Origin of the sequence: Staphylococcus sp. EZ-P03, assembly GCF_003344575.1 — a bacterium.
Taxonomy (GTDB): Bacteria; Bacillota; Bacilli; order Staphylococcales; family Staphylococcaceae; genus Staphylococcus; species Staphylococcus simulans_B.
The window spans coordinates 1-91,180 of sequence record NZ_QPMO01000011.1 but is presented as its reverse complement, the minus strand read 5'-3'; the positions used below and the strand labels follow the sequence as shown (position 1 = coordinate 91,180).

89 protein-coding genes, 2 tRNA genes, 1 pseudogene and 1 riboswitch are annotated in these 91,180 nt (G+C 37.5%); of the genes and pseudogenes, 46 read left to right on the top strand and 46 right to left on the bottom strand.

The genetic code is table 11. From position 1 onward, the window contains the following. The 4 genes from DVJ99_RS07150 to DVJ99_RS07135 all read right to left on the bottom strand — a co-directional run. The coding region (locus DVJ99_RS07150) for an IS3 family transposase (protein ID WP_346426306.1) at positions 1-294 on the bottom strand (294 nt) is incomplete at its 3' end. A 134-nt stretch (positions 295-428) separates the two neighbouring features. Then, a complete protein-coding gene (locus DVJ99_RS07145; RefSeq protein WP_114603711.1) occupies positions 429-953 on the bottom strand; it encodes a helix-turn-helix domain-containing protein in 525 nt (174 codons plus the stop codon). A 101-nt stretch (positions 954-1,054) separates the two neighbouring features. After that, positions 1,055-2,254: a lipoteichoic acid biosynthesis MFS flippase LtaA gene (gene ltaA / locus DVJ99_RS07140; RefSeq protein WP_114603710.1), complete on the bottom strand. Its 1,200-nt coding sequence runs from the start codon at positions 2,252-2,254 to the stop codon at positions 1,055-1,057. Continuing rightward, complete coding sequence (locus DVJ99_RS07135) at positions 2,232-3,407, bottom strand: diglucosyl diacylglycerol synthase (RefSeq protein ID WP_114603709.1); 1,176 nt, start codon at positions 3,405-3,407, stop codon at positions 2,232-2,234. The genes ltaA and DVJ99_RS07135 overlap by 23 nt, the downstream gene beginning before the upstream one ends. Before the next feature lie 385 nt (positions 3,408-3,792). On the opposite strand from DVJ99_RS07135, the gene DVJ99_RS07130 reads away from it, so the two are divergent. The 6 genes from DVJ99_RS07130 (at position 3,793) to DVJ99_RS07105 (ending at position 11,453) form a co-directional block, all read left to right on the top strand. Continuing rightward, positions 3,793-5,277, top strand: a complete 1,485-nt coding sequence (locus DVJ99_RS07130) for a UDP-N-acetylmuramoyl-L-alanyl-D-glutamate--L-lysine ligase (RefSeq protein WP_114603708.1) — start codon at positions 3,793-3,795, stop codon at positions 5,275-5,277. Beyond that, positions 5,258-5,515: a YueH family protein gene (locus DVJ99_RS07125; RefSeq protein WP_114603707.1), complete on the top strand. Its 258-nt coding sequence runs from the start codon at positions 5,258-5,260 to the stop codon at positions 5,513-5,515. Before DVJ99_RS07130 ends, DVJ99_RS07125 begins: the two co-directional genes overlap by 20 nt. After that, the gene (locus DVJ99_RS07120) at positions 5,512-7,074 is read left to right on the top strand and encodes a peptide chain release factor 3 (protein ID WP_105993720.1); all 1,563 of its coding nucleotides are present in this window, start codon (positions 5,512-5,514) and stop codon (positions 7,072-7,074) included. The genes DVJ99_RS07125 and DVJ99_RS07120 overlap by 4 nt, the downstream gene beginning before the upstream one ends. 353 nt (positions 7,075-7,427) lie before the next feature. Next, positions 7,428-8,231, top strand: coding sequence for a TerC family protein (locus DVJ99_RS07115; protein ID WP_114603706.1), 804 nt, complete (start codon positions 7,428-7,430; stop codon positions 8,229-8,231). 160 nt (positions 8,232-8,391) lie between these two features. Continuing rightward, on the top strand, positions 8,392-10,077 hold the full coding sequence (locus tag DVJ99_RS07110) for a S1C family serine protease (protein WP_481900533.1): 1,686 nt from the start codon (positions 8,392-8,394) through the stop codon (positions 10,075-10,077). Between the two features lie 17 nt (positions 10,078-10,094). Next, the gene (locus DVJ99_RS07105; RefSeq protein WP_114603704.1) at positions 10,095-11,453 is read left to right on the top strand and encodes a TrkH family potassium uptake protein; all 1,359 of its coding nucleotides are present in this window, start codon (positions 10,095-10,097) and stop codon (positions 11,451-11,453) included. 109 nt (positions 11,454-11,562) lie between these two features. On the opposite strand, the gene hisIE is transcribed toward DVJ99_RS07105, so the two are convergent. The 9 genes and pseudogenes from hisIE to DVJ99_RS07060 form a co-directional block, all read right to left on the bottom strand. Then, positions 11,563-12,192 carry a bifunctional phosphoribosyl-AMP cyclohydrolase/phosphoribosyl-ATP diphosphatase HisIE gene (gene hisIE / locus DVJ99_RS07100; protein ID WP_114603703.1) on the bottom strand — a complete coding sequence of 210 codons (630 nt, stop codon included), beginning with the start codon at positions 12,190-12,192 and terminating at the stop codon, positions 11,563-11,565. Further along, a complete protein-coding gene (gene hisF, locus DVJ99_RS07095) occupies positions 12,183-12,947 on the bottom strand; it encodes an imidazole glycerol phosphate synthase subunit HisF (protein ID WP_114603702.1) in 765 nt (254 codons plus the stop codon). Before hisF ends, hisIE begins: the two co-directional genes overlap by 10 nt. Further along, on the bottom strand, positions 12,944-13,648 hold the full coding sequence (gene hisA, locus DVJ99_RS07090) for a 1-(5-phosphoribosyl)-5-((5-phosphoribosylamino)methylideneamino)imidazole-4-carboxamide isomerase (protein ID WP_114603701.1): 705 nt from the start codon (positions 13,646-13,648) through the stop codon (positions 12,944-12,946). The genes hisF and hisA overlap by 4 nt, the downstream gene beginning before the upstream one ends. Continuing rightward, positions 13,641-14,222: an imidazole glycerol phosphate synthase subunit HisH gene (gene hisH / locus DVJ99_RS07085; protein ID WP_114603700.1), complete on the bottom strand. Its 582-nt coding sequence runs from the start codon at positions 14,220-14,222 to the stop codon at positions 13,641-13,643. The genes hisA and hisH overlap by 8 nt, the downstream gene beginning before the upstream one ends. After that, positions 14,219-14,800, bottom strand: coding sequence for an imidazoleglycerol-phosphate dehydratase HisB (gene hisB, locus DVJ99_RS07080; protein ID WP_114603699.1), 582 nt, complete (start codon positions 14,798-14,800; stop codon positions 14,219-14,221). The genes hisH and hisB overlap by 4 nt, the downstream gene beginning before the upstream one ends. Continuing rightward, a pseudogene (locus DVJ99_RS07075) lies at positions 14,772-15,783 on the bottom strand (pyridoxal phosphate-dependent aminotransferase). Before DVJ99_RS07075 ends, hisB begins: the two are co-directional and overlap by 29 nt. Continuing rightward, the gene (gene hisD / locus DVJ99_RS07070) at positions 15,783-17,036 is read right to left on the bottom strand and encodes a histidinol dehydrogenase (protein WP_114603697.1); all 1,254 of its coding nucleotides are present in this window, start codon (positions 17,034-17,036) and stop codon (positions 15,783-15,785) included. Before hisD ends, DVJ99_RS07075 begins: the two are co-directional and overlap by 1 nt. Then, on the bottom strand, positions 17,026-17,643 hold the full coding sequence (hisG, locus tag DVJ99_RS07065) for an ATP phosphoribosyltransferase (protein ID WP_114603696.1): 618 nt from the start codon (positions 17,641-17,643) through the stop codon (positions 17,026-17,028). Before hisG ends, hisD begins: the two co-directional genes overlap by 11 nt. 12 nt (positions 17,644-17,655) lie before the next feature. Next, the gene (locus DVJ99_RS07060) at positions 17,656-18,486 is read right to left on the bottom strand and encodes an ATP phosphoribosyltransferase regulatory subunit (RefSeq protein ID WP_114603695.1); all 831 of its coding nucleotides are present in this window, start codon (positions 18,484-18,486) and stop codon (positions 17,656-17,658) included. Between the two features lie 405 nt (positions 18,487-18,891). Between DVJ99_RS07060 and DVJ99_RS07055 the strand changes: the two genes are divergently transcribed. Both DVJ99_RS07055 and DVJ99_RS07050 read left to right on the top strand, forming a co-directional pair. Then, complete coding sequence (locus DVJ99_RS07055; protein WP_114603694.1) at positions 18,892-19,092, top strand: hypothetical protein; 201 nt, start codon at positions 18,892-18,894, stop codon at positions 19,090-19,092. A gap of 214 nt (positions 19,093-19,306) precedes the next feature. Further along, positions 19,307-20,383 carry an FRG domain-containing protein gene (locus tag DVJ99_RS07050; RefSeq protein ID WP_162912150.1) on the top strand — a complete coding sequence of 359 codons (1,077 nt, stop codon included), beginning with the start codon at positions 19,307-19,309 and terminating at the stop codon, positions 20,381-20,383. A 557-nt stretch (positions 20,384-20,940) separates the two neighbouring features. Here DVJ99_RS07050 and DVJ99_RS07045 read toward each other — a convergent pair. The 3 genes from DVJ99_RS07045 to DVJ99_RS07035 all read right to left on the bottom strand — a co-directional run bounded on the left by DVJ99_RS07045 (position 20,941) and on the right by DVJ99_RS07035 (position 21,836). Then, a tRNA-Ser gene (locus DVJ99_RS07045) sits at positions 20,941-21,029 on the bottom strand. A gap of 5 nt (positions 21,030-21,034) precedes the next feature. Then, positions 21,035-21,109: transfer RNA gene (locus DVJ99_RS07040), tRNA-Asn, on the bottom strand. Positions 21,110-21,263: 154 nt separating this feature from the next. Next, on the bottom strand, positions 21,264-21,836 hold the full coding sequence (locus DVJ99_RS07035; protein WP_114603692.1) for a competence protein ComK: 573 nt from the start codon (positions 21,834-21,836) through the stop codon (positions 21,264-21,266). A gap of 211 nt (positions 21,837-22,047) precedes the next feature. Here DVJ99_RS07035 and DVJ99_RS07030 point away from each other — a divergent pair, with 211 nt between their 5' ends. Further along, positions 22,048-22,266, top strand: a complete 219-nt coding sequence (locus DVJ99_RS07030; protein WP_105993904.1) for an IDEAL domain-containing protein — start codon at positions 22,048-22,050, stop codon at positions 22,264-22,266. Between the two features lie 88 nt (positions 22,267-22,354). Here DVJ99_RS07030 and lplA read toward each other — a convergent pair whose 3' ends face one another. Further along, entirely contained in the window at positions 22,355-23,341 is a 987-nt protein-coding gene (lplA, locus tag DVJ99_RS07025; RefSeq protein WP_114603691.1) for a lipoate--protein ligase, read from the bottom strand. Positions 23,342-23,540: 199 nt separating this feature from the next. On the opposite strand from lplA, the gene DVJ99_RS07020 reads away from it, so the two are divergent. Continuing rightward, positions 23,541-23,726 carry a YkvS family protein gene (locus DVJ99_RS07020; RefSeq protein ID WP_095106140.1) on the top strand — a complete coding sequence of 62 codons (186 nt, stop codon included), beginning with the start codon at positions 23,541-23,543 and terminating at the stop codon, positions 23,724-23,726. A gap of 6 nt (positions 23,727-23,732) precedes the next feature. Continuing rightward, positions 23,733-24,335: a CPBP family glutamic-type intramembrane protease gene (locus DVJ99_RS07015; RefSeq protein ID WP_114603690.1), complete on the top strand. Its 603-nt coding sequence runs from the start codon at positions 23,733-23,735 to the stop codon at positions 24,333-24,335. A gap of 95 nt (positions 24,336-24,430) precedes the next feature. Here DVJ99_RS07015 and DVJ99_RS07010 read toward each other — a convergent pair whose 3' ends face one another. Further along, positions 24,431-24,637 carry a hypothetical protein gene (locus tag DVJ99_RS07010; protein ID WP_105993737.1) on the bottom strand — a complete coding sequence of 69 codons (207 nt, stop codon included), beginning with the start codon at positions 24,635-24,637 and terminating at the stop codon, positions 24,431-24,433. 22 nt (positions 24,638-24,659) lie between these two features. Next, complete coding sequence (locus DVJ99_RS07005; RefSeq protein ID WP_114603689.1) at positions 24,660-24,866, bottom strand: TM2 domain-containing protein; 207 nt, start codon at positions 24,864-24,866, stop codon at positions 24,660-24,662. Positions 24,867-25,022: 156 nt separating this feature from the next. Here DVJ99_RS07005 and DVJ99_RS07000 point away from each other — a divergent pair, with 156 nt between their 5' ends. Further along, complete coding sequence (locus DVJ99_RS07000; RefSeq protein ID WP_114603688.1) at positions 25,023-25,595, top strand: GNAT family N-acetyltransferase; 573 nt, start codon at positions 25,023-25,025, stop codon at positions 25,593-25,595. A 42-nt stretch (positions 25,596-25,637) separates the two neighbouring features. On the opposite strand, the gene DVJ99_RS06995 is transcribed toward DVJ99_RS07000, so the two are convergent. Further along, positions 25,638-26,576, bottom strand: a complete 939-nt coding sequence (locus tag DVJ99_RS06995; protein ID WP_105993740.1) for a 1,4-dihydroxy-2-naphthoate polyprenyltransferase — start codon at positions 26,574-26,576, stop codon at positions 25,638-25,640. Positions 26,577-26,817: 241 nt separating this feature from the next. Here DVJ99_RS06995 and DVJ99_RS06990 point away from each other — a divergent pair, with 241 nt between their 5' ends. From DVJ99_RS06990 to DVJ99_RS06970, 5 genes are all read left to right on the top strand, one after another. After that, entirely contained in the window at positions 26,818-28,170 is a 1,353-nt protein-coding gene (locus tag DVJ99_RS06990; RefSeq protein ID WP_114603687.1) for an isochorismate synthase, read from the top strand. Continuing rightward, positions 28,163-29,839 carry a 2-succinyl-5-enolpyruvyl-6-hydroxy-3-cyclohexene-1-carboxylic-acid synthase gene (menD, locus tag DVJ99_RS06985; protein WP_114603686.1) on the top strand — a complete coding sequence of 559 codons (1,677 nt, stop codon included), beginning with the start codon at positions 28,163-28,165 and terminating at the stop codon, positions 29,837-29,839. Before DVJ99_RS06990 ends, menD begins: the two co-directional genes overlap by 8 nt. Next, positions 29,826-30,635 carry a 2-succinyl-6-hydroxy-2,4-cyclohexadiene-1-carboxylate synthase gene (menH, locus tag DVJ99_RS06980; protein WP_114603685.1) on the top strand — a complete coding sequence of 270 codons (810 nt, stop codon included), beginning with the start codon at positions 29,826-29,828 and terminating at the stop codon, positions 30,633-30,635. Before menD ends, menH begins: the two co-directional genes overlap by 14 nt. Next, the gene (gene menB, locus DVJ99_RS06975) at positions 30,628-31,446 is read left to right on the top strand and encodes a 1,4-dihydroxy-2-naphthoyl-CoA synthase (protein WP_105993744.1); all 819 of its coding nucleotides are present in this window, start codon (positions 30,628-30,630) and stop codon (positions 31,444-31,446) included. Before menH ends, menB begins: the two co-directional genes overlap by 8 nt. Positions 31,447-31,752: 306 nt before the next feature. Next, on the top strand, positions 31,753-32,202 hold the full coding sequence (locus tag DVJ99_RS06970) for a MarR family winged helix-turn-helix transcriptional regulator (RefSeq protein ID WP_105993745.1): 450 nt from the start codon (positions 31,753-31,755) through the stop codon (positions 32,200-32,202). Between the two features lie 148 nt (positions 32,203-32,350). Here DVJ99_RS06970 and DVJ99_RS06965 read toward each other — a convergent pair whose 3' ends face one another. After that, a complete protein-coding gene (locus DVJ99_RS06965; protein WP_114603684.1) occupies positions 32,351-33,514 on the bottom strand; it encodes an aminotransferase class I/II-fold pyridoxal phosphate-dependent enzyme in 1,164 nt (387 codons plus the stop codon). A gap of 145 nt (positions 33,515-33,659) precedes the next feature. Continuing rightward, positions 33,660-34,664: an acyltransferase family protein gene (locus tag DVJ99_RS06960; protein WP_114603683.1), complete on the bottom strand. Its 1,005-nt coding sequence runs from the start codon at positions 34,662-34,664 to the stop codon at positions 33,660-33,662. Between the two features lie 149 nt (positions 34,665-34,813). Here DVJ99_RS06960 and DVJ99_RS06955 point away from each other — a divergent pair, with 149 nt between their 5' ends. Beyond that, positions 34,814-35,233 (top strand): MarR family transcriptional regulator, encoded by a 420-nt coding sequence (locus DVJ99_RS06955; RefSeq protein WP_105993748.1) that lies wholly within the window; start codon positions 34,814-34,816, stop codon positions 35,231-35,233. Positions 35,234-35,340: 107 nt separating this feature from the next. Here DVJ99_RS06955 and DVJ99_RS06950 read toward each other — a convergent pair whose 3' ends face one another. The 4 genes from DVJ99_RS06950 to DVJ99_RS06935 form a co-directional block, all read right to left on the bottom strand. Further along, positions 35,341-39,018 carry a glucosaminidase domain-containing protein gene (locus DVJ99_RS06950; protein WP_114603682.1) on the bottom strand — a complete coding sequence of 1,226 codons (3,678 nt, stop codon included), beginning with the start codon at positions 39,016-39,018 and terminating at the stop codon, positions 35,341-35,343. Between the two features lie 444 nt (positions 39,019-39,462). Further along, entirely contained in the window at positions 39,463-39,885 is a 423-nt protein-coding gene (locus DVJ99_RS06945; RefSeq protein ID WP_114603681.1) for a GNAT family N-acetyltransferase, read from the bottom strand. Between the two features lie 95 nt (positions 39,886-39,980). Continuing rightward, entirely contained in the window at positions 39,981-40,451 is a 471-nt protein-coding gene (locus DVJ99_RS06940; RefSeq protein WP_105993751.1) for a DUF2538 family protein, read from the bottom strand. 19 nt (positions 40,452-40,470) lie between these two features. Further along, positions 40,471-41,724 carry an LCP family protein gene (locus tag DVJ99_RS06935; RefSeq protein WP_114603680.1) on the bottom strand — a complete coding sequence of 418 codons (1,254 nt, stop codon included), beginning with the start codon at positions 41,722-41,724 and terminating at the stop codon, positions 40,471-40,473. A gap of 476 nt (positions 41,725-42,200) precedes the next feature. On the opposite strand from DVJ99_RS06935, the gene DVJ99_RS06930 reads away from it, so the two are divergent. The 7 genes from DVJ99_RS06930 (at position 42,201) to lacG (ending at position 50,955) form a co-directional block, all read left to right on the top strand. Then, entirely contained in the window at positions 42,201-43,853 is a 1,653-nt protein-coding gene (locus DVJ99_RS06930) for a phospho-sugar mutase (RefSeq protein WP_114603679.1), read from the top strand. Between the two features lie 52 nt (positions 43,854-43,905). Then, positions 43,906-45,033, top strand: coding sequence for a serine hydrolase domain-containing protein (locus DVJ99_RS06925; protein ID WP_114603678.1), 1,128 nt, complete (start codon positions 43,906-43,908; stop codon positions 45,031-45,033). Positions 45,034-45,089: 56 nt separating this feature from the next. Continuing rightward, the gene (locus tag DVJ99_RS06920; RefSeq protein WP_114603677.1) at positions 45,090-46,247 is read left to right on the top strand and encodes a serine hydrolase domain-containing protein; all 1,158 of its coding nucleotides are present in this window, start codon (positions 45,090-45,092) and stop codon (positions 46,245-46,247) included. Positions 46,248-46,425: 178 nt separating this feature from the next. Then, positions 46,426-47,040, top strand: coding sequence for a PepSY domain-containing protein (locus DVJ99_RS06915; RefSeq protein ID WP_114603676.1), 615 nt, complete (start codon positions 46,426-46,428; stop codon positions 47,038-47,040). 314 nt (positions 47,041-47,354) lie between these two features. Then, the gene (locus DVJ99_RS06910) at positions 47,355-47,684 is read left to right on the top strand and encodes a PTS lactose/cellobiose transporter subunit IIA (protein WP_105993757.1); all 330 of its coding nucleotides are present in this window, start codon (positions 47,355-47,357) and stop codon (positions 47,682-47,684) included. Positions 47,685-47,699: 15 nt separating this feature from the next. After that, on the top strand, positions 47,700-49,403 hold the full coding sequence (locus DVJ99_RS06905) for a PTS lactose transporter subunit IIBC (RefSeq protein ID WP_114603675.1): 1,704 nt from the start codon (positions 47,700-47,702) through the stop codon (positions 49,401-49,403). A gap of 145 nt (positions 49,404-49,548) precedes the next feature. After that, entirely contained in the window at positions 49,549-50,955 is a 1,407-nt protein-coding gene (gene lacG / locus DVJ99_RS06900) for a 6-phospho-beta-galactosidase (protein WP_105993759.1), read from the top strand. Positions 50,956-51,012: 57 nt separating this feature from the next. Here the strand turns inward: lacG and arsC are convergent, their stop codons facing one another. The 14 genes from arsC to DVJ99_RS06830 all read right to left on the bottom strand — a co-directional run bounded on the left by arsC (position 51,013) and on the right by DVJ99_RS06830 (position 62,675). After that, on the bottom strand, positions 51,013-51,417 hold the full coding sequence (gene arsC, locus DVJ99_RS06895) for an arsenate reductase (thioredoxin) (protein ID WP_114603674.1): 405 nt from the start codon (positions 51,415-51,417) through the stop codon (positions 51,013-51,015). Between the two features lie 13 nt (positions 51,418-51,430). Then, positions 51,431-52,720 carry an arsenite efflux transporter membrane subunit ArsB gene (gene arsB, locus DVJ99_RS06890; protein ID WP_114603673.1) on the bottom strand — a complete coding sequence of 430 codons (1,290 nt, stop codon included), beginning with the start codon at positions 52,718-52,720 and terminating at the stop codon, positions 51,431-51,433. Between the two features lie 2 nt (positions 52,721-52,722). After that, positions 52,723-53,037 (bottom strand): ArsR/SmtB family transcription factor, encoded by a 315-nt coding sequence (locus tag DVJ99_RS06885; protein WP_114603672.1) that lies wholly within the window; start codon positions 53,035-53,037, stop codon positions 52,723-52,725. Positions 53,038-53,160: 123 nt separating this feature from the next. Next, on the bottom strand, positions 53,161-54,096 hold the full coding sequence (gene lacD / locus DVJ99_RS06880; RefSeq protein WP_105993762.1) for a tagatose-bisphosphate aldolase: 936 nt from the start codon (positions 54,094-54,096) through the stop codon (positions 53,161-53,163). Then, positions 54,093-55,040, bottom strand: a complete 948-nt coding sequence (locus DVJ99_RS06875) for a 1-phosphofructokinase family hexose kinase (RefSeq protein WP_105993763.1) — start codon at positions 55,038-55,040, stop codon at positions 54,093-54,095. Before DVJ99_RS06875 ends, lacD begins: the two co-directional genes overlap by 4 nt. Beyond that, positions 55,040-55,555, bottom strand: coding sequence for a galactose-6-phosphate isomerase subunit LacB (lacB, locus tag DVJ99_RS06870; protein ID WP_114603671.1), 516 nt, complete (start codon positions 55,553-55,555; stop codon positions 55,040-55,042). Before lacB ends, DVJ99_RS06875 begins: the two co-directional genes overlap by 1 nt. Before the next feature lie 17 nt (positions 55,556-55,572). Beyond that, positions 55,573-56,004, bottom strand: a complete 432-nt coding sequence (locus DVJ99_RS06865; RefSeq protein ID WP_105993765.1) for an RpiB/LacA/LacB family sugar-phosphate isomerase — start codon at positions 56,002-56,004, stop codon at positions 55,573-55,575. Between the two features lie 204 nt (positions 56,005-56,208). Beyond that, positions 56,209-56,958 carry a DeoR/GlpR family DNA-binding transcription regulator gene (locus tag DVJ99_RS06860; RefSeq protein WP_114603670.1) on the bottom strand — a complete coding sequence of 250 codons (750 nt, stop codon included), beginning with the start codon at positions 56,956-56,958 and terminating at the stop codon, positions 56,209-56,211. Positions 56,959-57,034: 76 nt separating this feature from the next. Continuing rightward, positions 57,035-57,943: a ribonucleoside hydrolase RihC gene (gene rihC, locus DVJ99_RS06855; protein WP_114603669.1), complete on the bottom strand. Its 909-nt coding sequence runs from the start codon at positions 57,941-57,943 to the stop codon at positions 57,035-57,037. A 137-nt stretch (positions 57,944-58,080) separates the two neighbouring features. Beyond that, entirely contained in the window at positions 58,081-58,371 is a 291-nt protein-coding gene (qoxD, locus tag DVJ99_RS06850; protein ID WP_114603668.1) for a cytochrome aa3 quinol oxidase subunit IV, read from the bottom strand. Beyond that, positions 58,368-58,970 carry a cytochrome aa3 quinol oxidase subunit III gene (gene qoxC, locus DVJ99_RS06845; RefSeq protein ID WP_105993769.1) on the bottom strand — a complete coding sequence of 201 codons (603 nt, stop codon included), beginning with the start codon at positions 58,968-58,970 and terminating at the stop codon, positions 58,368-58,370. Before qoxC ends, qoxD begins: the two co-directional genes overlap by 4 nt. Continuing rightward, on the bottom strand, positions 58,963-60,945 hold the full coding sequence (gene qoxB / locus DVJ99_RS06840; RefSeq protein ID WP_114603667.1) for a cytochrome aa3 quinol oxidase subunit I: 1,983 nt from the start codon (positions 60,943-60,945) through the stop codon (positions 58,963-58,965). Before qoxB ends, qoxC begins: the two co-directional genes overlap by 8 nt. Continuing rightward, positions 60,945-62,057: a cytochrome aa3 quinol oxidase subunit II gene (gene qoxA, locus DVJ99_RS06835; protein WP_114603666.1), complete on the bottom strand. Its 1,113-nt coding sequence runs from the start codon at positions 62,055-62,057 to the stop codon at positions 60,945-60,947. Before qoxA ends, qoxB begins: the two co-directional genes overlap by 1 nt. Before the next feature lie 300 nt (positions 62,058-62,357). Further along, positions 62,358-62,675: a DUF5011 domain-containing protein gene (locus DVJ99_RS06830; protein WP_105993772.1), complete on the bottom strand. Its 318-nt coding sequence runs from the start codon at positions 62,673-62,675 to the stop codon at positions 62,358-62,360. A gap of 468 nt (positions 62,676-63,143) precedes the next feature. Here DVJ99_RS06830 and DVJ99_RS06825 point away from each other — a divergent pair, with 468 nt between their 5' ends. Both DVJ99_RS06825 and DVJ99_RS06820 read left to right on the top strand, forming a co-directional pair. Then, positions 63,144-64,292: a globin domain-containing protein gene (locus DVJ99_RS06825; protein WP_114603665.1), complete on the top strand. Its 1,149-nt coding sequence runs from the start codon at positions 63,144-63,146 to the stop codon at positions 64,290-64,292. Between the two features lie 157 nt (positions 64,293-64,449). Next, positions 64,450-65,526 carry a M42 family metallopeptidase gene (locus DVJ99_RS06820; protein WP_114603664.1) on the top strand — a complete coding sequence of 359 codons (1,077 nt, stop codon included), beginning with the start codon at positions 64,450-64,452 and terminating at the stop codon, positions 65,524-65,526. Positions 65,527-65,683: 157 nt separating this feature from the next. Here the strand turns inward: DVJ99_RS06820 and folD are convergent, their stop codons facing one another. Then, positions 65,684-66,544 carry a bifunctional methylenetetrahydrofolate dehydrogenase/methenyltetrahydrofolate cyclohydrolase FolD gene (folD, locus tag DVJ99_RS06815; protein ID WP_114603663.1) on the bottom strand — a complete coding sequence of 287 codons (861 nt, stop codon included), beginning with the start codon at positions 66,542-66,544 and terminating at the stop codon, positions 65,684-65,686. Between the two features lie 207 nt (positions 66,545-66,751). Here folD and purE point away from each other — a divergent pair, with 207 nt between their 5' ends. From purE to purD, 11 genes are read left to right on the top strand one after another with little or no spacing between them, the layout of a single operon-like run. After that, on the top strand, positions 66,752-67,234 hold the full coding sequence (gene purE, locus DVJ99_RS06810) for a 5-(carboxyamino)imidazole ribonucleotide mutase (RefSeq protein WP_002480494.1): 483 nt from the start codon (positions 66,752-66,754) through the stop codon (positions 67,232-67,234). Further along, positions 67,221-68,348 (top strand): 5-(carboxyamino)imidazole ribonucleotide synthase, encoded by a 1,128-nt coding sequence (gene purK / locus DVJ99_RS06805; RefSeq protein WP_114603662.1) that lies wholly within the window; start codon positions 67,221-67,223, stop codon positions 68,346-68,348. Before purE ends, purK begins: the two co-directional genes overlap by 14 nt. Further along, positions 68,348-69,052 carry a phosphoribosylaminoimidazolesuccinocarboxamide synthase gene (purC, locus tag DVJ99_RS06800; RefSeq protein WP_105993778.1) on the top strand — a complete coding sequence of 235 codons (705 nt, stop codon included), beginning with the start codon at positions 68,348-68,350 and terminating at the stop codon, positions 69,050-69,052. Before purK ends, purC begins: the two co-directional genes overlap by 1 nt. Further along, on the top strand, positions 69,052-69,312 hold the full coding sequence (purS, locus tag DVJ99_RS06795; protein WP_105993779.1) for a phosphoribosylformylglycinamidine synthase subunit PurS: 261 nt from the start codon (positions 69,052-69,054) through the stop codon (positions 69,310-69,312). The genes purC and purS overlap by 1 nt, the downstream gene beginning before the upstream one ends. Next, positions 69,312-69,983 (top strand): phosphoribosylformylglycinamidine synthase subunit PurQ, encoded by a 672-nt coding sequence (gene purQ, locus DVJ99_RS06790; protein ID WP_105993780.1) that lies wholly within the window; start codon positions 69,312-69,314, stop codon positions 69,981-69,983. The genes purS and purQ overlap by 1 nt, the downstream gene beginning before the upstream one ends. Next, positions 69,976-72,165, top strand: a complete 2,190-nt coding sequence (gene purL, locus DVJ99_RS06785; protein WP_114603661.1) for a phosphoribosylformylglycinamidine synthase subunit PurL — start codon at positions 69,976-69,978, stop codon at positions 72,163-72,165. The genes purQ and purL overlap by 8 nt, the downstream gene beginning before the upstream one ends. Further along, the gene (purF, locus tag DVJ99_RS06780; protein ID WP_114603660.1) at positions 72,144-73,565 is read left to right on the top strand and encodes an amidophosphoribosyltransferase; all 1,422 of its coding nucleotides are present in this window, start codon (positions 72,144-72,146) and stop codon (positions 73,563-73,565) included. Before purL ends, purF begins: the two co-directional genes overlap by 22 nt. 4 nt (positions 73,566-73,569) lie before the next feature. Beyond that, the gene (gene purM / locus DVJ99_RS06775; protein WP_114603659.1) at positions 73,570-74,607 is read left to right on the top strand and encodes a phosphoribosylformylglycinamidine cyclo-ligase; all 1,038 of its coding nucleotides are present in this window, start codon (positions 73,570-73,572) and stop codon (positions 74,605-74,607) included. Continuing rightward, positions 74,604-75,170 (top strand): phosphoribosylglycinamide formyltransferase, encoded by a 567-nt coding sequence (gene purN, locus DVJ99_RS06770; protein WP_114603658.1) that lies wholly within the window; start codon positions 74,604-74,606, stop codon positions 75,168-75,170. Before purM ends, purN begins: the two co-directional genes overlap by 4 nt. A 17-nt stretch (positions 75,171-75,187) precedes the next feature. Next, positions 75,188-76,666: a bifunctional phosphoribosylaminoimidazolecarboxamide formyltransferase/IMP cyclohydrolase gene (gene purH, locus DVJ99_RS06765; protein WP_114603657.1), complete on the top strand. Its 1,479-nt coding sequence runs from the start codon at positions 75,188-75,190 to the stop codon at positions 76,664-76,666. A 24-nt stretch (positions 76,667-76,690) separates the two neighbouring features. Then, on the top strand, positions 76,691-77,938 hold the full coding sequence (purD, locus tag DVJ99_RS06760; RefSeq protein WP_114603656.1) for a phosphoribosylamine--glycine ligase: 1,248 nt from the start codon (positions 76,691-76,693) through the stop codon (positions 77,936-77,938). 172 nt (positions 77,939-78,110) lie between these two features. On the opposite strand, the gene DVJ99_RS06755 is transcribed toward purD, so the two are convergent. The 4 genes from DVJ99_RS06755 to DVJ99_RS06740 form a co-directional block, all read right to left on the bottom strand. Further along, on the bottom strand, positions 78,111-78,335 hold the full coding sequence (locus DVJ99_RS06755) for a hypothetical protein (RefSeq protein ID WP_105993787.1): 225 nt from the start codon (positions 78,333-78,335) through the stop codon (positions 78,111-78,113). A 237-nt stretch (positions 78,336-78,572) separates the two neighbouring features. After that, positions 78,573-79,367: an energy-coupling factor transporter transmembrane component T family protein gene (locus tag DVJ99_RS06750; RefSeq protein ID WP_114603655.1), complete on the bottom strand. Its 795-nt coding sequence runs from the start codon at positions 79,365-79,367 to the stop codon at positions 78,573-78,575. Continuing rightward, positions 79,360-80,769 (bottom strand): ABC transporter ATP-binding protein, encoded by a 1,410-nt coding sequence (locus DVJ99_RS06745; RefSeq protein ID WP_114603654.1) that lies wholly within the window; start codon positions 80,767-80,769, stop codon positions 79,360-79,362. Before DVJ99_RS06745 ends, DVJ99_RS06750 begins: the two co-directional genes overlap by 8 nt. Before the next feature lie 12 nt (positions 80,770-80,781). Next, the gene (locus tag DVJ99_RS06740) at positions 80,782-81,357 is read right to left on the bottom strand and encodes an ECF transporter S component (protein ID WP_105993790.1); all 576 of its coding nucleotides are present in this window, start codon (positions 81,355-81,357) and stop codon (positions 80,782-80,784) included. 104 nt (positions 81,358-81,461) lie between these two features. Continuing rightward, positions 81,462-81,563, bottom strand: a riboswitch (TPP riboswitch). A 237-nt stretch (positions 81,564-81,800) separates the two neighbouring features. On the opposite strand from DVJ99_RS06740, the gene auxA reads away from it, so the two are divergent. The 5 genes from auxA (at position 81,801) to ptsP (ending at position 87,132) form a co-directional block, all read left to right on the top strand. Further along, positions 81,801-83,096, top strand: a complete 1,296-nt coding sequence (gene auxA, locus DVJ99_RS06735; RefSeq protein WP_114603653.1) for a lipoteichoic acid stability factor AuxA — start codon at positions 81,801-81,803, stop codon at positions 83,094-83,096. Positions 83,097-83,227: 131 nt separating this feature from the next. After that, positions 83,228-84,430, top strand: a complete 1,203-nt coding sequence (locus DVJ99_RS06730) for a class I SAM-dependent rRNA methyltransferase (protein WP_114603652.1) — start codon at positions 83,228-83,230, stop codon at positions 84,428-84,430. 3 nt (positions 84,431-84,433) lie between these two features. Next, positions 84,434-84,985: a DUF697 domain-containing protein gene (locus DVJ99_RS06725; protein ID WP_114603651.1), complete on the top strand. Its 552-nt coding sequence runs from the start codon at positions 84,434-84,436 to the stop codon at positions 84,983-84,985. A gap of 157 nt (positions 84,986-85,142) precedes the next feature. Further along, positions 85,143-85,409 (top strand): phosphocarrier protein HPr, encoded by a 267-nt coding sequence (locus tag DVJ99_RS06720; protein WP_105993794.1) that lies wholly within the window; start codon positions 85,143-85,145, stop codon positions 85,407-85,409. A 1-nt stretch (position 85,410) separates the two neighbouring features. Further along, the gene (gene ptsP / locus DVJ99_RS06715; protein ID WP_114603650.1) at positions 85,411-87,132 is read left to right on the top strand and encodes a phosphoenolpyruvate--protein phosphotransferase; all 1,722 of its coding nucleotides are present in this window, start codon (positions 85,411-85,413) and stop codon (positions 87,130-87,132) included. A 306-nt stretch (positions 87,133-87,438) separates the two neighbouring features. Here the strand turns inward: ptsP and DVJ99_RS06710 are convergent, their stop codons facing one another. Continuing rightward, positions 87,439-87,675 (bottom strand): glutaredoxin family protein, encoded by a 237-nt coding sequence (locus tag DVJ99_RS06710; protein ID WP_114603649.1) that lies wholly within the window; start codon positions 87,673-87,675, stop codon positions 87,439-87,441. Positions 87,676-87,841: 166 nt separating this feature from the next. On the opposite strand from DVJ99_RS06710, the gene DVJ99_RS06705 reads away from it, so the two are divergent. The 3 genes from DVJ99_RS06705 to DVJ99_RS06695 all read left to right on the top strand — a co-directional run bounded on the left by DVJ99_RS06705 (position 87,842) and on the right by DVJ99_RS06695 (position 90,985). Continuing rightward, the gene (locus DVJ99_RS06705; protein ID WP_114603648.1) at positions 87,842-89,197 is read left to right on the top strand and encodes a cytochrome ubiquinol oxidase subunit I; all 1,356 of its coding nucleotides are present in this window, start codon (positions 87,842-87,844) and stop codon (positions 89,195-89,197) included. Continuing rightward, positions 89,194-90,231: a cytochrome d ubiquinol oxidase subunit II gene (locus DVJ99_RS06700; RefSeq protein ID WP_114603647.1), complete on the top strand. Its 1,038-nt coding sequence runs from the start codon at positions 89,194-89,196 to the stop codon at positions 90,229-90,231. Before DVJ99_RS06705 ends, DVJ99_RS06700 begins: the two co-directional genes overlap by 4 nt. A gap of 94 nt (positions 90,232-90,325) precedes the next feature. Next, the gene (locus DVJ99_RS06695) at positions 90,326-90,985 is read left to right on the top strand and encodes a potassium channel family protein (protein ID WP_105993799.1); all 660 of its coding nucleotides are present in this window, start codon (positions 90,326-90,328) and stop codon (positions 90,983-90,985) included. Positions 90,986-91,180: the final 195 nt, after the last annotated feature.

Genomic DNA, 91,180 nt, shown 5'->3' with positions numbered 1-91,180 from the left:
TGTATTCTTAATATTGAATTGAGTAATATCTGTTAATAATTTTTGATAAGGTCTATCTGATACAAATCTTCGATTTAGTATATTTTTAGCGACTTTTCCAGTGCTTCCTTTATAAGATTTATAGTTTCTGCTTCTATGGTTAAACTTTGTGCATAAAAGTTTATTTTCTCTTGTTATTCTTAAAACTTTCTTATGATTAACTATAATCCCCATTGCATGAAGCTCTAAGGTAATTCTACGATAACCAACACGTTCATGATTTTTTTCGATAATTTCTTTAATCAACTTCAGCAGAGGTGCATTCTTATACTCTTTTAAACCTAAATTGTTTTTCCAATAATGATAGATACTTTTAGCTATATTGGCTACTTTTAGAATATGATTCAGCTGATAATCTTTCTCTTTCCTTAACTCAATAATAGCTGAAACTATTTCTTTGTTTGATTTTTTCGAGCTAAGGATTGTAACTTTTTTTCGAGTTCAATTTGGATTTCCAACAATTTATTTTCATAACGTAGTCTTTCAAGTTCTTCTCTTTCAGTTTCGTTTAATTGTTGGTTAGACGATTCACTCTTCTTATTTTTCATGGCTTTGGACACACGACCTTTCGGTTTTGGTTTTAAGCCAAGAATACCATACTCATTAAATTTCTTCTGCCATTGAGCAATTAAGGAAGGGTTAGGAATATTAAATATTTTCGCAGTTTCTTTATACGATAAATGATGTTCCAATCGGTATTCTATGATTTCACATTTTTCTTCTTTTGAATATTTTCTTTTTGTCATACCAAAAGTAAGACCTTGAATACCGAAGGTATCGTACTGATAGATCCATCTTTCGATATAAGAATGATGAACATTGCACTTTTTAGCTAATGAACCATAACCAATTTGCCCGCTTTTGTATTCTTGTAATATTTTAAGTTTGAAATCTAAACTATAACTTTTATTCATAATTAAACACCCCAAAAGTTGAATTTTGTAGGTTCAACTTTTGGGGTGCAGTACAGTAAGTTGGAAAAGGTTGCCTTATTTATTTTACTTTCTATACAGGTTTAAGCTTGTGTTTGTTTTGAAATTCGCAAGAAGTAAATTCCGTAGAATACAGCTAGGAAAACAAAGACGCCGCCTGAGAAATAGAAAGTCATATTCAAATTGTTGGTAAATTGATATAACATACCGCCGATTAATGGTCCAATCATTGCACCGACACCTTGGATGCTGTTGAAAACACCCCATGTTTCTTCTTGTTCATCTTTCTTAATGAACTTGCTCATAAAGGTGTTCCAAGCAGGCAGCAAGAAACCATACATTAAACCGATGAACAGTGCTACACCCCATACGATATAAATTTGTGTAATGATAGATAAGCTGAATATCGCAAGTGTGTACAGGATAAAGCCGGTAAAGATTGCACTGTACATGAATTTTCTGCCATGATGGTCGATGATTTTAGATAAAAACAGCATTGAAATGGCACAACCGACACCGCCAATAATTAAAGCCGCGGTATATTCTACCATGCTGACTTTAACTACTTTTGTTGCATAAGTCGGCAAAATAGGGACCAATGCACTGATAGATGCACCTTGCAAGATAATACCCGGGAAGAGTACACCGTTGGAATGAGCTACACGTTTAATTTGTGCAAGCTGTTCTTTTAGACGGCGTGTTTTGTAGTTGGTTAAACGGATTTTCACGAAGTAGTAAAGTATCCATGCAAATAACACTACAAGTGCCATTAAGAATGTGAAATGCGTCGGATGGACTTTCACAATCAGCAGCATGCCGATCATCCCTGCAAGTAAACCAAAGAGCCATGAGAAATAGACATGGCCCATTTGTTTACCGCGTGATTCGTCTCTGACACTAGAGAGCATAATAACCCAAATCGGACTCGAAGCAACCCCTAATAAGATTGCACTTAAAATCAAGACGATAGGATTATATGGGAACCAAATGACTAAAAATAAACTGCCGAAAGCAAGCAAGAAGCCGAGTGTTAAGACCGGCTTCGCTCCAAAACGTTTCAATAAGAAACCGACAACAAAGTTCGTTGCCGCATCAGAAATATAATGAATTGAAACTGCCGCAGACGTCACACCGACTGCTACGGAGGATACCGTAGGCAAGAAAGGCAAGTAGCCGAGTACAAACATACCGCGTGCAAATTCCATAAAGAATAAGATAAACAACATAATTATGAAATTACGTTTATAGTTATTGTTGGTTTTACTTGAGGAAGAGCTTTGCATATAATGGTACCTTTCCATAAATTTCTTCAGCTTGTGAAGATTCATCTAATAGATGTAAAAGGTCTCGGCATAATTTATAGGTAGGGTACTTGACTTTCAATTCTTGCATACGTGCTGACATCGCCTTTAACGCTGTTTCATCTTGTGTCAGTGAAGTAATCAAAGCAATTGCTTCTTCTGTCGTATCAGCCACTTTACCCATACCTTTAGCTTCAAAGTAATAGGCATTTTCAAGTTCTTGGCCAGGTGCAGGGTCTAAGAAAATCATAGGAACTCTGCGTGCTAAAGCTTCTGAAATTGTGATACCGCCTGGTTTGGTTACCATTAAGTCAGCAGAAGCCATCCATTCGTTCATATGATGTGTGTAACCTAAGATTAAAACATTTTTGTTTGTCTTGAATTGATATTTCAAGCTGCGTCTTAATTCTTTGTTTTTGCCGCAAACCATGACAACTTGCGTTTCAGGCGAGCGTTCTAAAATATCTGAAATCATTGCTTCAAATCCTTTAGATACACCAAAAGCACCTGCAGACATTAATACAGTCGGACGGTTAGGATCTAAATGATTTTTACGCATCCAAGCTGCTTTATCAATATCTTCATCAAATTGTTCTGAAATAGGAATACCTGTAACTTTTATAATATCTTGTGGTACGCCGATAGCTTTAAATTCTTGCTTCAAATCTTCTGTAGCGACATAGTAACGTGAAGAGTGGGGTGTGACCCAGTTTTTATGTAAGCGATAATCTGTCATTACCGTCGCAATCGGAATGTTCATATTAAATTGTTCGGTTAATACTGACATGACCGGTGTCGGGAATGTCAGCAATATCAAATCTGGTTTTTCTTTTATCAACAAATTAATCAGTTTGTTCAGACCGTAATATTTGTAAAAGCATTTATCAATGTCTTGCGGGCGGCTATAATAAAAACGCTTGTATGAATTTCTGAAATACTTAAAACTATTGATATAATACTTCTTGCAAATGGAAGTCAAAATAGGATGTGCTTCTAAAAACAAATCATGCTCAATCACAGAAAGATGCTTGAGATTCATTTCATTTAATTGATTCACAACGCTATTGGTCACCTGCAAATGGCCGTTCCCGAAAGAACCTGTAATTATCAATATCTTCTTATTTTGAGTAACCATGAAAGCAGCCACCCTCCAGTTAGTAGATTTAATGTTACCTATTTGAACGCAATTGTTTTAGTACAACTGCTTTGCCTACAGTTTAACGTATGTTGCATTTATATTAAATAGTATTGACGCTAACATCACTGAATTATAACACTTATTAACACACTATAAAAATATTTTCATACTATCTTAACATTTATCGCAAATTTAAAGTTAGGCATTATCTATTTCTATAACCTAAACCCGATATGCTAAACTTGAAAAAACAAATTGCAATGGTGCTGTTGATATAATTATCAATGAGAAAACGATACAATAGAAAATGAGTTTTCGTATTTAGATTTCTGAAGGAAAAATGTATAATATTATAGTATTGGACTAAGAAGGGGCGATCGATGTGAAAGCGAACGAATTGTTCGAAAAGATAAAATCGAAACAAGTGCTTGGCAGTTTAGACAGAGAAATTAATGATGTAACAACAGATTCTCGTACTGCAAAAGAAGGCAGTATCTTTGTAGCATCTAAAGGTTATACAGTAGATAGTCATAAATTCTGCCAAGATGTCGTAAATCAAGGATGCAAAGTGATTGTGGTAGAACGCAAACAAGACTTGCAAGGAGATGTGACACAAGTGGTGGTGCCGCATACAAGACGTGTGGCAAGTTTAATCGTACATAAGCTGTACCATTATCCGAGCGAGCAATTAGTCACATATGGTGTGACAGGAACCAACGGCAAAACATCTATTGCGACGATGATTCATTTAATTCACCGCAAACTCGGCAAAGGCAGTGCTTATTTAGGTACAAACGGCTACCAAATCAATGAAACTGTCACAAAAGGCGAGAATACGACACCTGAAACAGTGACATTGACTAAAAAGGTGCATGAAGCGGTTGAAGCAGGTGCAGAAGCAATGACGTTAGAGGTTTCAAGCCACGGTTTAGCTTTAGGACGCTTAAGCGGTGTTGAATTCGACGTCGCAATCTTTTCAAATTTAACGCAAGACCACTTAGATTTCCACGGTACAATGGAAGCTTATGGTCATGCCAAATCTTTATTATTCAGTCAGCTTGGCGAAGATTTAAGCAAAGAAAAATATGCGATTGTCAATGAAGATGACGATTTCTCAGAATATCTTAAAAGTGTAACGCCTTATGAAGTCTTTACGTATGGTATTCACAGACCTGCGCAATTCAAAGCAGAGCACATCAAAGAGTCGTTAACAGGCGCAACGTTTGATTTTGTGACACCTGACGGCACTTTCCATGTTGAATCGCCGTATGTAGGACAATTCAATATTTCTAATATTATGGCAGCCATGACAGCGGTGTGGAGTAAAGGTACGCCTATGCAGGACATTGTTAATGTGGTCAGTCAATTAGACCCTGTAGAAGGACGTTTAGAAGTATTAGATCCATCATTGCCGATTGACTTGATTATCGATTATGCACACACAACTGACGGTATCGAAAAGCTGATCGACGCAGTGAAACCTTTTGTGAAACAAAAATTAATCTTTTTAATCGGTATGGCAGGTGAGCGTGATTTGACGAAAACACCTGAAATGGGCAAACAAGCATGCCGAGCAGACTATGTTATTTTCACGCCTGACAATCCAGCCAATGATGATCCTAAAATGCTGACGGCTGAACTTGCAAAAGGTGCAACACATGATAATTATGTAGAATTTACAGATCGTGCTGAAGGTATCCGCCATGCGATTGAAGTCGCAGAACCAGGCGACACAGTCGTATTAGCTTCTAAAGGCCGCGAACCTTATCAAATCATGCCGGGACATGTTAAAGTACCGCACCGTGATGATTTAATCGGTTTAGAAGCAGCCTATAAGAAATTCGGAGGTGGCCCTTCTGAAGATTAGAACACTTCAAGCAATAGAAGGCGCACAAGCTTTTTGTTATACAGATGATACGATGCAGACAGTTCTGATTGCCATTCCGGATCTGAACTGGTCTGCAGCGCTAGATAAGAAGGAGTCAGCAGAAGATGTAGAAGAAGAATTGATTATGTATTTATTTAACTTAATGGATGAGGCTGAGGCAGAGCACTTAGCACATGAACTGACTTTAATTATTTTTGATAAAGGAGACAACATATGAGTATAAAGGATGAAATCGAATCCAGAAAAACCTTTGCGATTATTTCTCACCCGGATGCCGGGAAAACAACATTAACTGAGAAATTACTGTTATTCGGCGGAGCAATTCGTGAAGCAGGTACAGTAAAAGGTAAAAAATCAGGCAAATTCGCAACGAGTGACTGGATGAAAGTAGAACAAGAACGTGGTATTTCTGTCACAAGTTCTGTGATGCAGTTTAACTACGATCATTATAATATTAATATTTTAGATACACCTGGGCACGAAGACTTCTCAGAAGATACGTATCGTACTTTAATGGCAGTGGACAGTGCAGTGATGGTTATCGACTGTGCGAAAGGGATCGAACCGCAAACACTTAAATTATTCAAAGTATGTAAAATGCGCGGTATTCCTATCTTCACTTTCATCAATAAATTGGACCGTGTGGGTAAAGAACCTTTCGAATTGTTAGATGAAATTGAAGAAACATTGAATATTAAAACTTATCCGATGAACTGGCCTGTAGGTATGGGTCAAAACTTCTTCGGTATTATCGATAGAGAACATCGTACAATCGAGCCTTTTCGAGATGAAGAACATTTATTGCATATTAATGAAGATTATGAGTTGGAAGAAGAACATGCGATTACAAATGATAGTACTTTCGAACAAGCAATCGAAGAGTTTATGTTAGTGGAAGAAGCGGGCGAAGACTTTGATAATGACATGCTTTTAGCTGGTGAATTAACACCTGTATTCTTCGGTTCAGCATTAGCCAACTTCGGTGTACAGAATTTCTTAAATGCTTATGTCGATCATGCGCCGATGCCGAATGGCCGTTTAACGAAAGACGAAGAAGAAGTAAGCCCGTTTGCGCCTGACTTCTCTGGCTTTATCTTTAAAATCCAAGCCAACATGGATCCTAAACACCGTGACAGAATCGCATTTATGCGTATAGTCAGCGGGGCATTCGAACGTGGTATGGACGTTAAATTGCAGCGTACGAATAAAAAGTCTAAAGTTACACGTTCGACATCATTTATGGCTGATGATAAAGAAACAATCAACCACGCAGTTGCAGGAGATATTATCGGATTGTACGATACAGGCAACTATCAAATCGGAGATACATTAGTCGGCGGCAACCAAAAATACAGCTTTGAAGATTTACCGCAGTTCACACCTGAACTGTTTATGAAAGTATCGCCGAAAAACGTTATGAAACAAAAACATTTCCATAAAGGTATTGAGCAGCTGGTACAAGAAGGTGCTATTCAATACTATAAAACATTGCATACGAACCAAATTATTTTAGGGGCAGTCGGACAGCTTCAATTTGAAGTGTTCGAGCACCGTATGAACAATGAATATAATGTGGACGTTATTATGGAACCGGTCGGCCGCAAAATTGCACGCTGGGTAGAAAATGAAGATGCGATTCAAGATAAAATGAGTACAGCACGTTCTATTCTGGTACAAGACCGCTATGAACAAAAAGTATTCTTATTTGAAAACGAATTTGCGACACGATGGTTTGAAGAAAAATTCCCTGAAATTAAACTTTATAGTTTATTGTAAGACTGTAATAGGGTATACTTATTTTAAATAATTGAATACCTATGACAGTCATGTCAGAGGGGAGTAACTTACGAAGTCGGAATTAAGTCCGCTTCAACATTTTGTCGTCATTACGAAGTGCCTGACACTTCCGGTAAAATGGAATGCATATAATAAAGATATGTTTTCAAGTGAGACCTTTGCTATTTATTTAGCATAGGTCTCTTTTATTTTGTATCAAATTGTACTAAAGATGTTTGAGCACGATTTAAAACGGCGATAAATAGAAAAGCAGCTTTTTTAAGCACAAACATGATAGAACAATGTCAAGCAACTTCAGCACACGATGATTTTTAATAAGGAGTGGTCTTTAGATGGATCCGAGTTTAATTTTATCCTACGGATGGGTATTGCTCGTACTCGTATTTTTGGAAGGCTTGCTGGCTGCAGATAACGCAGTTGTAATGGCCGTTATGGTAAGACACTTACCGCCTGAGCAAAGAAAGAAAGCACTATTTTACGGTTTACTAGGTGCATTTGTTTTTCGTTTTGCATCACTATTCTTAATCAGTTACTTAGTCAACTTCTGGTTTATCCAAGCAGCAGGTGCCGCTTATTTAATTTATATGTCAGCGCGCAACCTTTATAAATTCTTTAAAGCTAAAGGACATGGTCCAGAACAGCCTGAAGGCGATGACCATCACTTTGATGAACATGGCCAAGAGAAAAAAGCCAGCCCGAAAGAATTCTGGGGTACAGTGGCTAAAGTTGAATTTGCGGACATTGCCTTTGCGATCGATTCTATGTTAGCAGCTATGGCAATTGCCTTTACATTAAAACCTTTAGGCATTCATTTCGGCGGAATGGACTTAGGTCAATTCGCAGTAATGTTCCTAGGCGGTATGATTGGTGTTATCTTAATGCGTTTTGCGGCAACTTGGTTTGTCGAATTGCTTAACAAATACCCTGGCCTTGAAGGTGCAGCCTTCGCAATTGTCGGCTGGGTAGGGATTAAATTAGTCATCCTTGTATTAGCACATCCGAAAATCCAAATCATCCCAGAACATTTCCCACATTCAACACTATGGCAAATCATTTTCTGGGCAGTGATGTTAGGACTTGTATTTATCGGCTGGATTTCTTCAGTCCGTCACAATAAACAACAAAAATCTCACTAATCAGATAGAGGATAAAACACTTGATGCGTTCAATTTTGCATCAAGTGTTTTATTTTTGAAAAAAATCAAGGAAAATAGAGAATAAGCACGAATTTACAAGAAATTCATAAAAGATTGTGTCATAATAGACTAGAAAGATTGTAGTGAAGGGGGCGTAATGATGACAGAAGAGAAACATTCAAATGACAAGCATCAGCCGGATGAAAAACAAGTCATTCCTAAAAGTCATTATAAGCGAAAACGTCGGGAATTCTTCCATAACGAAGAAAGAGAGCAGCGTGTTCAACAAGAAAAAGAACAACAGCAGCAAGAAAAAGAAAAAGCAGCAATGCAAGCTAAGAATAATGAAGAACGTGTTAAAGACAATTTAAGAAAAGCACGTATCGAAAAGCTTACACAAGAAGAAATCAACCATCAACAGGCGATTGCACAAGGCAAAGAAGCACCTGAGGATGAAAAAGAAACACAAGCAGCAAGTACAAATGAAGTTGTGTCGCCGATTACAGGCATACATAAAGAAAAGACGTCAGATACAACAGAAGGTGCTAAACAAGAAACAGTGAAAAATCAAAAAGCTGCCTCAGCATCAGAAAAAGAAGAGGACGGAGCAAATGCAAAAGAAGCACCAAAACCTGCATTCTCTCCTGAACAAAAGAGAAGAGAAACGTCTGATGTACACAATGAAGAAAAAGAAGGACACAATAACCAAGCGGCAGCCTTCTTCCAAAAACATTGGGCTAAAATTGCGATTGCGATCGGTGTTATTATTTTAGTACTCTTACTGTTTGCGATTTTCCACAACTTGCAAAACCGTGATGATGGTACAGCAGGCGACGTGGCAACACTGAGCGGCAGCGGCGATAAGAAACAAACCGCTATGATGAAAGCAGCTAAAAGTTCTATCCACTCCGTGGTTACAGTTGAAAATAAGAGCAAGCAATCCAGCTCAGTAGATAAGGAAACAGCAAAATCTGATAATGAGATTGGTTCAGGTGTCGTCTACAAAAAAGTGGACGACTCCATTTTTATATTGACGAATAGTCATGTAGTAGGAGATAAAAAGACACAGCGTATTCTTTATGATGATTCTAAAGAAACAACAGGCAAAGTGATCGGCAAAGATAAATACTCTGATATTGCTGTGGTGAAAGCAGATGTTGAAAAAGACAGCGACGTCAAAGCAATTCAAATCGGCGATTCGAATCAATTACAGTTGGCAGAGCCTGTCATCACTGTCGGCAACCCATTAGGAGCAGACTTTAAAGGCAGTATTTCAAATGGTGTCGTTTCAGGACTTAACCGTAATGTGCCGGTAGATATTGATAAAGACCAAAAATATGATGTACTGACAAGAGCCTTTCAAATTGATGCGCCTGTCAACCCAGGGAACTCTGGCGGTGCAGTAGTGGATCAAAACGGCAAGTTAGTCGGCATTGTTTCTTTGAAAATCGATATGCCTGCAGTTGAAGGTATGGCCTTTGCGATTCCGGTTAATCAAGCAGTCAAACTTGCAAAACAGCTCGAAGAAAAAGGACATGTCACATATCCGAATACAGGCGTTGCACTTTCAAATGTAGCTGAATTAAGCGACAGCGAACGTTCGCAATTCAATGTACCGAAAGATGTAGAGCAAGGTGTGGTAGTCAGAGAAGTCACTGACGATTCACCAGGTGAAAAAGCAGGTTTAAAAACAGGCGATATTATTGTAGAATTAGATGGTAAAAAAATCGAAGATAACTTAAGATATAGACAGATTGTTTTCCAACATAAAGATGATCTGAAACCAATATCGGCAAAACTATATAGAAATGGTAAACTTAAGGATATTACGATTAAATTGAAGTAACGTTGAGGTGAAAAGAGTTGTCCATTTTTAATCAGTTATTCAAAAGATCCAGTCCTCAACAAGGTATTGTCTTATTCTATCTTATAGCAATTATCGCTGCATTTTTGATGTTGAACTTGCCTTACGTCCTTAAACCCGGCGTAAAGGTTGATCCGATCGACACTTTATTTGTGGCGGTATCAGGTATCAGTGTAACTGGATTAACGCCCGTAACTATTGCAGATACGTATTCAACATTCGGGCAGATAGTGATTATGATTATTTTAAATATCGGCGGTGTCGGAGTAATGGCACTCGGCACAGTGCTGTGGCTGATTTTAGGCAAACATATCGGCTTGCGCGAACGTCAAATGATTATGCTAGACAATAACCGCCATACAATGAGCGGTGCAGTACAACTGATTATCGAGATTGTCAGAGCTGTATTGCTGATTGAATTAGTAGGAGCGCTGTTATTAGCATTCTACTTTTATCGAGATACTTCAGATATTCAGTATGCCTTAATGCAAGGCTTCTTCGTATCAGTAGCATCCACAACCAACGCAGGACTTGATATTACAGGGAACTCATTGATTCCATATGCAAATGATTATTTTGTACAAACGATAGTGATGTTTTTAATCACTTTAGGTTCAATCGGTTTCCCAGTATTGCTTGAGATCAAAGCATACATCAGCAACAGAAATCCGAATTTCCGTTTCTCGCTCTTTGCGAGAATTACAACAATCACATATTTAGCATTATTCGTCTTCGGAACAATTATGATTTTAATCTTAGAGTCCGGCCACGCATTGAAAGATGCAAGTTGGCACAAAGCACTCTTTTACGCCATGTTCCAATCGACGACAACGAGAAGTGCAGGACTGCAAACTTTTGATATTACGCAATTTACAGATGCGACGAACTCGCTCATGGGTGTTCTAATGTTTATCGGTTCTTCTCCAAGTTCAGTAGGCGGAGGAATTCGAACAACGACATTTGCGATTTTAATCTTATTTATGCTGAATTTCAGAACGGATACTGAAAGAAATACGATTAAAGTCTTCAACCGTGAGATCATGCCTTCGGATATTCAAAAGACATTTATGGTGTTAAGTGTCGCAACGTTTTTATCACTAACATCTATTATTATCATCCAAGCAGCAGAAGGTGCTAAATTCTCAGTGCTTCAAGTATTCTTTGAAGTAATGTCTGCTTTTGGAACCTGCGGTTTATCGCTCGGACTCTCGAGTGATGGCGGCGATATGTCCAAAGTAGTACTGATGGTATTGATGTTTATCGGTCGTGTCGGCTTAATATCCTTCATACTTATGGTCGGCGGACGCAAAGAACCTGTGTTGTATCATTATCCGAAAGAGAAAGTTCAAATCGGTTAATGTTGTATTTAAACTCAAATGCTATATACTCATCATAAAAATAAGCATGTGTTTGATTCTTTTATTTAAAAGAATCAAGCACATGCTTTTCTTATTGTATGGAGATATTTTACCAATCTTGAATATCTTTTCGTTCACCTTTGAAATTGCCGCTTTTTTGATGTCTGGATTGTAAGACCTGTTTCACATCTTCAACAGTGACACCGCAAGCATGAAGCAATACAAAGAGGTGGTAAAGTACATCGGCTGTTTCGTTCGTCAATTCCTCTTGGTCGTCTTTCATTGCGGCAATGACGACTTCGAATGCTTCTTCGCCGAATTTTTTAGTGATTTTTTCAACACCTGATTTTAATAAATAGTGTGTATAAGAGCTTTCATCATCACTGTCGGCACGTGACTGCACAATGTCTTGCAGACTGTCGATGAAGAAAGGTGTTGTGGTATTAAAACAGCTGGTTGCGCCTGTATGGCATGTCGGACCGTCTGGATCAACCATTACTAAGACTGTATCTTGATCGCAATCTAATTTAATGTCGATGACGTGCTGGTAGTTATGAGAAGATTCTCCTTTTTTCCATAAACGGCCTTTGCTGCGCGAATAGAACCAGCATACTTTATCTTCTAATGTTTTGTTATATGCTTCTTCATTCATATAGCCCAGCATGAGCACTTGTTTGGTTTGATAATGCTGCAAGATTGCTGGAATTAATCCTTTTGAAAAGTCTGGTGTTACTGCCATCTGACATTCACTCCTTCGTCTTTTAGAAATGCTTTGACTGCACCTATAGTTGTTTCTTTATCGTGGAAAATACTTGCGGCTAAACCAGCAGAGACATCTGTAGCTTTGAATAAATCCGCAAAGTGCTGTGCGTTGCCTCCGCCGCCTGAAGCAATAATCGGAATCGAAACGCGGTCATTGATTTGTTTTAATAAACGATGATCAAAACCTTGTTTGACACCATCATAATCCATACTCGTTACTAATAATTCTCCGGCACCTAAGTCTTCGACTTCATTAACCCAGTCCAATACACGTTTATCTGTGCGTTGTTTGCCTCCGTGTGTGTAACAAAACCAATCTTGCTTGTCTTCTTCCCACTTCGCATCAATCGCAATACAAATACATTGCGAACCGAATTTTTGGCTGGCTGCTTGGATTAATTTAGGATTACGTAAAGCGCTGGAATTAAGCGATACTTTATCTGCACCATGTTTGAGCAAGGTTGAAATATCCTCGACAGAACTGATGCCGCCGCCGATGGTTAACGGAATGAAGAGTTTAGAAGCGGTCTCTTCGATAATATCAAGCATCATTTGATGGCCGCTTTCTGTTCGCGAAATATCTAAGAATACTAATTCATCCGCAAGCTCTTGATTATAATATTCAGCAAGCTCCACTGGGTGGCCGATATCGCGCAAACCTTTGAATTGAACGCCCTTAACCACACGGCCGTCTTTAACATCAAGGCAGGGAATAATACGCTTTTTAATCAATTTAAACCCTCCCAAAATGATTCTGTATTTGCGGCTTTGCCGACGATTGCCGCATGAACACCGTCTGCTTCTAAACGTTTTAAATCTTCTGCACTGCGGATACCGCCTGAAGCTACTACTGGCAATGAAGTAGATTGTGCTAATTGTTTTGTTAAGTCAAAGTTCGGGCCTTCTAATTTGCCGTCTTTTGAAATATCTGTATAAATCAGACCGCCAAGCGGCGCATCTTCAATTTCTTTTACAAAATCAAAAAGGTTCAAACCGGTATTTTCAAGCCAGCCGTTGACTTTAATTTCATCCACAAACGCATCGACTGATAGATAAATACGGCCTGGGAATTGCTGTGCAGCGGCTTTTAACCACTCTGTATTTTGAATGCCTTTTGTGCCGACAATCGTGTAAGCAACGCCTTTATTAAAGTAATCTTCAATCGTTTCAATAGAACGGATACCGCCGCCGACTTCAATCGGCAAGTCTGTTAAACCGACAAGCTGTTCGATATAATCCGCTTCTACCGGCTGCTTTGTCTTCGCAGCAATCAAATCAATCACATGAATACGTTTGACGCATGTATATTTGCTGTAAAAGGCAATGGCTTCTTCTGCAGTACGTGCCATTGCTTCTTTCGTATCATAGTCGCCTTCAGTCAGGCGGACACTGGTAGAATCTATTAAATCAATCGCGGGCCAAACTTCAATCATGGAGAAAACCACCTTTCAATGCTTGATTTAAAATTTCTAATCCGAAATCGCCGCTTTTTTCCGGATGAAATTGAATTCCGATTTTATTATCGGATTGTACGATAGCAGTAATCGGCAAGTCGTAATCTGCTGTCGCAATAATCGGTGCTTGTGTTTGGACATAATAAGAATGGATAAAGTACACATCTTGATGTAAAAGGGGATGTGTACTTTCTAAATTATTCCATCCTAAATGCGGTACAGGATAAGTTGTTTGGATAGGCACAACGCGGCCAGGTATCATCCCTAAGCCGTCAACGTCGCCTTCATCGCTATGTTCAAACATCACTTGCATTCCTAAACAAATACCGATAAAAGGTTTGCTGTCTTTGAGTTCTATTAACAATTGATCGAGGCCGGTATCTTTTAAAGCGGTCATCGCATCTTTGAAATGTCCGACACCCGGTAAAATGATATGCGAGCTTTCACGGATTTCATCAAAATCACGTGTTAATTTGGCATCATAGCCTAAATGTGCAACAGCACGTTCAACATTTTTAATGTTGCCGACACCGTAATCTACAATCGCGATCATTCAATCACTCCTTTAGATGACGGTACACCGTTTGAATCGCTTTCTGCTAAAGCGATTTTCAAGCTGCGCGCAAAGGCTTTGAATATAGCTTCGATTTCATGGTGGGTATTGCCGCCGCGAATCAAGTCGATATGTGTAGTCAAACGCGCATTAATAACCAGTGCTCTGAAGAATTCTTCGACTAATTCGGTATCGAAAGTTCCTACTTTTTCTTTTGAGAATTCCGCATTGAATGATAAGAATGGACGGCCGCTGATATCAGTGACAACACGTGCCAATGTTTCATCCATCGGAATATAGAATGTGCCGTAACGAGTGAAGGATGTTTTGTCTCGGACGGCTTCTAAGATTAATTGGCCTAAGACAATACCGATATCTTCTGTAGTGTGATGATCATCGACATACGTATCTCCTTTTACTTCCAACTGTACACTGATACCGCTGTGGAAACTGAATAAAGTCAGCATATGGTCTAAGAAACCGACACCTGTTTGAATCGTTGTTTCTGACTTGCCGGTAAAATCTAAAGTCGCGTCAATATGAGTTTCTTTAGTTGCTCGTTGTTTTTGATAGGTCAAAACTGCTCACTCCATTCTTTAATAATTTCAGCTAATTGATCTAATTCTTTGTCAGTTGCGATAGAATAACGCACTGCTTCTTTTAAATTATCTTCATCATAAATACGAGGCTGGAAGCCATGCTGCATTACATATTCGCCTAAGCTGCGTGCATTGTCGCCATAAGTGAAGACAAAGTTTGCTTTAGAGGGTACGACTTTTATTTTGTCGCTCGCATACTTATGGAAGATGTCATTGAGTTTTCGGCATAAATAACGTTGTTCAGCAATCAATGATTCTACACGTGCTGTATCTCTGAATAAGGTTTCAGCCAATCTGAGAGAGAGTGTACTCATCGGATAAGGATGTGCAAAACGATTGAGCAATTGAATTGTCTTAGGTGTAGAAATCACCACACCGATACGCAAGCCGGCTAATGCGAAGGCTTTGCTTAATGTTTTCATGACAATAATATGATCATCTAGCGGAACTTCAATCGGTTCGCCGAATTCAATATATGCTTGGTCGATGACAAAATAGCCGCCAAGTGCTTTCATTTTCTCGCTGATGGCTTGTAAGAACGCATAAGGGTACTGTTCTCCAGTAGGGTTATGCGGTACGCTCATGATGAAGAATGCAGGCTGTACGGCATCGATACGATCTAAAATCGCGTCGAGCGAGAAGCGGAAATCTGCATCGCATGTGACATACTCGATAGCGCGGTCTGTTTGATGCGCAAATTCTGTATACATAACGAAATCAGGACTGAGTGTCAACACAGGACCTTTCGGCAGTGCTAACATACATTTTTGAATCCATTCATCTGAACCGTTAGCTGCGAGGACTTGATTAGTGTTCAAATTATAATAAGCAGCGTATGCTTCTAAAAATGCATCGTATTGTGTTTCAGGGTAAAGACGGAAATCACTAGTATTGATGACCTCGTTTATTTCTTCTTTAGAAAGTGCTGGAATCGGACTTTCGTTTTTATCAATATATATCATTAAGATTCCTCCGTTTCTAATCTTACTTTGACAGAGGCTTCATGTTGGTATAAGCCTTCTTCATGTGCAAGCGCCATTGCACCTTGTGCGTAGTCTTTGAATGCTTCTTGATTAAAGCGGATAACCGAGTGGCTGGTAAGGAAGTCATTGACTGTTAATCCGTTTGTAAAGCGTGATGTTTGGTTTGTCGGCAAGACGTGGCTTGGTCCTGCATTATAATCGCCTAAAGCTTCAGGCGCATAAGAACCTAAGAACATTGCACCTGCATATTTGATTTTATTGATGTATTGTTCTGGATTTTCAGATTGAATCGATAGATGTTCAGGTGCTACGTAGTTCGCAATTTCAATATTCTCTTCAGTATTTTGAGTGAGAATAGGGTAGTGGAAGTCACGCACACTCGGTTCAATAATTGCTTTTCTAGGTGCCGCTTCAATTGCATCCGGCAATAATGCTTCTACTTGTTCTAATAGTGATTTGCTGGTTGAAAGCAAGAATGTACGGGCACGTTCATCATGTTCAGACTGTGCTAAGATATCTTGCACGATAAATTCTGGTTGTGAAGTTTCGTCTGCGATAATCATGATTTCACTTGGTCCTGCGATTTGATCGATACCGACATAGCCGTATAATAATTGTTTTGCTACGGCTACAAATTGGTTGCCCGGACCTACGATTTTGTCGACTTTCGGTACAGATTCTGTCCCAAATGCAAGTGCTGCGATACTTTGTGCGCCGCCGACTTGAAAGACACGGTCGACTCCGGCAATTTTACAAGCAGCCAAGATACTTGGTTTAATGCCTTCAGCTTGCGGCGGAGTTACTACTACAATATTTTCAACTCCTGCCACTTTAGCGAGTGTTGCGGTCATTAAGACGGTAGAAGGGTAAGCAGCTTTTCCGCCAGGTACATAAATACCGACACTTTCTAACGGGTTGTAGATTTCGCTGGTATATTCTCCAATCACATCTTCATGTTTGATGCGTTCTTGGAATGCTTTGATATTTTCAAAACTTTGCGTTAAAGCAGCTTTCAATTCAGGTGTGATTTGATCCAAACTTTGGTGGATTTCGCTTTGCGGAATTTCTAATTGCGAAAGTGAGACACCGTCGAATTGTTTATTATAGTAAAAGAGTGCTTGGTCTTTTTCAGCTTTAACTTTTTGAATAATCGTATTGACACTGTCTAAGACATCTTGTTTAATTTCTGAGACATCTTGAAATTGTTGATAAAATTCTTCTTTATTGAGCATGGATAGAAACCCCCAATTGTTGAATAAAACTTTCGATTGCTGCTGATTTGCTGAAGAAAGCGTGTTTGTTCGTAATCAATTTAGCGTTGATATCGCCGATATGTTCACGTTCTTCTAATCCATTGGATTTAAGTGTAGTACCTGTTTGGACAATGTCGACAATCGCATCAACCATATCCACGACTGCCGCAAGTTCCACAGAACCGGATAACGGAATAATACTGACATCTTGGCCAAGCTGGTTGAAATAATTGCGTGTTGTATTGACGTAAGTGGTCGCAACACGGCGGATATCAGTTACTTCTGGTTTCGCAGCGACTGAGAAATGGCATTGTCCGAATGGTAAATCGATATAGTTGTTGACGTTATGGTTCGGCTTTTCGCTTAAGATATCACTGCCGGTAATCCCTAAATCTGCGATACCTTCTTCAACGTAAGTCGGTACATCTGTACCTTTAACCAAGATAAACTTAATACCTTTTACGGTAATTTGAAGTTTACGTTCACGTTGGTTTAAAGCTTCTGCCCAGATAGGGTTGTTGTTGTGTTCTAAAAATTTAATGAAGTCCTTGAGTAATCTGCCTTTACTGAGGGCAATCGTTAACATAATGTCTTCCTCCTAATCAATTTTAATTCCGAATCCGAAACCATCAATTTCACCATTATAATGACCGCCGGACATAATCGGTTCTGATTGGTCATTTTGGAACAGCTGCATAAAACTGCCGATATAATATGATTTCGGCGGCATTGTTGTAATATCTAAATGAATAGTTGAAATACCTGCACGTTTCAATTCTTCTGACCATCTTAAAAGCGATAAGTAAGTCGGATGATCATTCGGAATAAGAGACTGAATATAATCCAGCTGTAAATGTGTCGGTTGTTTCAATAAAGTGATTAATTTATGACCTTTCGGCAATTGCTTGCTCAACTCTGAAAGGTTGCGCTCATTAATGAGCTGTAAGATGTTGGATGTACGTTCTTCATCTGTTAATAACAGCGATAACAATTGATAGTGGCCGATGACCGCAAAATCTACCTTTTGTTTCATCTCTTGTTGAATAAAACGCAACATCAATTGAAAGCTCGTCAACATTTCTTCGTAAGAAGGATGGAAGACTTCAATACCTAAGTTGGTACTGATATGCTCGTTGTTTGCGATAGGACCGGCATAAGCAACTTGTTTAAGATTCAACGAATAAGTACGCACATAATGTTGCAGCTGATCAGTCCAGTCATTGCGAAGCGCAAAGAAGTTTTGACCATTTTTCCATATACTGCGTGTACCCATACTTTCTAAATCATCTTGAGTTAACTGCTGCCAATTCAAACGTTCGATCAAATGCATATCAATCACTTCATATTGATGCGACTGGAAATAGTTTAAAAAACGCAATTCTAATTCTTTTCTTTTAAGCACCTTATCTTGGTATTCGATGTATTCCATTTATAGTTCCTCACTTTCACCTAATGCTTTTACTCTCTACCGAACTAAAGTAAAATTGAATTAATGACGTAATCATAGCATGAAATATAGTTCAAAGCAACAAAAGATTCTGAATATTAACAGAAATCAAACACTGTTAAAACGTACTACACTTTTCTTGTACAACATCTCTAAATATAATATTAGAACCTATATTTATTATATAGTATACAGTGTAATGATAGTAGTCAGATAAATAAGTCTGAATAAACTTAGTTCACTTAGATAGTAATCTATACCATAACTATTCTTTCAAAGTTCAGTAACTTGTAACTAAAGTGTTGAAAACAATTGTTTATAAAGTATGTGCATTGGTAAATAGAATAGAAAATGAAACACTTTTCGTTGAAAGGAGTGTGGGAATGTATGAATGAAGTGGAAGTGATTGTACAGGAGATTGAGAAATTATTTGAAAATCATCCGGTATCTAAAATCGCAAAAGGTTCTAATGTTCCGGATCAAACAGTGAGAGATTTGAAAAACGGCAAGAGTGATATCATGAAATCGAAGTTCCAGACTGTAGCAAAACTTTATCATTATCAAAATTCATTAGAGAAGAAAAACTAATCAGATTAAGTTGAGTGTTAAAAGGATTATTTTATGTCTGAAAGATGGTATAATCAAACTTATTTTTTGTAAGTTGAAGGGCTGATGAGATTTGGATACATGATTTAATGAAATTAGTTTCGAAATATACGGTAGTGTAAGATGTAAATACCAAAATAAGAAAGAGATTTGAACAGTATTCTAAGTATTATAAAACTAAATGAGGGGCATAAAAGTGGAGAATAATAATCAAAACAAAGAAAAAGTTATTTATACTGAAACAGAGATAAGTGAACTAACCGAATTTATTAGGATTCTTAAAGAGAAAACAAAAGATAGTCATTCACAAGGAGAACACTTATATTTTAGAGGAGAAAGTTCAAACTATAACCGCCGAATCCCTACATTGTATCGTCAACCTAAATTAGCAGAACATGGTAGTGAATATTACTATAGAACATTATTAAATGAATTAGGGAGAGATGATTATGGAGAAAATACATCATTAGTAAGGTTAATTTCGGAGTTGCAACATTATGGTGCTGTGACAAGAATGTTGGATGTTACTAGCAATCCAATAGTGGCACTTTATTTTTCACTAGAAGGATCTGATGAGGATGATGGATATGTCTATATGTATTCAGTAAAAAAAGAAGATGAAAAATTTGACACAGGTCATACTGTTGCTATAAAAAGTGGATTAAATTTAGTAAATCAACAATTAATAGATAATTTCCTACGTGCATGTAAATGGTTTGAAAAAAATTTCAAAAATTGTTTAGAAACAACAACTGATGAGCTTGACTCTCTTATTCAAAAGAATGAAGAATGTTATAACATAAGTGACCAAAAACGTAAAATACACAAAACAAATATTGTGAAGTTTATGGAAATTTTAAATCAAAGAGCAAGAGTAAGAGAAAGATTGAATTATCCGTTTAAAATATATAAAGACTTAAATATTGCACATTTAGTATTACCATCTAAAACAACAGATCGTATTAGACAACAACAAGGGGCGTTTATGTTTCCTAAGTATGTCAATATTAAAAAGGTCAAAAAAAATATTCGAAATAAAAATAATAAGACAAATAAAACGTTAAAAGATGAAGTACACAAACAAATAGACAAATCTATCCAACATTTTTCTTTGAAAGATAAGGATAAGAAGCAGTTAAGAATAAAAATAAAGGGCAAAGAAAAGAGGGAACTAAAAAAACAACTTAAAATGATTGGAATTACAGAAGGGTTTATATATCCTGATATTGAACACGTATCAAAAGCTTTACTAGAGACTTATGATGAAAAATAAAATGTATTGAAGCTGAAGCTAAATTTCATTTCTAAATTAATAGTTAAAACAAATGACTATTATATTTGCACTGACAATAAAGTTCTTTACTTCAATGGATGTAGATATAGAATGGATAAATATGGGTTTGTAAGAGAACTTAAAAAATATCTAACTATGATTGTAAAGACTATATAATAATGCAAAAATGTATCAATCCTAAGGAATAACTAAATATACAGAAGAGAATCAGGAAGAACATAAAGTGGAAGTGTTTCAAAAGTCACGCTAGAATGCCCCTTAGGGCAAGGGGAAAGTCTAAAACGAAATTGGAATTGCATTTTGGTATTTACAATCAAGAAACTGCCAGCTTTACGAGTTGGTAACTTCTATTTAAAATTAAAACAGGAAGATTTTTCATGATAAGAATGAAAAATCTTCCTGTTTTCGGTTCGGATATAAATTGTAAAAGGAAAGGTCAAATGGTATCGGACATTAAAATTATTAATGAATGTTAAGGCATAAAAAAAGAAACACTGTATATACAGCGTTTCTTTTAAGTATCTGTTAAATGTTAACGGAAACGGAGGGATTCGAACCCTCGCGCCGCTTTCGCGACCTACACCCTTAGCAGGGGCGCCTCTTCGGCCAACTTGAGTACGTTTCCAAAAATGGCTCCACAGGTAGGACTCGAACCTACGACCGATCGGTTAACAGCCGATAGCTCTACCACTGAGCTACTGTGGAATAATATAATTAGATTTCTTCGAGCACAAATACTATTATAACAACCTGTTAAAATAATTCAAGAGAAAATAACGAAAAAGTTGCGGAACATTTACACTCAATCAATATAAACATCCCGCATTTTAACAAAGTGTTTAAATCGTTTAAAAATACCCTAGACCTTTGGTGTGTTATTAATTACGAGATAGGTACATAGTGTTTCATAGACATCTAAGGCAGGTTTGGAGTAGTCAATGGGATTATCTGTGTTCCATTTAATCTTCTTAACATGTTTGCGGATAATGTGTTCGTAATAGGCCGCATTTTTATACTGATGCCAAATAGTACGTACAGTGGCTGTAGTGATAAGAGATTGACCATCTGAGAAGGTGATTTTGGTTGCGTTGTTTTTTAATGCTTTGACATCTTGGATGAATTCAATGTTAATCCAGATATTGTCTTCAGAGCGCTCTGAATGTGTAGAGAATAAAAAGATTGAAATAACAGGTGATAGTAAAATAGGGGGTTTACTATTAATTTTAGAAAGCCGAGCGGTGTCGGAACGAAGGTTTTGGAAAGTTGATCCGTAGAAGCGGCAGGAAGCTTCTAAAGTTTTTTGCGGTGTATGCGCTGCAATCCTCGGTTCTTTTTTGTAGGTGAGAATTTGTGTATGCAGGTCACCATACTGGTCTGTGCGAATCGGAACCATAGCCATATCGTCGCTTTTAAAGATACAGTGTTCGTCCATGAACGTTTCCTCCTATTTAATTGGTAGAGATTAGTTTAAGTTAAAAATCTAATCATGTAATTATTGTATACTAGCACCTTGAGAAGTCAATAGAAACTTTTGTATTAATATTACACATTTTATTTTTTAAAAAGTCAGAATATTCATTGATTTTAGATAAAATGACATGTATACTCATAGTTAAATTAAAAAGAGAAAGGCAGTGATTATAATGAATCACAATATCAATGTAAAAAATGGGACGCTTCAAGCATTCGTAGCCAATGTAAATGATTTAGGGGTAGAATTGGTAATCGACCAAGCATTGCGTAATGTACGTAAAGAAAAGTTGGCGGTGCTGATTGATCAAGCATTAGTTGAAAAGGATGAAGAAGCATTCAATCGCTACACTGAAGAATACAATCAATTGGAGGATGTTTTAATTGGCTAACTCGTCGTCAGGTTCCTGTTTAAAATAAAGGTCTATTCATTTTCTAACAAGTAATGAATAGACCTTTTTTGTATGCATTATTTTATTTTTATGACATGAGTCGAATGAGTTCTTCTCTAGGAATATCTCCGAAGTAATGGTAGATATCATATTCAGATAGTGCTGCTTCGATACTTTCGAAATTATGCAAGCTGCCGATTAAAGCGTGTTCTAAATCAGCTACATCGCCGACCCCAAAGAAGTCTCCGAAGATTTTCGCATGTTCGATACGACCGCGTTTGACATCTAACTTAACTTGAACGAAGCCTTTCTCGAATTTTTCTTCACGTTCAAAGTTGTATTTAGGGTTTTTACCATAGTTCCAATCCCATGTGCGATATTTTTCATTGCTTAGTGCTTCTATATTCTTCCAATCTTCATCTGTTAATGGGTATTCTTCTACCTCATGTTCTCCGAAGATGTGTTTTAAAATAATTTCTTTGAATTCCTCAATGCCCATAGGTTCATCTAGGAACTCTGAAATGTTTGCGACACGTTTGCGTACAGATTTGATTCCTTTAGATTTGATTTTAGCAGGGTTGACACGCAATGCGTTTGTGACCTCATCTAAGTCGCTGTCGAGCATCAATGTACCGTGGCTGAACATACGCTCTTTGACTTTCACCATCGCATTTCCTGAAATTTTTGCCGGTCCGATTTGAATATCGTTGCGTCCTGTCATTTCAGCGTTTACACCAATACTGCGCAATGCTTGCACTATCGGCTCTGTAAATTTCTTGAAGTTATGGAAACTATTGCCGTCATCATCTGTGATGAAACTGAAGTTTAAGTTGCCGAAGTCGTGATATACTGCACCGCCGCCAGAAATACGGCGAATGACATCGATATTATGTTCATCTACATAATGTTGATCGACTTCTTCAATCGTATTTTGGTTTTTACCGATAATGATAGAAGGGCGGTTAATATAAAATAAGAAGTAATCGTTATCTTGCGGAAGATGTTTTAATATATATTCTTCCATTGCTAAATTTAAACTGGGGTCTGTAATGCCTTTATTACTAACAAACTTCATGCTTATTCTCTCCTTTGTACATACTTTGCTTGTTACTTTATTTATGACGCATTTTAGGATAAAATGCCAACTATACACTTTGCCTTTCGCAACTTAGTCGGACTTCATATTCAATTATAACGTGTTTACAGGATATTTGTTTATTTGAGGGGCGAATTTTAGTACAATATAGAATAGTATAATTCAAGGAGGACCTGTAATGACTGTTGCAGAAGTAGGAGATATTGTAGAATTTTATGACGGTTTAAGAGGCCGTGTCGAAAAGATTAACGATAACTCAGTTATTGTTGACTTAACGATTATGAAAAACTTTGAAGAATTAGATTTACCTGAAAAAACGGTAATTAATCATAAACGCTATAAGATAGTTGATCAAGAAGGTTAAAAACGAATGAAAACTAATACAAAAGCATTATTGTGGTTTGTAATAAGCTTTATAGTATTCCATATAATCTTAATCATTATGTGGGGAGAACGCCAAGAATACTGGTATCTTTATACAGGTATTATGTTGTTTGCGGGTATCAGTTATGTCTTTTATCAACGTGATTTAGAATCCAAGCGGTTGTTGACGTCTATAGGTATAGGTATCTTAACAGCGCTTGCGTTGATTATTGTGCAATTAATTATGTCGCTGATGTCTGCAGATATTACTTATAAGTCCTTAATTAAAGATTTATCACGTTCTGGTGTTTATTTTAAATGGCAGATTCTAGTGACATTGTTATTTGTCATTCCATGTCATGAACTTTATATGAGAACAGTATTGCAAAAGCAATTACTAAACCTTAAATTGCCGGTTTGGGCAGCGATTGTGATTACTGCCTTGGCTTCGAGTTCGCTCTTTTTCTATTTTGATCAAATCTGGCTCTGTATCTTTATATTTATAGTACAGGCGATATTATCCATCAGCTATTTTTATACGCGTCGAATTATTACCACAACGATTGCACAAATCGTAGCGGTAGTATTATTACTGATTTTTCACCCGTAAAGGGTTATACAAAAAGAACCTGGATGGTTTGACTGTTTTAATAACAATCAAGCATCCAGGTTCTTTATTTTTCTTTAATTATACTTTCTTTATCCTTAATACGTAGAACGCTGCAATAATTCAAAATATGAAATTTTGGTGATATCTACAACGTACTCAGAAGGTTCTGTGACGTGCAAGACACCTGCATTTGAGTCTTCTTCGACAGCTTCTACTGAGATTTCATTATCATTATCCATATAAAGGATTAAATACTTGCTTGGATTTTCGTGCAAGTACGAAAGAATTGTTGCTTTATTCATATCACTTCAACTCCATGCTTCGTTAAAATTTGATGTTGCCGTGTTTATCTGCAGGTCTGAACAGCAATGTTTTAATGGCACTGATAATCGCAATAACGTGCGGGATACCAGTCCAAAAGAATGCTAAGTGTAAAATCGCTTGGCCGTTTTGTCCGGAATAAAACTTATGCACGCCAAAGTTGCCTAGGAACAATGCGAGCACGATATATAAAATCTTATTGACTCTCATGTCTTATTCTCCTTTAAACCAAATTTGATATATCTTCATTATGGATGATTTACCACGTATTTTCCAATTTAACCCTTTGTGAAGATAAATAATAAACAGGCAACCGAATTTATTGTTAAAATAGAGTATATAGAGAACTATTTAAAGGAGAATTTTATGATTAGAGCAGCGAAACCTGAAGATAAACATGCTATAGCAGAATTGAGTTACATTATTTGGCAAGATATGGAATTGCCGATTGTTCAACGTTTTGATAAAGCGCAAGTGATCAGCTGGTTAGAACAATGTATTGCAGAAATTCCGTATAGAACTTTTTACAAAAATGTACGCGTCTATGAAGAAGAGGGCACAGTCATGGGATGTATTGTAACTTATTACGGAAAAGATGAAATGACATTAGAACAAAATTGGTTGAAACTGGATTTGCCGAAAGAGGCAAAAGCCATTGGGACACCACTGCCGCTGCAAGAAGCAGAAGACGACGAACTCTATATTGAAACAGTCGCAGTTTTTGAAGAGTATAGAGGAAAAGGCATTGCGACGCAGTTAATGAAAGCAGTCATTGAGGATCCGAAGTATCGCAAAATCAGTCTAAGCTGTGATTTAGTAAATACAGGAGCACTGCGTTTATATGAACGCTTAGGATTCAAACGCGAGGGCAAGATAGATTTATACGGTCATGATTATTATCATATGGTCATTCAACATGCATCAGAAGCAAGCAAATAAAAAAGGAATGGAACACGATGTTCCATTCCGAAAAGTCAGCGATTAAATACCGCCTAACAGTGCACTGATATAAATACCGAGTGCATATAAAAGTCCGAAGACTGTATTTGTTTTGCCTGTTGCGACCATTGCCGGCATCATTTCAGCAGGTGTGTCGTTGCGTTTGAAACGACGGATTGCTTTAACTGGGAATGGGAATGACAACAGTACTAATAAGTAAAAGATTGAACCGCCTGGGACAAAGAATACTGTGTAGATGACCCAAACATAAGCAACGATATACATGAGTGCCATGAAGCGGATAGCGTTAGACTTGCCAAGTAAAATCGGCAGCGTTTTACGGCCGCTGGCTTTATCTTTAACACGGTCTCTAATATTGTTAGCCATATTGATTAATCCGATTGTAATGATAATCGGAACACTGATCCAAACTGCATAACCTTGTAAATTATCTGTTTGAATAAAGAATGCGATCAAGATAATAAACAGACCCATGAATACACCTGAGAATAATTCGCCGAACGGTGTCCATGAAATCGGGAAAGGTCCGCCAGTATATAAATAGCCGACAGCCATACACAAGATTCCGATTGGGATTAACCAATAAGAAGATTGAGAGGCGATAAACAAGCCGATGATTGCTGCGATGATGTAAAAGGCAATCGCAAGGTTCATGACGAGTTTAGGGCTCATACCATTGCGTACAATTGCACCGCCGATACCGACAGAGGTATGGTCGTCTAATCCCTTTTTATAATCGTAGTATTCATTGAACATATTAGTGGCTGCTTGGATTAATAAACATGCCAGCAGCATTGCGATGAATAAACTTAATTTAAGATGGTCTTCACTACCTAATAAAAATAATTTTGCAGTTGCAGTTCCTACGAGTACAGGAACTACAGCGGCTGTTAGAGTATGCGGACGCATCAAAAGCCAATACTTTCGGACAGTAGAATATTCCTGATATTGTTTTGACATTGTTTCTCCTTCTTAAACTGAATAAATATCAAATTTCAGACTGCGGATTTTAAAGACACAAAGATTCTATATTAAAATATCTGCATTCTGATTAATAAATTTATTTTAAGCAATGAAAAGAGAAAGGTCAAATTTTGTAGAAATAATAATTATTAAATGTGCAAATCAAAGTACAGTTGAAGTTAAAAAATGATACAATGAGATAATGTGAATAAGTAGAATGATGAAAGAAGTGAGATAGATGACTGTAAGTGTCAAGGATGATCAAATTCTCGACGCAATATATGAAAGCCAAACAAAATGGGTTTCAGTGGAGGTCAAAATTGACCAACCGACCAATCCGATTATGCTGTTTCAAATAACAGAAGATAAGGCCGATGACCGCTTCTATTTCAGAGAAAACTCTGGCGAAACAGCCTTTTTCGGGTTCGACGCACTTTTAAAACTGAAAAATGATTATGAAAATAAACAAACCATTTTCCGTGAATGGGAAAATTATAAAAATGATATTGCACTCATCCATCCAGATTCAGAAAACCATCACTTGAAAGTATGCGGAGGCTTCCAATTCTCCAGTCACAAATCAGATGATGAATGGCGGCAATTCGGGTTAAATCATTTTGTGCTGCCGAAAATACTGATTACATTGGATGAATCAGCCACATATATTACGTATACCGTATTAAGAGAAGAATTCGATATTGAAGTGCTGCATGACATTGTCGACAAAGTTGCACATACTAAAGTACAACCGACTCAACCAAACGGCAATATTTCACGCAGCGAAGATATTTATAAAGAAGAGTGGCTTGAGCTGGTACAAGAAGCGATTGATTCTATGAATGACGAAGAAAAGATTGTATTAGCACGCAGACGCTTGATTCGTTTTGATAAGAAAATCGATATTGCCTATATTTTAGAAAATGCGATGAAGAACGAATCCAACAGCTATATTTTCGTCATGCAATCAGAAGGATCAGTGTTCTTCTCTCAAACACCTGAACAACTGATGGAAGTTGAAAACCAAGTACTGTCAACAAAAGCAGTAGCGGGTACCATCCGCCGTACATCTGATGAAGAACAAGATAAAAAACATGTTGATGCGTTCTTGCAAGACAGTAAAAATTTACAAGAGCATCATTTTGTAGTGCAAAGTATCTTAGACGACATCGCACCTTATGTGAATAAAGTAGATTATAATACACATCCGAAAATCTTAAAAAATGACCATCTCTACCATTTATATACTGAGATTTCAGCCGACCTTGAAGATAAGACTTATATCGGGTTGCTGGATCGTTTGCATCCGACACCTGCTTTAGGCGGTTATCCTAAAGATAAAGCAATGGACTTTATCGAACAAAAAGAATTCGGAACAAGAGGTCTGTATGGTGCACCAGTAGGGTATATTGATATGGAAGATAATTGCGAATTTATCGTCGCAATCCGTTCAATGCTGATTAAGCAAGACCAAGCAACTTTATATGCAGGTTGCGGGATTATTAAGCAATCAGATCCGCAGAGTGAATTAGATGAAACGACACTTAAATTCACCCCGATGATGAATGCTTTAGGAGTCGAAAATCATGGATAATCATCAAACTAAATTAACCAAACAAGTCTTTACACTTGCCTCAGAAGTCTATGCATACGGCATCAGGGAAGTTGTGATCAGCCCAGGGTCACGCTCAACCCCTTTAGCATTAGCTTTTGAAGCACATCCGGGTATCAAGACATGGATTCATCCAGATGAACGCAGCGCATCTTTCTTTGCGCTGGGTTTGATTAAAGGCAGCAATCGTCCTGTCGGGATATTATGTACTTCTGGTACTGCAGCAACTAACTATACTTCAGCAGTAGCAGAAAGCGACATCAGCAACTTGCCTTTAGTGGTGTTCACAAGCGATAGACCGCATGAATTGCGCGGTATCGGTGCACCGCAGACATTGAATCAAGTGAATATGTTCCAAAACTATGTCAGACATCAATTCGATATGCCGCTGGCTGATGATTCAGATGGTGCATTAGATGTTATCGACTATCAAATGCAGATTGCCAGTCAATATTTTGCAGGACCTAAACGCGGCCCTGTACATTTCAATCTGCCTTTCAGAGAACCGTTGACACCGGATTTTGAAATGACAGAATGGCTGACCATGGATGAAAAAGTCATTCCGAGATATCAAAAGACGACAACAATTGAATCAATCAAGCCGTTATTGAAGAAAAAACGCGGTCTTGTTGTAGTAGGAGATATGCAGCATCAAGATGTCAGAGAACTCTTACCGTTTGCGACTGTGCATGATTTGCCTATACTTGCAGGTCCGTTAAGCGGCTTGCGCCAATCCGGCCATCCGAATATTATTTCAACTTATGATTTATTATTCAGAGCAGGTCTCGATCCTAAAGAAGTTGATTTTGTGATTCGTGTCGGTAAGCCGGTACTTTCTAAAAAGCTGAATCAATGGCTTAAAGCAACGGATGCTTATCAAATTGCTGTACAAAACAGTGCACAGCCTGATGCCTTTCCGACACCGGCAGATATTACCTTTGAAATGACACCTAATGATTTCTTCAGAACACTTGGAGATGTACCGACTGCTTACCGCAAACAATGGATGACACGCTGGCAGAATATGAACAGCCAAGCTATTGCAGAGGTGAAAAGTTATATTGACCATGCGACAGATGAAGCAGCGAATGTCGGTATTTTATTAGATAAGATGACAAAAGAAGATACTTTATTTGTCAGCAACTCTATGCCGATCAGAGATGTAGATAATCTGTTTGTCGATTGCCAAGCTGAAATTTATGCCAATCGCGGTGCGAATGGAATTGATGGTGTGGTCTCTACTGCTATCGGTATGGCCGTGCATAAAAAAGTCACATTATTAATCGGAGATTTAGCATTCTATCATGATATGAACGGACTATTGATGGCAAAACTCAATGATATTCATATCAATATTGTACTTTTGAATAATGACGGCGGCGGCATCTTCTCTTACTTGCCGCAAAAACAATCAGCCGCAAAGTATTTTGAACGCTTATTCGGTACACCGACGCATTTAGAATTTAAACACGCAGCGATGTTGTATGATTTCGGTTATGAATTGCTGGATACAGTGGAAGACTTTAAATATACGTCTTTATCACAATTAGAATCATATGTTTATGAAATCCGTACAGATCGCGAAGATAATCGTAAACAGCACCAAATCTTATATCAGAAATTGAGTGATATTGCGAATGTTGAATTATAACTTTTATGAAAGTAAAACAACGTCTCAGCGTTTATTAGTGATGCTGCATGGATTCATCAGCGATGCTTCAACGTTTGACCAGCACATCGAAGCATTAACTGATAACGTAGCGGTCTTAACGATTGAATTGCCGGGACACGGCCAAGACCAAAGCGATGCAGCTCAGACATGGAATTTTGACTTTATACGTGATGCGTTGGATGAAGTGCTGGCACAATTTGATGAGTATCAAATTTATCTGCATGGTTATTCTATGGGCGGACGTGCTGCTTTGTATTATGCATTGCACGGGCATCAAACGCTTGAAGGTTTGATACTGGAAAGTACGTCACCGGGAATTGCGGATGAAGAAGACAGAGCATCTCGCAAACAAGTGGATGAGGCGCGTGCCAAAGTGCTGGAAATTGCAGGACTTGAAGTATTCGTCAATGACTGGGAGAAACTTCCGTTGTTCGCGTCGCAAGCAGACAAGATGACAAAAGAAGAACGTAAGCGTCATCGCGAGATGCGTTTAGCGCAAGACCCAAAAGGCTTAGCGAAAGCTTTGCGTGATTATGGTACGGGTCAGATGCCGAATTTATGGCCCGAACTTTCTAATCTTATGCTGCCTGTTTGTTTTATTGTCGGTGAACGCGATGAGAAATTCGTAGAGATTGCACATAAGATGAAAGCAGCAATTGAAGGAAGCGAGTTGCATGTGGTGGAAGAAGCGGGCCATACGGTTCACGTGGAAGACACGCAGCAATTTGATATAATAGTATTAGGTTTTTTAAATAAGGAGGAGCAAAATGGCTAGACAGTGGGAAACACTTAAAGAATATGATGAGATTAAATATGAATTTTTTGAAGGTATAGCGAAAGTGACGATTAATCGTCCGGAAGTACGCAATGCGTTTACACCTAAGACTGTACAAGAAATGATTGACGCTTTTTCACGTGCACGTGACGATCAACGTATTTCAACTATCATTTTAACAGGCGAAGGCGACAAAGCATTCTGTTCAGGCGGCGACCAAAAAGTACGCGGTCACGGCGGCTATGTCGGAGATGACCAAATTCCTCGTTTGAACGTACTAGATTTACAACGCTTAATCCGTGTGATTCCTAAACCTGTTATTGCGATGGTACGCGGTTATGCGATCGGCGGCGGTAACGTTCTTCAAGTCGTATGCGACTTGACAATCGCAGCAGACAACGCAATCTTCGGTCAAACTGGACCTAAAGTAGGTTCATTCGACGCAGGTTATGGTTCAGGCTATTTAGCTAGAATTGTCGGACATAAAAAAGCACGTGAAATCTGGTACTTATGCCGTCAATACGATGCACAGCAAGCATTAGAAATGGGTATGGCAAACACAGTTGTACCATTAGACCAAGTTGAAGATGAAACTGTACAATGGTGTAAAGAAATGATGCAGCATTCTCCAACAGCTTTACGTTTCTTAAAAGCAGCAATGAACGCAGACACAGACGGGCTTGCCGGCTTGCAGCAAATGGCAGGAGACGCTACATTGCTTTACTACACAACTGATGAAGCGAAAGAAGGCCGTGACGCGTTTAAAGAAAAACGTAAACCAGACTTCGATCAATTCCCTAAATTCCCTTAATATCCTAGGGGTATATCAATCAAATAATCAACCCTGTTTAAAGGACAAACGTTGTTCTTTAAACAGGGTTTTTCTGTATAAAAATTGCCATAGATTATAAGAGAAACAATGAAGCACCTCTAATGTATCTCTGCGAAATTAATAACAGGATAATACTTTAAAAACATAATCAAAATTCTTAATTTAACTTGTCGTGTGGATTAAACAATTTATAAAAAGTAAGTCTAAAATTACTTATTAAATAAAACTATTCCGTTGACAATCATTGTTAAATTGAATATATTTTAACGTAGAGGTGAAAAAATTATGGCGAAAAGTACAAAAAAAGATTTAGATCATGATTTATGCTTTCTTTTTTATATCACGACCAAAGAAGTGATTAATCGCTTCAATAAGTATCTGAAGCAATACAACATCAGTTTTCCTAATTATATTGTCTTGTCTTATATTGAAGATGAAGAAGAAATATATGTGAAAACACTTTGTGATAAATTGTATTTAGATTCTGGAACGATTAGTCCCATCGTTAAGCGTTTAGAAAAGAAAGATTTAGTCAGAAGAAAAAGATTGCCTGAAGATGAACGCAAGGTCGTGTTGCATTTAACGCAAGAGGGGAAAGCGTTAAAATCAAAGTTCAAGAACATTTCAACACACGTCATCGACCAGCTTAATCTAGACAGCGATGAAAAACTAGAATACTACAACATGATGCGCACATTCGCAGACAGAAACTTAGAATCAACTAAAGACGACTGATATCATTCTGAATGTATTGAAAGAAGAGGGAATGTACATTGCCATGACAGCGAAAATATTTATTAGGGATAGTATTAAGAGATTTATTACGAAAAAATAAAAGTGAGGTAGCACTATTCAAATAGCACTATCTCACTTTTTAAAAGCTTTATTTTACATACTCATTTAAATAATTTTCTAATCGATTCATACCTTCTTTGATGGTATCTAAATCGTAAGCGTACGAAATACGGACATGTCCTTTACCGGCATCTGTGAATGAAGAGCCCGGTACCATAGCGATATGTCCTTTTTCTAATACGTCCACACAAAACTTGAAATCATCTTCGATATTAAATGGCGCAAGGCTAGGGAAGATGTAAAAAGCACCTTCAGGTTCAGCATCAATCGCAAAGCCCATATCTAATAAACGTTGTTTTAAATACGCCAAGCGTTCTTTATACGCTTTATTCATCGCCTTAGGCGCATCAATACCATCGGTTAATGCGGCGATACACGCAATTTGAGCGGGTACATTGGCACAAATCGTATTATAGGCATGCATGAATGTCAGTTTCTCTATTAAGTACTCAGGGCCGAGTAAGAAGCCTATACGGATGCCTGTCGCAGAATGCGATTTGCTTAAGCCGCTGATTAATAATAATTGATTGCGAATTTCAGGGAACTCCGCTAACGAAGTATGTTGGCCATTGAATGTATTTTCCGCATAAATTTCATCACTCAAGATGAATATAGCATGCTGCTTTAACTCTTCTGCTATGTTTGCGGCTTCTTGACGGCTTAAGATAACACCTGTAGGGTTTGTCGGATAGTTAAGCAATATCGCTTTTGTTTTAGGCGTCACGTGCGCTCTGATTGCTTCTGGTGTGATTTTAAAGTCTGTTGTTGTCGTATCGATGTACACAGGTTGTCCGCCTAATGTTTCAATTAACGGAATATAACCGGCATAAATAGGACCGGGAATAATAATTTCATCTCCAGGTTCTAAAATACTGCGTAAAGCAGTATCGATAGCTTCGCTTGCACCGTTTGTGACTACAATTTCTTCTTCAGTATAGTCGACATTGTATCGTTGGTTAAAGTAGCCGCGAATAGCAGTTCTTGTTTCCATCAATCCTTTATTGTGAGAATAGCTGGTTTGATCCTTTTCAATTGCTTTGATATAAGCGTCTTTTACAACCTCAGGCATCGGAAAATCCGGTTGACCGATAGTTAAATTGATACAATCCGGTATATTTTTAATTCTGCTGGAGAATTGTCTGATGCTCGGGGCACGCAAAAATTTTGAATTTGTATTTAAAGATAATTTCACTCTGTTAACACCTCAATTGATTACTTCAATCTGTAATAAATGCTATCTTATCACATTGTAACACCAAAAAGCGCCTATAAGTCTGAATATAATTAATTTTAAGACATTAAACACTAAAAAGTGAGACAAACAAATTGTCTCACAGTTAAAATTTGAATTTGGATGGCCGTTCTAAATTGATTGCCGGATTCGTCCATTTCGCGACAAAGTTAGTAGACAGCAGATAGACAATCAGACCGGATAACAGAATCAGATAAATATATGTCCAAATCGTAATCGGATCTTGGAATGGATATAATTTATAACCTCTGATGATGCCGATAGCTAAGCCATGCAGTAAATAGACATACATCGTACGTTGCCCGATATACGTAAAGAAACGCTCCTTAGACGGCATCAAGTTTAAAAACGAAAACATCGTTAAACAAATGACCGCATAGAGCATCAAACGTTTAAGCGGACTGTATACATCCGGGCCATCTAATGAACTATAAGGAGAACTGCCGAGCAGCCAATCTGAGTTAATCGGATGAATCGTATACACAACATAAAATGCGACCAATATCAGGATGGAAATCGGTACCCATTTTTTATTGCGCAGCAGCATAGATTGATGTCGATTCATCAAATAGCCTATATAGAAAATAGGGAAGAAGACAATGGTTCTTGAATAACTCATGTATTCGCCGATATCAGATGAAAAGCCGGCTAATAAAGAGACGAGTATTGCGATGGGCAATACGAAATAGGGCTTAAAGTTCTTCACGATGACTAAGATGACATGGAACATAAAGAGTGTCAGTAAGAACCAAAGCGCAAAGACCGGGTCAAACGGATCCAATTTCAAGTTGCTGCTTTTGCCTGTTAAGTAATAATAAATCGAAAAGAATGTAAAGAACACAAAATATGGAATTAAGAGTTTTTTGGCAACTTTCTCTAAATGATCAGGTTTCCCGATATTTTTTGCAAAGTAGCCGCTGATAAACAGGAATGACGGCATGTGGAAACTATATATCAGCAAGTAAAGCGATCCCATATATTTATGGTCTTCTACATAAGGATTTAAGAGATGTCCGAATACAACTAAATAAATTAGAAATGCACGGGCATTATCGAAATAATAATCTCTTTGGGATAGTGACTTATTCATATGTAAACTCCTTTTGAGATTTTGGATAATATTAACGTATTATACATGCATAGTTAAATGCAAGATAAACAACTTTTACAAGTTTTTGTTGTATATTTTGCTTGATAAACTTATAATATAACTATTAAAACAAGCGGGGTAAGACATCCATGTATAAACAACTTGAACAGCAAATAACACTTACACACAATGATTTAATCATTGTAAACAAACGTTTTGGCCAACGTGCAAATTTAACGACAGAACAAATTGAGCTTTTACGAATTTTGAATGAGCACCACAGTTTATCCCAATTTGACTTAACGATGAAAATCGGAAAAGAACAATCCATTGTTTCCAGATGGATTAAAAAACTTGTCAGTTTAGGTTATGTGACGAGTATACAATCGCGTCATGACTTGCGATGCAAAGAACTCAGTGTGACACCTAAATCTGAAGAATTGATCAATCAAATCAATGCGGCACGTCAAGAATTATTAGAAGCAAGATGCGACCAGTTGTCTTCAAAAGATGTGAAACAGCTTTATGATTTGCTTGTGAAACTGAATAAGAAAAGCTTTTATATTTAAAAGTATCGCGGAATGTTTTTCAAATATTTGAAAGCGTTCCGCGATTTTTTATGTAAGAAGGACCTGCGGAGCAATATTGCCCAACAGGTCCTTTAAGTTTATACAGATTAAGCCTTGTAAATATCTACATCGAAATATTTACCAGTTTCTCCGATTTTATCGTACATTTGTTTCATTCTTGTCGCGTTATGGCTTGCCCAGTTGATATCTGTTGCATATTGATGTGTTGCAGGTGCTGCTGGGTTCCAGCGCATACGATAAAGTGTGTTTTGACCTCTGTCTAAATAATCACTTGTGATGAATTTAGCACCGCCGATGATTGCTTTTCCAACAGTGTCCCAACCGTAATGTGCTGCAGTTTTAAAGCCGCCGCGTACTGCGTCAGTATCAATTGCGCCGATACCGAACATGTTGTAATACTTTTTAGTACCGTTTGTAACGACTTTGTTCGCGTTATCAACATATCCGCCGTTTGCTAAAGCAGAAGTACCGTTGCCAGTTTCAAGAAGGGCATGTGAGATTAAATAAATTTCATTAATATCATATGTTTGTGCTGCTTGTGCGAATGCTGCACCTTGTCCTTCTAAAATACCTTTGCCTTTAAGCAATTTGTTTACACTGTCTACTGACATTTGTTGTGCTTTATCAAGACGTAAGAATTGGTATCTTTGTGTTGCGTCTTGTGAAATAGTTCTAGGATCCATAGCAGTTTTCACTTCGTCTTTAGAAGCGTCTACCCATTTGCCTGCTACATGTTGTACTTTAGGAGACCATGGCAAGTTCATTTGTTTTGCAACTGCTTGGTCTAATGTATTGCTTGAAGTTGTAGTTCTTGTTAATGTGTCGCGCACATCAGCTGATTTTAACCATACAGATTGACCATTCGCAAGTGTACCATGATACCAAGTAATACCATTCACAAGTTGTTTTTCAAATACAGTGATGATGTTGCCGTATTGGTCTTTTAATGAACCTAATACTTTGCCGTTCGGCGTATTGTAATAGTAACCGCCTTTGCTTGTTACGATGTAGTCATGGTTGTATTTAACAGCAGGTTGCTGCTTAGTTGCTGTATTAGCACGGTTTGCTGTAGTTGTTGTTTTAGGTGTTAAAGTTTTTTCAGCAACCCAGCCTGTTTTACCGTTAACTGTACCGTAAACGTAAGGAGTGTTGTTGACTACTGTACGTTTTGAAGCGTTGAATGTACCATTTTGTTTATTTAACGGATCGATTAATTGTTTTGATGTACCCCAAGGTGTTGTATAAAGACCATTGTTTTTAGTGTTTACAGTATATTGTCTTGAAGTAGGGGCTGTTTTGCCTTGATCTGCTACTTTAACATCTTTTGCATTCACCCAGCCAAGTGGTGTTGTTAAACCGATATTTTGCAATAAATAGTATAAAGTACCATCTTGGTTGCGTTCACGTGTGATGTTGTAAGTGTAGCCTAAGAATTGTGCAGCTTTTGCACCTTTTTTATCATACACACTTGCACGTAAGCCATAGTTATCTGTTACATATTGACCTAATTTATTCACAACAACTGTTTTGTTTAATGGTGCTTTAGTTGCTGTTGCTGGTTTAGCAACAGTTTTTGTTACAGCTGCTTTAGCTGTCGGTTGAACAGCTTTTGCTGTAGTTTTAGCTGCTGTTTTAACTGTATTGACTGCTTTAGACACAGTTGACGGTTTTTTAACTGTTGTTGCTGCTTTTACAGCTGGTTTTGCAGTTTTAACTGTTGTAGTCGGTGCTTTCGCAGTTGTTTTAGCAGTCGTTGTTGTTTTAGCCGGTGCTTTAGTTGTTGTAGTTTTTGATGGTGTTGCTGTGAATGCACCTTTTACATCTGTTTTCTTAGTAGTTACTGTTGTTTTTGGTGCTGTATAGCTGCCTAATTTTGAGCTTGCAACCCAACCAGATTTGCCGTTCACTGTACCATAAATGTATTGAGAAGGGCTGACTTCTGTTTGTTTAGAAGCTTTGAATGCTTGTGTGCCTGTACCAGATACTGTCGCAGCTACTTGGCGATCTGTACCCCAAGGTGTGCTGTATAATTTAGTACCTGATTGGATACCGTAAGTTTTAGTGTTAGTTGTAACTGGGTGGCCGACTTTATATGTTAAGTCGCCAGTTTGAACCCAACCATAATTTGTACCTTTATTGTAGTCCGTAATTAAGTAGAATGATTTTTCACCTAATAACGCTTTTTTAGTTAAACGGTAAGTTTGGTTATTTAAAGCTGAGTTTTGAACGCCTGCTTTATCATAAACTGTTTTGTAAATACCGTGATTTGTTGAAGATAAACGACCTAATGAATCTACTGGAATCACTCGTAATTGAGATGATGTGTTTGTAGTAGGGCGTGTTGTTGTATTTGTGCTTGGTTTCGTTGTTGTAGATGTATTTGTATTAGGTGCAGTCGCAGTTGTTGAACCCCAAGGTGCAACTAAACCTTGTTTGATTTGATATTTTTCATTAATCAAGTCATATAATGCATCATAGTTGTAACCGCGTGATTGTAAATAACCGTGCGGGTCAACGTGGTCTGTTCCGCCTAAGAAGTTAGAAACAGCTTTATGTGTCCAAACTGTACCTTGACCATCATATTCAGCACTATCTGGTTTTAAACCGTAGTATTGCAAGTTTGTTGCTGCATAATCAGCAATGTTGTTCATTTGACGTGCAAATGAGTCGTAATCATGCGTATGCACTAATTCCATATGAATATAACGTTGGTTGGCAACAGGGCCTGCACCCCATGCAAGGTAATCTGTGTTTGCTGTTTCAACGATACGATTACCATCTACGAAACCATGAACAAAGGCATTTTGCCAGTTGTTTTTCATGTAAGCAACTTCGTTATTCAACGTTGAGTTTTCATTTGCAGTATCGTGAATTACAATTCCTTCAGGTTTGCCGTATCTGTAACTATATTTTGGAATATTATTTGAGTAATCTTGTTCATATGTCGGTACCGTATAGTTTTTGTTACGGATATAGTTATTAATTGAAGAGTTTACTCTTGGTTGATATTTAGGTAATGATGTAGCTGCTGCAGCATATGTTGTTGGTTGCACAGAACGTGTAGAAGTCGTTGTTGACGGCGCAACTGAACGTGCAGCATATGTTGTCGGCTGTACTGAACGCGCCGCATATGTTGTAGGTTGTACTGTTGTTTCAGCTTTTTGCTGCGTTTGTGTGTTAACTTGAGCAGTAGTATCCGCTTGTTGCGTTTGTTGAGCTTGAGCTTCAGTTTGAGCAGCAGTATTCGCTTGTTGCGTTTGTTGAGCTTGAGCTTCAGTTTGAGCAGCAGTATCCGCTTGTTGCGTTTGTTGAGTTTGTGCTTCAGTTTGAGCAGTGTCTTCTTGTTGCGTTTGTTGGTTTGATTCAGTTTGTGTAGTGTCTGCTGTTGTGTTGTCAGACGTATTGTTTTGAGAATCAGTTGTAGTTTGAGCAGTTGCTCCATTACTTGTATCTGCTTGAGTAGACAATTGATCAAGTTTTGAATCGTAGTTCAAGTTGTTTTCTGTAGTTTTTGGTTGAACTTGGGCAGGGTCTTTGTATTCTTGTGTGCCTGCAATTTGGTTAGTTGTATTCTGAGTTGTTGTTGTACTTTTTGCAGTTTGGTTGTCAGTCGGTTGTTGATTCTGGTTCACATTGCTTGTTGTGTTCGTGCTATCTGCCGAGTCTGTATTGCTTTGCGCAAATGCTTGGTGCGTAGTAATAGCAGTACCTGCAATCGTTAATGCAATGATAGCTGGGGTTTTGTAATGAAACTTTTTAGACATAAAATGATACTCCTTTTAACAATATATTATATTTGAATATATTACAGTCTGTAGATAAACGTCTGGATCGGTATATCGAAAAGTTCCGAGATGTTTGATTCTTAACGTCAAGTAGTTGTATCTGTCGATGACGTTAGAAAATAGATGACTTGATGATGTTATTAACATAATTGTGATAATCAAAACGTGTTAGTAACATGTATCCAGGCCATATCATTTCTACACACATAGCCACTAGCAGACTGAATGAATATGACACTATGTCAAACCTATATAATATATCATTTTCATATATTATAGTACGACTTAAGACGTATAGAGAGGTTTTTAATCATTTTGTAATGAAACCTTAATCTGAAATGTACTTTGTTTCAAAAGTAAACTTCCACTAAAAATAGCATTAATATACTTTTCGTGTTGTAAATATAGTAAAAAACAAAGAAATTATAATGATTTCTTCATGACCACATGTTCAATATTTTCTTCTAAGAAGATATCACCTTCAGCTTGATAACCAAGCGCTTCATAGAAAGGTTGTGCTTGTACTTGTCCGTTTAAAACAGCTTGTGTAAAACCATCTTTTCTTACAGCATCTTCAATAAATGTCATCAGACTTTTGCCGATACCTTGATTGCGCAATGTTTTTATTACAGCAACACGTTCGATTTTTGCGGCGCCATCGACATTTCTGTAACGTGCTGTTGCGATTGCTTGATCATTTTCATCATAGCCGATGATGTGTGTTGAACTATCTTCATATTCATCGATTTCATTTTCTAAAGGAACATTTTGCTCGTCTACAAAAACTTCAGTTCTTACATGAAAGACATCGTTCATTTCTTTTTTATTCTGTGCTAATTTAAACATAATCATCATCCTCATCTTTTTATTTTAAAGAGTTGTTCTTAGGGTACAAAAAAATCGCTGCAGATGCATGTATTTGCTCTGCAGCGATTGATTTTTTATTGTGCAAATTTACGTACGATTGCTGTATATTGCCAGAAGATACGCATTTGTGCAATGTTCCAGTTATTCATACCCATTGTGAAGCCTGAAGGTTTGAAGATGTTGACATCTGTGACTTCAAGTGCCGCAGCAATCAAGTATTGAATCGGTACACTGATTGATTTCATTGTTTCAGTAATTCCATTTTCATCGTAAACCCAAGAGAAGGGCAGTTCAGATTGGAATACGTCGACACGATCAAAAATTTCTGGTAATGCGACGATATAACAAGCTCCGTCTATAAATGGGTTTTCTAAGCTGTCTTTGTAATAAAGCAATAGCGCTTCGTAATTTTCTCTATGAGCATGATTGACATAGAAAAATTCATTTCTGAAATGCGCCATATCTTTACTGTGAATGATTTGCTGTTCTAATATCCCAAACATTCCATTAATATTGTTTAATTTTTCATAGGTCTTGCGTGGCATATTCTATCGCTCTCCCTTTCTAATAATATCCTTGATCTGAAGGAGCTTGCTGCTGAGACGGATCCATATTCATGTTAGGATCTTGCTGGTTTCCGGCATTAGGGTCTTGGTTAAACCATGCATTTGGATCTTGCTGATTATTCCATTGTTCATTACCCGAATTATTGTTTTGTTCTGTATTATCTGATTGTGTTTCGTCTTCAGATTGATCTTCATCTGTCGTATCTTTTTGGTTTTTACGCAACAGACTGTCATCAATAGGTGTTAACGGCATCAGTTCTCCATAGGCTTTGATGACACGTGAATTTAAGAATTCTTTGTTGCTTTTAATCTTAGATAATCCTAAATCCGAACGAAGCAGATTTGAATATTTTTTGATACTCTTCATATCCGGATTGTAATAGTAAATACCATTCAGTAATTCATTTTTACCTTCAAGCTGTTCAGTTTTAATTTCTAAATCAGCAGGGAGGTAAGTTGTAAGCATTTTTTGAATATCATCGTTTGATAAATCATGCTTTGAATTCTTGCCGACGATTTTGATCAAGCTGTCTAATTTATTCACTGAATCTAATCTTTGTGCTTTTGTGGCAAGTGCTTTGATAAGATCCATTTGACGCTGACCGCGTTTTAAATCTGAATCATGGTATCTTGTTCTGGCAACTGCAAGTGCTTGGTCACCATTTAATTTATGATAACCTTTCTTCACTTTAATACGTCCATCGTCATTAGTGTTCGGTTCGTTTAAATCATAAGGAACATCATAATAAATGCCGCCTAATTCATCAACAGCTTCAACGAAAGCATCCATATCGATACGTACGTAATAATCAACAGGTACATTTAATGTAGCTTCCACTGTATCCATAGCAGCAGTAGGACCGCCGAAGGCATGGGCATGTGTGATTTTGTCGTAATAGCCTACTTTTGGAATGTAACTTAATGTATCGCGCGGAATACTTAACATTCTGACTTGGCTTTTATCTGGGTTGAAAGTTGAAAGAATCATAGCATCAGTACGTGATTTCTCAGTTGCTTGCCCGCCTTCACGTCTTCCTTTATTATCATCTATCCCTAAGAAAAGTACAGAAATCGGCTCTTTAGAAGGATTGACCTTGCCTTGTCTTAAATTTGAAACTCTGTTTGAGTTGTCACTGAAAGATGAATCGATTGCACTTCGAGAAGTTTTATATAACATCACTGCAAATATAATAGGAATAACGACCAAAACGAGCGAAAGAAGAATTAAAAAATATTTAAAAATTTTGTTCATTACTCTTGCTCCCGGTTTCAATTTTATAAATCAGCAATCATCTAAGAGAAGTTTCTAAAGAGGAACGTTTGGATTGCTGCTGAATTTGCTCATTATAACCATATATTTTAATACTTTTATGGCTAAATTACAAACTTAGTATCCCACCTATTATTTCATACTTAAAGGCATTACTAAAGAAAATTCAGCATTGAATTTCAATGTTTACATTAGCTTTACAAAAACGAAATATGTTCAAAATAAAATAGGTTTTAAAATATGATGAGATTTGCATCTGTTTTCAGGGAGTATCAACTTTTACATATGTTGTGATTGAAGTGCTTTTGTATCAAACGACACAAAAGCGTAGCAACTTCATGATTTTCATGAATATGAAATGTATTTCTGAAAAACATCAGTTATAATAAGGTTGTTAAAAATAAATACTCTAATCCATAGTTTAAACATAAGAGAGAGGTACAGAGAGGAGATTAAGTATGAAATTGAATTGGGAGAACAAGATAGAAGAAAGTTTAGTTTCTGAGTTTTATAATACACAATCTGAAAGTTCGAAAGCAGAAGGTTTTGAAGATACTTTAGCTTTTGGGACTGCAGGAATCAGAGGATTGATTGGTCTAGGGCCTGGACGTTTAAATGCGTTTACTGTACGCAAAGTCGCAGTAGGGCTAGCCAAATACTTAAATGATCATAAACCTGAATCATTAGTAGTGATTCATTTTGATACACGCTTTTTATCGCAAGAATTTGCGCATGAAATTGCGGCTATGCTTGCACAATATGGTGTTAAAGCAGTTGTAGGCAAACGTTATAACTCTACCCCTGAGTTATCATTTGCGGTACGCCACTTAAATGCAGATGCAGGCGTTATGATTACAGCAAGCCATAATCCTAAAGAATACAACGGCATTAAAATTTACGGTGCAGACGGCGGCCAATTACTGCCGAAACCATCTGAAATGCTCAGCAGTTATATTAATCAAATTGAAGATCCGCTAGATTTAGCAGGCGGTGATTTTGAAGACGGCTTGAATCAAGGCTTGATTTCATATTTATCTGATGAAGTAACACAAGCTTATAAAGCTGAAGTTAAAGCATTGGTCGGTGCAATCGATCAGCAAACAGATAAAATTGCGTTAACAAGTCTGCATGGTACAAGCTTGCCGATTTTATCTGAGATTCTTGAAGATTTGAATTACAGCAATTATGTAATTGAAAAGGAACAATCTCAACCAGACGGCAGCTTCCCGACAGTCGCATATGCGAACCCTGAAGAAGAACAAGCATTTACTTATAGTTTGCGTTTAGCTGAAAAAGAAGATGCGCAATTAATTCTTGCGACTGACCCTGACGCTGATCGCTTCGGTATGATTGAACGCTACGGCAAGGATGATTACCGCTATTTCAACGGCAATGAAATCGGCTTGATTTTATTGAAATTACGCTATGAACAACTTAAAGCAGAGCATAACGAGCAGCCTTTATTTATGGTTAAGTCAATTGTCAGCAGTGCTGCAAGCGATCGTTTAGGCAAAGCACTCGGGTTGCAAGTGAATACGGTATTAACAGGATTTAAGTTCATTTCAGAAATCTTGCAGAATAAACAAGATACAAATGAACAATTAGTGTTAGGTTATGAAGAAAGCCATGGTTATTTAGCGGCACCATTCTCTAGAGATAAAGATGCGATTCAAATGATTCCGCTTGTAGTGAAGTATAAAAATGAACTTTCAAGCCAAGGCAAAACTTTCAAAGATGTATTGCAAGAAGTATATGAAATCACTGGAACATTTAAAGATGAAACGATTTCACCTAAATTTGAAGGGGCTGCAGGCAGACAAAAAATTAATGACTTGTTAGAAAGTTTCCGCAAGCAGCAACCGAAAACACTTGTCGGTTTAGAGGTTAAACAAATTGAAGACTATCAAACTAAAACAATTGTAGATTTAGCAACACAACAGCAAACAGAAACGACTTTACCTGAAAGCAATTTAATCCGCTTTATCTTTGATGAAGGATTTATTGCCTTAAGACCTTCAGGTACTGAACCTAAAATCAAAGTCTACTTCTCTCTGAATGTAGAAGATTTAGACAAAGTCGTAGCACAATTCGAACAAGAATATTTAGCTTAAATACCATTCAAATAAACTATCAAGAAAGAACCCACGATAAAAGAGGAAAACAATGAAAAACAAAGCAAAACATAGCATTGTGTTTATAGTTGCAGTGGCGATATTAGCGGCAGGATTTTCATACTTTTTGAACTGGCGGTACCAAAACAGGTACAGCATGAAACAGCCGACCGTTGCGGCGGAAAATAAGTCTTCACACGGCTATCAAAAAGTAATGGACTCTAACGCTGCGTATCAAAACGTAGATCGTTATTTAAAGCAGCAGCATTTCAACGGGAACATCACCATCTATCACAAAGGAAAGTTGGTGATGGACCAATCCTACGGTTATCAAGATTTTGAAGCAATGAAGCCGACGACGCCGAATTCAATGTATCTCATTGGTTCAGCACAAAAATTTACAACAGGCTTGATGCTGAAAAAATTAGAAGTTGAAGGGAAAGTTAATATCAATGATCCGATTGATAAGTACTTGCCTTGGTTTAAAACAAGCAAACCTTTGATTTTAAAAGATATTATGCTGCATCGAAGCGGATTGAAGAAATTCAACGGCAGTCCTACTGCACATAGTATTGAAGATGTTGCCAAAGAGTTGCAGCAGGCTGATATTCAACCAGGTATGTATAAAAAACATTTGTATAGCGATGGCAACTACATCGTATTGGCCGCTGTCATTCAAAGTATCACGAAAGAACCTTTCGCAAAGTATTTCAACGAAACATTAAGAAAACCTTATGACTTAAGAAGAACTGCTTTTTATAATGAGAAGAATTATGAGTCAGATATGGCGAAGGGTTACGATGAGCATAGGGCATTACGTCATCCTAAGTATATGGAGCAATACTACGGTGCTGGGAATTTATTTATGTCTACGAGAGATATGGCTAAATTGATATTGAATTTTCAAGAAAACAAAATTTTTCCTGAGTCGATAACAACACCTATGCTGTTTGAGTTTAAGACACCAGCTTATCCAAGTATATATAGATATGGCTTTACGACATATGGACAACAACATAGGGTGAATGGAAATTTCTTTGGCGAAAAGCTCACTTCTTATTTCAATAATGATTATATAGTCGTTATTGCATCAAATTATAAAAGCGATAAAAACGAAAATCATTTGAAATATGTTTATACTAAACTTTTAAATCAACCTGAGCCGAAACAACCAAAATAAGGATTGTATTATTTTTTCAACACCTTTAGAAAATACATCATCAGAAGAGGAAAGTAATGAATAGAAAAATTTTAAAAATCATGATATTTGTAATCGCAGTTGCGCTTATAGCTGTTGTGATTTCATATTATTTAAATTGGAAACATCATAGGCACTTTGGTGCACTGCAGCATGATCCGCCGGCTGCAGTTAAAAAAGCAAAAATTCCTGAAGATTATAAGCCGGTGACTAAAGATCCGACGCTGCAATACGAACAGCTTGATAAATATTTGAAAGAAGTTAAGTTTAATGGAGATATTGCAGTCTTTCATAGAGGAGAATTAGTGTTTGATAGGGGATACGGCTATCAAGATTTTATTAACGATAAAAAGTCTAATCCGAATTCAATGTATTTAATCGGGTCTGCACAAAAATTCATGACAGGTATGATGCTTAAGCAGCTTGAATTAGAAGGCAAAATCAATATGGATGATCCGGTAACCAAATATCTGCCTTGGTTTGAAACAGGGAAACCTTTAGTATTGCGTGATTTTATGCTGCATCAAAGCGGTATTCAAAAGTTTCATCCTAAGGCAAGTGTCCATAGTATTGATGGGGCTGTGCATATGCTGCAAGAACAAGGATTGCAGCCGAATATGTTCAGGGTACATCAATATAATGATGCGAATTATATCGTATTGGCGCGTGTCATCGAAGCTGTTGTGAACAAGCCGTATGCGGAGTATTTTAATGAGAAGTTTGTGACGCCGTATCATTTAGATCGAACAGCTTTTTATAATAATAATTCTTTCAAACCATATATGGCGAAGGGGTATGATGACTTTAAAATACTTGATCCGCCTTCTTATCTGGACCAATATTACGGTGCAGGTAATTTATACATGGCGCCGCGCGATATGGGTAAACTTGTAGCTGCGTTGCAAGAAAATAAAATCTTTCCTAAATCAGTGACTGATCATTTACTGTATGAAGTTTTAACGAAAGATTTTCCGCATGCTTATCGTTATGGGTTTTATAGTTATGGCGGAAGCGGCAGAACGAATGGTATATTCTACAGCCAGCAGTTTACCTGCTATTTTAATAAAGAGTATATTTTAGTAATGGGTACCAATTACCAAAAACCAGTGGGTCAAAATGAAGTTTATATGAGAGAGGTATTCATGCATTATTTGAATCAGCCTGACCCTACTGCTTTTAGAAAAACAATACAATAACAAAATATGAATTTTCGACTGTCTCACAAAATTGTGTTCAATGATGTGAGACAGTTTTTTGCATTTTTTCAAATAATAAGTGAAAATATCATTTGCAATTGTATATCGACACTTATTAATGGGTATCATCTAAATAATTCCTTTACAAAAGGGTAAAAGAAAATAAGGAGGAATCAATATGCAGAAAAAAATGGTTTCATTATTAGTAGCATCAGGTTTAGTACTTGCGGCTTGCGGCCAAGGCGGCTCAAGCGACGAAAATAAAAATGATCAAGAACAAAAAGCGAATACTGACCAAAAACAATCAGGTGATACTTCTAGTACATCTGAAACAGGTAAAAACAGCAATACAGTTAAGTTAGAAGATATTAAAATCAAGCCTGAAGAAGCAATCAAAACTGCTAAGAAAGAATATGACGGCGAGTTAAAAGAAATCTCATTTGAAAAAGAACAAGGCAAATGGGCTTATAAAATCGACTTGCAAAAACAAGGTGAAGAAGCTGAAGTTATAGTCGACAGCAAAAATAACAAAGTCATCAATAAATCAACTGAAAAAGAAGATGACTACGATAAAAACAAATCATTCGAATATAAAGACTACAAGTCTTATGAAGAAATCATCAAAAAAGCCCAAGATCAATTTAACGGCGACATTCATGAATGGTCACTATCTAAAGATGATGATGAAGGCAAATTCGTTTATGATGTAGACTTACAAAAAGGAAATGAAAAACAAGAATTCAGTTTTGATGCAAAAACAGCTAAAATTTTAAAACAAGAAAAAGATGACTAATCTTTTTTGTTTGGTGGCTGCCTAGATAACTAGGCAGTCTTTTTTTGCGTTGATGAAAGGGAATTCATTTAATTTATTAAAGCGCTGCCAATTTTATGATGATTATGTGACTTATTTGTCATAAATCACTTGAAACCACTATATTTTTTAAAATTAGAATTGACTAGAACGAGTAAAAAAGCTACATTATTATTGTGAACAAAAACGAACAATAACGAACATTCGTGCTGCGATGATTAAAAGAGTGTTTGATTGTTTCGTTGGCGTTGATATTTATTAACTTACTTTTTATTACATCTTAAGGGGGAAACACCATGAGCAATAAAGAAGAAAACATGATGATTGGCTTCACAATCGTTGCGATTGCAGGTGATGCACGTAGAGAAGTTATGGCGGCTTTAGCTGCTGCAAAAGAAAATAACTTCGATCAAGCACGTCAACATATTGTTGAAGCCAACAACTTTATTACTGAAGCACACAAAGAACAAACACAAATGTTAGCGAAAGAAGCAGCAGGAGAAGCATCTGATATTAGTTTTATCATGGTACACGGTCAAGACCATTTAATGACTACAATGGCACTTAGAGACGCAGCAAACTACATGATTGACTTATATGAACAACTCCGTGACTTACAACACTAATAAGCAGGTGACAGCATGAATAGAATTATCAAAATGATTGAAAAAATGAAACCTTTCTTCGAAAAGATTGCATCTAACCCGTACTTATCTGCAATCCGTGATGGTTTCGTAGCTTTAATGCCAGTCGTTTTATTCTCATCTCTATTTATCTTGGTAGCTTATGTACCAAACGTATGGGGATTCCACTGGCCAAAACACATTGAAGACATCATCATGAAAGTTTATAACTTCACGATGGGTATGTTAGCCGTCTTTATGGCGGGTACTGTAACTAAATCACTTACCGACAATAGAAACTTGAAATTACCTAAAACGAACCAAATCAACGTAATTTCAACATTCGTAGCAGCTGAAGCTTCATTATTAATTTTAGCTGTTAAACCAATCAAAGATGGTATCAGCATCGATTTATTAGGGACTAAAGGATTAATCGCAGCATTCTTAGTCGCATTTATCGTACCTAATATCTATAAATTCTGTATTGGTAGAAATATAACAATCAAAATGCCTCCGCAAGTTCCAGGTAACATTGCGCAAGCATTTAAAGACATGATTCCTTTTGCATTATCAGTAACATTCTTCTGGATCGTGGACATTGTAGTACGTGCCTTAACTAAAGGTAACACTGCAGAATTGGTAACTAACTTGTTATCTCCATTATTCAGAGCAGCCAATGGTTATATCGGATTTGCGATTATCTTTGGATTTATGGCGTTCTTCTGGTTTATCGGGGTACACGGTCCTTCAGTAGTAGGTCCTGCAGTTATCGCGATTATGTACAACAACCAAGTAGAAAACTTACGTTTATTCAGAGCAGGCGAACATGCGCATTATGCATTGACACAATCTACTCAAGATTTCGTAGCATTGATCGGGGGTACTGGTGCAACACTATTAGTGCCATACATCTTTATATTCCTATGTAAATCGCCAGAGTTGAAAGCGGTGGGTAAAGCTTCGGTTATCCCGACTACATTCGCCGTTAACGAACCATTATTATTCGGTGCACCAATCATCTTGAACCCAGTGTTCATGGTTCCATTCATTATTACACCTATTTTAAACTCTTGGATTTTAAAATTCTTCGTAGATAATCTTGGAATGAACGGATTTATGCACTTCTTACCTTGGCCTACACCAGGTCCAATCGGTATCTATATGGCATCTAACTTCTCAGTATTGTCATTATTATTAATCGCGATTGTATTAGTATTAGACTTTACAATCTGGTTCCCATTCATCAAAGCATACGACAAATTAAAACTTGACGAAGAACATGAAATTGAATTGCAAAAAGCTGCAGCAGCAACTGCAGGCGGCGGTACTGCAACAGCAGCTCCAGTTGAACCTGTAGTAAGCGCAGAAGATTTCAAAACACGTGATCATACAAATGTTTTAGTTGTATGTGCCGGCGGCGGAACAAGCGGTATCTTAGCAAACAGCTTGAACAAATATGCAAAAGATAACGACATTCCTTTAGAAGCTACAGCACGTGCTTATGGTCAAGATATGGACTTAATTAAAGATATGGATATTGTCATCTTAGCTCCTCAAATGGATGCGATGAAAGATGAAATGAGAAAATATACTGATCAATACGGTGCAGTATTAGTACCGACAACAGGTAAACAATACATTGGCTTAACTCGAGACGGAGAAGGCGCAATGAAATTGATTTTCGAAAAAATCAATGAAAACAATGAAGAAAGCAAAAACTAAGCAACTTAGTTAATCCACACATCTCAGCCCCTTGTTGCATCACACACGACATCTTTGAATTTTCATAAGCGGCAAGGGGCTCCATTTGTGTGTGATGTAATTAGTAATATTGAAGATATTAATTAACTAAAAAGGAGACAGTTTAATGAGTAAATTACCTAAAGACTTTGTATTAGGTGCCGCAACTGCAGCATATCAAGTTGAAGGTTCAAGTACTGTGGACGGTAAAGGCCGTGTATTATGGGATGGATTTTTAGAAAAACAAGGTCGTTTTTCACCAGACCCAGCCAGCGACTTTTACAATCGTTATGAAGAAGATATCAAATTAGCATCAGAATACGGTATTAAAGCCATTCGTATTTCAATTGCATGGTCACGTATCATCCCTGATGGCACAGGTGAAGTAAATCAAAAAGGTTTAGACTATTATCGCAAAGTGTTTGAAACTTGCCGTAAATATGACATCGAACCATTTGTAACACTTCATCACTTTGATACTCCAGAAACACTATTTGAAAAAGGTGACTGGTTAAACAAAGATCAAATTAATGCATTCGAACGCTATGCAGAGCTTGTATTCGATGAATACAACGACGTCGTAAAATATTGGATTACTATCAATGAACCAATCGCGTATGTTCAAGGCCAATATATTACAGGTGCTTTCCCTCCTGGTGAACAATACAACACTTTAAAATGTTTACAAGCACAACACAACCAAATCGCTGCACATAGCCGTATCGTGAACTTATTCAAATCAAAAGGCTATGAAGGTGAAATCGGTTTAGTACATGCATTAACTCAATTTTACAGCATCGATGATCAACCATTAAATCAAATCGCTGCTTACAAACATGATATCTTTATGAATGGTTTCATGTTAGATGGTACTTTCTTAGGATACTACACACCAGCTAAATTAACTGTAGTGAAAGAAATCTTAGGAGAAGAATTTGATAAATTAGACATTCGCAAAGAAGAATTAGAAGATATCAAAAAAGCAGCACCGCAACTTGATTTCTTAGGTATTAACTACTATCAAAGCAACTGGATCAAATACCATAACGAAGAAAGCTATATTCATCATAATGGTACAGGTGATAAAGGTACTTCAGTCTTCCGTGTTAAAGGTATCGGCGAAGTAGTTAAAAACGAAGCGATTCCTACAAATGACTGGGATTGGTACATTTATCCTGAAGGCTTGTACGACATGATGGAACGTGTTAAAAACGACTATCCGAACTACAAAAAAATCTACGTTACAGAAAACGGCTTAGGCTATAAAGATGTACTTGAAGACAATGGCGAAGTACATGATGACGAACGTATTGATTATGTAAGACAACATATCGAAGCAATCGAACGTGCTTATGCGGACGGCATTAACGTAAAAGGTTACTTCATCTGGTCATTACAAGATATGTTCAGCTGGTCAAACGGATACAATAAACGTTATGGTTTATTCTATATCGATTTCGAAACGCAAAAACGTTATGTTAAAGACAGTGCGAAATGGTATAAACAATTATCTGAAGATATTTATGGTAAGTAATGGAAAGTAAGAAACACCTCGGGATTTTCTCCGAGGTGTTTTATTTATTATCGCACATTATTGGCCGGTATCTTTAAACTGTAAAATTCTTTCGCCGATTTGGTCTCTCACATCCTGAAAGACAGACCAGTCTTTACCTGCTGGGTCTTCAAAGCCCCAATGGACTTTAGTAACGTTTTGGGGTACAACAGGGCAATTCGCATCCGCATGATCGCATAAAGTTACGACCAACTTTGCTTTAGCATATAAATCAGTATCGATTTTATCAGAGGTTTGCTTGCTGATATCAATGCCGATTTCATCCATAGCTTTAACCGCAAGCGGATTGACACCATGTGCTTCAATACCGCCTGAAACAACTTCCCAAGCGTCACCTAAAAATTTCTTTCCAAAACCTTCTGCCATTTGGCTTCGACAAGCATTGCCTGTACATACAAAATAAATAATTGGTTTTTCCATCATTTTGTCCTCTTTTCTAAATAAGTAATAAAGATAAATATAATCCGACTAACGTGATAAATAACACTGGAATGGTTATTACAATACCCGTTTTAAAGTAGGTACCCCATGATATTTTCATTCCTTTTTGAGATAACACATGTAACCACAATAATGTAGCCAGCGAGCCGATAGGGGTGATCTTAGGACCTAAGTCAGAACCTATCACATTCGCATAAATCAATCCTTCTTTAATGATGCCTGCCGCATGTGCTTGATTAATCGCAATCGCATCAATCATCACAGTAGGCATATTGTTCATAATTGCTGAAAGGATAGCAGATAAGAAGCCCATACCTAAAATACTTGAGAATAGGCCGTGTTGTGAAAATTGGTTAATCATATCCGCTAATAAAGATGTAATCCCTGCATTCTTCAATCCGAATACTACAAGGTACATACCGATAGAAAAGATTACAATGTTCCATGGTGCGCCTTTAATCACGCTGCGTGTGTGTACAGCACTAGATTGTTTGGCCAGCAATAAGAAGATAATTGCGATTAAGCCTGCGATAAATGAAACAGGAATATGGAGTAATTCTCCAATGACATAGCCTGCAAGCAAGACACCCAAGACAATCCAGCTGATACGGAATAAGCGATGATCTTTAATCGCAGAATCAGGTGTTTTCAGCTGTGCAGCATCAAAATGCTTGGGTATCGCTTTTTTAAAATAAATGTATAACACGATGATACTTGCGAATAATGAGAAAAGGTTAGGGATTATCATATGCGCAAAGTATTCTAAGAAACTAATATTGAAATAATCAGCTGAGACGATGTTGACTAAGTTGCTGACGATTAAAGGCAGAGAAGTTGTATCTGCAATAAAACCACTTGCAATGATGAATGGAAAGATCACGCGTTCATTAAATTTCAAGTGTCTGACCATCGCAAGGACAATCGGTGTTAAAATCAACGCAGCACCATCATTTGCGAACAGCGCAGCAACCACAGCACCTAATAACATGATGTAAACAAACATCTTTACACCATTGCCGTTAGATGCACGTACCATATGTAATGCGGCCCATTCGAAAAAGCCGATTTCATCTAGAATTAATGAAATGATAATCAGCGCAACAAAGGTCAATGTCGCATTCCATACAATGGATGTCACTTCACCAACATCACTGAAAGAAACGACGCCTGTAATCAATGCGAGCAGGGCACCGATAACAGCAGTAATGCCTATATCCAAGCCTTTCGGCTGCCAAATTATAAAAATTAAAGTCAAAATAAATATAACAATTGCTGTAATAACCAAAGTTAACAATCTCCTTTATTTAACGTATGACAAGCACATGATGTTTGTGATGTACCTATGAGATTTAATTGTGCTAATAAATCTTGATACGCAGCTGTATTTAAACGGTAATAATGCCGGTTGCCTTCTTTACGGTTATGTATTAGATTATTTGCGCTGAGCGCTTTCATATGATGACTGAGGGTAGGCTGTGTGATATGAAAGTGTGCCAATAAATCACACGCACAAAGCTCACCGCAAGAAAGCAAATTGAGTATTTCTAAGCGAATAGGGCTGGCTATTGCTTTTAATAGTGTGGAGATATTTTCGTAATTCATTCTTAATCACCTCATTCCATAAAATAGATTATCATCTATATAGATAACTGTCTATATAGAATGTAATAAAAAAAGCCTAACAACCAAATGATTGCTAGGCTAGTAAAATGATATTTTACTTAATTATTTAATAGGGTTAGCAGTTTCATCTAAAACTTTGTTTAAGCTTTCGATGTTGTTTTTACCTTCAGTACGGAACCATTCTTGAACAGCTGCATCACCTTCAGCAAAGTGATCTGTAGCACCTCTCCAAGTAGCACGGCCGCATAATACACCGTTAAATGTAGAACCAGATTCTTTAGCGAAGTATAAAGTTTTTTGGAATAACTCAGCTGATACACCAGCACTTAAGTAGATGTAAGGTAAGTTAGTTGAAGCAGCTTGTTCTTTGAATGCTTGAGCAGCTTCTTCTTTAGTGAATAATGCTTTTTCACCGAATCCTTCAACATAGTTCATGTTTACAGGTACTTCTACTTTTAATACGTCTACATTGAAACGAGGTTCAGAGTATTTTTTCATTGCTTCGTTTACTTTGTGTGCTTTAACTTTAGCAAATTCTTCTGAACCGCTGTCAGCGTTGTTAGCATCGTAAGAAACGATTTCTAAGAATAATGGTAAACCTTCAGCAACACATTCGCTGCCTACACGTTCAACGAAAGCTTCTTTTTGATCATTGATTGCTTTGTCTTCGTCGATGTCAACGTATACTAATAATTTAACTGCATCTGCACCAGCTTCTTTTAAGCGTTTAACAGACCATACGTTTAATAAATCAGGAATACGACCTGGTTCTGAAGCATCGTAACCAGTTTTTTCATAAGCTAATAATAAACCAGCGTTTTTAGCACGAACTTTAGTTGCTGGAAGACCGTATTCAGGGTCTAATAAGATACTTGAAGCATATGGAGTTAATTCTTCAGAAACGTGAACTTTAAATTGTTCTAAGTCTTCAGTTTTAGCACCTTCGCCTAATAAGCGTTTTAAAGCACCGCGTTGGTCGATTGCTAATGCAGCAATATAGTTTTTGTCATTTAATAAAGGTTTAATTGATTTTGTCATGATGTAAGATCCACCTTTTCAATTGTTATTTGATTACTGAATTTTTCGAAATTATTTAAATCAATGTGTCCAGTTCTTGCTTCTAATGCATTAGAGATACCTGCTGCCATAGAATAAGCAGAAGATTCTTTGATTGAAGCATCTTTAGAAATACCGTAGCAGAAGCCTGCTAAACTGCTGTCGCCTGAACCTACTGGGTTCACTGCAACAACTTTAGGAATATCAATATTAAAGACTTGTTGTTCGTAGCGTAACAACGCACCATTTTTACCTAAGGATAATAAGATATATGGAATATGTGTTAAGCTGTCGTCTAATAATTGATTCGCTAAGTCGATACTGTCTGAATTCGTAATGGCTTTAATCTCTTCGTCGTTCGGTTTGATCAAAAGAGGAGGGCAATGTTTTGAATGATTAACAGTATAGTTTAATACTTTGCCAGAAGTATCTAAGCAAACTGGAATGTTTTGTTCTTTAGCGACTTCTAATAATTTAACGTAGTAGTCTTCAGGGAATCCTTTTGGCAGACTGCCTGAAATCGTTACTAAATCAAAGTCAGAGATAATCGTATTGAAATGTTCTAAAAAGCGTACTTGAATTTCTTCAGGCTGCAATGCGCCGCTTTCTAAGATTTCAGTTTGAGTATTTTCGCTTGTTACGGCAATACATAGACGAGTTGAAGCAGGAGAAACAGTGAAATCATGTTTGATATGTGTTTCATCCAAATTGTTTGTTAACCACTCGCCGAATTTACCGCCGATAATTCCTGTACATGTAACATCAATACCTAGTTCACTTGCCACACGTGCGACGTTGATACCTTTACCGCCAGCTGATTTAAAATCTTCTGAAGCACGTTGAACTGAATTGATTTCAAAGTTGTCTAAAGGATAGTTGATATCAATTGCAGGATTTAATGTAACGGTTAATAATTTGAAAGCCATTAGTCGTGGTATTCTCCGTTATTCCATTTTGTAAGGAAATCATCAAACATATCTGGTGAATAATGAACATCTTCAGGTTTTAATGTTTCATCCATAGCTTTGATGATGGCATCTTTTTCTGGAGTTGGTTCATATTCTGTTTCAGCGAATGTATCAACGATATTTTTAATTAAGTCTACACCAGTAACCATACCGCCGGCAGCGATAACATTACAGTTGTATTCAGATCTTGCTAAACGCGCGCTTGTTGCATCACGAACTAAAGCAACACGTGTACCAGGAACTTTAGTAGCACTTGCACTGATACCTACACCAGTACCGCATAATGCAACACCAAAGTCTACTTCGCCTGTAGCTACTAAATGACCGATACGTGTACCAAAGATAGGGTAGTGTGTACGTACATAGTCATATGTTCCTACATCGATAACTTCATGTCCGTTATTTTTTAAATAAGTAGCAACTTCTGCTTTAATATTTGTAACAATATGGTCACAACCAATAGCGATTTTCATAATTTAATATCCTCCTATTAACATAAAGAATTTAACATATCTACTCTGATTTGATGACGTCCAGCGTCATATCCTGCTTTTAAGAATGCTTTAACACAGTTTAATGCATTCAATTTACCAACTACTTCGCTTCCTAATACGATAACGTTTGTATTGTTGTGTCTGTGAGTCATTTTAGCTGATTGCTCATCAGATACAGTTGCTGCGATGATATTTTTTTGTTTGTTCGCAAAGTTGAAAGGTGCAATACCGTAATTATCAATGATAATTGCTTTAGTACCTTCGTGTTCTTGAACATATTTAGTAACCTCAAATGTAATTTCAGCAATGTTAGTTGCTTTGCTGTTTACAGATAAGTCCTCGATTTCGTACTCAGCATCTGCTAAAGATTTTAGAATGAAATCTTTTAATTCTTTTGACTGTGAATCACTATGAATAACAATAGACATAATAAATCCTCCTGTTCGAAAATGTTTGATTTTGTGCTTATTTAAAATATACACTTTAGAGGATAATCTGTCAATTTGATAGATTGTTAAAAATGAGTAAAGATGTTGATAATAGGGGATATTCAAGTCATTGATATGCAAATTTTCATGAATTAGACAAAATAAAAAACGCACATTTTCATGTGCGTTTGTGTTCGTTTAGGGTTATAGAATTTCTGTAATTGTGCTGTATTTTTGTGTCAGCGGTTGTGTCATTGCGTCATCTGTAATAATCGCATCAATCGCATCTAGTTTATAGAAGACACTGAAAGCACGTGTGTTGAATTTCGAACTATCCGAAACCAGATATTTCTTAGTGGAACGATTCAATACAATTTCATTTGCTTTGCCTTCTTCTTCATTTGCTGTGGTCGCATCATTATCGCTGATGCCGTTCACACCGATAAATGCTTTATCTATATGCAGCTGTTCTAACATCGTGTTAGCAAGCTGACCGATAAAGGAACCGGTCTTCTTACGGTAACGGCCGCCGATTAATACGATATCCATATGTTCAAGTGCTTCGTATTGCTCAAAGATGTATAGTGAATTTGTAATAATACGAAGGTGCATATGCTTAATAAAAGGGAAGATTGCTTCGTTAGTCGTTCCAGATCCGATAAAAATAGTATCTTCGTTTTGAATTAAGCGACTGGCTTTTTCAGCAATCATACGCTTTTTATCACTATGAAGTGCTTTCTTCTCATCATTGGCCAATTCATTATAGAAGGTGTGCATAAGGACTGCACCGCCATGTACACGCACGAGGAGTGCTTTGTTTTCTAATTCTTTTAAATCACGTCTGATCGTCATAGGTGCAACATTCATAGCGTCAGATAATTCGCTCACACTGACACTGCCGTTTTCTTTCAGGCTTTTTAATATTTTTTGATGTCGTGCTTCTTTTAAATTCAATATAAATCACAACCTGGCTATTAATTTCAATTTTGTAATTATTATAGCATACAAGCAATGTTTAAATATGCAGAGACTATTTTGCGTGTGCTAATGCATCATAGAATAAGTGTTTGAATTTGCTTTTGTCTACTGCCAATACGACAGTCACAGGCTTTTCATCCGCATTATAATCTACCACCGTAGCACCTCTGGTGTGTTTACCATTCAGCTCGATATCTACATGCGCGTCTGCTGTCTTAAAGTCATCTGAATGCAAGAGGTATAACATCGTGTAGGCATCGTAAACAGCTAAGCCGCTGTCGAACTCATCTCCATGATAATGATTGAACATATGATACAGCATATCAGTTGTTTCATTGATGGACTTCAATTCCTCGATTGCTGAACTTGAAAGGCTTGCACCTCTTGCAACATCTAAGCCTACCATCGTGATAGGGAGGCCAGCTTTAAAGACGATGTCTGCTGCTTCAGGATCACAGTATATGTTGAATTCAGCAGCAGGTGTGACGTTGCCTCGACCAGCACTGCCGCCCATCAATACAATCTCTTTCACGTTTGTTTTAACTTCTGGATACGTTTTAAATAATAAAGCAATATTTGTCAGCGGACCGATTGGTACGATAGTAATCGGTGTATCAGCATTCAAAAGTGTCTCTTTCATTGCTTGAATGGCTGAATTAGATGACAGTAAGGATGGATCTGGTTCAGGCAGTTCATAACCGCCCATACCTGTTTCGCCATGGACATGAGAGGCATCAATAGGGTTGTTAATCAAAGGTGCTGCTGCGCCTCTGTGTACAGGGACTTCACTATTGAAGAATCCTTTAAGCTGCAATGCATTGCGTGTTGTTTTATCTATATTGACATTGCCATGTACTGTAGAAATCATTTTAACATCTATTTCAGGGTGATTGAGTGCGATACTGATAGCGGCCGCATCATCAATGCCTGGATCTGTATCTAAAATAATTGGAATAGTCATTTCTATATCCTCCTTCGATTTATTTAATAGGCTACTCTCATATTCTATAATCCTTCAGCTTATTAGTCTAAATTTATGTATAAAAAAACTGGCAGGGGAGAACCCTGCCAGTTTTGTGCATCATATATGCAATGTTATTACATATGAGCACTGTGTCCGCCGACCATAACCCAATAAGAACCGATAATAGTTACTAGGGTAATGATAATGGCGAAGATAACTTTGAATACTTGTGTGCGTCCATCGCGACCTTCAGTTAAGTGCATGAACATTAACAATTGAAGTGCTGCTTGGATAAACGCGAATCCAAAGATAATTGTAATCTTAGCATTAAGTGTCAATGATGTGTAAAGAGTCACGAAAACTGCTAATAGTGTCAAGACAATTGAGGCAATAAAGCCGACTGTGTGTTTTGCTATTGTACTCATCCGCTATACACCATCCCTATCATGTATACTGCAGTGAAGATGAAGACCCAAACAACATCTAAGAAGTGCCAGTATAAACTTACTATAAATAATTTAGGAGCATTGTCTGTATTAAGTCCGCGTCTTGCAACTTGGATTAATAAACAGATTACCCAACCGATACCTAATGAAACGTGGGCACCGTGTGTTCCTAACAGGATGAAGAAACTAGACCAGTAAGAACCGATTTGAGGTGTAACACCTTCATGAGCATAATGTGCGAACTCGTATATTTCTAAAGCTACGAATAACACACCAAGCAATACTGTGATAATCATCCAGATCATCATTAATTTTTGCTTTTCTTGTCTCATATAATAAATTGAAATACCACAAGTATATGAACTGATTAATAACGCGAATGTCATTAATAAGATAAGCGGTAATTCGAATAAATCAGTTGTAAGCATATTTGCGTAATCGCCACCATGCTGCATGATAAGCAATGTAGCAAATAGAGTACCGAATAAAGAGAATTCAGCTGTTAGGAAGATCCAAAAGCCAAACTTATTTACTTCACCTTCATGCGATTGTGCATCAATTGTTTTTGTATCATGCATGACTCTCAGCCTCCCGTTCTTTTTCACGAGCTTCACGAAGTTTTGCTTCAGTAGCAGCTACTTCAGAAGCTGGGATATAGTAACCATGGTCGACTTGGAAACTTCTGTAAACCATAGTGCCTAAAGTACCGATTAAGCAAATAATTGCAGGTACGATAGTTTCAAATGTTAAGAAGAATGAACCTACAGTTAAGAAGATAGCCATAAAGAATCCGACAGGTGTGTTGTTAGGCATGTGGATGTCTTTATAATTATGGTTATCTAAATAGTGACGGCCTTGTTTCTTCATGTCTACGAATGTATCTAAATCATCCCAGTCTGGAGTGATAGCGAAGTTGTACACTGGTGGAATTGATGAAGCTGTACTCCACTCAAGTGAACGTCCGATACCCCATGAGTCGCCAGAAGCGATACGTGGTTCTTTAAGGTGACTGTATACGATGTTGACTACTAAGAATAAGAAGCCGATTGACATCAATAAAGCACCGATTGTAGAAATTACGTTTAACATGAACCAACCGTCTGATGGCATGTAAGTGTATAAACGACGTGGCATACCATCTAAACCAAGAATGAATTGCGGCATGAAACAAACGTTGAATCCGATTACGAATAACCAGAAGAATGGTTTGTTCAAGCGTTCATTCAATTTGTAACCCATCATCTTAGGATACCAGAAGATAAGTGCTGCTAAACAAGCAAACACAACACCACAAACTAATGTGTAGTGGAAGTGGGCTACTAAGAAGTACGTATTATGGTACTGATAGTCTGTTGAAGCCATTGCTAACATTACCCCTGTTACCCCACCAATTGTGAATGTTGGGATGAACGCTAATGAGAATAGCATTGGCGATTCGAATGAAATTCGACCTTGGTATAGCGTAGCTAACCAGTTGAATATTTTAACACCGGTAGGCACAGCGATTAACATTGTTGAGATTGAGAAGAATGAGTTGATTAAAGGACCATTACCCATAGTGAAGAAATGGTGAACCCAAACTAAGAAACTCAAGAATGAGATAGCAGCTGTTGCCCAGATCATACTTTTATGACCGAATAAGTGTTTACGTGAGAACGTAGAGATAACGTCTGAGAAAATACCGAATGCTGGAAGGACAACGATGTATACTTCAGGGTGCCCCCAAACCCAGAAGAAGTTCGCCCAAAGCATTGGCATACCACCATTAGCAACTGTAAAGAATTGAGAACCGAAGATACGGTCAATTGTCATAAGTGCTAATGTAACTGTGAAAATAGGGAATACCAAGATAACGATTAATGCAGTAACGAAAGTTGTTACTGTGAACATTGGCATATCCATGAATTTCATAGTTGGTGTTTTCATTCGTAAGATTGTTACGAAGAAGTTAATACCTGTCATAAGTGTACCGATACCTGAAAGCTGAATCGCTAGCAAGTAGTAGTTGACACCAGGGCCAGGACTGAATTCACCGGCAAGCGGTGCGTAGTTAGTCCAACCTGCAGCAGGTGAACCACCGATAATGAATGACATGTTGAATAACAACATACCACCGAAGAATAACCAGAAACTGATGTTATTCATAACTGGGAATGCAACGTCGCGTGCACCGATTTGTAATGGTACAACAACGTTCCATAAACCGAAAATGAATGGCATTGCCATGAAGATAATCATGATAACACCGTGTGTAGTAAAGATTTCGTTATAGTGGTTTGATTCCAAGAATGGGTTGTTTGGAATCGTTAATTGCGTACGAATCAAGATCGCATCAATACCACCGCGGACGAACATTAATACAGCACAAATCAGATACATTAATCCGATTTTCTTATGGTCAATTGTTGTGAACCATTCTCTGTAAAGATATTTCCATAACTTAAAGTAAGTGATTACTGCGATTACACCGATAACTAAGAATGGAGCACCGATTTGGGCCATTGTAATCATCCAGTTACCATGTACGAGTAATTCATGCCATGGGAAATTCATTAATGTTCACCTCCATTGTTTTTCTTTTGAAGCTCTTCAGCTTTTTCGTCTTTTGAACCTTTGTGAGCTTTTTCCATTTCGTCCATATTATGAGATTCGCCTTTCTTGAACTCATTATCATATGGTTGGTCGTTCTTAAGAATCATAGCTTCCATACCATGACGTTTGTACATAGCATTAGTAACTTGAGACTTACGAGCTGGATATTTAGCATCCGGTTTGTCAAGTACGCCTTCAGTTACATCGTAGAAGTTCGGATCCTTAGGTGTGTAGTGGAAACGTTTATATGCATAGAAGATGTATTCAGGGTCTGCAGCTGGGTCCACAAACGCCATGTGCGTACCGCTGAATGTCAACTCTTCGTTTTTAGTTGTAGGCAGTAATTGTTTATCAAAAGCATCTTGTGAAATCTTAGGTGCTTTTTTAGCTTTTTCTACCCATTTGTTGAACTCTGAGTTGCTAACTGCTTTTACTGGGAATGTTTGACGAGCGAAACCTTCACCGTTGAAGTTTGAGTTACGTCCACGGAACGTACCTTCTTGGTCAGCTTCTAATGTCCATTCCATTGTCATAGCAGTCATTGCATATTTTTGACCGCCGAGTTGCGGAATCCAGAAACTTGTCATTGTGTCCATAGCTTGTAATTTGAACACGATTGGACGGTTCTTAGGAATCGTTAAATGATTCACTGTTTCGATTTTTTGCTCTGGATAAGCAAAGAACCATTTGAATCCTGCACTTGTTGCATAAACAACGACAGGGTCTTTGTCTTTTGCAGGCGGAGCATCATACTCATACAGTGTTTTTACTGTTGGAATTGCCAAAGCAAGTAAAATGATGAATGGTACGATGAACCAAATAGTTTCTAATAAAGTACTGTGATGTACTTTACCTGATTGTGTTGTATTTGAATAACGGTATTTATAAGCAAATACTGCGAATAGAACAAATACAACCACGACAATAACAAGCATAAAGATGATTGAATAAATGATCAGCCATTTTAAACTGCTTGCCATTGGCCCTTTTGGGTTAAGTACTTCCATATGTTCACAACCACTGAGTAAAATCAGTGAGCCGAACAATAGAAGCAAAGACTTGATTTTTGACACTTTATTGACCTCCTAATACTACAATTGTAGGGCTTAACAATAATTTTAGTTTATTACGCAATATTTACAAGTGGGTATAAGGATTTTTTTTAATAAAAAATAAAGAAAGCCTTACAGACACTAGGACTGACGGGCTTTCACAGATTTGTTAAATTTATGTGTCCATTTTGTGAATACTGACATAAATCGTGGAAAACACAAAAAAGGACGCTACAATTGAGAACCCTTATCAATTAAGGGCCTGAAGGAGATAGCGTCAAAATATAAAAATATAATTCAAGAATTTAATCAGAACAGTTATTATTTGACTTCTATGTAACGCTCTGAAATATCTTTTGCGCCATCAGAATCGATGACTTGATACTGAACTTTATATTTTCCTACAGTATTTGTATCAACGTGACCGCTGACTTTGATTTGATCAGTAAGGTCACCATCTTCTTTATCATATGCAGAAACGCCGTTAAGCAAATTATAATTTTCGCCTTTTTGAATAATTGCATCTTCAACGCCTTTAAGCTTTGGAACAGTATTATCCGTAGCTTCAGCATTTAAGTTTGGTGTAACTAATGTAGCTGAAACACCAAGAGCAGATAGTGACTGTAATAGTTTGTTCATTGTTTAAACCTCCGTATTCAATGGCTAATCATTAAATGGATAATAGTCGTACATCCCTTATCGTGAGGTGATGTGCATTTAAGTTATTTTTAATATATCGATTTTCATTCGTATTTTCATCCTACTATGGACCGAATCTTGCTAACAAGTCTTATTTTAGAGGTTTATTATGAAAATCAGATTAAAAAACTGTTAAATTTTGCGATTTGTCAAATATTTACTGTGTAAGAGAAGAAAAAATAAATAAGGGGATATAGAAAATCCGAATCTGCTTCTTAACAGAGCCTGTATCAGAACGAACATTCGTTCAGTTTGTTTCATAATTGTCACAATGTCTATAAAATATATGGAAAGATTTTGAACGATACCTCAATAATATTGTCTGTTATGTGAACTTGATTATTAAAAGTTTTAATTTCGACATAAACATATTATGATAGAAATGAGTCGAAGAGGGAGTGAAGTTTTATGTTATCTGAAAAAGATAAAGATATTATCAAACAAACAGTACCAGTTCTTCAAGAAAGAGGTGTGGAAATCACATCATTCTTCTATAACAGAATGTTTAATGAACATCCAGAACTTCGTAATATGTTCAACCAAACCAACCAGAAAAAAGGTTTGCAATCCACAGCCTTAGCTCAAACAGTATTAGCTGCAGCAGCGAATATTGAAAAATTAGGCGCAATCATGCCTGTAGTTAAAGAAATTGCTTACAAACACTGTGCGCTTCAAGTACCGGAATCAGGTTACAAAATTGTAGGTGAAAACTTAATCGCCGCAATTATGCACGTGTTGGATTTAAAAGAAGAAGATCCGATTATCCAAGCTTGGATCAATGCATATTGGGAAATTGCTGATGTTTTCATTCAAGTTGAAAAAGAAATGTATGCTGAAATGTTATGGGACGGCTTCCAACCTTTCTCAATTACAAATATTGAAAATGTAGCTTCTGATATTAAAGCATTCACAGTTTCATCTGATAAATATGATTTAAGCAATTTTGAAGCTGGACAATATATTACTGTAGATGTATCAAGCGAAAAACTTCCATATAGAGCAAAACGCCACTATTCAATTGTAGGCGGAGATGAAGATACATTAACATTTGCGGTTAAACGCGATGTATCAGAAGACAATGAAGGTGAAGTTTCAACTATCCTTCATGATGAATTCAAAGTCGGAGATGACATTAATTTATCAGCGCCAGTCGGAGCATTCAGATTGCACAACACTGATAAAGATCAATTATTACTCGCTTCAGGTATTGGTGTTACACCATTAGTTTCAATGTTTGAAAAAGCCATTGAAGTTGATGCGCCTAGCATTCAATTCATTCACAATGTCAAAGATATTAACGATGTGCCGTTTGCACAACGCTTATCTAATGACGCTGAAGAAAATGATCATGCTTCTTATGAAGTTCATGATCGCGAAGCAGACGGTTATATTACAAAAGAACATTTAAAACAATATATCTCAAAAGATACAGAAGTTTATGTATGCGGCGGTATTCCATTCTTAAAATCAATTGTGAACGAACTTTATGAATTAGGTGTAGATAAATCTCAAATTCATTTCGAAACATTCATTCCGCGTTTAAGTGTAGAAGTATAATCGCAACTTAAAACAAATTACTGAAATTATGGGAGCTGCTTATTCCGAATGTTGTCGGAGTAAGCAGCTCCTTTTTTCGTACTTCAAATCATGTCAAAAAGTGTTCATCGTGAATAAAGATTGATATGATATGTAGAAAAGAAGGGGGATTTTACATATGGATAAAACAAACAAATTATTAAAAACTTTAACAGATGTGAATGGTACAGCAGGTCATGAGTACAAGGTTAAAAAAGTAATGAAAGATTATTTAGAACCTGTATCAGATGAACTAGTTGAGGATAATTTAGGCGGTATCTTCGGTAAGAAGAAAGCAGCAAAAGGATCTAAAACAGTTATGGTTGCGGGACATTTAGATGAAGTAGGATTTATGGTGACTCAAATCGATGACAACGGCTTCTTGAAATTCATTCCGGTTGGCGGTTGGTGGAACCAAGTCATGTTATCTCAAAAAGTTACAGTAACAACTGACGATGATAAAGAAATCAGAGGGATTATCGGATCTAAACCGCCGCATGTGCTGACACCTGAACAAAGAAAAGCACCGATTGATATGAAAGAAATGTTTATCGATATTGGCGTGAAATCAAAAGAGGAAGCGCAAAAATTAGGGGTAGATATCGGTGACATGGTAACACCATATTCTGAGTTTGAAGTATTAGGCAACGATGATTATTTAACTGCTAAAGCATTTGACAACCGTTTTGGTTGCGCACTGGCTGTTGAAACATTAAATCATTTAAAGGATACGTCAATCAATATTGATTTAGTGTCAGGTGCCACAGTACAAGAAGAAGTAGGGTTGCGCGGTGCGAAAGTCGCAGCGAACAAAATCAAGCCGGATTTAGCGATTGCAGTAGATGTCGGCATTGCTTATGATACGCCGGGAATGGGCGGAGGCATGCATGAAGCAGAATTAGGCAAAGGACCTTTAGTTGTGATGATGGATGCTTCTGTTATTGGACATTCTGGTTTCAGAAAACACGTTAAAAAAGTTGCAGAAGAAAAAGGAATTGAAGTGCAATGGGATACAACGCCAGGCGGCGGTACAGATGCCGGCAGTATCCATTTAGCGAATGAAGGAATTCCATCTATTGTTATCGGTGTTCCGTTACGCTACATGCACTCTAATGTTTCTGTAATGCATAAACAAGATTATCTTAATGCTGTAAAACTAGTAACAGAAGTTGTGAAATCATTAGATGATGAAACAGTAGACAATATTATTTGGTAAGTACAAAAGACGAACATTCTTGATTGAGAATAAAAGAAAACACGTATTTTCTATCAAGAGATAGCATATAAAAAAACGGGCGGCTTGCTTAATTAAAAGCAAACCGTCCGTTTTATTTTAGATACCCCTCAATGTATCTGTTATATAACGCAGTGTCTTATTTGTTTAAGCCTCTGCGCATTTTTTCTGCTAATAAAGTGTTGTTTAATACCATAGTGATTGTCATTGGGCCTACACCGCCAGGAACTGGAGTGATTGCGCCTGCAACTTCTTTCACTTCGTCGTATTCAACGTCACCTTTTAATTTGCCGTTTTCATCTGGAGTATTACCTACGTCGATGACTACAGCGCCTTCTTTAACGTCATCTTTCGTAACTAAACCAGGACGTCCAACAGCACTTACAATTACATCCGCATTTTTAAGATGTCTGCTCATGTCTTTAGAACGTGAGTGCAAGATAGTAACTGTTGCGTTTTCTTGAAGCAACAATTTAGAAACAGGTTGGCCCACGATGTGTGAACGTCCGATAACAACTGCTTCTTTACCTTCTAAATCAATATCCGCATTTTTCAATAATTCCATAACACCAAGCGGTGTACAAGGTACAAATGTTTGTTCATCAATATATAATTTACCGATGTTTGCCGGGTGGAAGCCGTCAACGTCTTTTTCAGGGTTGATTGCTTCTAATACTTTTTGTTCGCTTACTTGTTTTGGAAGCGGAACTTGTACAAGAATACCGCTGACTGAATCATCATTGTTCAAGCGTTCTAATTCGCTTAATACATCTTCTTCTGAAGTTGATTCATCTAAATGAACAATTTCAGAAATCATGCCGATTTTTTCAGCAGCTTTCTTTTTTGATCTTACATAGCTCATGCTTGCGCCGTCGTTACCTACAAGAATAACGGAAAGTTTTGGCGTATAGCCCTCTTTTTTTAACGCTTCAACTTGATCTTGCAATCCTTGACGATAATCTTTAGCAATTTGCTTGCCATCTAAAATTTTTGCAACCATGTGTAAATTCCTCCTAATATTTTTCGAACTTTCCTTGACATTAAGAAGTGTAAATCAACCATTTTCCGATAAAAACCGGAATTTTGATTGAATATTCATCAGAAAGTTCGATTTTTGATTGAAAAAGCATGACCTGATTTGTTATGCTATATCTGTAATATACAACTTACTAGATTAAAATTTCAAATAATTGAAAGGGTGTTCAATTTGAAAGTGGCAGTTATTATGGGCAGCTCCTCTGACTGGGACATGATGTCAGAAAGTTGCCAGATGTTAGATCAATTCGGAATTCCGTATGATAAGAAGGTTGTTTCTGCACATCGTACACCGAAACTTATGTTTGATTTTGCGACTGAAGCAAGATTAAACGGTTATGATGTCATCATTGCAGGAGCAGGCGGCGCAGCACATTTACCAGGTATGGTTGCTTCTATGACAACATTGCCTGTTATCGGAGTACCAATTGAATCTAAGAGTCTAAAAGGTTTAGATTCATTACTTTCAATCGTCCAAATGCCTGGCGGCATTCCAGTTGCGACAACAGCAATCGGAAAAGCAGGTGCGAAAAACGCTGGAATTCTTGCAGCTAGAATCTTAAGTATTCAAAGCGATGAAGTAAAAGAGAAATTAGAAGCTTACCAACAATCACTAGTCGATAAAGTAGGAGAGATGCAAAGTGAACTTCAGTAAATTAAAGTTTGGATCAACTGTCGGAATCATCGGCGGCGGGCAACTTGGAAAAATGATGGCACAATCAGCTCAAAAGATGGGCTTCAGAGTCATTGTTCTCGATCCTGACAAAGAAGCACCGTGCCAATATGTAGCACACGAATTTATTAATGCAGCTTATGATGACTTAGATGCATTAAGACAACTAGGTGAAGCTTCTGATGTTGTAACATATGAGTTTGAAAATATTGCTGCAGATCAATTAGAAACACTCACGAAAGAATTTAATGTGCCTCAAGGTTATCAAGCAATTCATTTATTGCAAGACCGTTTGACTGAAAAGCAGACATTAGAATCAGCCGGAACAAAAATCGTTCCTTATGCACAATTAACAAATGCAGAAGATCTTGACGCAACAGTAGAAAAATTAGGCTATCCGTTCATGGTTAAAACACGCTTCGGCGGATACGACGGCAAAGGCCAAATCTTAGTCCGCTCAGCAGAAGACTTGGACGAAGCTAAAGCGTTAATCGAAGTACAAGAATGTGTAGCTGAAAAATTCTTAGACTTATATAAAGAAGTTTCATTAACCGTAACAATCGGAAATGGCGGCCAAATCGTTTATTTCCCATTACAAGAAAACGAACACCGCAATCAAGTTTTATTCAAGACTATCGTACCGGCACGTTCTGACAAAGAAGCAGAAGCACGTGCTGAAGTAGATAAAATCAAAGAAAAAGTGCATTTTGTGGGTACATTTACAGTAGAGTTCTTTATTGATAAGGACAACAACTTATATGTAAACGAAATTGCACCAAGACCGCACAACTCTGGCCATTACTCAATCGAGGCATGTGACTTCTCTCAATTTGATACACATATCTTAGCGGTAACTGGACAGAAACTGCCAGAACGCATTGAAATTTTAAAACCAGCTGTAATGATGAATTTGCTTGGTAAAGATTTAGATTTATTAGAAGACGACTTCGGAGATCATCCGGAATGGCATGTTCATATTTATGGCAAAGCATCAAGAAAACCATCAAGAAAAATGGGCCACATGACAGTTTTAACTGATGACATTGATAAAACTGAACAAGACATGTTGGCAACCTTTAAGGGAGGAGCACAATAATGTCATTATTATATGAAGGAAAAGCCAAACGTATTTATTCAACAGAAGAAGATGGAGTTTTACGCGTAGAATACAAAGACGAAGTTACAGCAGGAAACGGTGCTAAAAAAGACCACATCGATGGTAAAGGCCGTTTAAACAACAAAATTACTTCAATTATTTTTGAACACCTTAAAGAACACGGCATTAAAAGCCACTTTATCAAACAAACTTCTGAAACTGAACAATTAGTACAAGCAGTCAAAATTATTCCTTTAGAGGTTGTTGTACGCAACATTGCAGCAGGTTCTATTACAAGAAGATTAGGTTTTGATAAAGGACATGAATTTAAAACACCGCTTGTTGAATTTTTCTATAAAAACGATGCTTTAAATGATCCTTTAATCACTGATGACCATATTAAATTGCTCAACATTGCAAACGAAGAAGAAATTGCAACATTGAAACAAATGGCTTTAGGTGTCAACCAAGCCTTGCTTGATTTATTAAGCAGCATTAACTTAAGATTAGTAGACTTTAAAATTGAATTCGGCCGTACAAAAGACGGTCACATTTTATTAGCTGACGAAATTTCACCTGATACATGCCGTATCTGGGAAAAAGACAGCGATACTAACTTTGACAAAGACGTTTACCGTGAAGACCGCGGTTCAATTATCGAAACTTACCAAACTTTCTTAAATAAACTGGAGGATCTTAAATAATGAAAACTATCGAATTGCACATCACATTACAACCACAGGTACTAGATACACAAGGACAAGCACTTAACCGTGCAGTACATGACTTAGGCTACAACCAAGTGAATGATATCCGTGTAGGTAAATTACTTTATATGACAGTGGATGAAGCAACAGATGAAGCGGTTCATAATATCGTTACAACATTAAGTGAAAAATTATTCGCAAACACTGTAATTGAAGAGTACAGCTATAAAGTACTCGATGAAAAGGAGAATGCATAATGAAATTCGCAGTACTTGTATTCCCTGGTTCAAACTGTGACAGAGACATGTTAAATGCAGCTTTGAAAACAGGTGCAGAAGCAGAATATGTAGATTACCGCGCAACTTCTTTAGAAGGTTTTGACGGTGTATTAATCCCTGGCGGATTCTCTTTCGGAGATTACTTGCGCTCAGGCGCGATGGCGAGTGTTGCACCCGTTATCAAAGAAGTGAAACGCTTTGCAGAAGAAGGCAAACCTGTACTTGGTGTTTGCAACGGCTTCCAAATTTTAACGGAAATTGGTTTATTACCAGGCGCATTATTACACAACGATTCTCATTTATTCGTAAGCCGTAATGAAGAATTGAAAGTAGTGAACAACACTACACCTTTCACTAAAGATTATGCTGAAAACGAAACAGTGATTTATCCAGTTGCACATGGTGAAGGCAACTATTACTGTACAGAAGAAATGTACAAAGCATTAGAAGCAAACAATCAAATTATCTTGAAATATGCACACAATCCAAACGGATCATATGATGATATTGCCGGAATTGTTAACGAAAAAGGTAATGTTTGCGGAATGATGCCTCACCCAGAACGTGCTTTAGAAGCAATTTTAGGAACAGACGATGGCGTAAAATTATTTGAGTCAATGGTAAATAGTTGGAGGGAACAAAATGCCTAAGTTTATTGAACCAAGTATCGAAGAAATCAAATCAGAACATTTATACCGTGATATGGGATTAACAGATGCTGAATATGATAAAGTTGTTGAAATCCTAGGACGTCAGCCAAACTTTACAGAAATCGGTATCTTCTCAGTAATGTGGAGTGAACACTGCTCATACAAACACTCTAAACCTTTCTTGACTCAGTTCCCTACATCAGGCGAGCATGTCTTAATGGGACCTGGTGAAGGTGCTGGTGTTGTAGATATCGGTGACAACCAAGCAGTAGTATTCAAAGTTGAATCACATAACCACCCATCTGCAATCGAACCTTACCAAGGTGCAGCAACAGGTGTGGGCGGTATTATCCGTGACATCGTTTCAATCGGTGCGCGTCCGATCAACTTATTAAACAGCTTGCGTTTCGGTGAATTAGACGAAGTTCAAAACCGTACATTATTACGCGGTGTTGTAGCTGGTATCGGCGGATACGGCAACTGTATCGGTATCCCGACAACTGCAGGGGAAATCGAATTCGATGAACGTTATGACGGCAACCCGTTAGTTAACGCTATGTGCGTAGGTATCATCGACCACGATAAAATCCAAAAAGGTACTGCAAAAGGTAAAGGCAACTCTGTTATTTATGTAGGTTTGAAAACTGGCCGTGACGGTATCCATGGTGCTACATTCGCTTCTGAAGAATTAAGCGAAGAAAGCGAAAGCAAACGTCCTTCAGTACAAATCGGCGACCCATTCGTTGGTAAAAAATTAATGGAAGCAACGCTTGAAGCGATTACTTTCCCAGAATTAGTAGGTATTCAAGATATGGGTGCTGCTGGTTTAACATCATCTTCTTCAGAAATGGCAGCTAAAGGCGGCAGCGGTATGCATATGCGTTTAGACCAAGTGCCTGTACGTGAAGAAGGTATCTCACCTTATGAAATGATGCTTTCAGAAACACAAGAGCGTATGTTGTTAGTAGTTGAAAAAGGTACTGAACAAAAATTCTTAGACTTATTTGAAAAGCATGAACTAGACAGTGCAATTATCGGTGAAGTTACAGATACTGATCGTTTCGTTCTTACTTATGAAGACGAAGTTTATGCAGATATTCCTGTACAACCATTATCTGATGAAGCTCCTGTATACATTTTAGAAGGGGAAGAAAAAGAATATAACACTTCTAAAAATGATTACAGCAAAGTAGATGTGAACGATGTATTCCACAAATTATTAGCACATCCAACAATTGCTTCTAAACGTTATTTATATGAACAATACGATCAACAAGTGGGTGCAAACACTGTTATCAAACCAGGCTTGCAAGCATCTGTTGTACGTGTTGAAGGTACAAATAAAGCTGTTGCTTCAACTATCGATGGTGAAGCACGTTACGTATTCAACCAACCATACGAAGGCGGTAAAATGGTCGTTGCTGAAGCATACCGCAACTTAATTGCTGTAGGTGCAACACCACTTGCAATGACAGACTGCTTAAACTATGGTTCTCCAGAGAAAAAAGAAATCTATCAACAACTTGCTGATTCTACAAAAGGTATGGCTGAAGCATGTGAAGTACTTAAAACACCTGTTGTTTCAGGTAACGTTTCACTTTATAACGAAACACGCGGTACATCGATCTTCCCAACACCTGTAGTAGGTATGGTGGGCTTAATCGAAGACATTGATTACTTAAAAGATTTCCAACCGCATGCTGGCGATAAATTATATGTTGTAGGCGAAACACGCGACGATTTCGGCGGCAGCCAAATCGAAAAATTATTATACAGCAAAGTCAACCATGAATCAGAAGCTATCGACTTATCAAATGAAGTTGAAAAAGGCGAACAAATCAAAGAAGCTGTCAGAAACGGCAAAGCTTCTCATGTCCAAACTGTAGGTAAAGGCGGCTTACTGATTTCATTAGCTAGAATCAGTGCTCACTACGGTTTAGGTGTAGACGCAAAATTAGACGTGTCAGACGCTCAATTATTCAGTGAAACACAAGGCCGATACATTGTTGCTGTTAAAGAAGGACAATCGCTAGATATTCCAAACGCACAAGAAATTGGAACTATCACTGAGGATGGCAAGTTCAAAGTAACAAACGGTCAAACTACTGTAGAAGAAAACGTGTCGACGTTAAACGAAATTTGGGAAGGAGCAATTCCTCAATGTATGACATCCGCGGATTAAATGAAGAATGTGGAGTCTTTGGCATATGGAATCATCCCCATGCAGCAACTTTAACTTACATGGCGTTGCATAGCTTGCAGCACCGTGGCCAAGAAGGTGCTGGTATCGTGTGCTCAAACGGAGAAAATCTGTTTGGCGCACGCGGCATGGGTTTGTTGACTGAGGCGATTTCAGACGCACAGCTAGAATCATTGCAAGGTTATCAGCATGCGATCGGTCACGTTCGCTATGCGACAACAGGTGCAAGCGAAATTGCAAATGTACAACCATTTTTATTCAAACATTCAAAAGGCGATTTAGGTCTTGCGCATAACGGCAACTTAACGAATGCAGTGAAAATACGTCATGCTTTAGAATCTGAAGGCAGTGTTTTCCAAACAACAAGCGATTCAGAAGTGTTAGCGCATTTATTGATTAAAGGCAACTCGCCTAATATCAAAACGAACCAAAAAGCAGCCTTGAACCAAGTTAAAGGTGCATTCAGCTGTGTCATGCTGAATACGAATCAATTAGCAGCGGTCAGAGATAACAATGGTGTACGTCCATTAATGCTTGGCGAAGTTGACGGTGCGTATTGCGTAGCCAGTGAAACATGTGCATTCCAAGCAATTGGCGCAACTTATATCAGAGATATCGAACCGGGTGAATTAATCACATTCAGCGGTGAACATGATATAGATTATGATTATTATTCAACTGATATCAATCATAATATGTGTTCTATGGAATATGTGTACTTTGCACGTCCTGATTCAGAATTCCATAAACATTCAATTTACAATGTGCGTAAAGCATTAGGTAAGAAATTAGCAAGTGAAATGGGCATTGATGCGGATATCGTAATTGGTGTTCCTGATTCGTCATTACAAGCAGCGAAAGGTTTCGCGGAATATTCAGGTATTCCTAACGAACAAGGCTTGCTTAAAAACCGTTACATCGGCCGTACTTTCATTACGCCTGATCAAAGTGTACGCGAGAAACAAGTACGCATGAAACACTCTCCAATCAGAGATGTCATTGAAGGCAAACGTGTCGTTGTGATTGATGACTCGATTGTACGCGGTACAACAAGCAAATATATCGTGAAGGCTTTAAAATCTGCAGGAGCGAAAGAAGTACATATGGGTATTTCATCACCTCCGCTTGTGGATCCTTGCTATTACGGTATTGATGTCTCTACACATGCAGAATTAATGGCAGCACAGCATTCTGTTGAAGAGATTAAAGAAATGATCGGTGCAGATTCCTTAACTTACTTATCTGTTGAAGGTATGCACGAAGTCTTTAAAGAATTCGATTCAAAAGGCGAGTGTGATGCTTGCTTTACAGGCAACTATCCTATCGAAATTGTTGACCATCAATTACCAGAAGTTAAAGAACTGAAAAGAAGAGGAGTGTAAAGCTGTGGCAGAGTCTTATAAAAATGCTGGTGTAGATATTCATGCCGGCTATGAAGCAGTAGAACGTATGAAAAGCCATGTGCAACGTACAATGCGTAAAGAGGTGCTTGGCGGATTAGGAGGTTTCGGTGCAGCGTTTGATTTATCACAATTAAACATGCAAAAACCTGTCTTAGTCTCAGGTACTGACGGTGTTGGAACTAAATTGAAATTAGCAATCGACAATGACAAACATGACACAATCGGTATCGATGCAGTCGCTATGTGTGTCAACGACATTTTAACAACTGGCGCTGAGCCGCTTTACTTCCTTGACTACATTGCGACAAACAAAGTAGTACCAGAAGTCATCGAACAAATTGTTAAAGGTGTCAGCGACGGCTGTGAAGAAACAAACACTGCTTTAATCGGCGGAGAAACTGCTGAAATGGGCGAAATGTATCATGAAGGCGAATACGACTTAGCTGGATTTGCGGTAGGTGCTGTTGAAAAAGATGACTATATCGATGGTTCATCTGTAAAACCTGGACAAGTGATCCTTGGTTTAGCATCAAGCGGTATCCACTCAAACGGCTACAGCTTAGTGCGTCACTTAATCAAAGAATCTGGTGTTGATTTAAATGCAGAGTTCGATAACGGACGTACGTATTTAGAGACTTTCTTAGAACCTACACGTCTTTATGTGAAACCTGTCTTAGCTGTTAAAGAGCAAGTGAAATTGCATGCGATGACACATATCACTGGCGGCGGTTTCTATGAAAATATTCCGCGTGCTTTGCCTGAAGGTGTTACAGCTGAAATTGATGTGCAATCTTTCACTACACCGAAAATCTTTGACTGGCTGCAAGAAGCAGGCAGCATCGACACTGAAGAAATGTACAATATCTTCAATATGGGTATTGGTTTCACTTTAGTGGTTGATGAATCAGATGCTGACAAAGCGTTAGACATCTTGAAAGCACAAAATGTCACTGCTTATCAAATCGGTAAAATTGTTGAAGGTAAAGAAGAACCAATCGAATTAACGGGGGTTAAAGCGTGACTAAAGTAGCAATCTTTGCGTCAGGTTCTGGCAGCAACTTTGAAAACATCGTACAACGTGTCAAAGAGGGACAACTGCAAAATATTGAAGTCACAGCATTATACACAGACCATGATGATGCTTATGCGATTGAACGTGCACAGCAACTAGGTGTGCCTGTGCATGTGACAATCCCTAAAACGTTTGATTCTAAAAAAGAATACGAACAACAATTAATAAAGCTGCTGAAAGCAGAACAAGTAGAATGGATCGTCTTAGCCGGTTATATGCGTTTAATCGGCCCAGACTTATTAGTGGCATATGAAGGACGAATTTTAAATATTCATCCTTCATTATTGCCTAAATTTAAAGGTATTGACGCTATCGGCCAAGCTTATGAAAGCGGAGATAAAGAAACAGGGTCAACCGTGCATTATGTAGACAGCGGTATGGACACTGGTGAGATTATCGAGCAAAGTCGTTGTGAGATTCATCCGGATGATACCAAAGCACAACTAGAAGAACGTATTAAAAATTTAGAATATGAACTTTATCCTAGAGTCATCGCAAAAATTATTCGATAAGAGGGGCAATTTCTATCATGAAAAAAGTAATTTTAAGTGTATCAGATAAAAGCGGCATTGTAGATTTCGCCAAATCATTAGTTGAGTTAGATTATGAACTTTATTCAACAGGCGGTACAAAACGTGCATTAGATGAAGCGGGTGTACCAGTTAAATCTGTTTCAGACTTAACACAATTTGATGAAATCATGGATGGTCGTGTTAAAACTTTACATCCTGCAGTACATGGCGGTATCTTAGCAGATCGCGATAAACCAGAACATTTGCAACAATTAAAAGAACAAGGTATCGACTTGATTGATATGGTTGTTGTGAACTTATATCCATTCAAAGAAACAGTCGCAAATCCAGATGTTACTGAAATGGATGCGATTGAAAATATTGATATCGGCGGACCGACAATGTTGCGTGCAGCAGCGAAAAACTTTAAACATGTGACAACAGTTGTAGATCCAGCTGACTACGACACAGTTATTGAACATTTGAAAAACAATACTTTAGATGAAAACTTCCGCAAATCATTAATGATTAAAGTATTCGAACATACAAATGATTATGATAATGCGATTGTGAACTTCTTTAAAGAAAACAAAGAACAGTTGCGTTATGGTGAAAACCCTCAACAAACTGCTTACTTTGTACGTACTTCAGATGCAGATAATACTATTGCAGGCGCTAAACAATTACACGGGAAACAATTAAGCTTTAACAATATCAAAGATGCGGACGCAACACTCGCATTAGTTAAGAAATTCGAAGGACCGGCTGCTGTTGCAGTGAAACACATGAACCCTTGCGGTGTTGGTGTAGGCGAATCAATCGAAGAAGCTTACCAAAATGCTTATGAGGCAGACAGCCAATCTATCTTCGGCGGTATCGTTGCGGTCAACCGTCCAGTTTCAAAAGCATTAGCTGAAAAATTACATTCCATCTTCTTAGAAGTTGTGATTGCACCTTCATTCACAGATGAAGCACTTGAAGTCTTAACTCAAAAGAAAAATATCCGCTTATTAGAAGTAGATATGACATTAGACCATGATGAACAAGAATTCGTTTCTGTTTCAGGCGGCTACTTAGTTCAAGATAAAGATACTAAAACAATTACACGAGACGATATGAAAGTTGTCACAAAAGCTGAACCGACTGAAGCACAATGGAAAGCAATGGAATTAGGTTGGAAAGTTGTTGCGGCGGTTAAAAGTAATGCCGTTATCTTAAGCAACGATCATCAAACAGTAGGTATCGGTGCGGGACAAATGAACCGTGTCGGATCTGCAGAAATTGCAATTGAACGTGCAATTGAAATCAACGACAATGTTGCTTTGGTTTCTGATGGTTTCTTCCCTATGGATGACACAGTAGAATTAGCTGCTAAAGCGGGTATTAAAGCAATTATCCAACCAGGCGGTTCTATTAAAGACCAAGACTCAATTGATATGGCTGACAAACACGGCATTGCGATGGTAATGACAGGTGTACGTCACTTCAAACATTAATCATTCAGGAGGAAAATGCTCAAGATGAAAGTATTAGTTATCGGGGGCGGAGGACGTGAACATGTTCTTGCCCATAAATTAAATCAATCTGAACTTGTTGACCAAGTGTATGCAATTCCTGGAAATGCAGCGATGGAAACTGTAGCTGAAGTGCATGGTGAAATCGCTGAAACAGCACATGATGAAATTGTTAAATTCGCTGCAGAAAATGGTGTTGAATGGGCAGTTGTAGGTCCTGAACAACCGTTAACTGAAGGCTTAGGCGATAAATTGCGCGAAGCGGGCGTTAAAGTCTTCGGACCAGGCGCAGCTGCTGCTCAAATCGAAGGTTCTAAAGCTTTTGCAAAACATATCATGGAAAAATACGGTATTCCGACAGCAGAGTATGTTGAAGTGGATTCTAAAACAGAAGCATTAAAGTATGTAGAAGACTGTAAAATTCCAGTTGTCTTGAAGAAAGATGGGTTAGCTGCTGGTAAAGGTGTTATTATTGCGATGACACGAGAAGAAGCGAAAGAAGGCGTTGAAACACTTTATCCAGAAGAAGAAGGCAAAGTAGTCTTCGAAGAATTCTTGGAAGGTGAAGAATACTCTGTAATGACTTTCGTCAATGGAGACTATGCAGTACCGTTTGATACGATTGCACAAGACCATAAACGCGCATATGATGGTGATAAAGGACCGAATACAGGCGGTATGGGTGCTTATTGTCCAGTACCTCATATTTCACAAGACGTATTAAAACGTACGAATGAAGAAATTGCACAACCTATCGCAAAAGCGATGCAACTAGAAGGTTATCCATTCTTTGGTGTCCTTTATATCGGTGCCATCCTTACAGAAGAAGGACCGAAAGTCATTGAATTTAACGCACGCTTTGGAGATCCGGAAGCACAAGTACTCTTAACACGTATGGAAAGCGACTTGATGCAGCACATCTTAGATTTAGAAGCACGTCAACCGATTGAATTCAAATGGAAAGACGAAGCAGTCGCAGGTGTGATGCTTGCTTCTAAAGGCTATCCAGGTGCTTACGAAAAAGGCGTTAAAGTTTCAGGCTTCAATTTAGACGGCAGCACATTTGTCAGCGGCTTGAAAAAAGAAGGCGACGACTATGTCACTTCTGGCGGCCGTGTCATCTTAGTCATTGGTGAAGGAAAAACTGTCAAAGAAGCAAAAGCAGAAGCTTACAAAAAAGCAGATGCAATTGAAAGTGACGGCTTATTCTATCGCAGAGACATTTGTGATAAAGCAATTAAACACGAACAATAATTGAAGATACATTAAACCAACCAAACTTTTTCTTTGAATTGTTTGGTTGGTTTTTTTATTAAGTTAGTCATGTGTCTGCACCAGTTTAAATATGTATGAACTACTCACATAATACGATTGCATATCTATTACTATTGTTTTGTTATAAAAAAATGAGCAAGGGGTATATCCCTTACTCATCAGGTGTTGATTTAGCCATATCGATATAGGCTTGTTTATAGCCAGCCACAAAGCGAGAGCTGTGTTTATTGAAAAGTTGGCGGAAGCGCCAAGCACGTTTGCGTTTTTTGATAAAACGGTTAAGTCGGCGTTTTTTATTTTTTAGTTTTGTCATGGTTTCAATTTCTCTTACGGCTTGTTGGTAGCCTTTTTCGTATGCATCGTTACGTTTCTTCATGAAAATTGCCTCCCATCGTATGTGTAAATCTGATTACCTTAATTATAGCATTTATAATAGGGGTGTATTAACTAAAAAAAGAAATGATGGTTATTATAAAAATAAGCAGCAAACGGTCGAATCGGTAACCGTCTACTGCTGGGAAAAATATGGATGAATGAAAATGTAAATATTGGTTGGGCTGCAGCTCGACGACTAACAGCCCGATAGCTATTTTAAAAACTACATCGAAATGTGTCAACCACGTACATCTGTGATGCCTGTAATCGGCACATAATGTGCTAATAATATAGCAATGATTAATATTGCGGCGAAGAGTAAGATAAAGATCAAGTCGCGATAACTAAATGGTGCGTAGTAATAATAAGTTCTCGGACCATCTTTAAATCCTTTTTTCTCCATCGCAACAGAGAGTTGATGTGCTTTTCGGATGTTTTGGCTTAACAGAGGAATCATCAAATGCTTGATGCGTTTAAAGCCTCTGTAATTAGATTTATCCACCATGCGATAGCGCATCTTCAATGATTTTCTTAATTGTACAAATGAACTGATGATTAAAGGTACCATACGTATCGCTGCCATAAAGGCATAAGCGACTTTAGGTTTTACTTTTAAGTGCTGCATTAAACTGTAGAAGATCATCACAATTTGAGAAGTGAATGCCATCACAATCCCAAAGAAAGTTACAGTATCTGTACGCATTGATAAATGCAGACCTCTGACTAAACTTTCTGTCGTAATATGAATAAATCCTAATTTAAATAGCGTATGTGTGCCATCACCATAGAAAATCATGAACAGTGCTGAGATGATACTGAATAGTATTGTATAAACTACAAATAGTGCTGTTATCTTAACCTTCATACCGCCAAAGATGAGTAAGAATAAAAACATCAGAGCGGTTAAATAAATCATCACATCAAAGTTGTGTATAAAGATGACAAAGAAGAATAAGAAAATACCTAAACCTAATTTGGTAATGATATTGACTTCATCTACGAAGGTGAAATATTTTTTCCATGCTTCAAACATTGTCTTCACCTTCCATTTCAAAGAGCTCATCTTCACATAACATATGATCACGCAACTCAATACGTCTTGTAGGGTAGCGTTCGATAATATGCGGGTCGTGTGTAACCATTATAATGGTTTGTCCTTGTGCAACACGTTTTTGGAAAAGCGATAATAAATTAAATGTGTTGCGGCTGTCTAAACCAAACGTCGGCTCATCTAATAAGATAATATCAGCATGAGAGCTTAACGCTGTTGCGACGCTTAATCGACGTTTTTGACCCATAGATAATTCGAACGGGTGATGTTCTTGAACAGCTTCTAAATTCAACATTTCTATCAGTTGTTTTGTTTCTGCATCTGCATCAGGACCGCTGAAGTTGATGAAAATCTCTTCATAAACTGAATTTGTGATAAATTGCAGTTCTGGATTTTGATAGACCAAGTACATATGCTGGGCAGCTTCTTTAATTTTGTGAAGCGGTTGGCCATCATAGGACATGGCACCGCGATATTTAATCAGCTGCATCATCGATTCTAATAAAGTGGTTTTACCCGCACCGTTTTTACCGGTAATCGTAATCCACTCGCCATCACCGATTTCAAAGTCAGGGACTTGAATCAATGTCTTTTTGCCTCTGATAATTTCACCCTCTATATACTTAAAGCGTGCTTTTGAAGGTGCAGCAGCGTTTAAATTTGGTTGTGGTGCATGGTCCCAAGCTTTAGGGTGCCATACGCCGTATTCTGTTAATAAATCTTCATGCTGGTTCAATATTACCTCAGGTGTGTCATCAGCAATGATGTGGCCGCCATGGCCCATTAATATGACACGATCGACATGTTCCCAAATGTGTTCTACTTTATGCTCAACGATGAGTACAGTTTGATCTTGCCACATCTCTTTGATTTTATTCCATAAATCCTCAGTCGCATCTACATCCAGCATAGCGGTCGGTTCATCCAAGAAGAGGGTATCTGCTTCTTGGAGTACCGTTTCAGCAATAGCTAATTTTTGTTTCATACCGCCGCTTAATTGAGACACGGTTTGTTTTGGACCTACTTCTAAATCTACAGATTCTAAAGCACGTTGAATTAACGCATCCATATCTTTACGCGGTACTTGTTTGTTTTCTAATACGAATGCTAATTCCTCATATACTTTAGGCATACAAAACTGTGTATCCGGATCTTGGAAAATCACACCGCTGTTTAAATCTGCTTTTAAGTCATCATACTTCATAGGCAATTCAATCAAGTTCGGTACAATACCGCTTAATACATTAAGCAAAGTACTTTTGCCGCAGCCTGACGGACCTAAAAGCAAGACTTTTTGTTTGTCAGGTATTTCTATATTTAAACCATCAAAGATTTTATTTTGTGCATTTGGATATTTGAGTCGTAAATTTTGAGCAAGTAACAAGATAATATCTCCTTACAAATTGTCGTAATCTTTTTTAGAAGCAGGGCGGAAGAGTTTGGTAACTCCGGTCTGATCCAGTGCTTTGACAAGGTAGTATGGGAAAATCCCTGCTAATACAATACCGCTGATACAACGGAAGAACACATATAAGAATAAGTTCCATCCTGCAACTTCACCAAGATAACCATAGTAGAAGTCGATTGGGAAAGTAACAAGTGCAGCTGCTAAACCAGCAATGACTGCCACCATTAATTTGCGTGATTTATAACGGAAAATCGCAAAAATAATTTCACATGCTAAACCTTGAAGCAAGCCGTAAATAATTGTTGCAATATCAAAGCGTCCCATGACGATAGTTTCACCAGCACCCGCAGCAAATTCAGCGAGTAAAGCGACGCCTGCTTTAGGAATGATCAGGTAAGCAACAACAGCTGCAGCAAACCACATACCATAAGATAATTCTTCTAAGTGCAATCCAGTCACTTGCATCGCTTTGTATACAAGGTTCCAAATGTTGTAAATGATAGCAAAGATGACTGCGATTAACACAGTAACTAAGATATCTGAAAGTTTAAGCCCTTTAGACATAATGAATCAATTCCTCCTATAAAAATAAAAAACACGCAAACTTGTCTAGCAAGCAGCGTGAAACAGGCATCGGAACAAACCGGTACCACCCTCAATCGACAACCGGTTCATCTTCCGCACTTTCCTACGCTAGTCCAAGCTAGATCAGGTTCGAAGGGTTTGAAGCATGTGCTTCATCTCAGTTCGAAACACCCCTAGTGCATTTATTCATTTGATTTATAATAAATGTATGCTTTTTAGTACTAGATGTCAAGGTCATTTTGCGATTCATCCTTATAAGAACGGGTATTGAATTAAGATGACAAAAGATTAAATTTGTGTAAAAACAAAAGTAAAGGATTGAGTGTGCTGACCAATTCTAATATACTACCATAGAATGATTTACTACAATTTTTAAAGACACAACACGTCTGTTCATATATAATAACTATGAGGTGAAAAACATGTCGTATATAAAGAAGCACGCTGAGATCATTTTTAGTTTGATTATTGGCATTGTTTCACTCTTAATTGGCATCATTGTACTGCTCAATTTATCATTCATCCATAAACTTGCTAAGGGGAGCAAGGTTGACTTACATATTAATAATGTGTGGGATTTCATCAATGCATTCTTTATTGAAATTATCCGGATTATGAGTCAATTTATCGGCCATTTCCCAATCATCAGCGCCATCTTAATCATCTTATTCGGCGTTGCATTGCTTTGGATCGGCTATTTGTTATTTATCACGACAAAATATGATTATGATATTTCAATTTTCTTCCTTATAATAGGAATCTTTTTCTTCCTCATCACAATTGTCTTTATGACACAAGTCTACGGTTTCTTTGCAGTTATATTTATTATCCCGTTCATTGTGCATATCGGCTATATTGTTTATAAGGACGAACTTAACAGCGACCATCAGAAGGAACATTATTTATGGATCATCTGTACGTATGGTATCAGTTATTTAATATCTCAGATTTCGTTATACGGAAGAATAGAGAGTCATGAAATTGCATTGATTGATATTTTAAGTGTCAATGCGTTCTTCTTAGTGATGTGGTGTTTAGGCCAAATGTCGATTTGGAACTTTTTATTCCTAAGACGTTCATTGCCTTTAACTAAAGCAGAACTTGGAGAAGAAATGGAATACTCTAGAACTGATAAAAATGGTGCAATCAGCCAAACGAAAGAACAATTGCGTGAAATTCAAGAACGTACTCAAGAATTCACACACCGTACACGCAGAAGCATTGACTTAGAGAAAATCAGAACAAAAAGAGATAAAATTAAAAAGACAATTAAAGATAAAATTGATTTGCAGGAAGACGATATTCCGAATTGGATGCGTCGTCCGAAATGGATCAAACCAGGTATTGTAGAGTTGATTTGCGGAACGATTCTGTTCTTATTTACATTATTAGAATTGAACAACCGTAATGGATTATTTATGTCAGGCGATTGGGAATTGTCACAGACATCTTATGTTATTGAATGGGTGACTTTATTCCTATTGCTGCTTGTCATCATCGCTTATATTATTACAACATTGACGCATTTCTTACGCGGCAAACTGTACTATGCACAACTCTTCATGGTAAGTATCTTGTTCTTCAAATTACTTACTGAATTCGTGAACATCATGATTCATGGCTTATTATTATCAATTTTTATCACACCGATCTTATTTATAATGCTTGTTGCGGTAACCATTGCATTTATTATTCAATTAAGAACACCGGATCATTAACAACAAGCTGAAGTCGAGAAATCAAATAAAGATTTCTCGGCTTTTTTATTTTTTTAGTTGTTCTGTTTAGAAAGGGACTGTATTATACGTTAAGATGAAAGTAACTACACATAGAAGGCGGAATAATAATTATGAAGACAGCAATTTTAAATAAAGGTAAAGAACAAAAATATTTAAACCAGTATCCTTTAGTAGATGAAGAAGATATTTTTGAACATAGTCATTTAAAAGACGGGGATATTTTCCATATCATTACTGATGATGGCCGTTATATTGCGACGGCTTACGTAGGTCGCCAGCATAAAGGTCTTGGCTGGGTATTAAGTTATGATGCACAAGAAGCAATCGATACTTCATTCTTTGAAGGTTTGTTTGAAGCGGCTTTAGATTACAGACAATATTATTTTGATATCGATGGTACAAATGCGTTTCGTCTATTCAACGCTGAAGGAGACGGTGTAGGCGGTTTGACTATCGACTATTATGATCGCCATTTATTGATTCAATGGTATTCAAAAGGTATTTATAAGTTCAGATATAATGTACTAGAAGCAATCAAATCTGTGTTCCCGTATACATCTATTTTCGAAAAGACACGCTTTAAAGACAGTGATGTAAAAAGCGGCTTTGTGACAGGTGAAGCACCTGAATTCCCGATGGTCATCGAAGAGAACTTTACATTTTATAATGTTGATTTAGATGATGGACCTATGACAGGTATTTTCTTAGACCAAAAAGAAGTCAGAAAAAAATTGAGAGATGTTTATGCACCTGAGCGCAGTGTATTAAACTTATTCAGTTATACAGGCGCATTCTCAGTCATTGCGGCTCAAACAGCGTTAGAAACAACGAGCGTTGATTTAGCTAACCGCTCAAGAAGTTTGACGGAAGAGAATTTTGGGGTAAATGGTATAGACCCGAAAACACAATATATTTATGTGATGGATACGTTTGACTTTTATCATTATGCGGCAAGACATGGCAAGCTTTATGACACAATTGTGATTGATCCGCCAAGTTTTGCACGCAATAAAAAGAAAGTATTCACTGTGCAAAAAGACTATCACAAATTAATCGAAGAGGCATTGCCGATACTCAGCGATGGCGGTACTTTGATTTTAAGTACCAACTCAAGTGCACTGACTTCAAAAGCGTTTAAAAACATGATTAAAAAGACGCTGAACGAACAAAATGTTGATTTTGAGATTGAAGAAGCTATGGGACTTCCAAAAGATTTCAAAACACATCCGCATTTCAAGCCATCCAAATATTTAAAAGTCGTCTTCGTTCGGGTATCACATAAAGAGGAAGAAGTAATAATAGAGGAGGATTAAAATATGGGGATAAAAGATAAATTTATTAAAGGCACGACTGATAAAATCGGTCATAAAGTCTTAAAAATCGACCCTGTTTCAAAGAAGGGGAGACTACCGATTAATGCAAAAGACTTGCAGGAAAGACGCGAACGCGCTGAAGAGCTTGTAAGAAAGAAATCATTATTATCATCTACAGCAAGTGTCGTTCCGATTCCAGGTTTAGGTTTCGGTGTTGACTTGAAGCTGATGAAAGATATTATCGAAGATATCAATAAAATTTACGGTGTAGACCATAAACAAGTGAATCGTATGAGTGATGACTTGAAAGAACGTGTGTTAGCTGCGGCATCTATCCAAGGCAGTCAATTTATCGGCAGAACGATTTCTAAAGGTATCTTGAAAATAATTGTCAGAGATGTTGCGAAAAGAACAGCAGCTAAACAGACGAAATGGTTCCCGTTTGTCGGGCAAGCGATTTCAGCTTCAATCAGTTATTACTTTATGAAGAAAATGGGCGAAGATCACATTCAAAAATGTGAAAACGTTGCCAAAAAGTTATTAGAGAATCAGTAAGCAAAATAATTGTGCATATTTTCACAAAAACACTAAAATCATGTCTCTGCAAGGGTTAAACAAATTGAATTTAGAGGCATATTTTGGTAATGTTAAGGTGTAATAATGTTCAGGTGAGCTTATCACCAATTAATGGATGCGAAGGAGAAAGATTATTATGGAACAACAATCATACACTATCATTGACGAAACAGGTATTCATGCTCGTCCAGCTACAATGCTTGTACAAACAGCTTCAAAATTTGATTCAGATATTCAATTAGAATATAACGGCAAAAAAGTCAACTTAAAATCAATTATGGGTGTTATGAGCTTAGGCGTAGGTAAAGATGCTGACATCACTATCTATGCTGACGGAAGCGACGAAGCTGATGCAATTCAAGCTATCACTGACGTTTTATCAAAAGAAGGCTTAACTAAATAATATGGCTAAAACAATTAAAGGGATTGCAGCATCTGACGGTGTTGCAATCGCAAAAGCCTATTTATTAGTTGAACCTGACTTAACGTTTGATAATGAAACGATCACTGATACAGAGGCTGAAGTTGCTAAATTTAACGGCGCACTTAACACATCAAAAGTTGAATTGACTAAAATCAGAAACAATGCTGAACAACAATTAGGCGCAGATAAAGCTGCGATCTTCGATGCACATTTATTAGTACTTGAAGATCCTGAGCTTATCCAACCTATTGAAGACAAAATCAAAAATGAAAATGTTAATGCGGCACAAGCATTAACAGATGTTTCAAATCAATTTATCACAATATTTGAATCAATGGACAATGAATACATGGCAGAACGTGCAGCAGATATCCGCGACGTATCTAAACGTGTATTAGCACATATTTTAGGTGTGGATTTACCAAATCCAAGTATCATTGATGAAAGTGTTGTCATTATCGGGAATGACTTAACACCTTCAGATACTGCACAACTTAACAAACAATATGTGCAAGGATTCGTAACTAACATTGGAGGCAGAACATCTCACTCTGCCATCATGAGTCGTTCATTAGAAATTCCAGCAGTAGTAGGTACTAAATCTATTACAGAAGAAGTGGAAGCAGGCGACATCATTATCGTAGATGGTATGACAGGTGATGTTATTATCAATCCAAGCGAAGATGTTGTGGCAGAGTATCAAGAAAAACGCGACAACTTCTTCAAAGACAAAAAAGAATTACAAAAATTACGTGATGCTGAATCTGTAACAGAAGACGGCCATCATGTAGAATTAGCTGCAAACATCGGAACACCTAACGATTTACCAGGTGTAATCGAGAACGGTGCAGAAGGTATTGGGTTATATCGTACTGAGTTCCTTTATATGGGACGCGATCAAATGCCGACTGAAGACGAACAATTCGAAGCATACAAAGCTGTGCTTGAAGCAATGGAAGGCAAACGTGTTGTTGTTCGTACTTTAGATATTGGTGGAGATAAAGAACTTCCTTATCTTGACTTGCCTGAAGAAATGAACCCATTCTTAGGTTACCGTGCTATTCGTTTGTGCTTAGCACAACCTGAAATTTTCCGTCCGCAATTACGTGCGTTATTACGTGCATCAGTTTACGGAAAATTAAACATTATGTTCCCAATGGTTGCGACGATTCAAGAATTCCGCGATGCTAAAGCATTGCTTGAAGAAGAACGTCAAAACCTTAAAAATGAAGGCGTTGAAGTGTCAGATGATATCGAATTAGGTATCATGGTAGAAATTCCATCTACAGCTGCACTTGCAGATGTCTTCGCTAAAGAAGTAGACTTCTTCAGTATCGGAACAAATGACTTGATTCAATATACAATGGCTGCTGACCGTATGTCAGAACGCGTTTCATACTTATACCAACCATACAACCCAGCAATTTTACGTTTAGTTCAACGTGTAATTGAAGCATCACATGCTGAAGGTAAATGGACAGGTATGTGCGGTGAAATGGCCGGAGACCAAACTGCAATTCCTTTATTATTAGGTCTTGGTTTAGATGAGTTCTCAATGAGTGCGACATCTATTCTTAAAGCACGTCGTTTGATCAGAGGATTAAGCGAAGAACAAATGAAAGAATTAGCAGCAAAAGCAGTCAACTGTGCAACATCTGACGAAGTTGTAGCACTTGTTAATGAATATACACAAAATGCTTAATTAATAAAATAAAACCGTGAATGATGCTTGCATCATTTTCACGGTTTTTTTGTATGTTCGATTAGTTGAGTATCCCAATCAATATACATAGTTTTTAATATTTGCTAGAAATAAACTGAGGTATTACGAAATTGTGACGAAAGTTTAAATAATTATTTGATATTATTGAATTCTTGATTAGAATGATTGTAAACTAGCACAATAAAGCGTAACATTATGGGTACTGTGCCTATGTACGCTTGCTTTTGTTTTGTTTAAAAGTCTTAATTTAATGGTAGAAATTAATAGCGTGCATTCAAATTCACTTTAATTTCCTTCAATTTTCAGCAATTCATTAATTTTATCCAAGTCGACTTGATACATAGGTGTATCGTCAATCAAGATAAAAGGTGTTGAAAAAGCATCATAATCTATCATTTCATTGCGGTATTCTGTATTAGAGATATTTTTCTCTGTATACGCAACTTGATGCTGATCGAAATATTGCTTAATGAATTGGCAAGGCGGACACTCGTTTTGAGTATAAACTACGACATTCGTCATTAATCATCTTTCCTTTCAATAAATTGATGACTTAACTTTATTAAAGTGAAATATAAAAATCAAGCTTACTGCATGAATTTGAATGTACAAGAAAGTGTAAAGTGCTGTCTTTAAAGTATTGCGGGCATTGTACAGTAACCAAATATAAAGAGAACAGGGTGATATCATGGAAGCAGTAGAATTAAGCAGATTTCTAACCGGTATGACCTTAGCTGTGCATATTATTTTTGCGACGATAGGGGTAGGCATGCCGCTTATGTTCGCAATTGCGGAGTTTCTTGGAATTAAGAGAAATGATGCAAAATATATTACATTAGCTAAAAGGTGGGCCAAAGGTTATGCGGTTACCGTAGCTGTCGGTGTTGTGACAGGTACCATTATTGAAATTCAATTATCATTGCTTTGGCCGGAATTTATGAGAGTTGCAGGACACGTGATAGCCTTGCCGCTATTTATGGAAGTCTTTGCATTCTTCTTTGAAGCGATTTTCTTAAGTATTTACTTCTATACATGGGAACGTTTCAAAAACAAATGGACACATTTGATTATGAGTATTCCAGTTGTGCTGGGCGGTACATTATCTGCCTTCTTCATCACTTCTGTTAACTCATTTATGAATACGCCGGATGGATTTAAAATGTCTGATGGCAAAATGCTTTATGTAGATCCCGTCGCAGCAATGTTCAACGCTTCTTTCGGGGTTCGAGCATTCCACGTGATTACAACTGCAATTATGACAATGGCCTTTATATTAGCTGCGATTGCGGCATTTAAGTTATTAAAAGGCAAATTCGAAAAAGATAAAGCTTATCATAAAAAGGCTTTAAAACTGACGATGACAGTCGGCTTAATCTTTACTTTAGGTTCAATGTTGGCAGGGGACTTGTCAGCGAAGTTCTTGCATAACGAACAACCTGAAAAATTAGCCGCATATGAATGGCATTTTGAAGATGAGAAAAACGCGGATCTGGTACTCTTTGGTGTACTGGATGAAAAGACACAAGAGGTCAAAGGCGCAATTAAACTACCCGGCTTACTAAGCTTCTTATCAGACAATAATGTCAAAACAGAAGTTAAAGGGTTGAACAGTTTCCCTAAAGATGAACAGCCGCCTTTAATCGTTCACTATTTCTTTGATTTAATGGTGGTCGGCGGTATCTTCTGTCTTGTTGTTTCAGGTATTTATGTTCTGACACGTATTGTTAAAAAATGGCGCAATTTCTCAACCCATAAAAGTTTATTATACGCTATCTTGCTTACAGGACCTGCCGCAATGTTATCTATCGAATTCGGTTGGTTCTTAACAGAGATGGGTCGTCAGCCGTGGATTATAAGAGGCTATATGAGAGTATCTGAAGCCGCAACACGTGCAGGCGGCTTGACGGGGGTAACGATTGCCTTTGGTGTAGTTTACTTTATTATTCTATTCACTGCGACATATGTCTTAATACGTATGTTCAAGAATAACCCGCCGTATAAAGACGTTGAAAAATTAGAAGAGAGCCGAGGTGAAGTATCATGAGTATCACAGCGTTTGGTATGATTGTTCTTTATCTATTCTTATTCTTGTATATTATCGTAGGTTCGATTGACTTTGGGGCAGGTATCTTCATTTTACAATCGAAATTAAGAGGCACTGAAAGTACATTAGTTCCGCTGATCGGGCGCTATTTAAACCCAGTTTGGGAAGTCACGAACGTGTTCTTAGTGTTCTTTACAGTAGGGATTGTCGGATTCTTCCCGGACTTCGCATATTACTATGGTTCAGTCTTATTGGTGCCTGGTTCTATTGCGTTGATCTTGCTGACGATTCGCGGCAGTTTCTACGCTTTCCAAAACTACGGACCTGATTCAAAATTCTCTTGGCTCGTCTTGCATAGTGTTTCTGGTTTATTTATTCCAGCCGCACTAAGTATGGGACTTGTTATTTCTGAAGGCGGTTATATCCATAAGACCAACAAAGGTACAGGCGTGGATTTAAACTGGGTAGATTTATTCTTCAGTCCGTTTGCTTGGGCTGTTGTCTTCTTATCCCTAGTGTCCGTCATGTATATTTCAGCAGGTTTCCTTGCTTACTATGCACGTAAAGCAGAAAATATGAAGGGTTATAATATTATACGCATGTGGTTTATTTTCTGGGGGCCTCCGATGGCTTTAGTATCTTTATTTACTTTCATCACATTGCGTTCTCAAAACAAACAGCACTTTGACATTATGGTCGGTCAATATTGGTGGCTGTTTGCATTAAGTATTTTATGCTTGTTGGCCGCATGGATTTTATCTATAATGAAAAAATCACCTGGAACAGTATTTATGCTTGTGATTGCACAAATGGGTACAGCAGTAGCTGGTTATGGTATCAGTAAATGGCCATACATTTTATACCCATATATCAATGGTGAGCTGCACAGTGCAGATGATACAATGGCGCTTGCTTTAACCATTGCGGCAATTCTTGGTTTACTTTTGCTTGTTCCATCGTTAATATTATTAATGAGATTATTCATTTTCAACAAAGATTATGTTGAAGGTAAAAATGATGAAGGTCATTATTGATATTGAGTCTTAGGTGAGGTGAGGCAGCGTATGCATCTGTAAATGATGTAAAGCGTTCATTGCCTTATCTCACTTTTATTTTGTGGAGGTTGCTATGGAAAAAGAATTCGTTGTTATAGGATTGGGGCGTTTCGGCGGCAGTATTGTCCGTGAACTGAATGCATTAGGCATGGACGTGATGGCGATTGATTTAAGCGAAGCCCGTGTAAATGAATACAGTGAAATTGCGACACATGCAGTGGTTGCTGATACAACAGATGAAGCGGTTATGAAAAGTTTAGGGATCCGCAACTTTGATCAAGTCATTGTTGCGATTGGTGAAAATATCCAAACGAGTACATTAACGACTTTGATTCTAAAAGAGTTAGGCGTTAAAAAAGTTATTGCGAAAGCGCAAAATGACTACCATGCTAAGATTTTGAATAAAATCGGTGCCGATTTAGTCGTACACCCAGAACGTGATATGGGCCGTCGTATTGCTCATAATATTGCGAGTGCAAGTGTCTTGGATTACCTTGAACTTGCGGATGAATATTCAATTGTTGAAGCGAAGGCCAACGAACGCATTGCAGGTCAAACGATTGTAGACTTGGATATCCGTGCGAATTTCGGTATCAACATTATTGCGATTAAGCGCGGCAAAGATGTTATTATTTCGCCAGATCCTAATATGAATATCGAATTAGGAGATATCCTGATTATGATTGGTCATGATAATGACTTGAACCGTTTCGAGAAAAAACTCGTCCACTAACTCAATTTAAGAAAGTTTATAAACATAGAAAATATAAGCATACAAAAAAGCACATTCCGCGGAATGTGCTTTTCCTATCTTCTAAAGTGTTTACCTTACACTGTAGGTTCTTCATCTTTTATGGTGGGAAGGTAAAACTTCCCGCCTTTTTTGATACACAAAAAGCGCAATTGCCTCTATAATTTAAAGTGCCTA

What these genes read in the sequence shown, in the direction of transcription:
- DVJ99_RS07145 (WP_114603711.1), bottom strand. Translation starts at nt 953, where the DNA reads ATGAATAAAAGTTATAGTTTAGATTTCAAACTTAAAATATTACAAGAA.
- ltaA (WP_114603710.1), bottom strand. Translation starts at nt 2,254, where the DNA reads ATGCAAAGCTCTTCCTCAAGTAAAACCAACAATAACTATAAACGTAAT.
- DVJ99_RS07135 (WP_114603709.1), bottom strand. Translation starts at nt 3,407, where the DNA reads ATGGTTACTCAAAATAAGAAGATATTGATAATTACAGGTTCTTTCGGG.
- DVJ99_RS07120 (WP_105993720.1), top strand. Translation starts at nt 5,512, where the DNA reads ATGAGTATAAAGGATGAAATCGAATCCAGAAAAACCTTTGCGATTATT.
- DVJ99_RS07115 (WP_114603706.1), top strand. Translation starts at nt 7,428, where the DNA reads ATGGATCCGAGTTTAATTTTATCCTACGGATGGGTATTGCTCGTACTC.
- DVJ99_RS07110 (WP_481900533.1), top strand. Translation starts at nt 8,392, where the DNA reads ATGACAGAAGAGAAACATTCAAATGACAAGCATCAGCCGGATGAAAAA.
- hisIE (WP_114603703.1), bottom strand. Translation starts at nt 12,192, where the DNA reads ATGGCAGTAACACCAGACTTTTCAAAAGGATTAATTCCAGCAATCTTG.
- hisA (WP_114603701.1), bottom strand. Translation starts at nt 13,648, where the DNA reads ATGATTGAAGTTTGGCCCGCGATTGATTTAATAGATTCTACCAGTGTC.
- hisH (WP_114603700.1), bottom strand. Translation starts at nt 14,222, where the DNA reads ATGATCGCGATTGTAGATTACGGTGTCGGCAACATTAAAAATGTTGAA.
- hisD (WP_114603697.1), bottom strand. Translation starts at nt 17,036, where the DNA reads ATGCTCAATAAAGAAGAATTTTATCAACAATTTCAAGATGTCTCAGAA.
- hisG (WP_114603696.1), bottom strand. Translation starts at nt 17,643, where the DNA reads ATGTTAACGATTGCCCTCAGTAAAGGCAGATTACTCAAGGACTTCATT.
- DVJ99_RS07060 (WP_114603695.1), bottom strand. Translation starts at nt 18,486, where the DNA reads ATGGAATACATCGAATACCAAGATAAGGTGCTTAAAAGAAAAGAATTA.
- DVJ99_RS07055 (WP_114603694.1), top strand. Translation starts at nt 18,892, where the DNA reads ATGAATGAAGTGGAAGTGATTGTACAGGAGATTGAGAAATTATTTGAA.
- DVJ99_RS07035 (WP_114603692.1), bottom strand. Translation starts at nt 21,836, where the DNA reads ATGGACGAACACTGTATCTTTAAAAGCGACGATATGGCTATGGTTCCG.
- DVJ99_RS07030 (WP_105993904.1), top strand. Translation starts at nt 22,048, where the DNA reads ATGAATCACAATATCAATGTAAAAAATGGGACGCTTCAAGCATTCGTA.
- lplA (WP_114603691.1), bottom strand. Translation starts at nt 23,341, where the DNA reads ATGAAGTTTGTTAGTAATAAAGGCATTACAGACCCCAGTTTAAATTTA.
- DVJ99_RS07020 (WP_095106140.1), top strand. Translation starts at nt 23,541, where the DNA reads ATGACTGTTGCAGAAGTAGGAGATATTGTAGAATTTTATGACGGTTTA.
- DVJ99_RS07015 (WP_114603690.1), top strand. Translation starts at nt 23,733, where the DNA reads ATGAAAACTAATACAAAAGCATTATTGTGGTTTGTAATAAGCTTTATA.
- DVJ99_RS07010 (WP_105993737.1), bottom strand. Translation starts at nt 24,637, where the DNA reads ATGAATAAAGCAACAATTCTTTCGTACTTGCACGAAAATCCAAGCAAG.
- DVJ99_RS07005 (WP_114603689.1), bottom strand. Translation starts at nt 24,866, where the DNA reads ATGAGAGTCAATAAGATTTTATATATCGTGCTCGCATTGTTCCTAGGC.
- DVJ99_RS07000 (WP_114603688.1), top strand. Translation starts at nt 25,023, where the DNA reads ATGATTAGAGCAGCGAAACCTGAAGATAAACATGCTATAGCAGAATTG.
- DVJ99_RS06995 (WP_105993740.1), bottom strand. Translation starts at nt 26,576, where the DNA reads ATGTCAAAACAATATCAGGAATATTCTACTGTCCGAAAGTATTGGCTT.
- DVJ99_RS06990 (WP_114603687.1), top strand. Translation starts at nt 26,818, where the DNA reads ATGACTGTAAGTGTCAAGGATGATCAAATTCTCGACGCAATATATGAA.
- menD (WP_114603686.1), top strand. Translation starts at nt 28,163, where the DNA reads ATGGATAATCATCAAACTAAATTAACCAAACAAGTCTTTACACTTGCC.
- menH (WP_114603685.1), top strand. Translation starts at nt 29,826, where the DNA reads ATGTTGAATTATAACTTTTATGAAAGTAAAACAACGTCTCAGCGTTTA.
- menB (WP_105993744.1), top strand. Translation starts at nt 30,628, where the DNA reads ATGGCTAGACAGTGGGAAACACTTAAAGAATATGATGAGATTAAATAT.
- DVJ99_RS06970 (WP_105993745.1), top strand. Translation starts at nt 31,753, where the DNA reads ATGGCGAAAAGTACAAAAAAAGATTTAGATCATGATTTATGCTTTCTT.
- DVJ99_RS06960 (WP_114603683.1), bottom strand. Translation starts at nt 34,664, where the DNA reads ATGAATAAGTCACTATCCCAAAGAGATTATTATTTCGATAATGCCCGT.
- DVJ99_RS06955 (WP_105993748.1), top strand. Translation starts at nt 34,814, where the DNA reads ATGTATAAACAACTTGAACAGCAAATAACACTTACACACAATGATTTA.
- DVJ99_RS06950 (WP_114603682.1), bottom strand. Translation starts at nt 39,018, where the DNA reads ATGTCTAAAAAGTTTCATTACAAAACCCCAGCTATCATTGCATTAACG.
- DVJ99_RS06945 (WP_114603681.1), bottom strand. Translation starts at nt 39,885, where the DNA reads ATGTTTAAATTAGCACAGAATAAAAAAGAAATGAACGATGTCTTTCAT.
- DVJ99_RS06940 (WP_105993751.1), bottom strand. Translation starts at nt 40,451, where the DNA reads ATGCCACGCAAGACCTATGAAAAATTAAACAATATTAATGGAATGTTT.
- DVJ99_RS06935 (WP_114603680.1), bottom strand. Translation starts at nt 41,724, where the DNA reads ATGAACAAAATTTTTAAATATTTTTTAATTCTTCTTTCGCTCGTTTTG.
- DVJ99_RS06930 (WP_114603679.1), top strand. Translation starts at nt 42,201, where the DNA reads ATGAAATTGAATTGGGAGAACAAGATAGAAGAAAGTTTAGTTTCTGAG.
- DVJ99_RS06925 (WP_114603678.1), top strand. Translation starts at nt 43,906, where the DNA reads ATGAAAAACAAAGCAAAACATAGCATTGTGTTTATAGTTGCAGTGGCG.
- DVJ99_RS06920 (WP_114603677.1), top strand. Translation starts at nt 45,090, where the DNA reads ATGAATAGAAAAATTTTAAAAATCATGATATTTGTAATCGCAGTTGCG.
- DVJ99_RS06915 (WP_114603676.1), top strand. Translation starts at nt 46,426, where the DNA reads ATGCAGAAAAAAATGGTTTCATTATTAGTAGCATCAGGTTTAGTACTT.
- DVJ99_RS06910 (WP_105993757.1), top strand. Translation starts at nt 47,355, where the DNA reads ATGAGCAATAAAGAAGAAAACATGATGATTGGCTTCACAATCGTTGCG.
- DVJ99_RS06905 (WP_114603675.1), top strand. Translation starts at nt 47,700, where the DNA reads ATGAATAGAATTATCAAAATGATTGAAAAAATGAAACCTTTCTTCGAA.
- lacG (WP_105993759.1), top strand. Translation starts at nt 49,549, where the DNA reads ATGAGTAAATTACCTAAAGACTTTGTATTAGGTGCCGCAACTGCAGCA.
- arsC (WP_114603674.1), bottom strand. Translation starts at nt 51,417, where the DNA reads ATGATGGAAAAACCAATTATTTATTTTGTATGTACAGGCAATGCTTGT.
- DVJ99_RS06885 (WP_114603672.1), bottom strand. Translation starts at nt 53,037, where the DNA reads ATGAATTACGAAAATATCTCCACACTATTAAAAGCAATAGCCAGCCCT.
- lacD (WP_105993762.1), bottom strand. Translation starts at nt 54,096, where the DNA reads ATGACAAAATCAATTAAACCTTTATTAAATGACAAAAACTATATTGCT.
- DVJ99_RS06875 (WP_105993763.1), bottom strand. Translation starts at nt 55,040, where the DNA reads ATGGCTTTCAAATTATTAACCGTTACATTAAATCCTGCAATTGATATC.
- lacB (WP_114603671.1), bottom strand. Translation starts at nt 55,555, where the DNA reads ATGAAAATCGCTATTGGTTGTGACCATATTGTTACAAATATTAAAGCA.
- DVJ99_RS06865 (WP_105993765.1), bottom strand. Translation starts at nt 56,004, where the DNA reads ATGTCTATTGTTATTCATAGTGATTCACAGTCAAAAGAATTAAAAGAT.
- rihC (WP_114603669.1), bottom strand. Translation starts at nt 57,943, where the DNA reads ATGACTATTCCAATTATTTTAGATACAGATCCAGGCATTGATGATGCG.
- qoxD (WP_114603668.1), bottom strand. Translation starts at nt 58,371, where the DNA reads ATGAGTACAATAGCAAAACACACAGTCGGCTTTATTGCCTCAATTGTC.
- qoxC (WP_105993769.1), bottom strand. Translation starts at nt 58,970, where the DNA reads ATGCATGATACAAAAACAATTGATGCACAATCGCATGAAGGTGAAGTA.
- qoxB (WP_114603667.1), bottom strand. Translation starts at nt 60,945, where the DNA reads ATGAATTTCCCATGGCATGAATTACTCGTACATGGTAACTGGATGATT.
- DVJ99_RS06830 (WP_105993772.1), bottom strand. Translation starts at nt 62,675, where the DNA reads ATGAACAAACTATTACAGTCACTATCTGCTCTTGGTGTTTCAGCTACA.
- DVJ99_RS06825 (WP_114603665.1), top strand. Translation starts at nt 63,144, where the DNA reads ATGTTATCTGAAAAAGATAAAGATATTATCAAACAAACAGTACCAGTT.
- DVJ99_RS06820 (WP_114603664.1), top strand. Translation starts at nt 64,450, where the DNA reads ATGGATAAAACAAACAAATTATTAAAAACTTTAACAGATGTGAATGGT.
- folD (WP_114603663.1), bottom strand. Translation starts at nt 66,544, where the DNA reads ATGGTTGCAAAAATTTTAGATGGCAAGCAAATTGCTAAAGATTATCGT.
- purC (WP_105993778.1), top strand. Translation starts at nt 68,348, where the DNA reads ATGTCATTATTATATGAAGGAAAAGCCAAACGTATTTATTCAACAGAA.
- purS (WP_105993779.1), top strand. Translation starts at nt 69,052, where the DNA reads ATGAAAACTATCGAATTGCACATCACATTACAACCACAGGTACTAGAT.
- purQ (WP_105993780.1), top strand. Translation starts at nt 69,312, where the DNA reads ATGAAATTCGCAGTACTTGTATTCCCTGGTTCAAACTGTGACAGAGAC.
- purL (WP_114603661.1), top strand. Translation starts at nt 69,976, where the DNA reads ATGCCTAAGTTTATTGAACCAAGTATCGAAGAAATCAAATCAGAACAT.
- purF (WP_114603660.1), top strand. Translation starts at nt 72,144, where the DNA reads ATGTATGACATCCGCGGATTAAATGAAGAATGTGGAGTCTTTGGCATA.
- purH (WP_114603657.1), top strand. Translation starts at nt 75,188, where the DNA reads ATGAAAAAAGTAATTTTAAGTGTATCAGATAAAAGCGGCATTGTAGAT.
- purD (WP_114603656.1), top strand. Translation starts at nt 76,691, where the DNA reads ATGAAAGTATTAGTTATCGGGGGCGGAGGACGTGAACATGTTCTTGCC.
- DVJ99_RS06755 (WP_105993787.1), bottom strand. Translation starts at nt 78,335, where the DNA reads ATGAAGAAACGTAACGATGCATACGAAAAAGGCTACCAACAAGCCGTA.
- DVJ99_RS06750 (WP_114603655.1), bottom strand. Translation starts at nt 79,367, where the DNA reads ATGTTTGAAGCATGGAAAAAATATTTCACCTTCGTAGATGAAGTCAAT.
- DVJ99_RS06740 (WP_105993790.1), bottom strand. Translation starts at nt 81,357, where the DNA reads ATGTCTAAAGGGCTTAAACTTTCAGATATCTTAGTTACTGTGTTAATC.
- auxA (WP_114603653.1), top strand. Translation starts at nt 81,801, where the DNA reads ATGTCGTATATAAAGAAGCACGCTGAGATCATTTTTAGTTTGATTATT.
- DVJ99_RS06730 (WP_114603652.1), top strand. Translation starts at nt 83,228, where the DNA reads ATGAAGACAGCAATTTTAAATAAAGGTAAAGAACAAAAATATTTAAAC.
- DVJ99_RS06725 (WP_114603651.1), top strand. Translation starts at nt 84,434, where the DNA reads ATGGGGATAAAAGATAAATTTATTAAAGGCACGACTGATAAAATCGGT.
- DVJ99_RS06720 (WP_105993794.1), top strand. Translation starts at nt 85,143, where the DNA reads ATGGAACAACAATCATACACTATCATTGACGAAACAGGTATTCATGCT.
- ptsP (WP_114603650.1), top strand. Translation starts at nt 85,411, where the DNA reads ATGGCTAAAACAATTAAAGGGATTGCAGCATCTGACGGTGTTGCAATC.
- DVJ99_RS06710 (WP_114603649.1), bottom strand. Translation starts at nt 87,675, where the DNA reads ATGACGAATGTCGTAGTTTATACTCAAAACGAGTGTCCGCCTTGCCAA.
- DVJ99_RS06705 (WP_114603648.1), top strand. Translation starts at nt 87,842, where the DNA reads ATGGAAGCAGTAGAATTAAGCAGATTTCTAACCGGTATGACCTTAGCT.
- DVJ99_RS06700 (WP_114603647.1), top strand. Translation starts at nt 89,194, where the DNA reads ATGAGTATCACAGCGTTTGGTATGATTGTTCTTTATCTATTCTTATTC.
- DVJ99_RS06695 (WP_105993799.1), top strand. Translation starts at nt 90,326, where the DNA reads ATGGAAAAAGAATTCGTTGTTATAGGATTGGGGCGTTTCGGCGGCAGT.